At 38.4% G+C, this 115,343-nt stretch carries 107 protein-coding genes, 1 tRNA gene and 3 pseudogenes (1 of these 111 running past the window's edge); 79 read left to right on the top strand and 32 right to left on the bottom strand.

The window, feature by feature from the left end; translation table 11 throughout:
- From T432_RS0103355 to T432_RS0103295, 13 genes are all read left to right on the top strand, one after another.
- Window positions 1-259, top strand: the 3' end of a protein-coding gene (locus T432_RS0103355) for a fumarate hydratase (RefSeq protein WP_028884177.1). 1,259 nt of this gene lie to the left of the window's left edge; 259 of the gene's 1,518 nt are visible here — the last part of the coding sequence; the start codon falls outside the window, past its left edge; it ends in the stop codon at window positions 257-259.
- Between the two features lie 127 nt (window positions 260-386).
- Window positions 387-1,985 (top strand): ABC transporter substrate-binding protein, encoded by a 1,599-nt coding sequence (locus T432_RS0103350; protein WP_028884176.1) that lies wholly within the window; start codon window positions 387-389, stop codon window positions 1,983-1,985.
- Window positions 1,986-2,008: 23 nt separating this feature from the next.
- A complete protein-coding gene (locus tag T432_RS0103345; RefSeq protein WP_028884175.1) occupies window positions 2,009-3,613 on the top strand; it encodes an ABC transporter substrate-binding protein in 1,605 nt (534 codons plus the stop codon).
- Between the two features lie 131 nt (window positions 3,614-3,744).
- Window positions 3,745-4,770, top strand: a complete 1,026-nt coding sequence (locus T432_RS0103340; RefSeq protein ID WP_028884174.1) for an ABC transporter permease subunit — start codon at window positions 3,745-3,747, stop codon at window positions 4,768-4,770.
- Window positions 4,771-4,781: 11 nt separating this feature from the next.
- Complete coding sequence (locus tag T432_RS0103335) at window positions 4,782-5,735, top strand: ABC transporter permease subunit (protein ID WP_014111078.1); 954 nt, start codon at window positions 4,782-4,784, stop codon at window positions 5,733-5,735.
- Between the two features lie 14 nt (window positions 5,736-5,749).
- Window positions 5,750-6,817 (top strand): ABC transporter ATP-binding protein, encoded by a 1,068-nt coding sequence (locus T432_RS0103330; RefSeq protein WP_014111079.1) that lies wholly within the window; start codon window positions 5,750-5,752, stop codon window positions 6,815-6,817.
- Window positions 6,807-7,802: a peptide ABC transporter ATP-binding protein gene (locus T432_RS0103325; protein ID WP_028884172.1), complete on the top strand. Its 996-nt coding sequence runs from the start codon at window positions 6,807-6,809 to the stop codon at window positions 7,800-7,802. The genes T432_RS0103330 and T432_RS0103325 overlap by 11 nt, the downstream gene beginning before the upstream one ends.
- Before the next feature lie 11 nt (window positions 7,803-7,813).
- Window positions 7,814-8,791: an NAD(P)H-quinone oxidoreductase gene (locus T432_RS0103320; protein ID WP_028884171.1), complete on the top strand. Its 978-nt coding sequence runs from the start codon at window positions 7,814-7,816 to the stop codon at window positions 8,789-8,791.
- A complete protein-coding gene (locus tag T432_RS0103315; protein ID WP_028884170.1) occupies window positions 8,791-9,303 on the top strand; it encodes a GNAT family N-acetyltransferase in 513 nt (170 codons plus the stop codon). Before T432_RS0103320 ends, T432_RS0103315 begins: the two co-directional genes overlap by 1 nt.
- 72 nt (window positions 9,304-9,375) lie before the next feature.
- Entirely contained in the window at window positions 9,376-10,170 is a 795-nt protein-coding gene (tpiA, locus tag T432_RS0103310) for a triose-phosphate isomerase (RefSeq protein ID WP_028884169.1), read from the top strand.
- Window positions 10,171-10,182: 12 nt separating this feature from the next.
- Entirely contained in the window at window positions 10,183-10,836 is a 654-nt protein-coding gene (secG, locus tag T432_RS08760; RefSeq protein WP_028884168.1) for a preprotein translocase subunit SecG, read from the top strand.
- A gap of 6 nt (window positions 10,837-10,842) precedes the next feature.
- A tRNA-Leu gene (locus T432_RS0103300) sits at window positions 10,843-10,925 on the top strand.
- Window positions 10,926-11,519: 594 nt separating this feature from the next.
- A complete protein-coding gene (locus T432_RS0103295; RefSeq protein ID WP_028884167.1) occupies window positions 11,520-12,116 on the top strand; it encodes a tyrosine-type recombinase/integrase in 597 nt (198 codons plus the stop codon).
- Between the two features lie 145 nt (window positions 12,117-12,261).
- Here the strand turns inward: T432_RS0103295 and T432_RS0103290 are convergent, their stop codons facing one another.
- The 7 genes from T432_RS0103290 to T432_RS0103255 all read right to left on the bottom strand — a co-directional run bounded on the left by T432_RS0103290 (window position 12,262) and on the right by T432_RS0103255 (window position 14,654).
- Window positions 12,262-12,582 (bottom strand): hypothetical protein, encoded by a 321-nt coding sequence (locus T432_RS0103290; RefSeq protein ID WP_028884166.1) that lies wholly within the window; start codon window positions 12,580-12,582, stop codon window positions 12,262-12,264.
- Between the two features lie 42 nt (window positions 12,583-12,624).
- Window positions 12,625-12,804 (bottom strand): hypothetical protein, encoded by a 180-nt coding sequence (locus T432_RS0103285; protein ID WP_028884165.1) that lies wholly within the window; start codon window positions 12,802-12,804, stop codon window positions 12,625-12,627.
- A gap of 9 nt (window positions 12,805-12,813) precedes the next feature.
- Window positions 12,814-12,966: a hypothetical protein gene (locus T432_RS08475; protein ID WP_156026331.1), complete on the bottom strand. Its 153-nt coding sequence runs from the start codon at window positions 12,964-12,966 to the stop codon at window positions 12,814-12,816.
- Window positions 12,967-13,262: 296 nt separating this feature from the next.
- Window positions 13,263-13,601 carry a plasmid mobilization protein gene (locus T432_RS07905; protein ID WP_044971086.1) on the bottom strand — a complete coding sequence of 113 codons (339 nt, stop codon included), beginning with the start codon at window positions 13,599-13,601 and terminating at the stop codon, window positions 13,263-13,265.
- 1 nt (window position 13,602) lies between these two features.
- A complete protein-coding gene (locus T432_RS0103265) occupies window positions 13,603-13,803 on the bottom strand; it encodes a hypothetical protein (RefSeq protein WP_028884164.1) in 201 nt (66 codons plus the stop codon).
- A gap of 50 nt (window positions 13,804-13,853) precedes the next feature.
- Window positions 13,854-14,246: a hypothetical protein gene (locus T432_RS0103260; protein ID WP_028884163.1), complete on the bottom strand. Its 393-nt coding sequence runs from the start codon at window positions 14,244-14,246 to the stop codon at window positions 13,854-13,856.
- 36 nt (window positions 14,247-14,282) lie between these two features.
- On the bottom strand, window positions 14,283-14,654 hold the full coding sequence (locus tag T432_RS0103255; protein ID WP_028884162.1) for a hypothetical protein: 372 nt from the start codon (window positions 14,652-14,654) through the stop codon (window positions 14,283-14,285).
- Between the two features lie 142 nt (window positions 14,655-14,796).
- Here T432_RS0103255 and T432_RS08470 point away from each other — a divergent pair, with 142 nt between their 5' ends.
- The 6 genes and pseudogenes from T432_RS08470 to T432_RS0103230 all read left to right on the top strand — a co-directional run bounded on the left by T432_RS08470 (window position 14,797) and on the right by T432_RS0103230 (window position 18,214).
- A complete protein-coding gene (locus T432_RS08470; RefSeq protein WP_156026329.1) occupies window positions 14,797-14,946 on the top strand; it encodes a hypothetical protein in 150 nt (49 codons plus the stop codon).
- 59 nt (window positions 14,947-15,005) lie between these two features.
- Window positions 15,006-15,692, top strand: a complete 687-nt coding sequence (locus T432_RS0103245) for an LPD3 domain-containing protein (protein WP_028884161.1) — start codon at window positions 15,006-15,008, stop codon at window positions 15,690-15,692.
- A gap of 105 nt (window positions 15,693-15,797) precedes the next feature.
- Entirely contained in the window at window positions 15,798-17,069 is a 1,272-nt protein-coding gene (locus T432_RS08655) for a hypothetical protein (RefSeq protein ID WP_028884160.1), read from the top strand.
- Between the two features lie 15 nt (window positions 17,070-17,084).
- A pseudogene (locus T432_RS08785) lies at window positions 17,085-17,348 on the top strand (LPD3 domain-containing protein); the annotation flags it as partial.
- 57 nt (window positions 17,349-17,405) lie between these two features.
- On the top strand, window positions 17,406-17,897 hold the full coding sequence (locus tag T432_RS0103235; RefSeq protein ID WP_028884159.1) for a hypothetical protein: 492 nt from the start codon (window positions 17,406-17,408) through the stop codon (window positions 17,895-17,897).
- 26 nt (window positions 17,898-17,923) lie between these two features.
- Window positions 17,924-18,214 carry a hypothetical protein gene (locus T432_RS0103230; RefSeq protein ID WP_028884158.1) on the top strand — a complete coding sequence of 97 codons (291 nt, stop codon included), beginning with the start codon at window positions 17,924-17,926 and terminating at the stop codon, window positions 18,212-18,214.
- 347 nt (window positions 18,215-18,561) lie between these two features.
- Here the strand turns inward: T432_RS0103230 and T432_RS0103225 are convergent, their stop codons facing one another.
- Entirely contained in the window at window positions 18,562-19,029 is a 468-nt protein-coding gene (locus T432_RS0103225; RefSeq protein ID WP_044971085.1) for a DoxX family protein, read from the bottom strand.
- 224 nt (window positions 19,030-19,253) lie between these two features.
- Here T432_RS0103225 and azu point away from each other — a divergent pair, with 224 nt between their 5' ends.
- The 17 genes and pseudogenes from azu (at window position 19,254) to T432_RS0103140 (ending at window position 36,923) form a co-directional block, all read left to right on the top strand.
- A complete protein-coding gene (gene azu / locus T432_RS0103220) occupies window positions 19,254-19,706 on the top strand; it encodes an azurin (RefSeq protein WP_028884156.1) in 453 nt (150 codons plus the stop codon).
- Window positions 19,707-20,097: 391 nt separating this feature from the next.
- Window positions 20,098-21,261, top strand: coding sequence for a porin (locus T432_RS0103215; protein ID WP_028884155.1), 1,164 nt, complete (start codon window positions 20,098-20,100; stop codon window positions 21,259-21,261).
- A gap of 139 nt (window positions 21,262-21,400) precedes the next feature.
- Window positions 21,401-21,757 carry an NADH-quinone oxidoreductase subunit A gene (locus T432_RS0103210; protein WP_014111153.1) on the top strand — a complete coding sequence of 119 codons (357 nt, stop codon included), beginning with the start codon at window positions 21,401-21,403 and terminating at the stop codon, window positions 21,755-21,757.
- A gap of 14 nt (window positions 21,758-21,771) precedes the next feature.
- A complete protein-coding gene (locus T432_RS0103205; RefSeq protein ID WP_014111154.1) occupies window positions 21,772-22,251 on the top strand; it encodes a NuoB/complex I 20 kDa subunit family protein in 480 nt (159 codons plus the stop codon).
- Window positions 22,252-22,260: 9 nt separating this feature from the next.
- The gene (locus T432_RS0103200; RefSeq protein WP_028884154.1) at window positions 22,261-22,875 is read left to right on the top strand and encodes an NADH-quinone oxidoreductase subunit C; all 615 of its coding nucleotides are present in this window, start codon (window positions 22,261-22,263) and stop codon (window positions 22,873-22,875) included.
- Entirely contained in the window at window positions 22,868-24,124 is a 1,257-nt protein-coding gene (locus T432_RS0103195) for an NADH-quinone oxidoreductase subunit D (protein ID WP_014111156.1), read from the top strand. The genes T432_RS0103200 and T432_RS0103195 overlap by 8 nt, the downstream gene beginning before the upstream one ends.
- Window positions 24,125-24,155: 31 nt before the next feature.
- Window positions 24,156-24,641 (top strand): annotated as a pseudogene (gene nuoE, locus T432_RS0103190) (NADH-quinone oxidoreductase subunit NuoE); the annotation flags it as partial.
- Window positions 24,642-24,796: 155 nt separating this feature from the next.
- On the top strand, window positions 24,797-26,155 hold the full coding sequence (nuoF, locus tag T432_RS0103185; protein WP_028884153.1) for an NADH-quinone oxidoreductase subunit NuoF: 1,359 nt from the start codon (window positions 24,797-24,799) through the stop codon (window positions 26,153-26,155).
- A gap of 14 nt (window positions 26,156-26,169) precedes the next feature.
- Window positions 26,170-28,563, top strand: coding sequence for an NADH-quinone oxidoreductase subunit NuoG (nuoG, locus tag T432_RS0103180; protein WP_028884152.1), 2,394 nt, complete (start codon window positions 26,170-26,172; stop codon window positions 28,561-28,563).
- Window positions 28,563-29,657 carry an NADH-quinone oxidoreductase subunit NuoH gene (gene nuoH, locus T432_RS0103175; protein WP_028884151.1) on the top strand — a complete coding sequence of 365 codons (1,095 nt, stop codon included), beginning with the start codon at window positions 28,563-28,565 and terminating at the stop codon, window positions 29,655-29,657. Before nuoG ends, nuoH begins: the two co-directional genes overlap by 1 nt.
- 8 nt (window positions 29,658-29,665) lie before the next feature.
- Window positions 29,666-30,151, top strand: coding sequence for an NADH-quinone oxidoreductase subunit NuoI (gene nuoI / locus T432_RS0103170; RefSeq protein ID WP_014111161.1), 486 nt, complete (start codon window positions 29,666-29,668; stop codon window positions 30,149-30,151).
- Window positions 30,152-30,162: 11 nt separating this feature from the next.
- Window positions 30,163-31,047, top strand: a complete 885-nt coding sequence (locus tag T432_RS0103165) for an NADH-quinone oxidoreductase subunit J (RefSeq protein ID WP_028884150.1) — start codon at window positions 30,163-30,165, stop codon at window positions 31,045-31,047.
- On the top strand, window positions 31,047-31,370 hold the full coding sequence (nuoK, locus tag T432_RS0103160; protein ID WP_015551441.1) for an NADH-quinone oxidoreductase subunit NuoK: 324 nt from the start codon (window positions 31,047-31,049) through the stop codon (window positions 31,368-31,370). The genes T432_RS0103165 and nuoK overlap by 1 nt, the downstream gene beginning before the upstream one ends.
- A 4-nt stretch (window positions 31,371-31,374) precedes the next feature.
- Window positions 31,375-33,414 carry an NADH-quinone oxidoreductase subunit L gene (gene nuoL, locus T432_RS0103155; RefSeq protein ID WP_044971084.1) on the top strand — a complete coding sequence of 680 codons (2,040 nt, stop codon included), beginning with the start codon at window positions 31,375-31,377 and terminating at the stop codon, window positions 33,412-33,414.
- 9 nt (window positions 33,415-33,423) lie between these two features.
- Window positions 33,424-34,905, top strand: coding sequence for an NADH-quinone oxidoreductase subunit M (locus T432_RS0103150; RefSeq protein ID WP_028884148.1), 1,482 nt, complete (start codon window positions 33,424-33,426; stop codon window positions 34,903-34,905).
- An 11-nt stretch (window positions 34,906-34,916) separates the two neighbouring features.
- Window positions 34,917-36,401 (top strand): NADH-quinone oxidoreductase subunit NuoN, encoded by a 1,485-nt coding sequence (gene nuoN / locus T432_RS0103145; RefSeq protein WP_028884147.1) that lies wholly within the window; start codon window positions 34,917-34,919, stop codon window positions 36,399-36,401.
- 3 nt (window positions 36,402-36,404) lie between these two features.
- Window positions 36,405-36,923: a DUF2818 family protein gene (locus T432_RS0103140; protein ID WP_028884146.1), complete on the top strand. Its 519-nt coding sequence runs from the start codon at window positions 36,405-36,407 to the stop codon at window positions 36,921-36,923.
- Between the two features lie 17 nt (window positions 36,924-36,940).
- On the opposite strand, the gene serB is transcribed toward T432_RS0103140, so the two are convergent.
- The gene (gene serB / locus T432_RS0103135) at window positions 36,941-37,705 is read right to left on the bottom strand and encodes a phosphoserine phosphatase SerB (protein ID WP_028884145.1); all 765 of its coding nucleotides are present in this window, start codon (window positions 37,703-37,705) and stop codon (window positions 36,941-36,943) included.
- Window positions 37,702-41,178, bottom strand: coding sequence for a transcription-repair coupling factor (gene mfd / locus T432_RS0103130; RefSeq protein ID WP_028884144.1), 3,477 nt, complete (start codon window positions 41,176-41,178; stop codon window positions 37,702-37,704). Before mfd ends, serB begins: the two co-directional genes overlap by 4 nt.
- Window positions 41,179-41,255: 77 nt before the next feature.
- Between mfd and ispD the strand changes: the two genes are divergently transcribed.
- Window positions 41,256-41,969: a 2-C-methyl-D-erythritol 4-phosphate cytidylyltransferase gene (ispD, locus tag T432_RS0103125; RefSeq protein WP_028884143.1), complete on the top strand. Its 714-nt coding sequence runs from the start codon at window positions 41,256-41,258 to the stop codon at window positions 41,967-41,969.
- Window positions 41,966-42,451 carry a 2-C-methyl-D-erythritol 2,4-cyclodiphosphate synthase gene (ispF, locus tag T432_RS0103120; RefSeq protein WP_028884142.1) on the top strand — a complete coding sequence of 162 codons (486 nt, stop codon included), beginning with the start codon at window positions 41,966-41,968 and terminating at the stop codon, window positions 42,449-42,451. The genes ispD and ispF overlap by 4 nt, the downstream gene beginning before the upstream one ends.
- A 5-nt stretch (window positions 42,452-42,456) precedes the next feature.
- Here ispF and T432_RS0103115 read toward each other — a convergent pair whose 3' ends face one another.
- The 4 genes from T432_RS0103115 to ompR all read right to left on the bottom strand — a co-directional run bounded on the left by T432_RS0103115 (window position 42,457) and on the right by ompR (window position 45,822).
- Entirely contained in the window at window positions 42,457-42,972 is a 516-nt protein-coding gene (locus T432_RS0103115; RefSeq protein ID WP_028884141.1) for a carboxymuconolactone decarboxylase family protein, read from the bottom strand.
- A 54-nt stretch (window positions 42,973-43,026) separates the two neighbouring features.
- Complete coding sequence (locus T432_RS0103110) at window positions 43,027-43,578, bottom strand: peroxiredoxin (RefSeq protein ID WP_014111175.1); 552 nt, start codon at window positions 43,576-43,578, stop codon at window positions 43,027-43,029.
- Window positions 43,579-43,681: 103 nt separating this feature from the next.
- Entirely contained in the window at window positions 43,682-45,079 is a 1,398-nt protein-coding gene (locus tag T432_RS0103105; RefSeq protein ID WP_028884140.1) for an ATP-binding protein, read from the bottom strand.
- Entirely contained in the window at window positions 45,079-45,822 is a 744-nt protein-coding gene (gene ompR / locus T432_RS0103100; RefSeq protein ID WP_015551449.1) for an osmolarity response regulator transcription factor OmpR, read from the bottom strand. The genes T432_RS0103105 and ompR overlap by 1 nt, the downstream gene beginning before the upstream one ends.
- 68 nt (window positions 45,823-45,890) lie before the next feature.
- On the opposite strand from ompR, the gene tsaB reads away from it, so the two are divergent.
- Complete coding sequence (tsaB, locus tag T432_RS0103095) at window positions 45,891-47,276, top strand: tRNA (adenosine(37)-N6)-threonylcarbamoyltransferase complex dimerization subunit type 1 TsaB (RefSeq protein WP_028884139.1); 1,386 nt, start codon at window positions 45,891-45,893, stop codon at window positions 47,274-47,276.
- Window positions 47,260-48,075: a uracil-DNA glycosylase family protein gene (locus T432_RS0103090; RefSeq protein ID WP_028884138.1), complete on the top strand. Its 816-nt coding sequence runs from the start codon at window positions 47,260-47,262 to the stop codon at window positions 48,073-48,075. Before tsaB ends, T432_RS0103090 begins: the two co-directional genes overlap by 17 nt.
- Before the next feature lie 7 nt (window positions 48,076-48,082).
- Here the strand turns inward: T432_RS0103090 and lplT are convergent, their stop codons facing one another.
- Entirely contained in the window at window positions 48,083-49,399 is a 1,317-nt protein-coding gene (lplT, locus tag T432_RS0103085) for a lysophospholipid transporter LplT (RefSeq protein ID WP_028884137.1), read from the bottom strand.
- 101 nt (window positions 49,400-49,500) lie between these two features.
- Between lplT and smc the strand changes: the two genes are divergently transcribed.
- Genes smc through ligA form a run of 3 tightly spaced genes read left to right on the top strand, consistent with a single transcriptional unit; the run spans window position 49,501 to window position 56,147 of the window.
- Window positions 49,501-53,022 (top strand): chromosome segregation protein SMC, encoded by a 3,522-nt coding sequence (smc, locus tag T432_RS0103080; protein ID WP_028884136.1) that lies wholly within the window; start codon window positions 49,501-49,503, stop codon window positions 53,020-53,022.
- 25 nt (window positions 53,023-53,047) lie between these two features.
- Window positions 53,048-54,097, top strand: coding sequence for a cell division protein ZipA C-terminal FtsZ-binding domain-containing protein (locus T432_RS0103075; RefSeq protein WP_028884135.1), 1,050 nt, complete (start codon window positions 53,048-53,050; stop codon window positions 54,095-54,097).
- 1 nt (window position 54,098) lies between these two features.
- Complete coding sequence (ligA, locus tag T432_RS0103070; protein ID WP_028884134.1) at window positions 54,099-56,147, top strand: NAD-dependent DNA ligase LigA; 2,049 nt, start codon at window positions 54,099-54,101, stop codon at window positions 56,145-56,147.
- A gap of 39 nt (window positions 56,148-56,186) precedes the next feature.
- On the opposite strand, the gene T432_RS0103065 is transcribed toward ligA, so the two are convergent.
- The 3 genes from T432_RS0103065 to T432_RS0103055 are packed head-to-tail and all read right to left on the bottom strand — an operon-like array spanning window position 56,187 to window position 57,812.
- Window positions 56,187-56,963: a peptidylprolyl isomerase gene (locus T432_RS0103065; RefSeq protein WP_028884133.1), complete on the bottom strand. Its 777-nt coding sequence runs from the start codon at window positions 56,961-56,963 to the stop codon at window positions 56,187-56,189.
- A 23-nt stretch (window positions 56,964-56,986) separates the two neighbouring features.
- Window positions 56,987-57,259, bottom strand: a complete 273-nt coding sequence (locus tag T432_RS0103060; RefSeq protein WP_014111185.1) for a BolA family protein — start codon at window positions 57,257-57,259, stop codon at window positions 56,987-56,989.
- Window positions 57,243-57,812, bottom strand: coding sequence for a septation protein A (locus tag T432_RS0103055; protein WP_028884132.1), 570 nt, complete (start codon window positions 57,810-57,812; stop codon window positions 57,243-57,245). The genes T432_RS0103060 and T432_RS0103055 overlap by 17 nt, the downstream gene beginning before the upstream one ends.
- Window positions 57,813-57,939: 127 nt before the next feature.
- On the opposite strand from T432_RS0103055, the gene T432_RS0103050 reads away from it, so the two are divergent.
- The 7 genes from T432_RS0103050 (at window position 57,940) to T432_RS07900 (ending at window position 65,455) form a co-directional block, all read left to right on the top strand.
- Entirely contained in the window at window positions 57,940-59,112 is a 1,173-nt protein-coding gene (locus T432_RS0103050) for an ABC transporter substrate-binding protein (protein WP_044971080.1), read from the top strand.
- 12 nt (window positions 59,113-59,124) lie between these two features.
- Window positions 59,125-60,291, top strand: a complete 1,167-nt coding sequence (locus tag T432_RS0103045; protein WP_028884130.1) for an ABC transporter substrate-binding protein — start codon at window positions 59,125-59,127, stop codon at window positions 60,289-60,291.
- A 60-nt stretch (window positions 60,292-60,351) separates the two neighbouring features.
- Window positions 60,352-61,479 (top strand): ABC transporter substrate-binding protein, encoded by a 1,128-nt coding sequence (locus T432_RS0103040; RefSeq protein WP_439645512.1) that lies wholly within the window; start codon window positions 60,352-60,354, stop codon window positions 61,477-61,479.
- A gap of 75 nt (window positions 61,480-61,554) precedes the next feature.
- The gene (locus tag T432_RS0103035) at window positions 61,555-62,595 is read left to right on the top strand and encodes a branched-chain amino acid ABC transporter permease (protein ID WP_028884128.1); all 1,041 of its coding nucleotides are present in this window, start codon (window positions 61,555-61,557) and stop codon (window positions 62,593-62,595) included.
- Complete coding sequence (locus tag T432_RS0103030; RefSeq protein ID WP_028884127.1) at window positions 62,595-64,388, top strand: branched-chain amino acid ABC transporter ATP-binding protein/permease; 1,794 nt, start codon at window positions 62,595-62,597, stop codon at window positions 64,386-64,388. The genes T432_RS0103035 and T432_RS0103030 overlap by 1 nt, the downstream gene beginning before the upstream one ends.
- Window positions 64,381-65,121 carry an ABC transporter ATP-binding protein gene (locus T432_RS0103025; RefSeq protein WP_028884126.1) on the top strand — a complete coding sequence of 247 codons (741 nt, stop codon included), beginning with the start codon at window positions 64,381-64,383 and terminating at the stop codon, window positions 65,119-65,121. The genes T432_RS0103030 and T432_RS0103025 overlap by 8 nt, the downstream gene beginning before the upstream one ends.
- A gap of 97 nt (window positions 65,122-65,218) precedes the next feature.
- Complete coding sequence (locus T432_RS07900) at window positions 65,219-65,455, top strand: hypothetical protein (RefSeq protein ID WP_044971078.1); 237 nt, start codon at window positions 65,219-65,221, stop codon at window positions 65,453-65,455.
- A 20-nt stretch (window positions 65,456-65,475) separates the two neighbouring features.
- Here the strand turns inward: T432_RS07900 and nth are convergent, their stop codons facing one another.
- The 4 genes from nth to fdxA are packed head-to-tail and all read right to left on the bottom strand — an operon-like array spanning window position 65,476 to window position 67,867.
- Window positions 65,476-66,123, bottom strand: coding sequence for an endonuclease III (nth, locus tag T432_RS0103015; protein WP_028884125.1), 648 nt, complete (start codon window positions 66,121-66,123; stop codon window positions 65,476-65,478).
- Window positions 66,120-66,731 (bottom strand): RnfABCDGE type electron transport complex subunit B, encoded by a 612-nt coding sequence (locus tag T432_RS0103010; RefSeq protein ID WP_028884124.1) that lies wholly within the window; start codon window positions 66,729-66,731, stop codon window positions 66,120-66,122. The genes nth and T432_RS0103010 overlap by 4 nt, the downstream gene beginning before the upstream one ends.
- 6 nt (window positions 66,732-66,737) lie before the next feature.
- Window positions 66,738-67,532, bottom strand: a complete 795-nt coding sequence (locus T432_RS0103005) for a ferredoxin--NADP reductase (protein ID WP_028884123.1) — start codon at window positions 67,530-67,532, stop codon at window positions 66,738-66,740.
- A gap of 8 nt (window positions 67,533-67,540) precedes the next feature.
- The gene (gene fdxA, locus T432_RS0103000; RefSeq protein WP_014111197.1) at window positions 67,541-67,867 is read right to left on the bottom strand and encodes a ferredoxin FdxA; all 327 of its coding nucleotides are present in this window, start codon (window positions 67,865-67,867) and stop codon (window positions 67,541-67,543) included.
- A 135-nt stretch (window positions 67,868-68,002) separates the two neighbouring features.
- On the opposite strand from fdxA, the gene pncB reads away from it, so the two are divergent.
- From pncB to accD, 3 genes are read left to right on the top strand one after another with little or no spacing between them, the layout of a single operon-like run.
- Window positions 68,003-69,247 carry a nicotinate phosphoribosyltransferase gene (gene pncB / locus T432_RS0102995; protein ID WP_028884122.1) on the top strand — a complete coding sequence of 415 codons (1,245 nt, stop codon included), beginning with the start codon at window positions 68,003-68,005 and terminating at the stop codon, window positions 69,245-69,247.
- Window positions 69,248-69,253: 6 nt separating this feature from the next.
- Window positions 69,254-71,539, top strand: a complete 2,286-nt coding sequence (locus T432_RS0102990) for a RelA/SpoT family protein (RefSeq protein ID WP_028884121.1) — start codon at window positions 69,254-69,256, stop codon at window positions 71,537-71,539.
- 43 nt (window positions 71,540-71,582) lie between these two features.
- On the top strand, window positions 71,583-72,458 hold the full coding sequence (gene accD / locus T432_RS0102985) for an acetyl-CoA carboxylase, carboxyltransferase subunit beta (protein WP_028884120.1): 876 nt from the start codon (window positions 71,583-71,585) through the stop codon (window positions 72,456-72,458).
- Window positions 72,459-72,573: 115 nt separating this feature from the next.
- Here accD and T432_RS0102980 read toward each other — a convergent pair whose 3' ends face one another.
- The gene (locus T432_RS0102980; protein WP_028884119.1) at window positions 72,574-75,375 is read right to left on the bottom strand and encodes an Rne/Rng family ribonuclease; all 2,802 of its coding nucleotides are present in this window, start codon (window positions 75,373-75,375) and stop codon (window positions 72,574-72,576) included.
- Between the two features lie 442 nt (window positions 75,376-75,817).
- Here T432_RS0102980 and T432_RS0102975 point away from each other — a divergent pair, with 442 nt between their 5' ends.
- Window positions 75,818-76,750, top strand: a complete 933-nt coding sequence (locus T432_RS0102975) for an RluA family pseudouridine synthase (protein ID WP_028884118.1) — start codon at window positions 75,818-75,820, stop codon at window positions 76,748-76,750.
- The gene (locus T432_RS0102970; protein ID WP_028884117.1) at window positions 76,747-77,412 is read left to right on the top strand and encodes an HAD-IA family hydrolase; all 666 of its coding nucleotides are present in this window, start codon (window positions 76,747-76,749) and stop codon (window positions 77,410-77,412) included. Before T432_RS0102975 ends, T432_RS0102970 begins: the two co-directional genes overlap by 4 nt.
- Here the strand turns inward: T432_RS0102970 and T432_RS0102965 are convergent.
- Together T432_RS0102965 and T432_RS0102960 are read right to left on the bottom strand one after the other, a co-directional pair.
- On the bottom strand, window positions 77,409-78,119 hold the full coding sequence (locus tag T432_RS0102965; RefSeq protein WP_028884116.1) for an SAM-dependent methyltransferase: 711 nt from the start codon (window positions 78,117-78,119) through the stop codon (window positions 77,409-77,411). The two genes, T432_RS0102970 and T432_RS0102965, sit on opposite strands and share 4 nt — an antisense overlap.
- Complete coding sequence (locus T432_RS0102960; RefSeq protein ID WP_028884115.1) at window positions 78,116-78,703, bottom strand: Maf family nucleotide pyrophosphatase; 588 nt, start codon at window positions 78,701-78,703, stop codon at window positions 78,116-78,118. The genes T432_RS0102965 and T432_RS0102960 overlap by 4 nt, the downstream gene beginning before the upstream one ends.
- Before the next feature lie 159 nt (window positions 78,704-78,862).
- Here T432_RS0102960 and T432_RS0102955 point away from each other — a divergent pair, with 159 nt between their 5' ends.
- From T432_RS0102955 to recO, 14 genes are all read left to right on the top strand, one after another.
- The gene (locus tag T432_RS0102955) at window positions 78,863-79,387 is read left to right on the top strand and encodes a YceD family protein (protein WP_028884114.1); all 525 of its coding nucleotides are present in this window, start codon (window positions 78,863-78,865) and stop codon (window positions 79,385-79,387) included.
- 15 nt (window positions 79,388-79,402) lie between these two features.
- On the top strand, window positions 79,403-79,585 hold the full coding sequence (gene rpmF / locus T432_RS0102950) for a 50S ribosomal protein L32 (protein WP_013522254.1): 183 nt from the start codon (window positions 79,403-79,405) through the stop codon (window positions 79,583-79,585).
- A 26-nt stretch (window positions 79,586-79,611) separates the two neighbouring features.
- Window positions 79,612-80,661, top strand: a complete 1,050-nt coding sequence (plsX, locus tag T432_RS0102945) for a phosphate acyltransferase PlsX (protein ID WP_028884113.1) — start codon at window positions 79,612-79,614, stop codon at window positions 80,659-80,661.
- 29 nt (window positions 80,662-80,690) lie between these two features.
- On the top strand, window positions 80,691-81,665 hold the full coding sequence (locus T432_RS0102940) for a beta-ketoacyl-ACP synthase III (RefSeq protein WP_028884112.1): 975 nt from the start codon (window positions 80,691-80,693) through the stop codon (window positions 81,663-81,665).
- A 9-nt stretch (window positions 81,666-81,674) separates the two neighbouring features.
- The gene (fabD, locus tag T432_RS0102935) at window positions 81,675-82,610 is read left to right on the top strand and encodes an ACP S-malonyltransferase (protein ID WP_028884111.1); all 936 of its coding nucleotides are present in this window, start codon (window positions 81,675-81,677) and stop codon (window positions 82,608-82,610) included.
- A 9-nt stretch (window positions 82,611-82,619) separates the two neighbouring features.
- Window positions 82,620-83,360 carry a 3-oxoacyl-ACP reductase FabG gene (gene fabG / locus T432_RS0102930; RefSeq protein ID WP_028884110.1) on the top strand — a complete coding sequence of 247 codons (741 nt, stop codon included), beginning with the start codon at window positions 82,620-82,622 and terminating at the stop codon, window positions 83,358-83,360.
- Between the two features lie 95 nt (window positions 83,361-83,455).
- Window positions 83,456-83,692 (top strand): acyl carrier protein, encoded by a 237-nt coding sequence (gene acpP, locus T432_RS0102925; protein WP_014111211.1) that lies wholly within the window; start codon window positions 83,456-83,458, stop codon window positions 83,690-83,692.
- 121 nt (window positions 83,693-83,813) lie between these two features.
- Window positions 83,814-85,043 carry a beta-ketoacyl-ACP synthase II gene (gene fabF / locus T432_RS0102920; RefSeq protein WP_028884109.1) on the top strand — a complete coding sequence of 410 codons (1,230 nt, stop codon included), beginning with the start codon at window positions 83,814-83,816 and terminating at the stop codon, window positions 85,041-85,043.
- A gap of 491 nt (window positions 85,044-85,534) precedes the next feature.
- Complete coding sequence (locus T432_RS0102910; RefSeq protein ID WP_028884107.1) at window positions 85,535-87,091, top strand: Do family serine endopeptidase; 1,557 nt, start codon at window positions 85,535-85,537, stop codon at window positions 87,089-87,091.
- 82 nt (window positions 87,092-87,173) lie between these two features.
- Complete coding sequence (gene lepA / locus T432_RS0102905) at window positions 87,174-88,967, top strand: translation elongation factor 4 (protein WP_028884106.1); 1,794 nt, start codon at window positions 87,174-87,176, stop codon at window positions 88,965-88,967.
- Entirely contained in the window at window positions 88,967-89,770 is an 804-nt protein-coding gene (lepB, locus tag T432_RS0102900) for a signal peptidase I (RefSeq protein ID WP_028884105.1), read from the top strand. The genes lepA and lepB overlap by 1 nt, the downstream gene beginning before the upstream one ends.
- Before the next feature lies 1 nt (window position 89,771).
- Window positions 89,772-90,527 (top strand): ribonuclease III, encoded by a 756-nt coding sequence (rnc, locus tag T432_RS0102895; protein ID WP_014111216.1) that lies wholly within the window; start codon window positions 89,772-89,774, stop codon window positions 90,525-90,527.
- Complete coding sequence (gene era, locus T432_RS0102890) at window positions 90,517-91,407, top strand: GTPase Era (RefSeq protein WP_028884104.1); 891 nt, start codon at window positions 90,517-90,519, stop codon at window positions 91,405-91,407. Before rnc ends, era begins: the two co-directional genes overlap by 11 nt.
- The gene (gene recO, locus T432_RS07895; RefSeq protein ID WP_028884103.1) at window positions 91,407-92,168 is read left to right on the top strand and encodes a DNA repair protein RecO; all 762 of its coding nucleotides are present in this window, start codon (window positions 91,407-91,409) and stop codon (window positions 92,166-92,168) included. Before era ends, recO begins: the two co-directional genes overlap by 1 nt.
- Here recO and T432_RS0102880 read toward each other — a convergent pair.
- The 3 genes from T432_RS0102880 to T432_RS0102870 form a co-directional block, all read right to left on the bottom strand.
- A complete protein-coding gene (locus T432_RS0102880; protein ID WP_028884102.1) occupies window positions 92,130-92,858 on the bottom strand; it encodes a Bax inhibitor-1 family protein in 729 nt (242 codons plus the stop codon). The genes recO and T432_RS0102880 overlap by 39 nt on opposite strands.
- Window positions 92,859-92,930: 72 nt before the next feature.
- Window positions 92,931-93,386, bottom strand: coding sequence for a DNA polymerase III subunit chi (locus T432_RS0102875; RefSeq protein WP_028884101.1), 456 nt, complete (start codon window positions 93,384-93,386; stop codon window positions 92,931-92,933).
- Entirely contained in the window at window positions 93,386-94,879 is a 1,494-nt protein-coding gene (locus T432_RS0102870; protein WP_014111221.1) for a leucyl aminopeptidase, read from the bottom strand. Before T432_RS0102870 ends, T432_RS0102875 begins: the two co-directional genes overlap by 1 nt.
- A gap of 50 nt (window positions 94,880-94,929) precedes the next feature.
- Here T432_RS0102870 and lptF point away from each other — a divergent pair, with 50 nt between their 5' ends.
- Together lptF and T432_RS0102860 are read left to right on the top strand one after the other, a co-directional pair.
- On the top strand, window positions 94,930-96,048 hold the full coding sequence (gene lptF, locus T432_RS0102865) for an LPS export ABC transporter permease LptF (RefSeq protein WP_028884100.1): 1,119 nt from the start codon (window positions 94,930-94,932) through the stop codon (window positions 96,046-96,048).
- Entirely contained in the window at window positions 96,029-96,973 is a 945-nt protein-coding gene (locus T432_RS0102860; protein WP_028884099.1) for a CysB family HTH-type transcriptional regulator, read from the top strand. Before lptF ends, T432_RS0102860 begins: the two co-directional genes overlap by 20 nt.
- On the opposite strand, the gene T432_RS0102855 is transcribed toward T432_RS0102860, so the two are convergent.
- A complete protein-coding gene (locus T432_RS0102855; protein WP_014111225.1) occupies window positions 96,970-97,656 on the bottom strand; it encodes a TetR/AcrR family transcriptional regulator in 687 nt (228 codons plus the stop codon). The two genes, T432_RS0102860 and T432_RS0102855, sit on opposite strands and share 4 nt — an antisense overlap.
- A gap of 148 nt (window positions 97,657-97,804) precedes the next feature.
- Between T432_RS0102855 and T432_RS0102850 the strand changes: the two genes are divergently transcribed.
- Window positions 97,805-98,140 (top strand): DUF2325 domain-containing protein, encoded by a 336-nt coding sequence (locus T432_RS0102850; RefSeq protein WP_028884098.1) that lies wholly within the window; start codon window positions 97,805-97,807, stop codon window positions 98,138-98,140.
- Complete coding sequence (locus T432_RS08550) at window positions 98,137-98,283, top strand: hypothetical protein (protein ID WP_044971073.1); 147 nt, start codon at window positions 98,137-98,139, stop codon at window positions 98,281-98,283. The genes T432_RS0102850 and T432_RS08550 overlap by 4 nt, the downstream gene beginning before the upstream one ends.
- A gap of 69 nt (window positions 98,284-98,352) precedes the next feature.
- Here T432_RS08550 and T432_RS0102840 read toward each other — a convergent pair whose 3' ends face one another.
- Window positions 98,353-99,048: a C40 family peptidase gene (locus T432_RS0102840; RefSeq protein ID WP_439645508.1), complete on the bottom strand. Its 696-nt coding sequence runs from the start codon at window positions 99,046-99,048 to the stop codon at window positions 98,353-98,355.
- Between the two features lie 193 nt (window positions 99,049-99,241).
- On the bottom strand, window positions 99,242-100,873 hold the full coding sequence (locus T432_RS0102835) for an electron transfer flavoprotein-ubiquinone oxidoreductase (RefSeq protein ID WP_028884096.1): 1,632 nt from the start codon (window positions 100,871-100,873) through the stop codon (window positions 99,242-99,244).
- Window positions 100,874-100,972: 99 nt separating this feature from the next.
- Here T432_RS0102835 and T432_RS0102830 point away from each other — a divergent pair, with 99 nt between their 5' ends.
- Genes T432_RS0102830 through T432_RS0102820 form a run of 3 tightly spaced genes read left to right on the top strand, consistent with a single transcriptional unit; the run spans window position 100,973 to window position 104,598 of the window.
- Window positions 100,973-102,757, top strand: coding sequence for an aminopeptidase P family protein (locus T432_RS0102830; protein ID WP_028884095.1), 1,785 nt, complete (start codon window positions 100,973-100,975; stop codon window positions 102,755-102,757).
- 3 nt (window positions 102,758-102,760) lie between these two features.
- Window positions 102,761-103,756, top strand: a complete 996-nt coding sequence (locus tag T432_RS0102825) for a hypothetical protein (RefSeq protein WP_028884094.1) — start codon at window positions 102,761-102,763, stop codon at window positions 103,754-103,756.
- Between the two features lie 5 nt (window positions 103,757-103,761).
- A complete protein-coding gene (locus T432_RS0102820; RefSeq protein ID WP_028884093.1) occupies window positions 103,762-104,598 on the top strand; it encodes an RNase A-like domain-containing protein in 837 nt (278 codons plus the stop codon).
- 166 nt (window positions 104,599-104,764) lie between these two features.
- Here the strand turns inward: T432_RS0102820 and T432_RS08650 are convergent, their stop codons facing one another.
- A complete protein-coding gene (locus T432_RS08650; RefSeq protein ID WP_248646262.1) occupies window positions 104,765-105,034 on the bottom strand; it encodes a hypothetical protein in 270 nt (89 codons plus the stop codon).
- Between the two features lie 40 nt (window positions 105,035-105,074).
- Between T432_RS08650 and T432_RS08265 the strand changes: the two genes are divergently transcribed.
- From T432_RS08265 to T432_RS0102805, 3 genes and pseudogenes are all read left to right on the top strand, one after another.
- The gene (locus tag T432_RS08265) at window positions 105,075-105,368 is read left to right on the top strand and encodes a putative sulfate exporter family transporter (RefSeq protein WP_081799293.1); all 294 of its coding nucleotides are present in this window, start codon (window positions 105,075-105,077) and stop codon (window positions 105,366-105,368) included.
- Window positions 105,340-105,621: pseudogene (locus T432_RS0102810) on the top strand (DnaJ C-terminal domain-containing protein); the annotation flags it as partial. The gene T432_RS08265 and the pseudogene T432_RS0102810, both read left to right, overlap by 29 nt.
- 170 nt (window positions 105,622-105,791) lie before the next feature.
- Window positions 105,792-115,343 (top strand): ESPR-type extended signal peptide-containing protein (locus tag T432_RS0102805; RefSeq protein WP_028884091.1); only part of this gene is annotated, 9,552 nt, incomplete at its 3' end.

Genomic DNA, 115,343 nt, shown 5'->3' with positions numbered 1-115,343 from the left:
AGGCCCTGTTGCAATAGAGAGTATTAAAAATCATAAATCTGCGTACTTAATTGCTGTGGGTGGAGCTGCGTATTTAGTATCCAAAGCTATTCGTAAAGCTAAGGTTGTGGGTTTTGAAGATTTCGGTATGGAAGCTATATATGAGTTTGAGGTCAAAGATATGCCTGTAACTGTAGCAGTGGATTCAAACGGTGAGTCTGTCCATACAACTGGTCCGAAAATGTGGTCTTTAAAGATAGAGGATCTTAAGAAATCATGAAGCTTTATAAACCTCTTAAGGGTTTTTCATAGTTGCACCACACCTCTCTTTCTATAAAATTAAATCACTAAGTTTATTAAATTTAGTGATTTTTTTTGTTTAACTTTCTTAAAGAGAGGATTATTAATTGTATAAATTAAGTCAATTGTTTGTTTCGACTGTTATTGCATTGTGCAGTATTTATGCTCATGCAGCAGGAAAAACTTTGATTTATTGTTCCGAGGGTAGTCCTGCTGGTTTTGATGGGGCTCAGTACACAGCTGGTACTGATTTTGATGCATCTTCGCATAGTGTGATGAATGGCTTACTTATGTTTCCTCGCGGTGAAACAAAGGCTGTTCCTGCATTAGCTGAAAGTTATGAAGTATCTGAAGATGGTCTAGTTATTACTTTTAAATTACGCAAAGGCGTTAAGTGGCACACAAATAATTATTTCAAACCTACACGTGAGTTTAATGCAGATGATGTTGTATTCACTTTTGAGAGATTAAGCAATAAAAACCATCCATTTAATAAAGCTTATCCAGTAGACTTCCCCTACTACACGGATATGGCCTTAGATAAGATTATTAAATCGGTAGAAAAAGTAGACGACTATACCGTAAATCTTACCGTTAATAAACCTGATGCTACACTGATACAAACTCTTGCGATGCCTATTGCAAGTATTTACTCAAAAGAGTATGCAGATAAATTGTTAGCTGACGGTAAGGCTGAGATGATTAATCAAGCTCCAATTGGGACTGGTCCATTTATCTTCCAAAGATACGAAAAAGATTCTCAAATTCGTTATAAAGCTAATAAAGAATATTGGAATAAGGATGATATGCCTTTAGTGGATAATTTGATTTTCTCCATTACCAAGGATCCATCTGTACGTGCACAGAAGTTGTTTGCAGGAGAGTGTCATATTATGGCACAACCATTGCCAGCTGATGTAAGCAAAATGAAGTCAAACGCCAATATAACCGTTTTATCACAACCTGGTTTTAATGTTGGATACCTCGCTTACAACGCAGAGAAAAAGCCGCTTAATGATGTTCGTGTTCGTAAAGCCCTTGATATGGCTATTAATAAAGAAGAAATTCTTAAATCTGTATTCCAAGGACAAGGTGAGCTAGTTGCTAACTTGATGCCTGTTTCTCAGTGGAGCTATAACGATAAGATAAAAAATCGTCCATATGATGTGGAAGGAGCTAAAAAACTTCTAGCGGAAGCTGGATATCCTAATGGATTTGATATTGAACTTTGGACATTGCCAGTATCAAGACCTTATAACCCTAATGGACGTCTTATGGGCGAACTCATACAAGCAGATTGGTCTAAAATTGGCGTTAAAGTATCACTTAAAACTTACGAATGGGGCGAATACTTAAAACGAGCTCAAAAGGGTGATCACCAAATCGTGATGTCTGGATGGACAGGGGATAACGGTGACCCTGATAACTGGTTGGGCAATCTTTCTTCATGCTCTGCTATTGGTGGTAGTAATTATTCTCGACTTTGCGTCAAAGAATATCAAGACCTACTAGATCAAGCTCGTTCGGAAATCGATGTAGCTAAACGCACGGAGCTATATCAAAAAGCTCAGGAAATTTTCTTCGAAAATGTGATTACCACAAACATTGCCACCTCAATTATTAACGCACCTATGCGTAAAAATGTTGAGGGATTTAAAATAAGTCCATTTGGAGCTACTCAATTCACTGGCGTAAGCCTTAAATAATTTTTTCTTAACGGAGGATACATATGAAAAAAATATCTCAAAAAGCCCTTTTAACTTCTATTCTTATGGGATTTACGGGCATTGCCAGTGCAGCTGGTGGTACTTTAGTTTACTGTTCTGAGGGTAGCCCAGCTGGCTTTGATACACCTCAATACACTGCTGGTACAGATAACGATGCGAGTGGCCGTAACGTATTCGATAACCTTCTTTCTTTCCCACGTGGAGAATCTAAATCAGGTCCTGGTTTGGCTGAAAGCTATGAAGTTTCTGAAGATGGTCTTGTTTACACATTCAAACTACGTAAAGGTGTGAAGTGGCATTCAAACAATTTCTTTAAACCAACTCGTGAATTTAACGCAGATGACGTAGTATTCACTTTTGATCGTCTAGCTAATAAAGACAATTTCTTTAATAAAGCATATCCAGCTAATTTCCCATACTACACAGATATGTCTTTAGACAAAATCATCAAAACTGTGGAAAAAGTTGATGACTACACAGTTAAGATGACCCTAAATAAACCTGATGCAACTCTTACTCAAACATTAGCCATGGCTTTTGCTGTAATCAATTCAAAAGAGTATGCAGAGCAATTAGTTAAACAAGGTAAACCTGAACTAATTAACCAAAACCCTATCGGTACTGGTCCGTTTGTTTTTGTTCGCTATCAAAAAGATGCACAAATTCGCTACAAAGCAAATAAAGACTATTGGGACAAAAATGATATGCCTCAAGTGGATAATCTTATCTTCGCTATCACAAAAGACCCATCAGTTCGCGCTCAAAAACTAAAAGCTGGTGAATGTCATATTATGTCTCAACCTCTACCAACAGATGTGGTTGAGTTTCAAAAGAATGATAAGCTTAAAGTTATGCAAAGCCCTGGATTTAACGTAGGTTATATTGCATACAACACTGAGAAAAAACCATTCACAGATCCAAAAGTTCGTATCGCATTGGATATGGCTTTAAACAAAAAATCTATCCTCGATGCAGTATATGCAGATCAAGGTCAGCCAGTTCCTAACCTTATGCCAGAGACTCAATGGTCATTTAATAAAGATGTTAAGGTTCGTGACTACGATGTAGAAGGGGCTAAAAAACTATTGGCAGAAGCTGGTTATCCTGATGGATTTGAAGTAGAACTTTGGACATTGCCAGTATCACGTCCTTATAACCCAAATGGTCGCTTAATGGGTGAATTAGTTCAATCTGACTGGGCTAAGATTGGCGTTAAAGTTAAACTTAAAACATATGAATGGGGTGAGTATCTTAAACGAGCTAAAAACGGTGAACACCAAATCGTGATGGCTGGTTGGACAGGGGATAATGGTGACCCTGATAACTGGTTGGGTAACTTAGCATCATGCGATTCAGTAGGCGGCTCTAACTATGCACGTTTCTGCTTTGCTGATTTTGATAAGTTAATCACAGAAGCTCGTTCTATTACAGATACAGCTAAACGTACTGAGTTGTACGAAAAAGCTCAAGTGATTTTCCATGAACAAACACCAAGCTCAACAATTGCAACTTCAATCGTAAGTGTGCCTATGAGCAAAAATGTTGAAGGCTTTAAAATCAGCCCATTTGGTGCATTTGAGTTTAACGGTGTAAGTATTAAGAAATAAGAAATTCTAGATTCTTTACTTATTTTTACACTTTTTTTATATAGGTAATTACACCTAATACGCCTCAAGGTAGTCTATATTTCTACTTTGAGGCGGTATACTTATCGGCGTTAGTTTTTTGGATTTACCTGATGTTTGCATTTCTAATCAGGAGGATTATTCTACTAATCCCCACATTTTTTGCTATTACACTTCTCACTTTTTTACTAATTCACGCAATTCCTGGAGACCCAGTACAAATCGCCTTAGGTGAACGTTCTGCGGATCCCGAAGTCTATCAAAGTATGATAGAGCGCCTAGGATTAGACAAACCCCTTTATGTTCAATATTTCAATTATCTAGGTGACTTATTTACAGGAAATTTCGGTAAGTCCTTTGTGACTAGTACTAGTGTATGGCAGGAATTTACTGCATTATTTCCAGCCACATTAGAACTTGGTTTAATGGCTCTTCTTTTTGGAACTTTTTTCGGTATTCTTTTAGGGGTGTTGGCTGCAGTAAAACGTGGATCAATCTTTGACCACGGTGTTATGGGATTATCTCTTACTGGTTATTCAATGCCTATTTTCTGGTGGGGCCTAATGCTTATTATGTTCTTCTCAAGTTATTTGGGATGGACACCAGTTTCTGGACGTATAGATTTGATATATGATGTGCCACCAGTGACTGGATTTATGTTAATCGACGCATTCTTGGCTGAGAGAACAGATGAATTTAATGATGGTGCTTTTTGGGATGCCGTGCATCATTTAATTCTTCCTACAATTGTTTTAGGAACAATACCTCTTGCCGTAATTTCTCGTATGACACGATCATCTATGTTAGAAGTGATGGGCGAGGATTATGTACGCACAGCTAGAGCAAAAGGACTTTCACCACGTCGAGTAATTTTTGTTCATACGCTTAGAAATGCCCTAATTGCTGTGGTTACAGTTATTGGTCTTCAAATTGGTACCCTACTTGGTGGAGCTGTTCTAACAGAAACAATTTTCTCATGGCCAGGTATAGGTAAATGGCTTGTAGACTCAATATTCCGGAGGGACTATCCAGTAGTCCAAAATGGATTATTGATTGTAGCCATATTAATTATTATCGTAAATTTATTGATCGATGTGGTTTATAGAATAGTGAACCCACGCATGAGACACGCGAAGTAGGAGTTATAAGAATGTCAAATAATACTACGAGTGCAGAAGTAGCTGATATTAGAGCTGCAGTACAGGCGGATATCGATGAGAATCGTTCAAAGTTTGATTACCCTTCGCCATTGAAAGATTTTTTGCATCACTTTTTTAAAAATAAGGGTGCTGTTATTGGTCTTATATTTTTGTTACTTATGATTTTGTTGGCTATATTTGCTCCTTACGTAGCTCCCTATAGCCCAGTTGAACAATTTAGAGACCATATGCTTCAACCACCATTCTTCCAAGAAGGTGGATCTATGAAATTTATTCTTGGTACCGATGAAGCAGGTAGAGATATTCTCTCAAGAATTATTCATGGTGGGCGACTTTCATTATTTATTGGTATCAGTGCGGTAATCCTTACATTGATACCAGGTGTAATTTTAGGACTTCTTGCGGGCTTTTATCCTAAATATCTCGGCAAACTAATTATGCGTTTTGCTGATATTATGATGGCTCTACCATCTGTCCTTCTTGCAATTGCAATTATGGCCATAATGGGACCTGGTATCGTTAATGCCATGATAGCAATCGCTGTGGTGGGTCTGCCTGGATATATCAGACTTGTGAGAGGCTCAGTGATTAGTGAATTAAATAAAGACTACGTAACTGCAGCTAAACTTTCAGGTGCAAGCATCTTTAGATTAATGTTTGTAGCTGTCTTTCCAAACTGTATGGCACCAATTATTGTCCAAGCAACTCTAGGATTTTCCTCTGCGATACTTGATGTTGCGGCTCTTGGATTCTTAGGATTAGGTGTTCAACCACCGTCTCCAGAATGGGGGACTATGTTGGCTACAGCACGAGATTATATTTCTCGAGCTTGGTGGGTAGTCACATTTCCAGGTTTAACAATTTTATTAACTGTAATTGCCATAAATCTTATGGGTGATGGTTTGCGTGATGCACTTGATCCTAAATTAAAAGAAGCAGCATAAATTAGGAATTAGAGATGTCAGAAGAAAATTCAGTTTCAGACTTATCATCAGAATTATTGTTAGATATAGAAAATCTTTCTGTTCGCTTTGGTACCGAACAAAAGCCTTTTTTTGCTGTTGACGGACTAAGCATAAATATGAATCGGGGTGAGATTCTTGGGATTGTAGGTGAATCAGGTTCAGGTAAATCTGTCACTATGATGGCATTTATGGGTTTGCTTGGAAATCAGGGTCATATTACGGCAGATCGAATTAGGTTTGACGGTCACGATATGTTAAATATCAGTAATAAGGATCGCAGAAAAATTATCGGTAAAGATGTTGCCATGATTTTCCAAGATCCAATGACGGCCCTTAATCCATCATATACAGTAGGTTTTCAAATTAAAGAAGTACTCAAGCTGCATATGGGTCTCAAAGGCAAAGCTCTACATAATCGTGCGGTCGAACTTATGAAGATTGTAGAAATTCCAGAGCCTGAATCTCGTCTTGAAGCATATCCACATCAGCTCTCAGGTGGGATGTCTCAACGCGTTGCTATTGCCATGGCCATTGCTTGCGAACCTAAATTGCTTATTGCCGATGAGCCGACCACTGCCTTAGATGTAACGATTCAAGCTCAGATTATGGAGTTGCTCATTAATCTTCAAAAGAAAAATCATATGGGCCTAATTCTAATTACTCACGACCTTGCCGTAATCACTGAAATTGCTCATAGAGTCTGTGTTATGTATGCAGGGCAAGAGGTGGAATTAGGAGACGTTCCTGAGACCTTTTATCATCCAGCTCATCCTTACACGGAGGCACTTCTAGCTTCTATCCCAGAGGCGAGTCAAGGTGCTGCAAGGCTTAAAACATTGCCAGGTATTGTGCCTGGTCAATATGACCGCCCTAAGGGCTGCTTGCTCTCGCCGCGATGTCCGTATGTGGAAGAAAATTGCCTCCACCATAAAGTGCCGCTGACATACGGTGTTAATCGCGTTGTGCGATGTATAAAGCCTCTCATAGATGTGAGGAAAAATGAGTCAAGCGATACGCATTCAATTGATGCTATTTATAATGGGGTGAATCATGCAAAATAATAATACACAAGATACTCAAACCCCAGTTGTCCTTAAGGTTGAAAACCTAGCTAAATTTTATGAAGTTGGGCTTGGTCTTTTCCGTGGCAATGCTACCGTGAAAGCTCTAAATGGTGTTAGCTTCGAACTTAGAGCAGGAAAAACTCTTGCTGTAGTGGGTGAGTCAGGTTCGGGTAAATCGACTCTTGCACGTCAATTGACTATGATTGAACATCCTACAACTGGTGAGATGTGGGTAGATAATGAAAAAATAGATTTTCAGAATGCATCCCAAATTAAGCGTATGCGTAAGAAAGTTCAAATGGTTTTTCAGAATCCATACGGTTCGTTAAATCCACGTCGCAAGATTGGAGAACAGCTTACTGAGCCGTTACTTATCAATACTGACATGAATTCAAAAGAAAGACGCGAGCGTGTAAATGAAATCATGAAGGTCGTAGGTCTTAGACCTGAGCACTACTATCGTTATCCTCATATGTTCTCAGGTGGACAGAGACAGCGCATTGCCATCGCTAGAGCAATGATATTGAATCCGAAAATTGTAATCGCAGATGAACCTACTTCAGCTTTAGACGTATCGATTCAAGCTCAAGTTTTGAATCTATTTATGGATCTTCAGGAGCAATTGCATACAGCCTATATTTTTATTTCCCATAATCTTTCTGTTGTAGAACATATGGCTGATGATGTTCTTGTTATGTATTTGGGTAAGGCAGTAGAGATAGCTCCGAAAGAGAAAATTTACTCAGTTCCAAAACATCCATACACTAAGGCACTACTTTCTGCAACGCCTTCGGTGAATCCTGAAAAAAGATATGAGCAGATTAAGATTGTTGGTGAGCTTCCAAGCCCGATAAATCCACCTTCTGGCTGCTCGTTTCATAAGCGTTGTCCGCATGCACAGCCGATTTGCTCAAAAGAGGAGCCACAGTTGCGTGATGTAGAAGGTAGTATGGTTGCCTGTCACTTTGCTGGAGAAGTTTGATGAAAAAAGAGATGAGGGTTGTTGAAATAACTGAGCCTGGTGGTTCAGATGTACTAAGGATAGGGGCGAGAGCATTGCCAACCTTGGATACGGGCGAGGTCCTCATCGAAGTGAAGGCAGCTGGCGTAAATAGGCCCGATATATTTCAAAGAAAAGGTATTTATCCACCTCCTGAGGGTGCATCAGATTTGCTTGGCCTTGAGGTCGCAGGAGTTATTGTAGATGGAGATGTGTCAGGTACCGATTTTAAGATTGGCGACCATGTGTGTGCATTAACTCCAGGCGGTGGGTATGCGGAATATTGCAAGGTTGCTGCTTCGAATTGCTTGCCGCTTCCTGATGGTCTTGATTTTGTGCAGGCGGCTAGTTTGCCAGAAACTTATTTTACTGTGTGGTCCAATGTTTTTGATATCGGTAGGCTTAAAGAATCTGAGTGTTTATTAGTGCATGGTGGTGCGTCTGGTATTGGAACTTCAGCTATCCAAATAGCGACTGCCTTAGGACATGATGTTTATGCCACCGTTGGCTCAGATGATAGAGTTAAAGCCGTTGAGGATATGGGTGCTGCGAAAGGGATCAACTATAAATGCGAAGATTTCGTCGAAGAAATTATGCAATTAACTGATGGCCGTGGTGTTGACGTAATTCTAGATATGGTTAGCGGCGAATATATTAATCGCGATATCAAATGTGCTGCTATGGATGGGCGAATAGTAATAATCGCGCAGCTTGGCGGAAGTAGGGCGGAAATTAGCAGCGGCTCACTAATGCGCAAGCGCATCACTCTTACGGGCTCAACACTAAGGCCTCGAACCATAGAATATAAGGCGAAAATTGCTTCTGAGCTTCGGGAGCGTGTGTGGCCTTTGTTTGCGGACGGTAGCGTAAAACCTGTAGTGGATAAGGTTTTCCCCTTTGAAGAGGCTGCACAAGCTCATGCCTATATGGAATCAGGGGCACATATCGGTAAAATCGTTTTATTCTTCTGATGCTGCTTCGTAATGCTTCACTAAAAGATATCGACGATATACTGGCTCTACAGCATATCGCTTATCCTGATTATTTGCACGAGAGTGCAGCGACTTTCGCATCCCGCATTGAGCATAGCCCAGATCATTGTTGGGTTATAGAGGATGATGCTTGCATAGTCGCTTACTTACTGGCGATTGTAGACTCAATTCCTAATCTTCCTAGTTTGGGAGAGCTTGTTTCAAAGCCTCAGTCTTCAAATGGCCCAATGGTCTTGTTTTTGCATGATATGGTTGTGTCGCCTGATTACCGTGGTCGCGGAATTTCAACGCAACTATTGGATAATGAGGTAAGCATTGCCACCCAAATGGGGATACTTGATGCTTATCTTGTGGCTGTGCATGGAGCTGACAAACTGTGGGATCGCTATGGCTTCCGCCCTCTAGTTGGCAATGCCCCCGCTTTCAATCTCTCTTCCTACGGTCCAACAGCTGTTCTTATGCATATGCAATTTACCCCACAAATTTTATAAGTAATAAGGGCAAAATCTAGCTTTTTTTATACAAAGCTTTTAAAATAATAGATTAATTTTAAAAAACTTATTATGGAATCGGGTACTAAACTTACAATACCTCTTATAGTAGGAAACTGGAAGATGAATGGTAGCATTCAAGCTAACCATTCTCTTATGCTTTCTATTTTAGATGGGATATCATTGTGGTCTTTACCTATAAAACAAGAGGTCGTAGTTTGCCCGCCGTTTCCATATCTTCAGCAAATTCGCGATATTTTAGCTTTAGAAGCGGAAGAGGCTTTTGATCCGATTTCTCTTGGTGCACAGGATTTAAGTGTTTACGAAAACGGTGCTCATACAGGTGATGTCTCAGCTCAGATGCTTACAGATTTAGGATGTAAGTGGGTAATAGTTGGTCATTCCGAGCGAAAAGCAACGCATTTCGAAACTGCTGCTTCAGTAGCCGATAAAGCCCGTATAGCTGTTGCTGCGGGACTAACTCCTATAGTTTGTTTAGGTGAAAGTAAGGAAATGCGTGAAGCTGGTCAAGCATTACATAATATTGACATTCAGCTTCAGCCGATTCTTGAAGTAGGGCCTGATTTGATTAGGTCATGCGTTTTTGCTTATGAACCTATTTGGGCGATTGGATCGGGAAGCATTGCCACAAGTGAGCAGATTTTTGAGATGCACTCGCACATTAGACGTCAGATTCAATCTGTGACTGGGCAAGAGGGTTCACCCGTTCGCATTATTTATGGCGGTAGTGTAAAGGCGGATCAGGCTCGAGAGCTATTTAGTCTTGATTGTGTAGACGGAGCTTTAGTTGGTGGTGCTTCACTAGATGCTGAAGAATTTTTGAGCATAATAGATGCCGCATCTTAAAAGAGATTGTATATGTCAGATTATTTGTTTCCTATTCTAGTTGTTATTCAGGTCATAAGCTCAATTGCAATTATCGGATTAGTGCTTTTACAACAAGGTAAAGGTGCTGATATGGGTTCTTCTTTTGGTGGTGGCTCAGCTGGCAGTTTGTTTGGGGCAGCTGGATCTGCTAATTTCTTTTCTCGTATGACAAAATGGGCAGCTATTGTTTTCTTCACTACAACTTTAGGTTTGGCTTGGGTTAGCTCAGGTGGTGGTGTCAGAGCACCAAAACCAACTGATAGCGGTAGTTTAATGGAAGGGTATTCAGCTACTCCTGTAATTCCTGGAGCTGCTACTGTGCCAGGTGATGGATCAGCCACTCCTAATGTTCCTACTGTTCCGCAGGTTAAAACTGAGGATAGTGTGAAATCTAATGAAGATTCAAATTCTTCAAAAGATTCTAAGCCTGTTAGTGAATCTAAACCTGTTGAGGAAAATAAACCAACTCCTGCTCCAGCTGTCGAGAAACCAGTTATTGAAATTTCACCATCGGTTGAGCCTAAACCAGAACCTGCTTCTAAGCCTGAAGTAGCACCTCAACCACAAAATGGATCTCTAGAGAGTCCATCTTCAAATACCAAACAAGAATCAAACTCGGAAAATCCCCCAGCTTCTGTACAATAGTTTTATGCACCCGTGGTGGAATTGGTAGACACGCTATCTTGAGGGGGTAGTGACCACAGGTCGTGCGAGTTCAAGTCTCGCCGGGTGCATTCCCAAACTTTCTAAATTTTTCAATATAATCAAAAATTCTTAAAATTCAAGGCGTTATCTATTAGTCGCTTTATGAATTTTTGTATATAAGCAAAAATATTTAAAACAAATTGCACACAAATCGCACACAAAACTGCACCAAAACAGCACCAAAACAGCACCAAAACAGCACCAAAAACTGCACCAAAAAATATAATTTTTTTTTTGAGAGGTCAGAAAAGCACATGGCGACAATAATAAAAAGGGGAGATAAGTACAGGATACAAGCCTTTATAGATGTGAAGCGGGTTTCTAAAACATTTCCTAATAAAAAAGAATGTAACGAGTGGTATATGCAAACCACATTAAATCCTTAAAGAACTAAAAAGGTAACACTTAAAGAGGCTCTTGAGAGATATAAAAAGAGTATAGAAAATCTTAAAGCCTATAAGTCTAATAGCCTTAGAATAAATAGATTTATAAATCGTTTCCCTAATCTATCTAATAAGTATCTCTATGAGTTAACCGCAGAGGATTTTGCTAACTGGAGAGATATAAGATTATCTGAGGTTAAACCTGCATCTGTAAGGAGAGAGTGGGCAATATTATCGGGCATGTTTAAATTGGCTATAAATGAGTGGTTATTGATTTCTGATAATCCTATGTCCACAGTCAAACGTCCCCCTGAGACACCGCCAAGGGAGAGGATAGTTACTCAAAAAGAAATAGAGGCTATAAAATACGCCCTTAACCAAGACAAGGATACCGATACAGTAAGTAATCGAATATCTTATATGGTGGATTTTGCTGTTGAAACTGGTATGCGTTGCGGCGAGATGTGCAATCTTTTATGGACCGATATTAAGTATCCCACACTATCGATAAGAGAGGCTAAGACACGCTCAGGAGTAAGAAAAGTCCCCCTATCTAAAAAGGCTATAGATATATTAGATAGACTAAGGGAGCTACATAATTCAGATAAGGTTTTTGATGTTGCTCCTAATACAGTAGGGACGTTATTTAGGAGAGCTAGAATTGAGGCAAGATTAAGTGGATTTACCTTTCACGATTTACGTGCTACTGCATGTACAAGACTAGCTAAGAAAGTAAACGTTACGGATTTAGCTAGAATACTAGGGCATTCTGATTTATCTAAACTTATGATTTATTATAGAGAGAGTGCAGAGGATATAGCTAAGAAATTAGATTAAATTTACGTGTAGGTTATGAGTAAATTTTGCAGTAAGTATTTGAATTTTATTGATAAATTATGTGCTTAAAGGAAAACCCGCACTATTTCTAGCACGGGTTTAAGGAACAAAACTGATAGAACATATCAGACACCTATATTATATATTAATCTTTAGATAAATCAAAATCTTTTATCTTTTTACGAATGTCAAAGTAGTAATTTCCTATTATTGATTCAAATTCCCACTGATAATATTCAGGCACTAAACCTTTTCTAAATAGATTATCTTTAAGGTCGTTATGTTTTTTGAGATTATCAATTAACTCATTGCCATCGCTGTCATATATATCAATTAGGTTATTATAAAATTCTCTTAGAGTACTACAGAGCTCCCTTCCACGATACGATGCCTTGTAGATATCTCTTATTGCAATACATTTGTCCTCGTTATCTTTTAGAAATTCTCTTAATGTTGGATTAGTCATTTTTAATACCTATCACGGTTTTACCTGTTCTATATTTTATATTCACTTTATGCCTTTTCTTAGTTCTATTGACAGTTTAAAATTTTTAGAAACTAAAGCTGTTAATTTTCTTTTTACCTCTATCATTGTTTCCTCATTGAGATTCTCACCCAGTATTCCTAATAGAGAGTCATATAAATTAATAGTCTCTTTATCTATTGCGTTAATCTCCTCTATAGTCATAGACGCTCCTTAGTAATTAGTGATAATTAATTCCCTGCTTTTCTTGTGATCAGGTATAAGCGGCAGGATATTATTTGCTAATTTAGTCTTACCGCCTGGGTATGGAAAAATAGGCTTTGATTTAAAGTCCTCACCCTGTTGTATAAGCTCAATCTGTGACATTATTTCCCTCTATATATTTAAGTAATTCCGCACCTAAGATGTAGCCATCCACAGTTTTAACCTTTCCCGCTTTTATACGTTTCATTAGAGTAGGTGTGCTGATATTTAATAACTCACTTCCTTGCGCTTTAGTAAATAGCTTTAAATTCTCAACAGCTTTTTAACCACTCTCAAGTGCTGCCTCCCTAAAGAGGAACCGCTATCTCATCCGCAATTCGCAAAGCAGCAGTTATATGGTATGTTCACAAAGGGTAGAGATAGCTTACGTTCTAAGTTAGAGATGAGGGGATTGTTGTCTACTCTAGATTAAGTTTTGAAAGTATATAAGCGCTTACCGATTTCTTGGCTTCTTTTGCTTGTGCTTGAATAGATTCTTTTTCATTTTTAGTAACTTTTACGTGTATATGTTCGGTTTTTTTAACCTCTTTGTATCCGTACTTATTCCCAAGCATATCTAGTCTAGGATTTGCTTTTTTGAATGCTTTCTCGGCGGACTCTTGCTGCTTATAGATTTCTTTTTGTGAAACAGGTGGATGAGTAATCACGCTTGATTTATATCCGCCTCTTTCTTTTTTAAAGAACACAAGCCATCCTTTTTTACTGGCTGTTCGATTTTGATTATCAATTTCCCACATATTAATTCCTAGTTTGATTTTTAATCTCACTCATATATGCATCACCTGCGGATTTAACAATCTGTAGAACATTGTCAATATCCGCATCATCAGGTATGACCGTAGAGTTACAGTCAATAGAGCCGTCATCAAGATGGGTAACTTCAAACTCCCAGCCATTTCCTTTGACTGTGTTATTTAACAAGTCCACTTCCCACTTCATTTTTTCTCCTTTAATCCGTCGGATTCATCTTTGAATGTATATCGATTCCCTTAGATTTTATCTGAATTCATCTCTTCCCATTCGTCATCGGTAACTTCAAAGACTCCAACAGGGAAATCCCATTTATTGTAGTAGTCGGCGATTTGTTCGCCTGTATTAAAATCTTTGATGGGCAAAGATTTTCTTACCGCCTCTCTTAGAATAAACTTATGTATTTCTGACTTATAGCATACGAATTCTGCATTATCGTAATACACATAGTTCATATCAACGCGCTCACCGTTGCGAATACGCTCGAACCTCGGGGGTGTAAATGGGTCCCAGACTAATTTTACAAGCCATATCTCGCCAGTCATAGCTTCTATTAATCTGTATTTATCGTTGGTGCAGTCGTTTGTTACTTCTGCAAGAGTTTTAAAACTTCTGATGTTACTAATTCTCATTTTGTTCTCCAAGGCGGGGTGGACCCGCCGTTAAAATCAAAGTACTTCTTTCGCAATTATTTTAGAGATTTTAAAATATATTCCTTTTAAGGTTTTCTCGATTTCGTGGCTTATTTCAATCTCTATATCAGCATCTATTTTTGCAAGGTCCCAAGGTGGGATAGTGCTATCGAACCCCTCGACCCAAGAGAACTCGTCATTAAATTTTCTGAAGTTTTTAAAGGCTTCTAAATCGATTCTTTTTGAGCCTTGTGGGTGTCTAGCTTCCCAAGTTTTGCGGTGCACCCATTCGATTATTTGCTGAATATCTAATTCGGCTTTTTCTATAGCCCAGTATTCATTAATGTTCAAGTTAAGGTTATCGTTGATAATTTTCTCTAATTTTTTGTGTTCTGATTTGTAGTTCATTTATGTCTCCAGTAGGTAGGGCGTTTCCGCCCTAATTAATTATAAAAATTCTAATTTTTTGTTAATGTTGTGCTCTTGATTTAGCACTTGTTATTTAAGTCCATTTAAGAAGTCACATTCGAATTCTAGCTGGAATTCGTCCGTGTATTCAGTCCTTGTGCCTCTTTATGGCGATCCTGCAGAGGAGGCGATATTTAATGTAAGGGATTTAGAGGGTTCTGAAAAGGTTAAGCTAAGAGATATTACCGATTTTAATGCTAAGGGCAGGAGTGGCACGATGACTTTGATTTAGAAAACGAGACTATAGTAATAATAAATGATGAGAAAATCTTTGTATCAGCACCTATAGATGTGGATAGTGATTTTGCTCAAGGGATATTATTTAGTAAGTCTAGAGATAATGCTAAGAAAACGTTTAATCAAAGAAAAGATAATATTTCTACTCAAGAAAAAGCTAGGATATTACAAGGTGAGCCAGTTATTGAAATAAATGGTGATGAAAGATTTAGAGATAAAGAGTATACAAAAAATTATGTATTAAATCTTTTTAAACAATGGGGAAATAAAGCAACTAATCCTGAGGCTGGTGTTATAGAATTTGATAAACGCTCATACAAAGATTCTGTATCACACAATAATCACTATACAAAAGCACTAGCATTTCAATCAGTAAAATCTGTAATTGAAAAAGGTGCAGTAGTAGCTCAGGTTAAGGAAAAATTAAAACATAATATCCATATTAGTGCACCAGTAATGATAGACGGTGAGAAAACCATAGTAACTGTATTAGCACACAAAGATATAAATAAGAACAAAATGTATGTACATAGTGTACATTCAGAAAAACACCTCTTGAGGCATGCTACAGTTGCTCCGGATTTCACGGTAGGCGAGACTGACAATAACTCCACAAGAGGTGCGGTCATAGAACAGAAAATATCCAACTATAACTTGAAAAGTATACTTAAGACATACTTAACAGTCAAGCTAGATGAAACAATTAAGTATTCAAAAGGTGAAGTAAGGGAAAGACCTTAGGCTGAATATAAACCTAATCTAATTCTAAGAGCTAAAGAGATTGTATATAAAACTGCTAAGGATACTATTAAATATGTATTTTCAGGAGGGGATACTGTACAGCCTATGTTATCCAACCATAAAAAACACAATATATATTCAATTGTATTTGATAAATCTGTAGATGATGGCTCTGCTTATCTAGTAGAAGAAGTAAGGACTGGTAAAAAACATCTAGCTTTAACAACTATGTACAAAAGAAAGCGTACGAGTACTGCCACTAAAACTAAAAGTTATAGCCTTGACTCCTACGTGCTAAACGATACGCTTTCTAATCAAAGTGTAATAGATAATCCTAAACCACGCAATAGTTTATATACGGTTGAAGCAGTGGATACTAATGAAAAGTCCTCTGCGGTATCTTGGGTAACGACAGAGATTGAAAAAGAATTTCAAGGTCTGGAGCGCCCACCCCACACAGAGGACGTAAATATATTAGCAAAAATTGTAGATGATTTCAATAGCGATAAAGAAAAATACAACACTCAATATAAACTTATAAGAGACGCAGTAGATAGAGCAACAGGAAAACATAAAGATAAGGTTAACTTAATTAGTAGAGCGGATTTTGCTAGAGTCTTGGCTAATCGTGGTAAGTCTGCAGATTATATAGAGACTAACTATGATACTGTAAACGCTTATTTTGATACAGCCTCTAAAGAGATTAATGTAGTTTATAACAAATCAAATATGACCCCTGAGCTTGCTGCATTTGCTGCATGGCACGAGTTAGGACATTATGGATTTAGATTACCACGCTCTCAAGAGTATAAGGTAGTACTAGATACAGCCAGTAAGCATCCTCTAATTAAAGAGCTATCTAAAAAGATGAGGGATAATTACGCAATTGATAACGTAATACTTAGCGATGAAAAGGCTATAGAGGAGGCAATAGTAGAGATTTTTGCTGCCTCTCAAACAGGGGATTTTGACCACTTAGCTAACCAATGGAACTTAAATATAAGCCCTGAGTTAAGAGGAAATAAAGATACTACATTTAATAGAATAATCAATAAGATTAAAGAAATATTAAATGCAGTACTTGGTACGAAGTTAACTGACAAAGGGTTATTAGAAATTCTATCTAGCTTAAGACAAGACCTTGATAGCATAGATGTTAACAATTCAGATAGTGCAGATGAAATCAACAATGAGGATATTGGATATAGCTTAGATAGTGGCAAAATTAGTATAAGAGAGATAGAGGAGAAATCTAACTCTAAGGGTAAAGCAACAAAAGCACAAATAAGGGAAAGGTTTGAGAAGTTTGCAGATGCTAAACCTTTACGTCTAACTGGCAATGAAATTCCATATCATGGTAATAAAGAAAAATTTTAGAGAAATGCTTTAGAGTATGGGAAGTCTTTACGTGGGAAATATGAAAATAAGGATACAGGAAAAGAGGTTGAATTAGTTTATAGAGGTATACAAGAAGTTTTACAACACGACTTAGATAATGTAGACCATATAGAAAGTGTTTCTGGAGTACCGTACTTTATAAAAAATGGTATTTACTTAGATACCTTTGTAAATGAAAACTTAGATAAGAAACACATCATAGATTTTGATTATTACTTATCTAGCAAAGAATTAGGAGATAAAGAATATATTGTTTAGTCAGTAGTTGCAAATGTTAAAGGTGGTAATAACTATTATGACCATAAACTAACTGAAATGGAAAAAGGTGAGTTCCTATCGTCCGCTCACCAGATAACACATCGGGCACATGGATATGAAAACTCACCTTTATTCGATATAGATGATAAACGATTATTGCAGATTTTGCAAGTGCCTAATTTTGAGGGCTTCCATTACTCTAAGAGTAAGAAAAAAGTAAGCACAGACTCTAGCAACGACGCCAATGACGACCTTTTTGATTATGGTTTTCAAGATTCAAGAAAGGTTTTAGACTTTAAAAAACTAAAGATAAACCTAAGTAAGGAATCTATAGATCAGTTAGATAAGATAGATAAATTAAGGAATGACGACCAATATGAAATAAGCGGTAATGAAGAATTCTTGGATTATATAACGCAAACAGATTTGACTAAAGAGATAATTGATATCCTTGTGAAATTTGGGTATAAAGATGTTAGGCGTAAGATGGTTAATCAAAAAAATATATCAGATAAGTCTTTGGAAAACATAAAGATAAGGTTAACTTAATTAATAGGGAGGATTTTGATAGAGTCTTGGCTAATCGTGGTAAGTCTGCAGATTATATAAAGACTAATAACGATACTGTAAACGCTTATTTTGATACAGCCTCTAAAGAGATAAATGTAGTTTATAACAAATCAAATATGACCCCTGATCTTACTGCATTTGCTGCATGGCACGAGTTAGGACGTTATGGATTTAGATTACCACGCTCTCAAGAGTATAAGGTAGTACTATATACAGCCAGTAAGCATCCTCTGATTAAAGATTTATTCAATAAGCATTGGGAAAAATATGAAATTAGGGTTGGAAGCAAAACATAATAATATGCAAATTATTACCCCAGATGTAAAGTTGTAAATCTCAAGTGGAATAACAATACGCAGACTATATTTAATTCTAATTTTACTTAGAATTCACTAGTTATTCCTACAGAATTGAAAGAAATATACTCTAAATTGGGTAAAGTAAATAAATTTACAGTTGGATTGCAAGCTAAAAAAATTTGAGAAATCTCTAGAATTGAAAGAGATAAGGACCTAAATCAACCTAATTATGAAAAAGTTGCAAATAAGTAAGGCCCCTTTGGAGCCTCGCACCCCTTGGGGGCCTACCACCTATGGAGTGAGGGAATATTCAAATCCCCAAACCCCATCATTATGAAATCAAATTATATAAAATCGCGTTTATCCAACTCTACACGATTCACGCGGTCCGCGCGACCTCTAATCTGAAATTCATGCACAGCAATCATAAGCATAGTTATTGACCAAAATACAAGATACTCAACACCACCGCCGTTCCATGACCATCCCCAGCCCTTAACTGTGATCAATGCCCATGTAGCCACACCTAAAATCGCAGCTCCCGCAATGCAAGCATATCTTGTGGCAATGCCCAACACCAACATCACCCCCACCAATAACTCCGACACCATGGCAATAGTCACAAAAATAGCTGCTGGATCAAATCCCGCTTTTTCGAAAAATCCTATAGTCCCTGGATTCAACCCACCGTCAACCCATTTACTTAAAGCATGCGGTAAAAAGCTAAGTCCCGACCAAATACGCAAAATATTCCACGGATTACATAATTTAAAAGATTCACCGCGAATTGAAAAATCACCTTTATAAAACATATATCCTCCTAAATTTGACAATATAAGCTTAATCCTATGTAGTCACTTAAGAAACAATCGTTACTAAGTGTTTATCCTAGAGAAGGAAACTTCATGCAACATTTATCACCTACAATTTTTGTTGGTTTTTTTAAAGCACCCCCATATATGTGGTAATATCATTTCATCAAGCCACGTGGCTTTTCCGATTGGGTTTCGGCCCGTTTACTCAGAGGAGTTATATTATGTCTTTAAAAAAATTCGCTCTAGTTGCTGCATTATCTGCTTTTGCTGCTCCTGCTTTCGCAGCTGAGTGCTCTACAGTTCTTGAAGCAAACGATGCAATGCAATACAACAAAAAAGTTATCGAAATCAGCAAATCATGCAAAGATTTTACTGTTGAACTTAAGCACGTAGGTAAAATGCCTAAAGCGGCTATGGGTCATAACTTCGTTCTAGTTAAAAAAGCCGATGCTAAAGGTGTTGCACTTGACGGCGGTAAAGCAGGTCCAGCTAAAGATTACATCCCAGAAGGTGATGCACGTGTTATTGCTCACACTAAAATGATTGGTGGTGGTGAATCAGACAAAGTTACATTTGATGTTTCAAAATTAGATCCAGCAACAGCTTATCAATACTTCTGCACATTCCCTGGACACCAAGCTATCATGATTGGTGATATCAAATTAGTAGACTAATTTTAAGTCTCAAATTTAAAAGCCCGCCTCGTGCGGGTTTTTTTGTTTTTTTACAACACAATTCTCTGTGGCAATAATCCCGCATCCCATCAATCATTTAACTCACAAAAGTTAATGTATTTTCTTAAGTTTTTATAATTTAAGTTGACAGCTTTGATCATATTTTGCAATTTACAAAGGTTGTATAAAACACACATATTTATGCTGCTCAGCCCCCAACTTTGCATTAAAACCACATTTTTTTACGATTTTTTGTATTAATACTAGCAAGAAGTCTTAAAATTTGTTTGAATATCATTAACTTCCCGAAAGGGGATAATTTTAGGGTTGTAGATATTTAAGTAATTAGATGTTTGCGGCTCGGTTTTTCAAATCTTACGGAGATTTATAAATGAAAAAGACATTATTAGTTGCTGCTCTACTTGCTGGCTTCGCTGGTGCTGTTGAAGCTAAAACTTCTGTAACTCTATATGGCCGTATCGATGCTGGTATCGGTTATTCTCAAGAAACAATTCGTTCAACTTCAGCTCAAGGTTCTAACACTAACACATCTATAGGTGCAATTGTTAATGGACAATCTAGTTCACGTTGGGGTTTAAAAGGTTCTGAAGACTTAGGAAACGGTCTTTCAGCTATCTTCCAAATTGAATCTGGTTTTGATTCTGTATTAGGTACTAACAAATCTGGTCAATTATTTAATCGTAAAGCTATCTTAGGTCTTAAAGGTGGTTTTGGTACTCTTACTGTTGGACTTCAAAATAATATTGCTGACGACCTAATTTCTCAAGGAATGGACTGGGGTAATGCAGATGCTGGTGAAGCACACGGAGCTCTATCATATCGCCTAAAAGATCTACCTACTGTTAAATTTCTTTCTAACGATAATAACGGTCTAGTTTTCGGAATTCAAGGTGGTTATAGTCGTACTGGAAAAAAAGTAGATTCTGGATCTTCTAATGGGGTAAATACGAACACTTACGATAGCTCATCATATATGGGTATAGGTATTGGTTATAAGAAAAACAAATTGTCATTCGGTATTACTTTCGATTCATTGCAAACTCGCGATAAGGAAGCTGTAGGTACTGACGCTAATGGTAATGTTAAATATGAAGTTGCAAAAACTAATGCTAAAGCATTAACAGTCGGCGGTGGTTATGACTTTGGTGCAGTTGAATTATTCTTAGGCTATGGACGTCAATGGGATGGCTTCTTCGGTGGAAAAGCTTTAGGAGTTACTCATGCTGTTCAGCAACCTGGTGGTAAAGAAGTTGAACCTATTTCAAATATGTGGTTTGCTGGCATTTCTGCACCAGTGGGTGATGCTTCAAAAGTTCACGTTAAATACTGGGGCGGTAATGCTACTCCTGACGACAATGCTCAGAACAACTATACAATCATGGGTCATGGATTTGCTTTAGGCTTCGAGCATAAACTTTCTAAACGTACTAACGTATATGTTCAAGGCACATACATGTACACTAGATCTGATGTAGAAGGTGCTCGATCTGACTCAGCTTCAGAATTCAAAGTTGGTCTACGTCACCGCTTCTAATCTAAATTATATCTAGTTAATTTAGTTCTACTACCCCCGATTATTCGGGGGTATTTTTATAAAAAAATTGATATATTTCCTTTCATATATACCTTCTAAAGTGGTAAAATCAAGCAGCTTAAAAAATATATAATCTAATATGACTGCAGAATATTTTCCCATTTTCCTCTTTATTCTCATAGCTACTGTTTTTGGAGCTTTTCTAGTTTTTACTGGAGCTATGCTAGGCCCACATAAACCAGACTCCGAAAAAAATTCTCCTTACGAATGTGGTTTCCAAGCGTTTGAAGATGCACGTATGAGATTTGATGTCAGATATTATCTCGTTGCCATCCTATTTATTCTTTTCGATTTAGAATTAGCGTTTCTTTTTCCATGGGCTATAGCAAATGATTATATCGGTCTTGTGGGATTCGGTACAGCCATGCTATTCCTTTTTATTCTTACTGTAGGTTTTATCTACGAGTGGAAAAAAGGTGCTTTGGATTGGGATTAATTCAAGGTTAATTTATGTCAGATTATTCAAATAACAAAGGTTTTTTAGTAACCTCAACAGATGCGGTTTTACATTGGTTGCGTACAGGCTCTATGTGGCCTGTTACATTCGGATTAGCCTGTTGTGCCGTCGAGATGATGCATGCAGGTGCTGCTAGATATGATCTCGACCAATTCGGCATTATTTTCCGACCTAGCCCTCGACAATCCGATATTATGATTGTTGCTGGCACACTCACTAATAAAATGGCACCAGCTTTACGCAAAGTTTATGACCAGATGGCAGAACCTAGATGGGTTGTATCTATGGGGTCTTGTGCAAATGGTGGGGGATATTATCACTATTCATACGCTGTTGTAAGGGGCTGTGATCGAATAGTACCAGTGGATATTTATGTGCCTGGTTGCCCACCTACAGCGGAAGCTTTAATATATGGCATGCTTCAGCTTCAAAATAAAATGCGTCGCACTTTAACGATAGCAAGAGAGAAGTAGGAGCATAGCATGAGATCAATTGATAACCTCAAATCCAGTATTACTCAACATTTAGGGGATAAATTTCCTATAATTGATTGTGTTGGCGAACTTACAATTGAAGTCCCTGCTTCCGATTGGGTTGATACATGTCGCACCCTACGTGATCATAAAGACTTGCGTTTTGATATTGCGGTTGATTTATGTGGTGTGGATTATTCAAAATACGGTCAACCAAGTTCAATTTCAAAAAAATCATACTCTAATCGATTTGCTGTTGTTTTGCATCTTTTGAGCACAGTACATAATTCTCGCCTAAGAGTGCGTACATTTGCTGAGGATGATGAGCTTCCTATGGTTGATTCATTAACTGATATATGGGCAAACATTGGATGGTTTGAACGCGAAGCATTTGATATGTATGGAATTGTTTTCGAGGGACATCCAGATCTTCGTAGAATTCTTACAGATTACGGGTTTATAGGACATCCATTAAGAAAAGATTTCCCTGTATCTGGTTATGTTGAAATGATTTTTGATGAAGAACAAAATCGTGTCGTTTACCAACCAGTTACTATTGAACCTCGTGAAATTACGCCTCGCATTATTCGCGAAGAAGGGTATGGAGGTTTAAAAAATGTCTGAATTACAAAACTACACACTTAATTTTGGACCTCAACACCCTGCGGCTCATGGAGTGTTACGTCTAATCCTCGAATTAAACGGAGAAGTAATCCAAAGAGCTGATCCGCATATTGGCTTGCTTCATCGTGGTACTGAAAAATTAGCAGAATCTAAGACATTCTTACAAGCATTGCCATATATGGATCGTTTAGATTATGTATCCATGATGTGTAATGAGCATGCGTATGTGATGGGTATTGAACGACTACTTGGAATTGAAGTGCCTATTCGAGCTCAGTATATCCGTGTGATGTTCGATGAAATTACTCGTATTTTAAATCACCTTATGAGCTTAGGGTCTCACGCATTGGACGTAGGTGCTATGGCTGGCATGCTTTATATGTTCCGTGAGCGTGAAGATTTAATGGACTGTTATGAAGCTGTTTCTGGTGCTCGTATGCATGCGGCTTATTACAGGGTGGGTGGTGTGTATCGTGACCTTCCAGACACTATGCCTAAGCATGAGATTGATTCAAAATATCGTAATGTTCGTGAGATGAAGCGACTTAATCAAGCTCGTGAAGGATCCTTACTAGATTTTATTGAAGACTTTACTCAAAGATTCCCTAAATGCGTAGATGAATATGAAACCTTGCTTACAGATAATCGTATTTGGAAGCAGCGCCTAGTAAACATTGGTATTGTTGAACCTGAAAGAGCTAAAGCTTTGGGATTTTCTGGAGTTATGCTCCGTGGATGTGGAATAGAGTGGGATTTGCGTCGTAAACAACCATATGAAGTTTACGATAAACTTGAGTTTATGACACCTGTTGGCGTAAATGGTGATTGCTACGATAGATATTTATGTAGAATTGCAGAATTGCGCGAAAGTAATAAGATTATTGCTCAGTGCGTTAAGTGGCTTAAAGAAAACCCAGGTCCTGTTATAGTAGACAATCATAAAATTGCACCTCCTAAACGAGAACTCATTAAATCGGGTATGGAGGATTTAATTCACCACTTTAAGTTCTTCACAGAAGGGTTTCCTGTTCCTGAGGGTGAAGTCTACTCATGCGTTGAACATCCTAAGGGCGAATTTGGAGTTTATATAATTTCTGATGGGGCTAATAAACCTTATCGCTTAAAAATCAGAGCCCCTGGATTTGTGCATTTGCAATCATTCGATGAAATGACACGAGGTCATATGATTGCGGATGCTGTTACCGTAATTGGTACGCAAGATATTGTATTTGGTGAAATTGATCGCTAGTATGTGCTAGCAAATTATTTGGTAGAACTGTATGTTGCTTTCAGAAAAAGCTTATGAATTAATTGACGCGGAACTCAAGAAATATCCTGAGGACCAGCGACAGTCAGCAGTTATGTCCGCTTTGCGTATAGCCCAAACTGAGTTGAATTGGGTATCACCTGAAGTAGTGGAGGACATTGCCACCTATTTGGGTATGCCTGTAATGGCAGTTCAGGAAGTTGCTACTTTCTATAATATGTATGAACTTCAGCCAGTTGGAAAATATAAAATTACGGTCTGTACAAATTTGCCCTGTGCTCTAAGAGAGGGTGTTCAAACGATTAATTATTTACAAGAAAAACTTGGAATTGGTATCGACGAAACATCACAAGATGGCTTAATTACTATTAAGGCGGGTGAATGTATGGGTGCGTGCGGGGACTCTCCAGTGCTGCTTATAAATAATCATCATATGTGTGTACGTATGGATAAAGCTCGTATAGATGAGCTTTTAGAAGATATTTATAAAGAAGAAGGTGTTGAGCCTAAATTTAAAAATGCTACTGTATCCGATGAAGAGCATGTGGATCCAAGTTCTATTGAGGCACCAAGTGGTTCTCCAAATATAGCAAAGGTAAATCCTTCTGAAACTATGACCTCTGGACTTAGACCTACTGATTCAGGAGAGTCTGCATGAATTTCTTAGAAAAATACTCTCAAGGTTTAGAACCAAATCCATCAGGGAATCATGAAGACAGCATGATTTTCCATGGGCGACATATCAAGCCTCAGATTTTGGCGGATTTAGATGGTTCAAACTGGCATCTTGAAGATTATGTAAAACGTGGTGGTTATGAAGCCGTAAAAAAAATCTTAACAGATGGCATGAAACCTGAGGATATTATTGCTGAGCTCAAAGTTTCTGGTTTGCGTGGTCGTGGTGGGGCAGGTTTCCCAACAGGCCTTAAATGGAGTTTTATGCCTAGGGCATTTCCAGGGCAAAAGTATGTGGTTTGTAACTCTGATGAGGGTGAGCCTGGTACCTTCAAAGACCGCGATATATTGCGATTTAATCCACATTGTGTCATTGAAGGGATGATCATAGGTGGTTTTGCTATGGGGGTTACCCGTGGCTATAACTATATACACGGTGAGATTTTCGAGATTTACGAAAGGTTTCAAGAAGCGATTCATGAAGCAAGAGCTGCGGGATATTTAGGTAATAATATTTTGGGCACTGACTTTAGTTTTGATCTTGAGGCTCATCATGGATACGGTGCTTATATCTGCGGAGAAGAGACTGCTTTGCTTGAATCCTTAGAGGGTAAAAAAGGGCAACCGCGATTTAAGCCTCCATTTCCAGCTAGTTTTGGTTTGTACGGAAAACCTACGACTATTAATAATGCAGAGACATTTGCAGCAGTTCCATGGATTATAAGAAATGGTGGTCCTGCATATCTTGAAGTTGGCCTTCCAAATAATGGAGGAACTAAATTATTTTCAATTTCAGGAGATGTAGAAAGACCAGGTACTTATGAAATTCCTCTAGGTACATCTTTTGCTACATTATTAGAATTAGCTGGAGGTATGAGAGAGGGAAGACCGCTTAAAGCCGTGATACCAGGAGGATCGAGTTCTCCTGTACTTCCTGCAGAAATCATGATGCAAACTAATATGGATTACGACTCTATTTCTAAAGCGGGTTCTATGCTTGGATCTGGGGCAGTTATCGTTATGAATGATACTCGTTGTATGGTTAAATCCCTACTTCGACTTTCACATTTTTATCAAGATGAGAGTTGCGGACAGTGTACACCGTGTCGCGAAGGTACAGGATGGCTTTACAGATTAGTTCATCGTATCGAACATGGTCATGGGCGTATTGAAGATCTAGATCAATTAGATCGTGTAGCCGGAAACATTATGGGTCGCACAATTTGTGCTTTAGGTGATGCTGCAGCGATGCCAGTACGTGCATTCTTAAAACATTATCGCGATGAATTCATCTACCATATAGAAAATAAAAAGTGCCTTGTAGCACCTTATAACTAGGACATTCATTAATTATGATTGAACTTACAATTGATGGCAGACCAGTACAAGTAGAAGACGGCAGTATGATTATCCAAGCCGCTAATAAGCTTGGAATCTATATACCTCACTTTTGCTATCACAAAAAATTATCGATCGCTGCAAGCTGTCGCATGTGTTTAGTAGAGGTAGAAAAAGTACCAAAAGCATTGCCAGCCTGTGCTACTCCTGTTACTAATGGCATGGTGGTTTATACGAAATCACCAAAAGCAAAAGCAGGGCAAGAAGCCGTTATGGAATTCTTGCTTATTAACCATCCACTTGATTGCCCTGTGTGTGACCAAGGTGGGGAATGTCAGTTACAAGACTTGGCTGTTGGCTATGGATATTCCACCTCTCGTTATGATGAAGAGAAACGAGTTATATTCCATAAAAACCTTGGGCCCTTGGTTTCAGCTGAGGAGATGTCTCGTTGCATTCACTGTACTCGTTGCGTACGTTTTGGTCAGGAAATTGCTGGACAGATGGAATTGGGCATGGTTTACAGAAATGAACGTTCTGAAATCACCAACTTCCTCGGAAAAGCGATTGAGTCAGAATTATCAGGAAATATGATTGATGTATGTCCTGTTGGAGCACTTACATCTAAACCATTTAGATTCGAAGCACGTACATGGGAGCTAGCAAGACGTGAAACTATTAGTCCACATGACAGTGTTGGTTCGAATGTGATTGCTCAAATTAAGAACAATGAAGTTTTACGCGTATTGCCAAAAGAAAACGAAGCCGTAAATGAATGCTGGATTTCAGATAAGGACAGATGGTCATACGAGGGACTTGTTACTGAAGACCGATTGACTACCCCAATGATTAAAACTACTAATAATGTTTGGAAGGAAGTAGACTGGTCAGAGGCTTTAAATTTCGTTGCGGATAATATCAGAGAAATTGTATCTAAAGAATCAAACTCATTAGGTGTTCTGGCTTCAGAGAGTAGTACTCTTGAAGAACTTTATCTTCTTAAGAAAATCACTAAACATTTGGGCTCTCAAAATATTGATACAAATCTGCGCTCTAACGATTCATTGCTTGCAAAATCAATCGAAGGTGTTCCTACGCTTGGGGTGTCTATAGCCGATTTAAGCACTGTTGATTCAGCGGTTGTTATTGGTTCGAATTTACGCAAGGACCATCCACTTTTTGCTCAGAGATTAAGACAGGCGGCGAAAAGAGGCGCAAGCATTGCCATCATAGATAGCTTTGCAGAAGACCCTAAAATTGAACTAGCGGCACGTGTTCATGTAAAACCATCTGAATTAGCTGCGAAAATTAATGAAATTTCAGATGTACTCGTTAATCATAAGGAAGATGAAGATTACGATACGAGCGATGCAAATCAACTATTTGCATCACGCATAAGTGGCTTTGAAAATTCTGTTGTTCTTGTAGGAAATGCTGTAACTAATGCTCCAAATGCATCTGAGCTTTTATTGGCTGCACAAAAATTAGCTAAATCTATGGGAGCTAAGTTAGGATTTTTAACTTCAGGCGCAAACACTGTTGGATCATATACATTAGGCACTGTTGCACGAGACGGATTAAGTGCAAAAGAGATGATTCAAGAAAAATTGAGTGCCTTTATTGTTCATAATGTAGAGCCTAAATTTGATATGGAAAATGGACTGCAAGCTCAAAAAGTGCTTGCGGATTCATTTGCAGTGGCTTTGACTCCTTATGTCTCTGCGGCTGTGGATTGGGCTAAAGTGATGCTGCCTATCGGTCCGTTTGCTGAAACTTCTGGCACATATATAAATGCAGAAGGTAGGCGTCAATCTTTTAAAGGCGTGGTTTCAGGATTAGGAGAATCTCGTCCTGCTTGGAAGGTTCTGCGAGTGCTATGTAATTTGCTTGGTGTGCCTGATTCGAATTTTAATGATTCGGATGAAATCGCAAACATTGCCATCTCTGAATCAAGACAAAATCAAACCTCAAACAATATTCTTGAAGTGGGCGGTTTGAAATCGGCTGAGGGTACATCGGCTGCCGCTAGTTCTTCAGATGATGGTAGTGCGGAAGATGCTTCTGGAGATGCTGCGAAGGGTGCCACAAAAGAAGAAGCTCCAATTATGTTTGAAAGAATTTCCGAGGTCCCTATTTACAAAACTGATGCTATCGTAAGAAGAGCTCATTCATTACAACAAACTGAAATTAGCTTATCCCCTTGCGTTCAATTAAGTAAAATCGATTTAGAGAAGCTTGAGGTTTCATGCGGTGATAGCGTTAAGTTAACGAGCGATTCTGGATCTGGTGAATTTACTGTTAGGTGCAATGAGATATTGCCTGAAGGGGTGATTCGTATTTCGCAAGGATTTGAGGAGACCATTAAGTTGGGTAATTCATACTCTATGATTAAAGTGGAGCGTGTGTGATGAATATATGGTCATGGTTTACAGACGGAATCGCACAACTTCATCTATGGGGAGCTGACTTCTTTGGTCCTACTCTATGGATGATAATTTGGTATGTATTGATGATTCTAGTAATCATCTTTCCAATTGTTATATTGGTTGCATTTTTAACATTGTGGGAGCGCAGACTCATTGCCTACATGCATGTGCGTCGAGGACCTAACCGAGTTGGGCCTGCAGGTTTGCTTCAACCGTTTGCGGACGTTCTGAAATTATTAACTAAGGAAGTCATTATCCCTGCTAAAGCAAATAAAGTTTTATATTTGCTTGCAACTTTAATTACTTTAGTTCCTGCACTTGTGACATGGGCTGTAGTTCCTTTTGGCCCTGAAGCTATATTGGCTGATATTAATGCTGGTTTGCTCTTTGTTATGGCTGTTACATCAATCGGTGTATATGGTGTTATTTTAGGGGGTTGGGCCTCTAACTCTAAATATCCTTTAATCGCGGCTATGCGTGCATCTGCTCAGATGATTTCTTATGAATTAGCTATGGGTTTTGTTCTATTAACTGTGCTCTTAGTGTCAGGCACTTTGAATATGAACGGAGTTGTACTTCAACAAACAGAAGGATGGTTTGCTGAGCATGGTATTACATTTATGTCTTGGAATTGGCTACCACTATTGCCACTATTTGTGATCTATGTAATTTCATCAGTTGCTGAAACTAATCGTCATCCATTTGATGTTGTTGAGGGTGAGTCAGAGATTGTTGCGGGTCATATGGTCGAATACTCAGGTATGGGCTTTGCGATGTTCTTCTTAGCTGAATACGCAAATATGATTTTGCTTTCTTCTATGGCGTCTATCTTTTTCTTAGGCGGTTGGACAAGCCCACTTGATTTTGCACCGTTCACTTATATTCCAGGTTGGATATGGCTTGGTATAAAAGCATTTGTTATCGTTTCATTCTTTATCTGGTTTAGGGCGACATTTCCAAGATATCGTTACGACCAGATTATGCGTTTAGGTTGGAAAATTTTCATACCATTGACAGGTATATGGTTCTTAGTTATTGCCGTATGGAAAAATTCTCCACTTAGTATTTGGAATTAGGAGTAGTTGTGAGTTTTGCTAAATCATTTGCCGGACTTTTTCTAACTGAACTCTTAAAAGGGATGGCGGTTACAGGAAAGTACTTTTTTAAACCGAAATTTACTCTTCGATATCCTTACGAGAAAACTCCAATGTCTCCTCGTTTTCGCGGTCTACATGCACAAAGACGTTACGAAAATGGGGAGGAGAGATGTATTGCTTGTAAATTGTGCGAGGCAGTCTGTCCTGCCATGGCCATAACTATTGAATCGCACGAGCGCGAAGATGGTGCACGTAAAACTACACGATACGATATAGATTTAACTAAGTGTATATTCTGTGGATTTTGTGAAGAAAGCTGTCCTGTGGAGGCTATTGTTGAAACTCATATTCACGAGTATCACGGCGAAAAAGCAAGTGACTTGTATTTTACTAAAGACATGTTGCTTGCAATCGGTGACAAATATGAACCTGAGATTGCTGCTAGACGTGCAATTGACGGTAAATACCGATAGGTGTTTAAGATATGACTTTTACTGATATTTTATTTTACTTATTAGCAATCATATTGCTTTACGCAAGTGTGCGTGTGGTTCTTGCAAGACATCCTGTAGTAGGAGTTTTGCATTTGATACTTGCATTTTTTACCGCTTCAATGCTGTGGATTCTAATAGGTGCTGAATTTTTAGGGTTGCTCCTCATCATAATTTATGTCGGGGCAGTCATGGTCTTATTCTTGTTTGTGGTTATGATGGTTGATGTTTTGCCAGAGACATTAAGAAAAGACTTTCGTACCTATCTTCCAATTGGTTTAGTTGTAGGTGGCATCATGGTTGCTGAGATTGGGTTTATTCTTGGATCAGCATATTTTGATACTTCATCACCTATGACTTGGCCTGAAACCTACAACAATGCTCTTGCACTAGGTATTGAGATGTACAGTAAATATTCCTATCCAATTCAAGTAGGTGCTCTAATCCTTTTAGTTGGAATGATTGCAGCTATCGCACTTACTTTGCGTGAGAGAAAAAATCGTAAATATGTATTGGTTAGTGATCAGCTCAAAGTACAAGCCAAGGATCGCGTACGTCTAGTTAGCTTAAAATCTGAGCCTCGTGTTGAGTCCTTAGCGGATAATGTCAGTGATATACCTGCTGATGTTACTATTACTGGAGCTAAGCATACTTCAGCCGCAGAGAGGGACGCAAAAGAAGTTAAAAATGATAGAGATCTTAAAAATATCAAACCAGCAGCTGGCCAGCCCTCACCTGTGAAGCCAGGAGAACCTGCAAAAGCACAACTAGCACAAAATGATAATACTGCACCTGTGGAGTCCACCAAGGAAGCTAAGTCTGATGCTACTAAATCCGAAGCAAAATCAGCACCGAATAATGAGGAGGTAAAAAAATAATGACACTTTCACTTGCTCATTACCTCATTCTTGCGGCCATACTTTTTGCTCTAGGAGTATTTGGTATATTCTTTAATCGCAGAAATCTTATTGCACTGCTTATGTCGTTGGAGCTCATTCTTCTTGCAGTTAATATTAACTTTGTAGCATTTTCATTTTGGAATCCAGTTGATGGTTTGCCTGACCCATCTGGTCAAATCTTCGTTTTCTTTATATTGACTGTAGCGGCTGCAGAGGCAGCAATCGGCCTAGCGATTTTGGTATTATTGTTCCGCAAACTTAACTCGATTAACGTCGATGACGTATCGCAATTGAAGGGCTAAGGTTATGAATATGTCTACACTTTCACCAACTTTACTCATAGCAATTGCACTAGCTCCTCTACTAGGTGCGATACTTGCTGGTCTTTGTGGTACTAATTTTCTTTCTAATTTCGTTACTCGTAAAGGTGCACACCTAATCACTATTGCACTAGTAGCATTTTCTGCAATTGCTTCAGGCTTTGTGCTTTATGAAGTAATCGTTAATGATGCCTATTTCAATGAGATGTTTTACACTTGGTCTGAAATTGGTTCTTCAACTGATGAATCTCACTTTGCAATTGAATTAGGTTTTCTGATTGACCCTTTAAGTGCCATGATGATGGTTGTGGTTACTTCAGTTTCTTTGATGGTTCATATTTATACCATCGGATACATGGCTGATGATCCTGGCTATCAAAGATTCTTTGCATATATTTCTCTGTTTACCTTCTCTATGCTTATTCTAGTCATGGGTAATAATATGTTATTACTCTTCTTTGGCTGGGAGGCTGTTGGCTTAGTTTCGTATTTGTTGATTGGTTTTTGGTATACAAAAGAGACTGCGATTTTCGCAAATATGAAAGCTTTCCTAGTTAATAGGGTGGGTGACTTCGGATTCTTGCTTGGAATAGGTCTATTGTTTGCATATTCGGGCTCACTTAATTATGCAGATGTATTTGCTCAGGCTGATAGACTTGATCAAATCACTGTTATGGGAGATTGGCATCTTCTTACTCTAGCATGTATCTGTCTTTTTGTTGGGGCAATGGGTAAGTCTGCTCAAGTTCCACTGCATGCTTGGCTACCTGATTCAATGGAAGGCCCTACACCGATTTCTGCATTGATTCACGCAGCTACCATGGTGACAGCAGGTATATTTATGGTGGCACGTTTTTCTCCATTGTATGAGCTTGCACCGAGTGCATTATCCTTGATTATTATTGTTGGTGCGATAGGGGCATTATTCCTTGGCTTACTAGGTCTTATACAAAACGATATTAAACGTGTAGTGGCTTATTCTACTTTATCGCAATTAGGATATATGACTGTTGCACTTGGTGCTTCCGCATATTCTGTTGCAGTCTTCCATTTAATGACACACGCATTCTTTAAAGCACTACTTTTCTTAGGTGCGGGTTCAGTCATAATTGGTATGCATCACAATCAAGATATCCGTTATATGGGTAATGTTCGCAAATATATGCCTATAACATGGATTACTTTCTTAATAGGCACACTATCCTTAGTTGGAACACCATTTTTCTCAGGTTTTTACTCCAAAGAGCATGTTATAGAAGCAGCTAAATATGCGGATGTGTGGGGTGCAGGATTTGCTTATTGGGCTACTTTAATTGGAGTCTTTGTCACATCACTTTATTCATTTAGACTCTACTTTATTGTGTTCCATGGAGAAGAGAGGTATCACTTGGCACCTGTGGATGATCATCATAATGATGGACATGTAGAACATGACCACGGTCATTCTAAACCACATGAATCGCCGTGGGTGGTTACATTGCCACTAATATTATTGGCTATTCCTTCTATATTTGTAGGTGCATGGGCAATCGATTATATGCTGTTTGGCGGCTTCTTTAAGGAAGCAATATTTGTAGATACCTCTGTACATAAAGCGATTACCGAATTAGAGCATCATTTCCACGGATGGGTTGAATATGGCTTGCATGCCTTTACAACTGTACCATTCTGGCTTATGGTTGCAGGCTTTGTTGTTGCATTGTATTGTTACGTGATTGACAAGACATTGCCAACGAAAATCGCAAAATCGCTCTCAGGCCCTATACGCATCTTGGAGAACAAATATTATGTGGACTGGGTCTACGAAAACGTATTCGCTGCTGGAGCTAGATATATTGGTCGATTCCTTTGGAATGCAGGGGATAAAGGTATCATCGAGGGAGTGTTCATCGGTGGTGCTACTAGAATCGTAAACTTGCTTGCAGCAACAGGACGATTCTTCCAATCTGGATACATTTACCATTACGCATTTGTGATGATAGTTGGTCTCATGGTCTTAATAACATTATTTTTATTTATGAAATAAGGTAGGCATATGACTTCTTCAATTCCTTGGCTAACCTTATCGATATTTGTTCCTGTAATAGCAGGCTTGTTTGTGCTTTTCTTCGGAGGCGATGATAGAGCTGAGTACACTCGTCGCATGGCTCTTATCGGGGCTATCGTAAGCTTCGTAGTAACTATCCCTTTGATTGCTGGATTCGATGCAAGCACAGCTGAGTTCCAATTTGTAGAGCATGTTGAGTGGATCTCTGCTTTTAATGCCTCTTATCACTTAGGTGTGGACGGTATCAGTGTCTGGTTTGTACTCCTTACTGCTGTTACTACTATTTTGGTTATTGTTGCTGGCTGGGAGGTTTTTAAATCTCGCATCTCACAATATATGGCTGCATTTTTAATTCTATCGGGATTGATGATAGGCGTATTCGTTGCACTTGACGGCTTATTATTTTATGTATTCTTCGAAGCGACTTTGATTCCGATGTATATCATTATCGGTGTGTGGGGTGGTCCAAATCGAGTGTATGCAGCATTTAAATTTTTCTTATATACGCTTTTAGGTTCATTGCTTACTCTTATTGCGTTTATATATTTATATAGCCAATCTGGGACATTTGAAATTTCTCAATGGCATAATCTGCAACTTGATATAACACCGCAGTTGTTTATATTCTTCGCCTTATTTGCGGCATTTGCAGTTAAAGTTCCGATGTGGCCCGTCCATACATGGTTGCCTGATGCCCACGTCGAAGCACCTACAGGTGGTTCAATGGTTCTAGCAGCCATTATGTTGAAACTTGGGGCCTATGGATTTTTAAGGTTTTCATTGCCAATTACACCAGACGCATCTCACGATATGGCTTGGCTTATGATAACTCTTTCTCTTGCTGCGATTATCTACATTAGCTTAGTTGCAATAGTTCAAGAGGATATGAAAAAACTTATTGCCTACTCTTCCGTTGCTCACATGGGTTTTGTAACTTTAGGTACATTCTTGTTTACTGCTATAGGTCTTGAGGGGGCCATCATTCAGATGATTTCTCATGGCTTTGTATCTGCTGCTATGTTCATGTGTATCGGTGTTATGTATGATCGTCTGCACACCCGTCAGATTAAGGACTATGGAGGCGTAATTAATGTGATGCCTAAGTTTGTGACTTTCTTCGTATTGTTCTCCATGGCTAATAGTGGCCTTCCTGGCACAAGTGGTTTCATCGGAGAATTTTATGTAATTCTTGCTGCGGTTCAACATAATTTCTGGATTGGTTTGTTAGCGGCTACTTCACTAATTCTTGGAGCAGCATATTCTTTGTGGATGGTTAAGCGAGTAGCTTACGGCCCAATCCGCAATTCACAAGTTCGTGAGATGTTCGATATCGATAGTCGTGAGTTTGCAATTCTTGCGATACTTGCGGTGTTTACTATATTTATGGGTGTTTACCCACAAGCATTTACTGATGTGATGCATGTTTCAGTACAAAATTTACTTGAGCATGTATCTCATTCGAAACTATAGAGGCTAAGAGAATGGAAAATCAATTTAACTATATTCTTGCGCTTCCTGAGATCATTCTATGCATATTTGCAATTCTGATTCTCTTAGGTGATGCCTTTTTACGTTCAGTTGATAGTGTGACTAGTTATTTTCTATCATTGGGTACATTGGCTATAACTCTAATCATTACGCTTGTTCAGTGGACTCAAGGGGTTGTAGGGCATACCTTTTACGACACCTTTATCGTGGATTCATTCGCACATTTTCTTAAAGTATGCTCGATCATCGCTGTAGCCGTTACTTTGGTATACGGCCGTAGATATCTGGTAGAGCGTCATATGGTCAAAGGTGGTGAGTTCTATTCTCTTGCCTTATTTGCACTTCTTGGTCAATTTGTAATGATTTCAGCTTCAAGCATGCTTACGATTTACCTAGGGCTTGAGCTTATGTCTTTATCTCTATATGCCTTGGTTGCCGTACGTCGTGATAGCTTATCGAGCATTGAATCTGCTATGAAATATTACGTGCTCGGTTCCCTTGCATCAGGTTTCATGCTTTATGGTATTTCGCTTATATATGGTGCTGTTCATGGTTTAGGCCTATCACAAATTGCATCCGTGCTTGCTAGTGGAGAATACCACCCGATGGCTTTTTATCTAGGACTAGTGTTCGTGGTTGCTGGTATTGCATTTAAACTTGGTGCAGTACCGTTCCATATGTGGTTACCTGATGTGTATAGCGGGGCTCCTACCATTGTGACATTGACTATAGCATCTGCTCCTAAATTAGCTGCTTTCGCTATGGCAATGCGCCTGCTCATAGAGGGTATGCATTCTCTTCAGGAAGTATGGCAGCCTATGTTAGTTATTATGGCTGTTCTTTCACTGGTTGTCGGAAATCTCACGGCAATTATGCAGACTAACTTTAAGCGCATGCTTGCTTATTCAACTATTTCACATATTGGTTTTGTGTTGCTTGGCTTACTTTCAGGTGTTGCAGACGAACAATTAAATTCTGGTGCATATGGTTCTGCTTTGTTTTATATCGTTATATATGTATTAACGACTTTAGCTACTTTCGGTGCTATTTTATTTATGAGCAATCGTGGATTTGAAGCAGATGAAATTAGCGATTTAGCTGGCTTGAATAAGCGTTGTCCTTTACTTGCTTTTGCAATTTTGCTTATGATGTTCTCGCTAGCTGGTATACCACCGTTGGTAGGATTTTATTCTAAATTAGTTGTACTACAAGCAGCTCTATCAGCTGGATATGTGACCTTAACAATAATTGCCGTTATATTCTCTTTAATAGGAGCATTCTATTATTTACGAGTTGTTAAGACTATGTATTTTGATGAGCCTCCAGCAGCAGCCGTTCCTCTAGCTCCTGTGAGTACTGCAGGATATGGAATATTTGCAGTTAATTCCACACTAATTGTGTTGCTTGGAATAATGCCTGGCTGGCTTGTTAGTTTATGCGTTCAAGTTATAGATCAATCCCTAAAGTTCGCTAATTAATAGATGTACCCTAGTTATACAATTTGGCTAATATTGGCCATAGCTCTAGTATGTGCAAATATGCCATTCTTTACAGAAAGGATGTTTATATTTTTGCCTATGAGGCTCTCTAATGAGCCTACATCAAAATCTTCAGTATTTTATTTCTTAAGATTTGTATTGTGGTTGCTTGCGTTTGGGGCAGGGGCTTATATGGCCTCAAACGTTCTTCTAGATAAGCCTTATAAATTAGCAGGTATTGCGATTATGGTTGCGTGCTTTGTAATACCAGGCATTGCCACAAGAAAACATATTCAATTTAAAAATATATTTTTAAATTTTTTCGAAATTATCTTTCTTATGCTTTTCGTGGGAGCAATTGGCTTTTTTATTGAGGGCTATTTTTCAAATCAAGTTAGTCAAAACTGGCAGTTTTACGCTGTAGGAGCTTGCATCTTTTTTGTTATGGCTTTTCCTGGATTTGTATGGCGTCATCTAATGAATCACCCACATCTACCTAAACATAAGTTGTACGAAGTGTAGGACATATTTGTCCACCCCTATCTTTCAACCCAATCCAACACAGCATCTAATCCGCCGAAATTTATGCAGCAATTCACATCATCTGAGTGTTGCACCGCAGGTTTCGCATGAAATGCTACGGCATAGTAAGCTTCTCTCATCATAAGTAGATCATTTGACCCATCACCCATCGCAATGCATTGATTGCGAGAAGCTCCCAATTTTTCGCGTGCCTCAATAAAGTATCGAGCTTTAGCGGCTCCATCAACAATATCACACAGAACCTCACCCGTCATATAACCCTCTGAATCGAACTCCAATTCATTGGAATGAACCTCTGACAACCCTAACCGCTCCTGTAGGGCAGAAGTAAAAAAAGTAAACCCACCTGAGACCAATAAAGTATGTACACCCGCGTCCTGAGCAGTTTTCAAGAGTTCCAATGCACCCACATTAAGCCTAAGCCGTTTATCAAGCACCTCATAAAGCACATCACGATGCACCCCTTTGAGCATACCTACACGTCTACGTAAACTCTCCTTAAAATCACGAATCTCGCCTCGCATGGTTGCCTCAGTTATTTGAGCAATCGCATCCCCACGTCCAGCTACAGAGGCAATCTCATCGATACATTCAATATTAATAAGAGTGGAATCCATATCCATGGCTAATAATTTAATATCCGTCCATGACTGCTTTCCCTGGGGTAAATACGCAAAGTTCATAGACTCAGCCGCAGCCGCAGCCTTCGCCTCAGACAGAGACCCATATCCTTGCAAATCCCTCAAAATAAAGCTCTTCACGTAATCTCCTTCGGCGTTAAATATAAAATCAGCTCTCGCACCATTTGAATTCGTTTCTCGATTTCAAGCTCGCTCTCAAATTCGATGCGAAGCTTAGTCGGCCCTTGCAGCCTGATATTTCGATTTTTCTGAATCAGCTCGATAATCAGTGCTGGATCAATAATGTCCTGACTCACATCAAAGTGCAGGGTGGCAATGCCCTCGCCCACATCCACTTTCTTTATTGCAAGTCTCTCGGCCAAGATCCTCAATCTATGCGAATGTATAAGCAGTTTCGCTGGCAATGGTATCGGCCCAAATCTATCTACCAACTCCGCCTGCATATCGATAATATCGCCCTCGGTTTTCTGCAATGCAAGCCGTTTATAAATCTGTAGGCGCATATGCACATCGGGACAATAGTCTTCAGGCAACCGAGCCGAAGCATGCAAATTAATTTCAGTACCTAAATCAAACGGTGACTCAAGATCAGGTTCACGCCCATTTTTCAAAGCATCCATCGTCTTATTCAACATATCCGCATAAAGCGTAAATCCCACTTCATGAATATTTCCAGATTGTTGTTCGCCCAAAACTTCACCCGTTCCACGTATCTCCAAATCGTGCATAGCCAAGAAAAATCCAGAGCCAAGATCTTCCATCGCCTGTATCGCTTCAAGTCGCATTCTTGCTTGCCGCGTAATAGCCTCATCTCCAGGAGTAAGCATATATGCGTAGGCTTGATGATGCGAACGCCCCACGCGTCCACGCAGCTGATGCAGTTGAGCAAGCCCCAGTTTATCGGCTCGGTTGATAATGATCGTATTCGCCGTAGGCACATCGATACCCGTTTCTATAATCGTGGTGCATAGCAAAAGATTAATGCGCTGATGATAAAAATCCTTCATCACCGCCTCAAGTTCTCGCTCACTCATTTGCCCGTGAGCCACACCAATCCTAGCTTCTGGCAATAATTCCTCAAGCATCGCTTTTCGATTTGCAATCGTATCTACCTCATTGTGTAGAAAATAAAGTTGCCCGCCACGCTTTAATTCACGCAGCACTGCCTCGCGTATCGTGCCCTTATCTTCCCGTCGCACGAACGTTTTTATGGCCAAGCGTTTTTGCGGTGCGGTGGCAATGATAGATAAATCGCGTATCCCCTCAAGCGACATACTTAATGTTCGCGGAATAGGGGTAGCGGTTAGTGTCAATATATCAACTTCAGCCCTCAGAGCCTTGAGAGCCTCTTTTTGCCTGACTCCAAAGCGATGCTCTTCATCAATAATAATTAAACCGAGGCTTTTGAATTTAACCTTATTAGATAGTACTTTATGCGTTCCAATAACGATATCAACCGTACCATCTGCACAGCCTGCGATCGTTTGCGACAATTCCTTACCCGTCCTAAATCGTGACAATAACGCCACTTTCACTGGCCAATCCGCAAATCTATCGATAAACGTTTGTGCATGCTGTTCTGCAAGCAATGTTGTGGGGCATAACAAAACGACTTGCTTTGAATTAGCGACCGCAACAAATGCTGCACGCAATGCAACTTCCGTCTTACCGAATCCTACATCACCGCAAACAAGCCTATCCATAGGCTTATCACTAGCCATATCCTCAAGCACTGCCTCAATTGCTAGCTTTTGATCAGGCGTTTCTTCAAACCCAAAGCCATCTGCAAATTGTTGATATTCTTCCATCGGAATCTTAAATTTATAACCCTCGCGCATTGCACGCAAAGCATATAAATTTAATAACTCAGCTGCCGTATCGCGAACCTGCTTCGCAGCTTTTTTGCATGCTTTCTCCCATTGACCCGAACCAAGACGATGTAGTGGTGCGGATTCTGGATCGCTACCAGAATATCTTGATATCACATGCAGATGCGATACAGGCACATATAATTTCGTGTCGCCCTCATAATTAATCTGCAGCATCTCGACCGTTTCATTATTTACCTCAAGATGCACAAGCCCCTGATAACGCCCTATACCGTGCTGAGCGTGCACAATCGGATCACCCACCTGAATTTCAGATAGATCGCGCACCATCGCATCCACATCAGTATGCTTTTCACGTTTTCTCTTACTTCGTGGCAATGCCGCCGTATCTGGAAACAGGTCATTTTCCGTCAGTACATGTACACCTAACGACTGCAGTGTAAATCCACTATTTAAAGGAGCAACCACAATCGCAAACTTCGCTTCACCCGAAGCGAACGCAGTCAGATTAATCTCTTCAAATACTACGTCAACGGAAAGCCCAGACTCATACATTCGTTGCGTTAAAATTTCACGTCGTCCTGCCGAATCAACACATAAAAGAACCTTGGCCCCATCAGCGTTTAATAAAGACGAGAGTTGAGCAAATGGCTCCGCACTTCTTTTACGTACCGATATCTTTGGAGGCTCACTTATGGGCACATGTGGAGATTCAATCTCAGATAGATGAAGTCGTGGAAATTTGTTTAAAGCTTTAAAAAATGCCTCGCTCGATAAAAACAAATCTTGCGGTGGCAATACAGGTCTCTCTCGATCCGACCAAATAAATTTATATCGTTTCTGCGTATCTGCATGAAACTCTTCTATTTGCTTATTGATATCGCCTTTAGTTATCGTAATCGTACCCTCAGGCAAATAATCAAATATTGTCGCAGTGGTATCAAAAAACAAAGGCAAATAATACTCGATGCCCGAGAAATTAATGCCATTGCCCACATCGCGGTATGGTATAGCTTTTGTAGGATCGCCCTCAAATTTTTCCCTAAATTTTGTGCGAAAATTATTGCGTGCTTGCTCATCGAATGGATATTCCCGACCAGGTAATAGCTCAATTGAAGTTACTGGTACTGTACTTCTTTGAGTATCCACATCAAAAATGCGTATGGCTTCAATTTCATCATCAAATAAATCAAGCCTATAGGGAAATTGCGAGCCCATCGGAAAGATATCAATAATCCCGCCTCGTACCGAATATTCACCTGAAGCCGTAACCTGCGTTACGTGCTGGTAGTTAGCGTCAGCAAGTTGCGAAGTTAAAGCCTGCTCATTAACCTTATCCCCGCATTTAAATAAAAAAGAATGTGCACCTAAAAAACTTGCAGGTGCCAGCTTGTAAATGGCTGTAGTAGCCGGTATCAAAAGAACATCTACTTTCTTGTGATATAGCAAATTTAAAGTTTTAAGCCTCTCAGAAATCAAATCATGATGGGGCGAAAACGTATCATATGGCAATGTCTCCCAGTCCGGAAACTGCTGTACATTTAACTTTGGGTCAAATAATTTAATTTCATATCTAAGCCTATTTGCTTCAAGAGGATCTGCACAAAAGATGGCAATGCACACGCCTCTATCCCTCGCATACTCACTCACCCACAATGCATCACTAGATCCATAAAAGTGAGGTATGTCGAATCGAGTCCCGATTTTTAATTTTTCTGGAACTTTTATATTGCTTAATACAAGGGGATTTGAAAGGGCTGACACTGATGAATTAAACTCTTAGAAAGCTTACTATTATAGCTTAGTATAATTATGGATTATTTATAACTACACATAGAATTATGGCTGTTTTTGCTATTATTCCTGCTGGTGGTGTTGGTCTTAGAGCCATTAAAAATCCTACTTCTACCACCATTGGAGAAAACATCCCAAAGCAATATCAGATGCTTGCTAGTTTACCCATGATAATGCATTCTATAGCCACATTACATGCAAATCGATTAATCAAAAGTATTCATATAGGTGTAGCAGAGAGTGATGAATGGGCAGAAGAATTAGAGTTACCTGAGCATTGCCACCTATATAGAACGGGTGGGCCCAACAGGGCTGATACTGTCTTAAATACACTTGAGGCTATAGATTTTAATGATAGTGACTGGGTTTTAGTTCATGATGCCGCTAGGCCTGGATTGCAAGATGAGGATTTGCAGAGGCTTATAGATACTTGTCTTGATACAGGAATTGGTGGGATTTTGGCTTATCCAGTAGGCGATACGATAAAGTTATCGCAAGAGGATGTGTCCCTTGTAGCCTCAACTGTAGATCGGGAAAATTTATGGCAAGCTCAGACTCCACAGATGTTTAAGGCTAAGGAACTGAGAGATGCATTGCACACGCATTCTTCACTTGTGACGGATGAGGCATCGGCCATTGAGGCTTCAGGTGGTGCTGTGCAGTTGGTGAAAGGCAGTAGACTTAATTTTAAAGTGACATGGCCGGAAGATTTTGAGATGATGGAACACTTAATCATTGCCAAAGGGAAGGGGATGAGATGATAAATTCAATACGAATTGGGCAAGGTTTTGATGTGCATGCATTAGTTGAGGGTCGTCCATTAATCATTGGGGGTGTGACTATTCCTCATACGCATGGTCTTTTGGGTCATTCTGATGCGGATGTCCTGCTACATGCATTGACTGATGCACTGCTTGGGGCAGCTGCATTAGGTGACATTGGAACTTTGTTTCCTGACACTGACCCACAATTTAAGGATGCGAACAGTCGTAAGCTTTTAAAAGAGGCCTACTCGAGAGTCGTTTCTGCTGGTTGGAGGGTTATTAATATCGACTCAACGATTCATGCTCAAACTCCAAAAATGCGTCCTTATATCGCAGCTATGGCCGAAAATATTGCCGAAGACCTGAAGATAGAGATATCTCAGATTAATGTGAAAGCGAAGACAAATGAGGGCTTGGGATATTTAGGACGGAAAGAGGGCATAGCAGCAAACGTATGCGTGCTACTAGCCCACTTGTAGGGTAATTAGTTTGCTTGTGTTATAGCAAGTACTCCAGCAATAGCATTTACCACTGCTGTTATGCGGCCGATATCCTGAATTTGTTCAGTAGTGTATCCTGCTTCTTTAGCTCCATTAATATGAGCTTTAATGCAGTGGTCGCATTTACCGATTATCGAAGCAGCCAAACCATAAATTTCGAAGTGGCCTTTTTCGATGCCACCGCTATTTGCGTAAGCGTTCATGCGTAATTTAGCTGGTAAATTTGCAAGCTCGTCATTTAGATGAGCAAATGGATAATATGTGTTGTTCATACCCATTAAGGATGCAGAGGTAAGTACACCATTAAGTTCACTTTCCTCTAAACCTTCTTTGAATGTCTCAACCAAATATCTATTTTTCAAAGCATATGCAGCTGAAACAGCAACACCTTGAACCTCTACTGGTGATAGGCTTGAACGAGCCATTGTTCCATCGATATTTAAGCGAACATCTTTTGCCCAATCTGGGATTTTGTCCTTTAAAGTAGTTAAAAATTCCATACTGACTTCCTTTAAAAAAGCCCGACTTTTGGGTCGGGCTCTTAGTTTCTTAAATTAAGATAATGTTGCACCGCCTGCTGCACGGTTACATCCGCAGAGTTCTTCAGTTTGAAGAGCATCGAGAATACGTAGTGTTTCTTCTGGGCTACGACCAACATTTAAGTTGTTAACTGTAACGTGTTGAATAACGTTATCTGGGTCAACAATAAAAGTTGCACGAAGAGCAACACCAGCATTTTTCTCGCGGACGCCAAGCTGATCAAGTAAAGAGCCTGTTGTGTCAGAAAATGAATAGTGACCTAGTTTGCTTAAGTCGCTGTGGTCACGACGCCAAGCAAGCTTAACGAATTCATTATCCACAGAACCGCCCATTAGAACAGCATCGCGATCTTCAAAATCTTTAGCTAAGTTGTTATAGCCAACAATCTCTGTAGGGCAAACGAATGTGAAATCCTTTGGATAAAAATAGATTACTTTCCATTTGCCTGGAAATGAACTTTCTGTGATTTCTTCGAAAGCAGAAACGCCGTCTTCATCTGGATTATTAAAACCAGGTTTTACACCCATTACTTTGAAAGGGTCTAATTTATCACCAACTGTCTTCATAAAATCTCCTTTAATAAAAATGGATTGGTATGGTCAATAAAATATTAGCATATTTATCATTATATAAAAATTTTATTAAAAATACAAAATCAATATAAAAAATTTATTTAATGTTTTTTCCATCATACCTCTTCAAGATAACTCTACAAAGTATGCCATTAGGATAATTTTTAAGAATTTTGAATTTACCGTCTATAGATTTCGTTAATTTATCAACTATAGGCAAACCTAGTCCTGAACCCTCAACTCCAGTACGTGCTGGCTCGCCACGTACAAATGGTTTCATAAGTCGTGGGAGTTCTTCGAGATCAAAGCCGGGCCCATTATCTTTAATATCAATAAAAATATCATGGACCCTTCCGTAACACTTGAGATTAATTTCGAGGGTTCTATCATTGGATTTGCCGTATTTAAGAGCATTGCCAACTAAATTACTTAAGATACGATTTAAATCAAGAAGCGATATTCGGGCATATAGATTAGGTTCGACATCATATATAAACTTCGCTCCAAATGTGTTTATACGCACTTCCTCAGCCTGACAATACATCTTCACAGCATCAGTTACATTCAATGGAGAAATCTGATCAGCAGGTGCAGTTTGCGAAAACTCATGGATCTGATGCATGATATGATCGATTTGCTTTAAGTCCGTATCAATATTGTTTTTCGTAGCGTCGTCAATATTAGCCATCTCTACTTCCAAGCGAATTCTTGAAAGAGGGGTGCGAATGTCATGTGAGAGCCCCTTTAACATAATTTCTCTATCTTTATTTATGTTATTTAAGTGATCAAGTGTCTCATTAATTGTTCGATAAACATCTATCACTTCAGGCGATCCATGACTTGTATCAAGCTTAGGAGGGGTTTTATTTTTCTTAAGAATTTTGAAAATATTTAAAATTTCTTTTAGTGGTTTAAGAAAAATTTTTGTATGTAAATACGCCCCTATAGCCGAAATTAGTAGGGCTGTGACAAACCACAGAAACCAGTTAGAAAGAAAATCATTTGAGAACACAAGCGTTTCTACAAATATCCAATAGTGGTGCATCTGACCTTTTATCGGAATACTCATACTTACCCATAGCCCCTTTTCTCCATTAACTGCGGAGGCAATGGTTATGTTTTCTTCTTCAATGATTTCTTCCAAATTCTCTTCTATAAGTCTCCACATTCTAGTCCTATAGGCAGGAGTCACTTTATCGTTAGGGAATCGTTCGTGAATTTCTGTGTCACCTAATCTATTAAATCTATCTATAAACTCACTTTGTAACTCTGGACTTATGTACTTAAGTGCTTTAGCCGATAGGTTGTAGGTGCTTATTATTCGATTACTTACGATTAGTGCTTTATGATTTTGCTGCCCATATAAAACAGCAAGAAGCCATATAATGAGCGAAATTAGAGCTGATAGGAAGAGAAATAGGAAGGCTCTTGTTGAAAACCCAAAAGAAAATCTAAATCCACTTTTGTGAGAGCCTTGTTCTATTTCATGAGGCATTATTTGAAACCATTTTCTGGATCAGGAACGAATACATACCCGAGACCCCAAACTGTTTGAATGTACTGAGGGTACGAAGGGTTAACTTCGATTAATTTACGAACACGAGAAATTTGAACATCAAGACTTCTGTCAAAATTCTCATATTCTTTTCCTCTAGCTAACTCCATTAATTTATAACGTGAAAGTGGTTCGCGAGGATGACGTGCAAATACTTTTAAAATAGCAAATTCACCTGTAGTCATCGGGACGTTCTCGTCATTTTTTGTAAGAGTTCTTGTAGAGAGATTTAGCTTAAATGGACCGAAGGTCACTACTAAATCGTCTGTTGAAGGAGCTCCTGGATGTTCATGTTCTACAACATTCCTCCTTAAAACCGCATTAATACGAGCTAATAGTTCTCTCGGATTAAACGGTTTAACAATATAATCATCTGCTCCCATCTCAAGACCAATAATTCTATCTATGTCTTCAGATTTCGCAGTGAGCATTATGATTGGAGTTATATCGTTTGTTGCTCTAAGACGTCTACAAATTGATAGTCCGTCTTCTCCAGGAAGCATAATATCTAAAACAATGAGGTTAAAATTTTCCCTTTGACAAGCTTTAGACATTTCTTTTCCATCTTCCACAGTAGTTACAGTGTAACCTTGCTCGGATAGATATTTTTTTAATAGTTCTCTAAGTCTTGGATCATCATCGACCACAAGAATTTTTTTTGATGATGGGACATTTGCCTGCATGCAATTACCCTTTGTAGAATAGATGAAGGATATAAATAATTTACTAAAAAAAGTTTGACTATTTTAATATGATTTTGTTAGCAATTGAAAATTCAGCCCCTCTTGCATCTATATGTTTGTATAAAGATACGTTTTTGACTCATTCTGTTACTTTAAATCGTAATGTAAATATAGCGGAAGCTTTAATACCTACATTAGAAGCCCTCTTAGAAGAGGCTAAGATAGAAAAATCCCAGATTGAGGGGGTAGTTTTTTCTCAAGGTCCTGGTTCATTTACTGGATGCCGTGTAAGTGCTGGAATCGCTCAAGGAATCGCACAAGGTCTTAATATTCCGATATACGGTGTAAATATTTTTGAGTCCACTGTATCTCACATACGGGATGTAGAAGATAAATTGGTATTCCTTGCTTTTGATGCTCGCATGGACGAAGTTTATCTTGGAGGATTCTATTACAGTAAAAATAGAGTTTTACACGAAGTAATTGATCCTTTACTCGTGCACAAAGACGATGTTATTCCATACTTGGAAGCAATCTATGATGGACTTTATCTTAAATATGGGCATACAGTAAAGTCATTTAATGAAAAGCAATCAATTAATAAAAAGATTGAAAAGACTGATAAACAATCCAATCTTGATATTAAAAATTGCTATCAAGAACAACCATTTATTTTTGCGGGTAATGTAAAAAAGTTTTTCCCCCATCACAAATATTTATCCTATAGACCAAGAGCTTTTTTTATTGCACATTTTGTAGACGAAATGTATAACTCAGTGGGTAGATATTTTCCTAGAAATAAAATGGGGATTGATAGGGCAGATGGAGAGTCGGCATCGGTACCACTACCGCTTTATTTGAGAAAAAAGGTAGCATTTACTAGTTTAGAGAGAAAGAGTGGATTTGGGGGTAATCCTAAAAGTTCTCCACCAGAAATTCCTGAAGAACTAATTGACTATATAGATTTAGCAAAAAAATTTAGAAATGAAGGGCTGAATGTTGAACTTATGGACTTAGAAGATGTTGATAGAGTCTATCAATTTGATAGGAAAGTTCATGCTACACCTTGGAGTCGTGACTCATTTTCTTATGCATATTATGATAATAACTATATAAATTTAATGTTACTTAAAAACGGTGAATTAATAGGTACAGCTGTTCAACTTTTATATGAGACTGAATCTCATCTTATGACTATAGGAATACTCGAAGAGTATAGAAATAAGGGATATGCGAAACTTCTTATTGAATTGATGCATTTATTAGCAAGAGATAAAAAAATTCAGAATAATTTGGATGATTATCAACAAATATTAGAGGTCCGTGTTTCAAATCATTCTGCAGTAAATTTATATGAAAAATTTGGATATGAAAAAATTGGTGTCAGAAAGGGATATTACGATATGCCTTCAGGCAAAAAAGAAGATGGTTTAGTTTATGCAAAGAAAATTTAGCCATAATCAAATTCAATGGCTTAAACAGCTAGGAGTAGAGGGGTTGTGGGGAGAAAAATTTAAATCCTCATTAATTAGCGACTCTAAGAAATTTGAAGAAAGTAAAGTTAGGCCTAGTGATTTAGTCAAAACTGAAGATTCATCATTAAGCAAAAAAGTTTTTGCTGCTAAGGATATTCCCTCAATCGATGATATTTCCATATCTACTGAACCATCAGTTATTGATACAAACATTTTGAAAATTAAAGGCTTTACCGATTTAAAGACTTGGTATTTAGATACGTATCGTAAATGGAATGTTCCTATTGATACAGATACATTAGTGATGAGGGAGTGGAATGGTTCTGAGGAGTTTCGTTTAATGATTTTTGAAGAAAGTCCTAATTTAGAAGATGTAATAGTTAGTACTCAATTTAACGGTGAACCTGGAGAGCTATTAGATAATATGATTGCTCAACTAGGTATTAAAAAGGAGCAAATTTACATATCATCATTCTATAAAACAGATAATCCAAATTTCCTATCAAAAGATCAGAATAATCTGCTTGTTGAAGTCTTTAAAAGAGAGATAGAGTTAATAAACCCTAAGGTTTTATGGTGCTTTGATACATCACTTCTTGCAATTCTCACAGGAGCTCAAAAGGTTACACATAATCAGGTAACTTTTGAACTCACCATAAATAATAAATCTATACCGCTTATCTGCAGTTTCAATCCTAGAGTTGTGATTGAGAATTCAAATCTAAAAGCAAATGTTTGGAGAGATTTGAATAAGATTGAAAAATTACTGCACTCTTAGATTCGAATTAGTGTCCTTTGTGGGCTAGCTTACCGTGGCTTCTAGAGCCAATTTCAGCAAATGCTTCGGGATATTTGTTTTTATTACTTTTATATAAAAGAATAAGTAGATACATTAACGCTGACACAGTCAAGCCAAAGATAACTATGATCTTATTGATATGTAATCCAGAATGTACTAACCATCCATATAATGCTACAAAGAGCAAAATATTTAATTGCTCATTAAAATTTTGAACTGCAATTGAATGTCCAGCAGAGAGTAATACATGACCTCTATGTTGCAATATAGCATTCATTGGTACAACAAAAAATCCTGATAAACCGCCAATAAAAATTAGAACTATATATACCGCCCACATTTGTTTAACAAAGATTAGTAATATAGTTATTAATCCCATCAATACACCGACAGGAAGGACATTAAAAGCTTTTTTAAGAGGTACTCGTCCAGCTATAACTGCACCAACCACGGTTCCTATAGCGGCTATACCCATAAGGAAAGCAGATTCCGATACATCAAACCCTAGATGATCCTGCCCCCACTTCAAAACGACAAGCTGAACTACGGCACCTGCACCCCAAAATAAAGTTGTAACTGCCATGGAAACTTGACCAACTTTATCCTTCCATAATATAGCCACATAATTAGAAAATACTTTGATTAATGTGATTGGATTTTTAGGCTGTTTCGGATAAATATATTTTGTGCGAGGAATAAATAGATTACATATAGAAGCAGATATATAAATTAGCCCTATGAAAAGAATGGCTATCATAGCTGGATAATCTTTAAAGGATTCAAAAATTCCAAAACTAAGTACCCAGTTCACAAATTTATGATTGATTAAAAAGCCACCAAGCATAAATCCTAAAATAATTGAAATAACTGTTAAACCTTCCATCCAGCTATTTCCGCGAACTAAAAATTTTGGATGTAGTAATTCAGTTACCAGACCGTATTTAGCAGGAGAATATGCAGCGGCACCTACACCGACTAGGCCATAAGCTAAAGTGATCATAATAGGCTGTAGAAGCTCTGAGTCTGAGTTCAAGAATCCAACAGCAAACATCATGATACATCCTATAATTTTTATACCATTAGTGACAAACATTACTCGACCCTTTGGGAACGTATCAGCAATGGCACCTATATGAGCAGCCAAAACAACGTAGGCGGCAGCAAAAAACCATTTAAGAGCTGAGTCTAGCCACTGAGGACCTGAAATTTGGTGTAATAATTCAATAGCAGCGATAAACAGAGCATTATCTGCTAGAGATGATAATGCTTGAGCTATTAAAAGGGTGTAAAAGCCTTTTCTCACAAAAATATACCTACGGGATTCGAATGCAAATTATTATAGAAGTTTTAATTGCCTTTTTTTAAGTAAAATTCCATTAATAACAATTAGAAATCATTTGACACGTGAGATTAACACATATAAAACTTTCAGGATTTAAGTCATTTGTAGAAACCATAGACATTGCCATCCCTAGTAATTTGGTAGGTATAGTTGGTCCAAATGGATGTGGTAAATCCAATATTATCGATGCAGTAAGATGGGTCCTTGGGGAAAGTAAAGCCTCTGAATTGCGTGGTGAATCCATGCAAGACGTTATTTTTAATGGGTCTACGAACCGTAAGCCAGCTGGTAGATGTTCTGTAGAGTTAGTGTTTGATAATTCAGAGGGTCGTCTACAGGGCCAGTGGAGTTCGTATACTGAAATCTCTATTAAGCGCATATTAACTAGAGAAGGTAGCAGTAGCTACTACATAAATAACCAAAGTGTTAGGCGTAAAGACGTTTATGACGTATTTCTAGGGACAGGTCTTGGTTCACGAGGGTATGCAATTATTGGTCAGGGCATGATTAATCGCATAATCGAAGCTAAACCTGAGGAGATGCGAGTTTATTTGGAGGAAGTTGCAGGAGTTTCCCGTTATAAAGAGCGTAGAAGAGAGACGGAAAATCGCCTATCTGATACCCAAGAAAATCTGCAAAGGGTAAATGATATTGAATCGGAACTCGATAAGCAGATTGAAAAACTTAATGTTCAGTCTGAAGAGGCCTCTAAATATAACGCCTTAGTTTCAGAAGCTCAGAAAATGGAGCACGTATTCTGGTATTTAAAAGAAGCTTCTGCACAAAAGGATCAAATATCAATAAAAGAAAAACTATCCTCTAATACAACCGAATTAGAAAAGCTTATGGCTGAGTTAAAAACTGCTGAGCTTGAAGTAGAAAATAAAAGACAGGCCTATCAATCAGTTAGTGACAGTCTGAGGGAGGCTCAAGCAGGATTCTTTGAGACAAATAATTCAGTTACTAAATTAGAGTCTGAAAGCAAGCATTTATCTGATGCAAAAACAAGACTTAATGAGCAGAATAAGCAACTGTCGGAAAAACTGCTTCAATGGAAGGACCAGATAAAATTTTTGGATGAAGAATTATCTAAAAATGATGAAGATATAGCATCAAAGAAAAATTCACTTGATGATTTGAAAACTCAAGAAATTGAATTATCAAAAGGGTTGCCTGAACTCGAGAGCATTGCCCACCAATCATCAAGACAAAAAGATGAAAGAAGGTCTGAAATAGGTAAATTAGAACAGGCCATCGCACTACTGAGACAGAAAGTTCAGGATTACGAAAGAAATAAATCTAGACTTTCATCCAAAATGGAGTCACTTAACAAGGAAAAGAGCTCGATTGATATCCCCAAGACTGATGGTGCTGAGATGCTTGTTAAACAAATGACATCATTGACAGATAAACAAGCGGTTCTTGAAGAAGAATTCTTTAAATTAGAAGAATCCTTGGGTGTAACTTCTAAGGCTTTAAATAAAGCTAGAGAAATTGCGGATGAGGATTTAAAAAATTATTCTCAAAGCAATGCAAAACTTACAGCTCTTCAGAATTTACAAAATGAAATTCAATCTAAAGGTGCTTTAGAAGCTTGGCTTAAAAAACATGATTTATCAAGTTCAAAGCGTTTATGGCAGCAAGTACATATTGAACCTGGGTGGGAGGTAGCCCTTGAATCTGTACTAAGAGAGAGATTGATGGGTGTTGAAATACAAAATGTATTAGATATCAAAGAATTTCTATCTTCTAAGCCGCCTGCTCGATTCAGTTTTTTTAAGAAAATAACTCAGTTTATAGAGCCACAAAGTTCAGACTTTAATTCTCTATTCTCAAAGCTTAAGGTTCATGATCAAGACTTAAAAAATTCTTTGCATAAGTGGCTTGGCGGAATTTTTGTATTAGAGAATCTTGAAGGGTTGGATGCGAAAATTCAGACATTAAAAGCTGGTGAATGTTTTGTAAGCAAAGAAGGCCATATTATCGATGAGACGGGAGTTTTATTATATGCACCCGAGAATGAACAGGCTGGAATTCTTGCTAGACAGCAGGAGATAGAAAATCTCGAAAAATTAACTAAGGCTCAGAAACTTCAATCTAATGAATCAAATGAAAAATTAAATAATTTAATAAGTGAATCTAATCGTTTACAACAACAGCTAGAAACTTCACGAGTTAATTTATCAAACATTACTAAACAAATTCATAATTTAGAAATTGAGCAGAACCGTCAGAAAAGTAAACTCGAGCAAGCATTAGTTTTAAGCGAAAGACTAGATAAAGACCTTGCTGAGACAAAAACTCAATTAAATGAAGTAGAAAAAGCAATTGTAGGCTTTGAAGAAGAGTTGCATACAGAAGAAGCAAATCTTAAGGTTTATAAAGATAAGTTTAGAGAACTTCAAAATGAGAGTGCTCAAAAATACGATAATTACAATGCATTACTCAATAAAGTGCAGTCCATAAGGGCTGATATTCGAGAGGCTAAACTTTTATTTGAATCGCTCGGTTCAAGAAAAAGTGAGCTGGAGAGAAACAAGGTCATTGCCACCAAGCAAATTGAAACTTTAACTCTTGAACAAGAGAGATTAAATAATGATTTGTTAGGTTTTGATGAAGCGGCATGTAATACTGCATTGCAAGAGGCTTTAAATTTAAGAGAAGCTAAATCACAGGCATTAAACGATATAAAAATTTCTCTAGATAATGTTGCATTTGAACTTAAGAAAATTGACGAGAATCGTCTCACAATTTCGCATAATATTGATCCATTGAGGGATGCAATTACTAAGCTTCAACTCGATGAGCAGGCGGCACGCATTCTAGCAGAACAATATTCTGAAAAATTAGATGAGGCTCAAATCTCTAGAGCTCACATAAAAGACGAGTTAGTTGAGCTACCTTCAGAGTGGTCAAAAGTCACGTGGTTACAGTCTCAAATTACCAATAGGCACAGACAAGTTGAAGCTATGGGTGCCGTCAATTTAGCGGCTCTTGAGGAATTAGAACAAGCCAATGAGAGAAAGCTGTTTCTTGTAAAACAAATAGATGACTTAGAGGAGGCCATTGCCACATTAGAAGATGCAATATATAAAATCGATAAAGAGACTAGCGAGCTTTTATCGAACACTTTTAACGAAGCGAACAAGCATTTTGCAGATATGTTCCCGAAACTATTTGGTGGCGGTGAGGCAAAACTTCGATTGATAGGGGATGAGATTTTAAGCTCTGGAGTCGAGGTCATGGCTCACCCTCCTGGAAAAAGAAATACTTCAATTCATTTACTTTCTGGGGGCGAGAAAGCATTGACAGCAATAGCTTTGGTATTTGCTTTATTTAAATTGAACCCTGCGCCATTTTGTTTGCTCGATGAAGTTGATGCACCTTTAGATGATGCGAATACTGAACGGTACGCCAAGCTTGTATCTGAAATGAGTAAAGATATTCAATTTATATTTATTTCTCACAATAAAATTGCTATGCAAATGGCTCATCAGTTAATTGGTGTAACACAGCAAGAACAAGGCGTATCAAGAATTGTGGCTGTAGATATTGAATCTGCTGTAAAATTGGTTGATAGTTAATTTCAAAAACCAAGGCTTACATTTTATGTCTAATATGCAAATTGGTATTCTATTGCTCGGAGCCTTTGCGGTTCTAATAGTTTTAGTCTATAACTGGTGGCAGGAAAAAAAGATAGAAAAACGCATCGGCGAGCAGTTTCCACATACCGATCAGGATCCCTTACTAGGTCCAGATCATAATCTCGGCTTGCATAATTCCATTAATCCAGTAGTTGATGAATCCTCGGTCTCATCCAAATCTATTTTGGCTTCTCGTCAAGAGCATGATGCAGAATCTATAGACCATATAAGTGAAGCGGTATTTGATATAAATTTTCCTGAAGCTATAAACGGAAATAAGCTTTTGCATCATATTCGTGATATGAAACTCGTTTTTAGTAAGCCTATTCGTTTTTTTGCTCAGACGCACGATAACTATCATAGAGCTTCTATAAAATCTGATGAATCTTATAGCTCATTGCAACTTGCTGTTGTATTAGCTAATCGTAGTGGTCCACTTTCTTCAGAAGAATGGGATGCAGCCTATTCATATGCGGATAACGTGGCGAATGCGTTTGACGGAAGTGTTGAATATAAACCTAAAGAACAAGTTTTAAAACAAGCTCAAGAATTTGATCTCTTATGCATGGAACTAGATGCAAGAGTTGGCGTTAAGCTTATATTAAATGGTCCGCAACCCGTTAAGGCTGTTATAGAAATTGCTGAAAGACTTGGTTATAGCGAATATGGTCTTGGGCATGTCATGCTTGACGAAAATAATAATGTGCTTTTTCATCTTTTGCTCGATGGTGAATATAGCACTCAGATTAGATCCGCTGGAGTTGAGTTTGTAGAACTAATTATTGATGTTCCAAATAGTAAGCCAATTGAAAATCCTTTTTCAAATTTATGCGATCATGCTTTCAAACTAGCTTCTGCACTCGATGCAAGTGTAGTAGACGATAACGATAAACCGCTAACTTCTACCGATCCTGTGATTCCAGAAATTGATTCGCAGCTACTGCAGGTTTATCAGGAATTAGCTCAAAATGGCTTCCCAGCTGGTTCTGAGCGTGCTAGAAGGGTATATCACTAATATGTCTGAAGAGGACTTTTCAGATTACGAAACCCTTAAAACCCAAATTGCTGAACACGATAGGGCTTACTATATCGAAGACAATCCTAAGATTTCTGATGCCGAGTATGACGGTCTGATGAGAAGATTGCTCGAATATGAATCATTACATCCAGAATGGGTTACTCCTGATTCTCCATCACAAAGAGTAGGCGGTGAAGCACTAAAAATATTTAACTCAGTGCGTCACACTGTTCCTATGCTTTCTTTGGGGAATGTATTTAACACTGAAGAACTGACTGCTTTTTATAATCGCATGGTTGAGGCCTGCGGCACTAGAGACATTGAATTTAATTGCGAACCGAAATTTGATGGTCTAGCCATTACTTTGCGATACGAACAAGGTTTGCTTAACTATGCGGCTACAAGGGGCGATGGGCAAACTGGAGAGGATGTAACGGCTCAAGTAAAAACTATCCGTACAGTGCCTATAAAATTAAATAGACCAAATGAGGGAACATTGCCAGAGGTCATTGAGGTTAGGGGCGAGGCCTTAATGTTCAAACGCGATTTTGAGAAATTAGTTAAATTTCAAAAAGAGCAGGGCGTGCAAACCTTTGCGAACCCTAGAAATGCCGCCGCAGGAAGTCTTCGACAACTTGACCCTAAGGTTACCTCAAAAAGAAATCTACGTTTTTATGCTTATGGCTTAGGAGAGTTTAAATCCTCTAATTCTAAGGGCATTTTTAAGAATCAGAGTGAACTTTTGGATTATTTTTCGTCTCTTGGTTTTAATGTTACAGAGCATAGAGAAGTGGTCTATGGAATGGAAGGGCTACTTGGATTTTTTGAAACTATGAAGGAGAAAAGGGAAGCATTGCCATTTGATATCGATGGAGTGGTCTATAAGGTGAACGACTTCTCACTTCAAGAAAAAATTGGCTATATCTCAAAGGCTCCTCGATTTGCCATTGCTCATAAATTCGCAGCCGAACAAATGCAAACAAAACTTCTCGATATAGAAGTTCAAGTTGGCAGAACTGGGGCTCTCACACCAGTAGCAAAATTAGAGCCCGTATTTGTGGGTGGGGTAACGGTACAAAAAGCTACCCTTCATAATGAGGATGAAATTGCTCGCAAAAACCTAATGATAGGTGATACAGTTATTGTGCGAAGGGCAGGAGATGTAATCCCAGAGGTAATGGAGTCATTGCCAGAATTGCGGCCTGCAGATGCACGCAAATTTATAATGCCTACGAGCTGCCCAGTATGCGGATCTGCTGTAGAAAAGCCTGAAGGTGAAGCAGTTGCACGTTGCACGGGCGGGCTATTTTGTGCGGCACAAGTTACACAAAGCATAATTCATGCGGTATCTAGAAAAGCCCTAAATATCGATGGTTTAGGCGATAAGCATATTCAAAAATTAGTCAGCAGTGGAAAGATTAATCATTTAGATGATTTATATCGTTTAAGCGTCTCAGATTTAAATGTTTTAGGCCGTAATGCTGAAGAATCAAAATTAGAAGTCTTAGCTCCAACTCTGCACGCACGCATTCAATCTAGTAAATCAACTACTCTAAGCCGTTTTCTTTTTGCTTTAGGAATTCGTCATGTTGGAGAAACTACAGCTAGGGATCTAGCTAAGCATTTTGGAGATCTGCAATCTATCATGACAGCTGATACTTCAAAATTAAGTCAGGTCCCAAATGTTGGAGAAGTTATGGCAGATTCTATTCATAACTTCTTTAAAGAGCCACACAATAGAGAAGTTATAGAGAATTTATTGACTCTTGGGTTTGAACTAAAAGCTGAAGAGGAGAATATCTCTATAAATCCTGCAATTGCTGGACATAGCTTTGTAGTTACAGGCACACTTGAGAGTTGGAAAAGAGATGAAATTTCTCAAGTAATAATATCCGCAGGGGGACGCATAAGTTCTTCTGTTTCAAAGAAAACTGATTATTTATTAATTGGTTCGGAGCCTGGAGACAGTAAACTTAAAAAGGCTCAGGAGCTAGGTACTGAAATTCTTACAGAGAGCGAATTTAAGGCTTTACTTCAAAAAAAATAATGGCCCAACTTGTGGGCCACAAAATTAAATCAAAGCATATTACTTAAGATTAGTTTTGATTTTTGCTTTCTTTTTAAGCTCTTCAGTGTATTTGTTCACTTTCTCTAAAGATAATGCACTAACAATTTCACGTTTAGACGCTTCATAAGATGGCAATGGAGTTGGACGCACATCATCCACCATAATTAAGTGATAGCCAAAATCTGATTTAACAGGTTGAGTTAGAACGCCGATTTTCGCCTCTTCTACAGCTTTACCGAATTGAGGTACGAAATTACTAGCAGGATGCCATCCTAATACACCGCCACCACTAGCTGTACCGTGGTCAATAGATTCTTTTTTAGCTGTTTCAGCAAAATCGATTTTCTTTTGGTTTAATTGTTCGTAAATTTCTTTAGCGCGAGCTTCATCTTTAACTAGGATATGGCGAACGTTGTACTGTTTAATATTTCCTAGAGCTTTAACTTGAGAATCGTAAAGTTTCTTGATATCTTCTTCTTTAACTGGATTTTTTTCAATATATTTTGAAAGCAAAGCAGTAGTTAGAATTTGATCGCGACTAAATTCGATTTGTTTAGCTACAGCTGGATCTTGATCAATCTTTTGTTTTTTAGCTTCTTGAATTAAAACTTCTCTAGTCACCAAATCTTCAAGAATGCCTTTTTTCTGCTCTTCAGTAAGTTTATTACCTTTAGCGATAACATTTGTAATTTCTTCAAACTCTTTGTTTGTAATGTTCACTCCATTAACGGTAGCTACATTTTGTGCGTAAACTGGTAGAGCTAATAAAGATGCGACCAGTAAAATTTTTTTCATTTAATAGTTCCTTTATTCAAATGTTAGATGGAAACTTCAGTCTTTATAGCTAAAGCGTGAATAGGATTTGGAATTATATCCTTAACTGCGTCTAAAACTACCCTTTGTTGTTCGACGCGACTTAATCCAGCAAATACTGGACTTGCTATAAAAACCCTAAAATGGCTTAATCCATTATTATAAGCGTTATGCCCTTTATGTAGATGAGATTCATTAAAAATTTTTAATTCTGTAGGCTTCAGCTTTGAAAGCCTCTCTCTAAGCAGTTCTTCGTGTTGTTTAAAATTTGGGCTCATCCGATTTTTTCTCATTTTGAATAACTGTCATATATTTTCCAAGCCATAAACTTTGTGAAATTGCGAATAAAAATGTAAGAATTGTGATTCCAAAGACCTTAAAGCTGGCCCACTGATCAGTCGTAAATCCCCCCCAAAAAGCCACATATAAGTTGGCAACGCCCACGATCACAAAAAATGATATCCATGCAACAGCCATCTTATTCCATGCATGTTCGGGCATAGAAATTTGCTTTCCCATTAATGACCTTATAAAGTTTTTCTTAAATAACAAACCAATTAACAATATGCCAGCAAAACACCATGTCAAAACCGTTGGTTTCCACTTAATAAATGTTTCATCATGAAGTAGAATTGTAGCCCCACCAAATACGACAATTATTGAGAGATTTATCCAATGGATTGCTTCGATAGGTTTTTTAGAAATGTAAAGATAGAGAATAAGTGCGATTGATGTAGCTATTGCTACCGCAGTAGCTACGTAAATGTCATAAATTTTTAATGTGATGAAAAATAAAAGTAGTGGAAGAAAGTCAGAAAGTATTTTTTTCATAAATAGGTAATATCCCTAATGACTAATAGTGGTTTATAAATATACTAAATAAAGAGTATAGATTAAATCTAGTACTCTTTATTTTTATAACCATCTTTTTTTCTCATTTTATTTTCGGAGATTAATTATGAAAAGATTTGCATTATTTGCATTAAACGCAGTTCCTATGATGGCCTTAGTTAGCGCAGTTTGGGCTCAGCAGCAGATTCGCATCGGTGTTTCCGTATCTGCCACAGGTCCTGCAGCTTCGTTGGGGATACCGGAGAAAAACACCGTCGAAGTACTGGATAAAAATTTTAACGGTATTCCAGTCGAGTATTTTGTGTACGATGACACTGGGGATACTGCAACTGCAGTGCGCAATATGCGTAAGTTAATCTCCGAAAACAAAATAGACGCAATGATAGGAAGTTCAATTACAGCCCCAACATTAGCTATGATTGACGTTGCTGCGGAAACTAAGACTCCCTTAGTGAGTATGGTAGGGAATAATGTTGTAGTTGTTCCTGTAGAAGGTCCAAAAAAGTGGTCTTTTAAAACATCTCCAAATGATGCCTCTATGGCTACTGCTTTGCTTTCAGCTATGAAAAAGCAAGGAGTCAAAACTTTAGGCGTAATTGGATTCGCTGATGCTTACGGGCAAGGATGGCTAGAACAAATTAAGATTGTTCTTAAGGACTCTGAAATAAAAATCGTTGCTGAAGAAAGTTATGCCAGAAATGACACCAGTGTAACTGGACAAGTTCTCAAAATAGTGGGTAAGAAACCTGATGCGGTTTTAGTTGCAACGGCTGGAACGCCAGGAGCATTGCCAACAAGAGAATTAAAAAGCCGTGGTTTTAAGGGACAGATTTACCATACTCATGGTTCTGCTAATATCGATTTTCTTCGCGTATGCGGAAAAGCTTGCGATGGCGTGATATTGCCAGCAGGTCCTGTTTTAGTGGGTGATCAGTTAGAAGACTCTCATCCATCTAAAAAAATTAGCCAAGAGTACAAAACCTTATACGAAAACAAATTCGGACAAGGGTCTATGAGTACTTTTGGTGCACATATGTTTGATGCCGATTTAGTCATCAAAACTTCAATGAAAAAAGTTCTCGATTCTGGATTAAAACCTGGAACCGAGGAATTTAGAGTAGCACTGCGAGATGCGATGGAAACTTCGAAAGAGGTGATTGGTACTCAAGGTGTGTACAACATGACAAAAGACGACCACACAGGTCTTGATGAAAGATCTCGTGTGTTAGTAGAAATAGAAAATAATAATTGGGTATACAAGCCCGAACTACTTAAATAATTGGGGAATTTAATGAACTTAAAAAATTCAATTTCTGCCATTGCTTTGATGGCAGCTTCTGCGTCATTATTAGCACAAGAAGTAATTAATATTGGTGTAACTGTTCCAGCTACTGGTCCAGCTGCATCTTTAGGCATACCACAAAAGAATACTCTTGAAGTGTTATATAAAGAGATAGAAGGTGTGCCTGTGAAGTTTACGTTTTTGGATGACGGCGGTGAGACTGCGGCCGCAGTGAAAAATATGAGAAAACTAATCTCCGAAAACAAAATCGATATTATGCTTGGTAGTTTAGTTACTGCACCTACACTTGCTATGTCTGAAGTTGCTCACGAAACTAAAACTCCATTGATTGGATTTACAGGAAATAAAAACACTGTAGTACCTATGGATGAAGACAAAAAATGGGTTTTTGAAGCAGCTCAAACCGATGAAATTATGGCTAAAGCTATTTATGATGCGATTAAAAAACAAAACGTAAAAAAATTAGCCATCATTGGATTTAACGATGCATATGGTCAATTATGGGCTCGTGAAATGCAAGGTGTTCTAAAAGATAGTGACGTAGAAATAGTCGCAAACGAGAGCTTCGCACGTAAAGACACTAGTGTTTCTGGTCAAGTATTAAAGATTCTATCTAAAAAACCAGATGCAGTTTTAGTAGCAACTTCTGGAACTCCAGGAGCATTGCCAACTAGAGAGCTAAGGACTCGCGGCTTCAAGGGCATAATCTACCACACTCATGGATCGGCAAATGGAGATTTCTTAAGAGTTTGTTCTACATCATGTGAAGGTGTGATTCTTCCAATTGGTCCAGTTGTAATTGCAGATCAAATTGAAGATTCAAATCCAACAAAAGCAGTTGCATTATCTTATATTGAGCCATATGAGCAAAAATTCGGTAAAGGTTCGGCAAATGCTTTCGGGGCATATATCTATGATGCAGCTATTCTAGCTAAGGCTGGTATTAGCGAAGTGTTGAAAATAGGCATTAAACCTAGCAGCGAGGAATTCAGAGTCGCATTAAGAGATGCATTAGAGAACGTTACAGAAGTCGTTACGACTCAAAGTGTGTTCAATATGACTCCTGAAAATCACTCAGGCATTGATGATAGATCTAGAGTACTTGTTGAAATTAAAGACAACAAGTGGGTTTATAGACCCGACCTACTAAAGTAAGGAATCTTGATGATATTAAAAAAAGTCATTCTAAATAACTTGCTAGCTTCCTCTGCTCTTATGTTATCAACATCTTTGATGGCCCAAAATGCCATTAATATTGGGGTAACAGTATCTGCGACTGGACCAGCTGCATCTCTTGGTATTCCACAAAAAAATACTGTGGAAATTTTGAATAAAGAGATTAATGGAATACCTGTGAACTATATTGTTTACGATGATGCGGGTGATACGGCTACTGCAGTGAAAAATATGCGTAAGCTTATCTCTGAAAATCATATCGACGCTATCATTGGTAGCTCGGTTACTGCAGCATCATTGGCTATGGTTGAGGTAGCAGCAGAGACTAAAACCCCTATGGTTAGCATGAACGGTAATATCATAGTTGTAACTCCGCAAGAGGGTGCAAAAAAATGGGCTTTTAAAACAGCTCAAAATGATGCACTAATGGCTCAAGCTCTTAAAACAGCTATGCAAAAACTTAAAGTAAAAAATCTTGCAATTATCGGATTTGCAGATGCTTATGGTGAAAGCTGGGCTAAGGAAATTAAAGCCGCACTTGAAGGAACTGATATTAATGTCGTGGCTAATGAGAGTTTTGCTCGCAAGGATACAAGTGTCACTGGGCAGGTACTTAAAATTCTAGGAAAGAAACCTGATGCGGTTTTAGTAGCTACATCGGGGACACCTGGGGCATTGCCAAATAGAGAACTTCGATCTAGGGGCTTTAAGGGACTTATATTCCACACTCATGGATCTGGAAATGGAGATTTTCTAAGAGTTTGCTCTTCTGCATGTGAAGATGTAATCTTACCTATTGGTCCAGTGGTCGTTGCTGAACAACTTAACGATGATCACCCTTCCAAAAAAATAGGATTAGAATATAGAAAGCTCTATGATGCGAAGTTTGGAGAAGGTTCTACTAATGCTTTTGGGGCTTTTTTATTTGATGCTGCAACTTTGGTTGAATCAGCTTCTAAAAAAGTGCTCGAATCAGGTGTAAAACCTGGCAGTGAAGAGTTTAGAGTGGCTTTGCGTGATGCAATCGAACAATCTAAAAATGTTGTAGCTTCTCAAGGAGTATTTGATATGTCTCCAGAGGATCACACAGGCTTAGATGAGAGATCTTGCGTTATCGTTAAAGTTAAAGATGGGAAGTGGGTTTTACAACCTGAACTTCTCGAATAAATTGATATGTAAGAGTAATTAAAATAGGCCTGACTTGTTAAAATAAAAAGTTATACAAAAAATTGAGAGATATCCATGGATTGGATGATAGCCAAAGTACTACTCCAAGATGGTCTTGTTACGGGTGTGATATATGCATTGATGGCTGTGTCATTGGTGCTTGTATTTGCAGTAACCAGAGTCATTTTAATTTGTCAGGGTGAGTTTGTTTCCTACGGTGCACTGAGTTTTGCACTCATGGCACATGGACATACCCCTGGCACCATCTATCTATTGCCAGTTTTAGGCACCATCATATTTATCAAAGAATTAATCAATCGTTTTCGGGGACGGCATGGAATGTCGTTACTTTGGGCCTTTATATACTTTATTTTGCTACCTTTTGCAGTCATGTTTGGAGTGCCTCTTGTCCTTGAAACGCAACCAAATTTATGGGTAAAAGCTTTACTAGCACTAATTATTGTTGTGCCTTTAGGCCCTATGATTTATAGATTAGTTTTCGAACCTGTAGCTTCTTATAGCGTTTTGAATTTGTTGATCATTTCAATTGCTCTTCATTTTGCTATGGTTGGCACTGGCTTAATCGTGTTTGGAGCTGAAGGGTGGTTGGTTCAAGAACCTTTCTTTGATGGCGAAATTGAATTATTCGGTCTTCCTTGGTCATACCAAAAATTATTTGTAATAGGTTTGACATTCCTTACGATATTAGGATTATGGCTGCTCTTTGGATATACGCTTATCGGTAAGGCTCTAAGAGCAACAGCTGTAAATAGAAGAGGTGCTCAATTAGTTGGGATAAGTACTTCTATTTCAGGTCACTTAACATTCTTGCTAACCGCATTTGTCGGTGCGTTGGCAGGAATTATGCTTGTGTCATTTATTCAAATTACTTATGAGACAGGATTTATCATTGGTCTGAAAGGGTTTGTGGGTGCCATTATTGGAGGACTTGTTAGCTATCCAATAGCCGCATTTAGTGCAATTGGTGTTGCGATAATCGAGTCATTTACAACATTTTGGGCTTCCGATTACAAAGAAGTGATAGTGTTTACGTTAATATTGCCAGTTTTACTGATTCGCTCTTTAACGACTACACATCATGAGGAGGACGAATAATGTATAAGATATTCGTCGCTATATTTGGAGCTATCCTTATATCGCTTCCACTTATACCAGCAACTCCTGAATTCTGGATTAATCAGCTAAATACAATTGGTATTGCATCTCTAGTGGCTTTGGGCCTTATTATTCTCACGGGCATAGGGGGCATGACCTCATTTGGTCAGGCTGCATTTGTAGGAATTGGTGCTTATACGTCTGCTTATTTAAGTACAGCTTTGGGGTTTTCACCTTGGGTAGGCTTAGTTTGTGGGCTTCTGCTTTCTTGCGTAATTGCTTTTATTTTAGGGCAACTTACTTTAAGGCTCTCAGGTCACTTTTTAGGATTAAGTACGATTGCTTTAAGCTTGGTTTTCTTCTACCTCTTTGGCAATATGGAGTTTCTAGGCCGTCATGATGGTATACCAGGCATACAGCCTATATCATTGTTTGGTTTTAGTTTCCTCAAAGCAAGAGATATGTTTTATCTAATATGGTTTTGCGTATTTGCAGGAATTTTACTGAGCATTAATTTACTTAATTCTAGAAACGGTAGGGCTATATGTTCGCTTAAGCATGGTGCATCCATGGCTGAGTCATTTGGTATTAACACTCAGTCATATCGCATGGTTGCTTTTGTGTATGCGGCATTCTTTGCAGCACTTGCAGGTTGGTTATATGCACATGAACAGAGGGCAATAAGTCCGAGTGCATTTAGCTTAAATTATGGTATCGAATATTTATTTATGGCTGTTATAGGTGGCTCAGTAAGTATTTGGGGTGCTGTAGTCGGTGCGGCTTTAGTTATTATCTTACGCGATCAAATACAGGCTTATGCACCTTTATTTGTGGATGAGCGAGTAAATGTTGAGATTATTGTATTTGGCATAATGATGATTTTGATTTTGCATTATGCACGTGGTGGATTGTGGCCAATCATGCTTGAGAAATTTTATCGTTTACTTGGGCAAAAAACTGTACCATCACATGAATTAGAAATTAAGGATGGTACTGAAGATTTATCGAAAAGACCTAAACCACCTGTTGGTGAAGTAATTTTAGAAGCTCAAAATCTTCGTAAAACTTTCGGTGGCCTAGTTGCTGTAAATGATGTTAGTTTTAAGGTTCGTTCTGGTGAAATTATTGGTTTGATAGGACCAAATGGAGCGGGGAAAAGTACGACATTTAATTTGATTACGGGAGTATTGCCACTTACATCAGGAAAAGTGATTTTCCGCGGTAAGGATATAACAGGAGCTTCGGCACGCAAAATTGCAACTCTTGGAATTGGACGTACTTTCCAACATGTGCAGCTTTTGCCTGGTATGTCGGTGCTAGAAAACGTAGCTCTGGGAGCCCATCTGCGAGCACCTTCCTCAATTGTTAGCAGTATTTTCCATTTAGAACGCGGTAAGGAATCTCAGCTTCTCAAAGAGGCTAAATACCAATGCGAACGCGTTGGTTTAGGCGATTACTTACACGAGCAAGCAGGCAGTCTTCCATTGGGTAAGCAGCGCATTGTGGAAATTGCACGTGCTCTTGCCTTAGATCCTTCTTTGTTGCTTTTAGATGAAGTAGCGGCTGGTTTGCGTTATATGGAAAAACAGCAGCTCTCTAAAGTACTGTCAGATTTGCGAGATGAAGGCGTGAGTATTCTTCTCGTTGAACACGATATGGATTTTGTGATGAATTTAACTACGAATTTGGTTGTTATGGATTTTGGCACGAAAATTGCTGAAGGTACACCAGAGGAAATTCAATCTAACCCAGCCGTGATTCAAGCTTATCTTGGGGTGTCAGACGATGAATAATTTATTAGAAATAAAAAATCTCTCTACATCCTACGGTAAAGTTAGTGCTCTTAATAATATCGATTTAAGTCTCGATAAAGGGCAGGTCGTTTCAGTGATTGGGGCAAATGGTGCGGGTAAGTCTACATTGCTAAATTCGATTATGGGCTTATTGCCTAATAATGGAAAAAGTGAGGGACAGATTTTTTATAAAGGTGAGGATATATCTCATGATAAAACCGAGCACCGCATGCTTGCTGGTATCAGTTTGGTTCCTGAAAAGCGTGAGCTTTTTGCAAGCATGGAAGTAGAAGATAATCTTTTGCTTGGTGGATTTAGAAGGTTTTTAAATAGAGATCCTGAATTTAGAAAATCGCTTGAGAGAGTGTATGAACTTTTTCCTCGCCTAAAAGAGAGACGTAAACAATTTGCTGGAACATTGTCAGGTGGAGAGCGTCAAATGCTCGCCGTGGGACGTGCCCTCATGTCGAATCCTACTTTGCTTATGTTGGATGAACCATCTTTGGGCCTCGCACCTTTAGTGGTTCGTGAGGTTTTTGAAATCGTTAAGCGATTAAAAGCGATGGGAGTTTCTATTTTGTTGGTTGAACAAAATGCACGATCTGCTTTGAAGGTTTCCGATTATGCTTATGTTTTGGAGATGGGTGAGGTAAGTCATCATGGACCAAGCAGTGAGCTATTAAATGATCCTAAGGTAATTGAAAGCTATCTTGGATTTGGAAAAAAATCTTAAAAAAGAGTCACCCGTTGGGGTGGCTTTTTTTATCCTCGTATTCACTACTTAAACTTTATGAATTATCATTAATTTGATTTTAAATAGAGGACCAAAAATGACCAAAACGCCAAAAAGTTATCTTACGGAAGAAGAAAGGCAAAACTACTTGAAACAGGATCCTAGGGGTAAAATTTTAAATTTATCTGAATCCTTTGAAGCTTGCATGGCGGGGGATATTGATTCTGCATGGTTGTGGTTAGCCAGAGTTGATTTGTGTGAGAATACAAAAAGGAATTTGAGAAATTCTATGCCCAAAGAATTAATTGATGAATATGGTTTGAAAGTCGATTAAACCTTAAATTTATATGGGACTTATTTTCTAGTTGTTGCGGAAATTTTATCCTCGTATTCACATAAATCCGCTATCAAACACTCCTCACACCTAGGTCTACGGGCCTGACACACATATCTCCCATGCAGGATTAGCCAATGATGCGAGTCTCGCGCAAATCTTCGCGGCACATGTCGCATTAAAGCCTTCTCCACCTCCAACACATTTTTCCCTTTGGCAATGCCCGTGCGATTCGCCACTCTAAATATATGCGTATCTACCGCCATCGTACTCTGTCCGAATCCCACATTCAGCACAACATTCGCTGTTTTGCGACCAACACCGGCTAATGATTCAAGAGCATCTCGAGACGAGGGAACATTGCCACCGAACTTAAGGACTAAATCCTCGCATGTACGAAATACATTTTTCGCCTTAGTCTTATAAAGCCCTATGCTTTTAATCTTCTGCTCAAACTGCTCATAGCCTAGGTCAAGCAGCTGTTGTGGTGTGAAAATATGATTCCAAAGATCGGCCGTCGCATAGTTCACAGAGCGGTCCGTGGCTTGTGCTGACAATATCACAGATATCAAGAGCTGAAAATTGTTCGTGTAGTGAAGTTCGGTTTGCGGATAGGGATTCGCTTCATAAAAGCGCTCGAAAATTTGCTCACGTTTATGTTTATTCATTTTCTTGCCCGACGCTCCCGAGCTTTATTCAAAGCATCCATAATAGATGCTTTGCTATCTGAAGAATGGCTCTCTGACAAAGCCTCAAGCCGCATTTGTTCTAAAATTTTATCGTCTTCGAGTCTTGCGTTTCGTGCATGAAATCTCTCTCTGGCAATGCTCGCGTCGCTCTCACTCCATGGCTCTGGACTCAATTTCATCTCGATGCAATCTACGGGACAAGCCAAAACGCACAACTCGCATCCTGTGCAAAAATCGCTAATGACGGTATGCATCCATTTATTTGCACCAAGAATCGCATCCACAGGGCACACTTGAATGCATTTTGTGCAACCAATGCAATGCTCTTCGATAATATATGCTTTGTGCAGAGGCTTAGTTTCACCACACTCTGGGTCCACTGGTTTGACGACGCTACCTGCCACAAATTTCGCAAGCTTCGCTACTACAGCATCTCCCCCAGGCGGACAACGATTAATATCCGCACCTTCGTAAACAATAGCTTTTGAGTATGCAAGACAGCCCGCATAGCCGCATTGCGTGCATTGTGTTTGTGGCAATGCCCCGTCAATCGCCTCCACAAGCCTTTCTTCAGAAAGTGTGTTCATCCACTTCTACCAATATTTTTCAACCGCAAGATTACCGATTGCACCTCTGCGTCCCGTAGCAAATCCTCGCTCTTTAAGCAACGCACGGGCCTCGCTTAGCATTTCAGGATTTCCGCAAAGCATAATGCAAGAGTCTTCCGAATTCATATCCAATCCTGAAAGTCGCACCAAATCACCGTCTTCGATTAATTTAGTAATTCTCGATGAAGGCATCACAGCCCCTGACCATGGATGTACAAACTCAGATTCACGCGTAGGAAGTGGCAAATATGTAAAGCGATGCAAAAATTTTTGCGATAATCCAAGCAATAAGTCCTTATAGCTTAGTTCCGCAGCAGTCCGCACTCCATGGCACAGAACAACATTTGAAAATAAATCCCACGTTTTTTGAGTTTGCAATATAGACAAAAATGCGGATAAACCCGTGCCTGTAGCAAAAAGCCATAAGGTTTTACCGCCATTTGGAAAATTATCTAAAGTCAAAAATCCAAAAGGAACTTTGTGTATGGCAATGCTCTCGCCTTCATCCAGTGCAAATAATTTCGGACTAAATTCTCCTGTAGGAACTAATGTTGCGTAGAACTCTAAATAATCGGCTTCCTCTGGGTTAACCATTGAAAAGCCTCTCCAGATAGTGGGCTCTACTCCATGTCCAACTGGTAAACCTAATCGAGCAAATTGTCCTGCTTTAAATTCAAATTTACTAGGTCTATTTGTGATGAATGAATGCAGCTTTCCATCCACCCATTTAGTAACTTTGTTAATTTTTACTTTATGGTAATTGCTTTCTGAGGAGCTCATATTAAAGACTAAGGCTTAATAAGGTACTCAAGCTTATTAGGTTTGCCATTCCACTCCTCAGCATCAGGAAGAGGGTCAACAGATCTGCTGATTGGCTCAAAAAGAGGTGTCAATTCAGCATTAATTTTTATAAAGTGCTGCTGATCACTAGGCAAGTCTTCCTCAGCAAAAATAGCATCAGCCGGACATTCTGGTACACAGACAGCACAGTCGATACATTCATCAGGGTCAATTACTAAGAAATTAGGACCTGCTTTAAAACAGTCTACAGGGCATACGTCAACGCAATCGGTATATTTGCAACGGATGCAGTTGTCGCTAACTACGTGAGTCATGGTTAATCCAAATAAAAATTCTAATTATTTTGATGTAATATATAAATTTACATATGATTTTAACCCATTTAAATCAAAGCCCTAGAAAGGCAATTGGATTGATAGGGTTTATAAAAGATTAATAGAAGAGCAATCATGATTATTAAATCACTTCTTGATACAGACCTATATAAATTTAGTATGATGCAAGCCGTTTTGCACCAATTTCCTAGTGCTCAAGCGGAGTATCACTTTAAGTGCAGAACTGAAGGAGTAGATTTAAAGCCCCTGATTCCAAAAATTCAAGAAGAGGTTGATTATCTTTGCTCTCTACAATTTACTGAAGAGGAACTTCAGTATATGGGAAGTTTTAGGTTTATAAAACCAGACTTTATCGAATTTCTTGGTCTTTTCCATATGCCTAGAAATCGAATACATATTCAGGCTAGCGATGACGATAACGGAGGAATACAAATCATTGCCAAAGGGTCGTGGTTGCATACTATTTTATTTGAGGTGCCTGTCCTATCTATAGTTAATGAGCTATATTTCAGCCATAACTATCCAGATTTAGATAAAACTGAAGGTAGAAAACGTCTTCACGCAAAAATTAATCAAGTGAAGACTGCTACAGAATTGCCAGATTTTGTATTTGCTGACTATGGCAGCAGACGCAGATTTTCAGCTGAATGGCATGATGAGGTCGTTAAAACTTTGGTTGAACAGCTTCCAAAACAATTTGTTGGTACTAGTAATGTTTTATTGGCTAAAAAACATAAAACTAAACCTTTGGGTACGATGGCTCATGAATTCTTGCAAGCATGTCAGGCTTTAGGACCACGCCTTAGAGACTCACAGGTATATGCTCTTGAGACATGGGCTAAAGAGTACCGGGGAGACTTAGGTATTGCATTGTCTGACGTATATGGGTTAAATGCATTTTTGCGTGACTTTGATATGTATTTCTGCAAGCTATTTGATGGAGCTCGTCATGATTCTGGAGATCCTTATGAATGGGGCGAAAGAATGATTGAGCACTATAAGAAAAATCGTGTTGACCCTAGGACTAAAACTCTTGTGTTTTCAGATAGTCTTACATTTGATTTAGCCTTAAACATTGCCAGAAGGTTTGTAGGACGCGTTAAAACATCATTTGGTATTGGTACAAATTTAACAAATGATATGGGAGTTAAACCTCTTCAAATTGTTATGAAGATGGTCAGATGTAATGGTCAGCCCGTAGTTAAAGTTAGTGATGAACCGAATAAAACTATGAGTGTGGATCCAGAGTATTTAAATTATTTAAGATATGTTTTCGATTTACCTAGAAATCAAGAACTAGAGGCAGGAGATCATCTTCTTAAAAGCAAGGCTCCTACTCAATTTGAAATTAAGGATTAACGATTAATGAAACATCCCATAATTGGTGGTGATGATTTATTTAATGAAGCATGGCAGAAAACTGTATTTGAGGATTTCACAAACAATGAGTGTGATTTTCTAAATGAGGTTTTTAATTTCGCATTACCTTATTTACAAGATAGAAAATTAAGAAGTCAGGAAGGTAGTTTGCATCATGCAAAGGGGATGATTGATATTCTATCTCTCCTTCAGCTAGACGTACACACATTAGCTTCCAGTGTTTTAGTTGTTGCAGCTCCCGACTCAGACCATATTTCTGAACAAGCCAAATTTAAAACCAAAATAATGGATAAATTTGGTGAGGAAATTTTTGATCTTGTTGAGGGTGCTCAAACTCTTAAACGCATCGGAATCGTCGCTCATCAAGCGAGCTTGCCTACTGCTCAACAAGAGTTATATCAGCAGGAATTGCTTCGCAAGATGCTTTTAGCGATGGCTACTGATTTGCGTATTGTTTTGATTCGATTAGCTTCACGATTACAGACATTGCGTTGGTTTGTTGATTCTAAGTTAGTATGTCCACCAGAGTTTTTGCAGCAAAATCGTACTCTTTATGCACCATTAGCTAATCGTCTAGGTATATGGCAGATTAAGTGGGAACTAGAAGATCTTTCATTTAGATTTGAAAACCCTGAAACCTATAGAGAAATTGCAAATAGACTTGAGGCTACTAGGGCTGAAAGAGAGCAGCTTATTAGAGACTTTATCTCAAAGATTAAAAATTCCTTAGATGCTCAAGGCATTCAATCTGATGTTTCGGGTAGGGCAAAACATATTTTTAGCATCTATAACAAGATGAAAAATAAGTCTCTTAAATTTGAAGACTTATATGACTTGCTTGCTATTAGAGTTATTGTTCAAAATGAACGAGATTGCTATACCACTTTGTCATATGTACATTCGAACTATCATCCAGTAATGGAGCAATTTGACGACTACATTGCCAGACCAAAACCTAACGGATATAGGTCCTTGCATACTGTTGTGCGCGACGATAATGGAGCTGTATTTGAAGTACAAATTCGCACTCAAAAAATGCATGAATTTGCAGAATATGGGATGGCAGCACATTGGCGTTATAAGGAGGCGGGTGCGAAAGGCGGTACTGTTAGTGCTTCGAGTTTGTATGATCGTCAGATATCTTGGATGCGTCAACTTCTTGCATGGCGTAAAGAAGTAGGGATTGAGGAGGCCTCAGCTACGGCTTCTGCAGCTTCTTCTGTACCTACTGCACCAAATAAAGAAGATAAGGCCGATGGCATAGATCAAAAACGCATCTATGTTATGACACCTCAATCAAAATTGCTTGAATTGCCAGAGGGAAGCACTCCAGTTGATTTTGCATATTTACTTCACACTGATTTAGGTCACAGATGTAGGGGTGCACGTGTTGATGGGCAGCTTGTATCTCTGAACACACCTCTTCAAACTGGACAAACAGTTGAAATCATTACGGCTAAGTCTGGAGGGCCTTCTCGAGACTGGTTAAATCCTGAGCTAGGGTATTTAAAAAGTCCTCGTGCAAGAGCAAAAGTTCGTTTATGGTTTAATGCGATTGCATTGCAAGAGAAAATCAATAACGGTCAGGCTTTAGTAGAAAAAGAGCTTCAAAGATTAGGTAAGACAGCGGTTAATTTAGAAACGCTCGCTCAAAGCCTCGGATTCTCACGTCCAGATGATTTATTTTTAGCAATAGGCAAGGATGAATTTAGTGTAAAAGCATTGGCTAATGCATTTCAGGAAAACGTTGAAACTAAGGACTCTGTAGAGGATGAGGTAGAATCAGTCACTAAAAGATCACGCAGTAATAGTACTACGGTTACTGGAAAGAGTGGTGTATTAGTTGTGGGTGTGGATTCACTTATGACTCAGCTTGCAAGATGTTGTCATCCTGCACCACCTGATGATATAGGGGGCTATGTAACTCGAGGCAGAGGGGTAACCATTCATAGATTATCGTGTTCGGCTTTTGATGAACTTCGTGCAAAACACCCAGAGCGAGTGATTGACGTTAGTTGGGGTGATACTCAAAATTCTGTTTATCCTGTGGATATTCAGGTGCATGCAATGGACCGCACGGGACTTATTCGCGATATTTCTGATGTATTAGCTAAACAAAAGGTTAATGTTATTGCTGTAAATTCTAGAAATAGAGAATCGTATGCATATATCACATTGACTCTTGAAATTATGACGGGCGATCAATTGAATAAAGCACTCGCAAATTTAACAAACAATGTACCAGGTGTTCTGTCTGCTAAGAGAATCTAAAATAAGTTAAAATTTGAGATTACCTATTAATTAGGACTTAAATATGAGTTGGATTGACAAAATATTGCCACCAAGAATTAATTCCTCTGAAGCCTCTGCAAAGCGTGTACCTGAGGGGGTATGGGTAAAGTGCCCAGCATGTAACACAACACTCTACAGGGATGATTTAGTTCGTAATCTTAATGTATGCCCTAGTTGTGACCACCACTTAAGATTAACAGCTCAAGAGAGGATTGACTCATTACTAGATACAGAAAATAGGGTGCTTATCGGTGATGCTGTACGTTCAACTGACCCACTTAAGTTTAAGGACACAAAAAAATACACAGATCGCTTGACCGATGCTCTAAAAAAATCAGACGCAACTGATGCAATTGTTATCGTAAAAGGTACATTATCATCTGTACCTGTAGTTGTTGCCGCTTTCGATTTTGGCTTTATGGGTGGATCTATGGGCTCTGCGGTAGGTGAACGATTTGTTAGAGGAGTGAATGCTGCTATAGAGGATAAAATTCCTTTTATTTGCGTATCTGCATCCGGTGGTGCTCGTATGCAAGAGAGCTTATTCTCTTTATTTCAGATGACTAAAACTACGGCCGCATTAACCTTATTATCTAAAGAGAAATTGCCTTTTATTAGCGTTTTGACTGACCCAACTATGGGTGGTGTTTCTGCGAGCTTTGCGTTTATGGGCGATATTGTTATTGCCGAGCCAAACGCTTTGATTGGTTTTGCTGGTCCACGTGTGATTGAACAAACTGTGAGAGAGCAACTTCCAGAAGGTTTTCAAAGGGCTGAGTTCTTGCAGGATAAGGGTGCAGTGGATATGGTTGTGAATCGCAAAGATCTTAAACACGAGATTGCTTATTTACTGGCTCTTTTGACTAACCAATCTTACGAAGTAGTCGAAAGGTTGTAGAAGTTTCTATAAAGCGTAATTAAGTTTCCATGCGGGGGCGAAGAAGAATAAGGCTCCATGCGGGGGCGTAGACGAATAAGGTCAGCTAAAATTTCTCTTAGCTGACCGTTTTATTTTAAAGATTTAGGCGAGTCTCTACTTGCTCTAGTGGCTCGGTTGGTAGTGGTTCTAAAGGCTTGCGTTCGCGACCTAATTTGATTTCTACGAAAGGAATTTCGACGACTTTCTCTGGGTCTGTTTCGATCCAAATCATGCCAATTTTTTCGCATGTAGCAATCAATGTTTCTTTATCGAAAACAAAGGTCTGTTCAGCTACAGCCGCCTGAACCGCCGCACCTGTTGCTGCATCCGAAGATCCACCAACGCCCGAATCCGAAGCCGCCCCAACGCCCGCATCCGTATCATTGCTAGACTCAGCTGGTCTACGCCCCTGACTTCGTGGCAATGGCTTAGGAGCCACCTCCAGCCCAAGCGATTGCGGATCCAATTGAGCTATAGTCTCACTTAAAGACGGAGCTTCCACGTTTTGCTTTAAATCCTTGTCTTGAGGCACATCTTCTCTAGCCACTGACGAAGGTTTTGATCTTTCATTCAATGGCTCAGCTATAGCATTTGGAGTCGCTTGAGAAAGCTCAATCGATTTCGAACCTTCATTTATTGATTCGCTTGAAAGAATATCTTGTTGCTCAAGAATAACCTCATTTGGTACAAACGCTTGATTGTTGCTGTTGCGATTTCTGCCGCGACCACGTCTGCTTCTATGATGTTTGTTTGAAGGCTTAGTCTCTTGATTAGCTTGAGTCGCTTGAATACTGTCAGTCGCTTCAGTTGCATTAGAGATTAGCTCGACTTCTTCTTTTAAAGTTTCATTAGCCTCTTGAATTTCAAGTTTGTTTTGTGCATAGCGATCGCCTCTGGATTTTCCTTTGCGACGTTTGTTTTTAGATTTTTTCTCTTGGATATCATTAGTATCTCTAGCTACTTCAGTAAAGCCCATTATTTGTTGAGTTTCACTTTTTTGCTCCGCTTTAGATTTGCGATTTTTATTTTTATTTGATTCAGAGCTTGCTTTGGTTTTGGTGGCAATGTCCTCCGCACCTTCTCCATCGCTTGGTTTTCTTGCATCAAATTGCTTTTGACCCTTACGCACCTGTTGTTTTCTCTGAGTTGCTTTTGGAGCACGCCCTTTAGCTTTTGGTCGAGCTGATTTTTCAGTAGTAGGTGCCTCTTTTATAAACCCAAAGAATGATAAAATTCTCTGCCAGAAAGTCATCTCTGACTTAGCTTTTGAAGCCGCTTTTGGCGATGGAGTAGGGGCTGGAGTTGTTCTACGAATGCCCTTAACCACAGCTTCTGGAGTCTTAGGTCTGTCCTTTTTCTCCTGCCATATAGGAGTGGTCTCCTCTGGCTCATCAACCAAATCATAACTTACTGGCTGCTCATCCATACGCGAGTCATCATGCTTGATGCGCTCAATATTATGGTGAGGCGTTTCTAGATTTTTGTTTGGAATTAGATAGATGCGTATCTGGTTTTTCGCTTCCATCTTAACGATATCTTGACGTTTCTCGTTAAGTAAATAGGTGGCAACGTCCACAGGAACCTGTGCATTCAGTACTGCAGTATTCTCCTTAAGAGCTTCCTCTTGCAATAAACGAAGCACATTTAGTGCACTTGATTCAATATCTCGAATAACTCCTGTACCATTACATCGCGGACAAATAATATGCGACCCTTCATTCAATGATGGACGTAGCCTTTGACGAGATAATTCCATAAGTCCAAATTTTGAGATTTTTCCCATTTGAACTCGGGCTCTATCAAATTGAAGAGATTCACGCAATTTCGCTTCGACAGCTTTTTGGTTTTTGCTATCTTCCATATCAATAAAGTCGATAACAATAAGCCCGCCTAAATCTCGCAACCTTAGTTGACGAGCTACTTCCTCAGCAGCTTCAATATTAGTGCGCATTGCAGTTTCTTCAATATCACCGCCTCTAGTCGATTTAGCTGAGTTAACGTCTACTGCAACCAGTGCTTCTGTATGGTCAATGACTACAGAGCCACCAGATGGTAGTTGAACATGCCTCGAATATGCAGTTTCAATTTGGTGTTCAACCTGGAATCTTGAAAATAGTGGAACTGCGTGGCGATAACGTTTAACTTTTGCGACATTATCTGGCATAACGTCATGCATAAAAGCATGGACTTGATCATAGATTTCATCTGTATCAATTAAAATTTCAGAAATGTCATGAGAAAAATAATCTCTTAGAGCCCTAATAACTAATGATGATTCTTGATATATAAGAATAGGGGCACTGTAGTGGTTTGCAGCATCTTCAATAGCTTTCCAAAGCTGCATAAGATAGGTAAGGTCCCAGTTTAGCTCTTCAGTTGTGCGTCCAATACCTGCAGTTCTGGCAATAAGACTCATACCTTCAGGCAAGTCTAAATGAGACATAGCCTCTCGCAACTCCTGCCTGTCCTCCCATTCAATACGACGAGAAATCCCACCGCCTTTAGGGTTATTAGGCATAAGCACTAAATAACGACCAGCTAATGATACATATGTAGTAAGAGCAGCCCCTTTATTTCCTCGCTCCTCTTTTTCGACTTGAATTATTAATTCCTGTCCAACCTCTAATGCCTCAGAGATACGACTAAAGTCCGCACCCTTTTTAAAATAATTTTTAGATACCTCTTTAAAAGGGAGAAAACCATGCCTCTCTTGACCATAATCTACAAAGCATGCTTCGAGAGAGGGTTCAATGCGGGTTATAACGCCTTTATAAATATTTCCTTTTCGCTGTTCGCGTCCCGCAGTTTCAATATCGATGTCCAATAACTTTTGACCATCAACGATTGCAACACGTAATTCTTCTTGGTGTGTTGCATTAAATAACATTCGTTTCATATAAATACTCAGAAAAAAACTAATACTTCGGATTAAGCATTAACCTAGTTCGAGAGGATGATTGAATGAGTATAGGGTGGCAATATAGAAGCGTCCTGCTCCTATATAAATGACTTATAAATTATGATGATTAACGTAAAAATTCATCAATTCAGCAATTTACAATACTATCTGCAGAACTCATATCTGCAAACAAAAAATTCTATACAAATTCTAATCGCAGTCTGTGGGTAGGGATATCAAACTACCGCATAAAAACAGAAAGCTTATACAACACAATCGAAATAGACCTGCTAAAGTTCAAACAATATGTGCAATTTTTTATTATTATTTTACAAATTTAAATACGTTGTAACTTAAGCCGTCATTAGGCGTTGTGATTGTAGCATTATTACAATGTTTTAGCTACAATTAACTTCCTTTTCTACATATTCTTTTTATTATGAACTCCCCTAAACCATCAGTTAGATATATCCAAGTGGATGATTCTTCAGATGGTCAACGCATAGATAATTTTATGTTGAAATACTGCAAGGGAGTCCCAAAAAGCCATATATACAAAGCTATTCGATCTGGTCAGGTGCGAGTTAATAAGGGGCGGGTTAGTAGCGAATCTCGAGTTAAGGAGGGCGATGAAGTTCGTATTCCTCCATTTAGAGTCCCAGAAGAAACTCCTAAGAACTTTATACCAAGTCGAGAATTTGAAGTAGTATTTGAAGATTCTTATTTTTTGATTATTAATAAACCTGCTGGACTTGCAGTTCATGGAGGAAGTGGAGTATCTTTCGGGGTTATTGAACAAATCAGATTTAGTCGACCTGAGCACACCTATTTTGAATTAGTTCATAGACTCGATAAAGAAACCTCGGGTTTACTAATCATAGCCAAAAAAAGAATTGGACTTGTAAAGCTTCAAGAAATGATGCGGCAGAAGCATTTCCACAAGGCCTATTATGCTTTAGTTAAAGGTACTTGGCCAGCCAATTTAAAAGACATAAAGCTACCTTTATATAAATATTTCACTCCTCAGGGAGAGAGAAGGGTAAGGGTGGACATGGAAAATGGAAAATACGCTCATTCAATTGTAAAAAAAGTAAAAAAATACAACGATTTTGAACTTTTAAGTGTTCAGATTTTAACTGGACGCACTCATCAGATCCGCGTTCATTTACGTGCATCTGGATTTGGTATTGTGGGTGATGAAAAATATGGAGATGATACTCTCACAAAATATGTAAGTAGCTTGGGATTTAATAGAATGTTCCTACATGCTTATAAATTGTCGTTTGTTCACCCTATCACCGATGAAAGACTTAATTTTGAAATAGATTTGCCCGATGATTGCAAAACATTACAAAAAAAACTTGGACCATGAAATATTCCTTAGTTATTTTTGATTGGGACGGGACATTGATGGACTCGACACATAATATTGTGGTTGCCATTCAAAAAACATGTGCCGACCTTTATTTACCTATTCCCTCAGCTCAACAAGCAAGTTGGGTTATAGGATTATCTATATACGAAGCGGCTCAAAAAATAGTCCCAGAAATTACTCCCGAACAAATCTCTGAATTTGCTGAGCGTTATAAATTTCACTACTTTAGTATTGGGCCTGATATTAAATTATTTACTGGTATACCCGAGCTTTTAGAGTCTCTTAAAAATAGAGGGGTATTGACGGCGGTAGCTACGGGAAAAAGTCGTTACGGATTAGATATCGCATTAAAACAATTCGGTTTAGAGTCTAATTTCGATACCACTAGAACTGTCGATCAAACAGCTGGAAAGCCCGATCCTCTTATGTTGTATGAAATTATGGAAGAGCTTCTCGTTAAACCAGAGCAAGCTATCATGATTGGTGATACATCTCATGACTTACTAATGGCCCGAAATGCTGGGATTCATGCTATTGGCGTATCCTATGGAGCTCATAACCGCCGTGAATTAGATGAGTTGCAACCTAATCATGTTGCCGAGTCCGTATCTGAACTCTCTCGTCTATTATCTATATATACGCAAAAACACGTTTATTAAGCTAAGAATAGGAATATCGTAGGCACTTTATGAAAATCAGGAGTCTTCGATTTTTTCCATTCAGCGATTGTTTTTGTTGAAATTATCTGTTTTCTAGTATGAATCCCTATGCCCACACAAAGTTTAGTCTGTGGGTTTAATGTTTCAAGAAGGCTGGCAAATACGGACTCATTTCTGTAGGGCGTTTCAATAAAAATTTGCGTTTGAGAAAATTTTTTAGAATTCGCCTCCCAAGTTTTAAATGATTGTTTTTTGGTGGCAATGTCCAAGGGAGCGTATCCATGAAAAGTAAAACGTTGACCATCTAAGCCACTCCCCATTAACCCAAGCAAAATTGAGGAAGGTCCAGTCCAAGGCACAATTTCAATTCCATTTTTGTGTGCGTATTGGACAACCTTAGCCCCAGGGTCTGCAACAGCAGGACAACCAGCTTCTGACACTAGTCCTATCATTCCTTCGTTTGATTCTTCTGAAAACCAGGAATCGTAATCTTTATTTGAATCCTTATCGCTTAATGTGAATATTTTTATTTCTTGTATAGGCTTATTTGGACCAATTAACTTTAAAAATGCTCTCGCAGTTTTAGCATTTTCTGCTATGAATACATCAATTTTCTTAGTAATTTCAATCGCTTCCTTAGGAAGCCAGTATTCAATTTCTAAATCACCTAAACCTACAGGAATCAAATGCAGTTTTTTGTTACTCATTTTGTAGGGAAAAAACCAAGTTTTCTTAAAAATTCTGAAGTTCTTATTAAAGGAAGGCCAATTATAGCTGTGGGGTCATCACTAGTAATAGATTCCATAAGCGTTATGCCAAGTGACTCAGCTTTTGCACTACCAGCTGTATCTATAGCAGGTTCAATTGAGAGGTAATTTGAGATTTCTTGCTCAGTTAAATTTCTAAATACGCATTTAGTCAATACGGTATCTCTCATGATGCCACCTGCATGCATCACGCATATAGATGTATTGAAATCAACTGTTTTTCCGCTTAATTCATTAAGCTGTAATTTCGCCTTTTCTAAGCTGCCAGCTTTTCCAACCGTTTTCCCATCAAATGTAGCAACCTGATCAGATCCAATAACAACTGAATTGGGATATTGGTCAAAGACAGCCTGTGCTTTTTCTTTGGCTAGTCTAATTGACAATGCCACAGGAGTCTCAGAAGGGTGTTGTGTTTCATCAATATTTGGTGAAATGCATTCAAATGGTATATGCAAACGTTCTAACAATTCTTTTCGGTATTTTGATGATGACGCTAATATAAGTTTTGGGTCAGAATTTGGCATGAATTATTGACTTAAAGTATTAAGAAATATAAAATAATCGATTACTTTAAAATAGTTTAAGATTTAGCTTTTTAGAGATTATTTTACTATATGAGCTTATTTAATAGGTGCTTAGCTTAGTAACTTAAAATATGGCTTATGTGTTTTAAGGGACAAGTTATGGATTTTTATGAATTGATTAGAAACCAAAAAACTGTCCGAGACATTTTTCCTATTACTAATCTAAACCGTCTATTAGAAGATTATCCAGATCAGCATACGAATTCTTTTGTTGATTGGTCAGTGACTGGCATTCCTGATAGGGTGGGTATATCTGAGGCACATAAGTTAATTAACCTTTCAATTAAAGTTACTCCTAGACTTATTTGTCAGCGTTGTAATAAATATTTTGATTTCCCTTTAGAAATTGAATCTACCCTTGAAGTTGTCTCAAGTCTTTCAGATTTAGAGGCTGATGTAGATACATCTGGAGAAATATCCGATTACGAGCATGATAAAATACTGGCCTCTCAAGCTCAAGATATGGTTTCATTTATAGAAGACGAAATCCTTCTTAATATTCCGTATATTCCTAAGCACGAGACATGTCCTGATGGGATGGGTGTATTATCTAATTTAACTGAAAGTAATCTTTCTTCTAAAGAATCACCCTTTGCTATTTTAAAGAAGCTTAAAAAAAATTAACTACTGGAGTCATAAATGGCTGTTCAACAAAATAAGAAAACACCTTCAAAAAGAGGGATGCACCGTTCACACGATTATTTAACTAATCCTCCAACAGCGGTTGATCCAACTTCAGGTGAAGTTCATTTGCGCCATCATATCAGCCCTAATGGCATGTATCGTGGCCGTAAAGTATTAAAAACTAAAAACGACGAGTAATTTATTCCGCTCATTGTAGGTTTGCAGTGATTAGGATCGCTATTGACTGTATGGGCGGGGATAATGGTATCTCCGTTACAGTTCCAGCAGCAGTGAGGTTTGCACATCGCATAGCTGATGTGCACTTTTTGCTAGTGGGCGATGAAACAAAAATAAAAAAATCCTTGAATCACAGTAAACCTCGTGACCCAAATCAATTTGAGATTATCCCCTGTAATGAAGTAATTACAGGAGAAGATGCTGTCGAATCAGCCCTTAGACATAAGAAGGGCTCGACTATGCATGTGGCTATAAATTTGGTTAGTGAACAAAAAGCCGATGCTTGTATTTCTGCCGGAAATACTGGAGCACTTATGGCTATATCTCGTTTGATATTAAAAACATTAGATGGTATAAAAAGACCAGCCATTGCCTCAGCAATTCCTAATATTTCTGGGGGTGGCACATATGTGCTTGATCTTGGGGCAAATGTGGATTGTACCCCTCAGCATCTGCAGCAATTTGCAATTATGGGCACCGCACTTGTTCAAGCTATTGAAGAAATAGATAATCCTACACTAGGTCTTTTAAATATAGGTCACGAAACACATAAAGGAAACGATGTGGTTCGAAAAACTTATTCTCTATTGCAAGAGTCTGGGCTTAACTTTATCGGGAACGTTGAGGGCGATGACATTTTCAAAAGTAAATGTAATGTTGTTGTTTGTGATGGATTTGTGGGTAATGTTATGCTTAAGACATCTGAAGGTTTGGCTAAGATGATTAGCCAAAAATTAAAAAAACGTTTCCTCCATTCCTTTTTCACTAAATTAATCGCATTTATAGCTAAACCTGTTTTATCTAAGTTTAAAGAAGAAGTAGATAATCGCAGATATAACGGGGCAGTTTTCTTAGGACTAAAAGGTGTTGTAGTCAAAAGCCATGGCTCAGCTGATTCTTTAGCTTTTAAACATGCGATATATAAAGCATATTCAGCCATAAAATTCGATATCCTTAATAAAATTAGCGTTAAGGTTGGCGAGTTGCAGTCCACAGAAGTTAGTGAACAAATTTCAAATAATACTGAACACGCTTAATTGGTATCAGGTTTTGGAGATATAAACTTATGGTTTATTCAAAAATTCTTGGTTCTGGAAGTGCATTGCCAGAACTAATAGTGTCCAATGATGACTTAGCTGAAAGATTAGCTAAAGATGGCATTGAAACATCTGACGAGTGGATAAATTCACGAACTGGTATTTCTCAACGATATATTGCATCAGAGTCTGAAACTACCTCAAGCTTGGCTACTAAAGCTGCTAAATTAGCTCTTGAGGATTCGAACATAAATCCAGAAGAAATCGATCTTATAGTTTTAGGAACCTCGACCCCAGATTTTATTTTCCCAAGTACAGCATGTCTTATTCAAGCGAATTTAGGTATTGAACACGGAGCTGCTTTTGATGTTCAAGCGGTTTGTAGCGGCTTTTTATATGCCCTTACAGTCGCAGATAATTTTATAAAAGCTGGTTCCTCTAAAACGGCCCTTGTTATTGGGGCAGACACATTAACAAAAATTCTTGATTGGAAGGACCGCAGGACTTGTGTCTTATTTGGTGATGGGGCAGGTGCTGTAGTTTTAAAAGCTTCGGATGAACCAGGGATCATTGCCACCCAATTAAATGCTATGGGCTCACTTAATAATATTTTAAATACTCCAGGAAATATTCGGCATGGAGAGATAGTAGGTGATCCGTTTTTAAGAATGGATGGACAGGCTGTATTTAAACAAGCGGTTACAAAATTAGAAAAGTCTGCTTTAGAAATCTGCGAGAAGGCTGGTGTAAAACCTAGTGAAATCGATTGGTTTATACCTCATCAGGCAAATGCTCGAATTATTTCTAGTTTAGCCCGTAAGTTAGAATTGCCTGAAGAGAGAGTTGTTATGACTGTTTCGGAGCATGCAAATACATCTGCAGCTAGTGTGCCATTAGCATTAGATTATGCGAGAAAGCAAGGTCTAATAAAACCTGGACATCTTGCAATGCTTCAAGGTGTAGGTGGTGGGTTCACATGGGGCTCTGCCCTAGTTAAGTTTTAAAGGATTATTATGAAAATTGCGATTGTATTCCCAGGGCAGGGTTCTCAAGCTATAGGTATGTTGGATTCATGGTCAGATAATGGTGTCGTTCAAGAAGTTCTTAAAACCGCTAGTGAGGCCCTAGGACAGGACATTGCCACCCTAATACATGAAGGTCCTGAACACGATTTGAATTTAACAACAAATACTCAACCAGTTATGCTTGCTTCATCATATGCTTTATATAAGGCATATGTGGAGGCGGGATTGCCATTGCCAGAAGTTATGGCAGGGCATAGTTTAGGCGAGTATACGGCATTGGCAGCGGCGGATGTTTTTAAATTAGAAGATGCTCTAAAAATTGTTAGAGTTAGGGCGGATTCTATGCAAGCTGTTGTACCTGTAGGTGCTGGGGGTATGGCTGCGATAATTGGACTATCAGACGAAAAAGTTGTTGATATTTGTAGGCGTGTGTCAGAGCAATCAGGAGAGATTGTTGAGGCCGTAAATTTTAATGCTCCATCGCAAGTAGTGATTGCTGGACATAAAGTAGCTGTTGTGACTGCATGCGAAATTTGCAAACAAGAAGGGGCAAAAAGGGCCGTGGTATTGCCAGTGTCTGCACCATTTCATTCATCTTTGCTAGAACCTGCAGCCATGAAACTTTCAGAGGAATTAAGTAAGTTCAAATTAAATGTACCGAAGATACCAGTTATTAATAATGTGGACGTATCTATTAAAGAATCTGAAAAAGACTTAGTTGATGCCCTTGTCAGACAAGCATGGCATCCTGTGCGTTGGGTTGAAACTATGCAAAAAATGTCTGATTTGGGGGTCACTCATGTTATAGAATGTGGTCCTGGAAAAGTATTAACTAATCTGGCTAAACGTATATTGCCAGAGGTTGAGGTATTCACATTGAATACACCAAGTGATTTAGAAAATTTGAAAAATGTTTTATCTTAAGGTGCTTAAATGAATAATGAATTAAAAGACAAAATTGCACTTGTAACTGGAGCTAGTCGCGGAATTGGTGAAGCTATCGCATTGGAATTAGCTAGTAGAGGAGCTAGAGTTATTGGAACAGCTACAAGTGAATCAGGTGCTAAGCAAATTACTGAAAAACTCTCAGAATTCGGCGGTGAAGGAAAGGTATTAAATGTAACCGATGCGGCTGCTAGTGAAGAATTAGTAAAAGAAATCGTCGAAATGGGTGGTCCACATATTCTTGTTAATAATGCTGGTATCACTCGAGATAATCTTATTATGCGTATGAAAGATGAGGAGTGGGACGATATTATTCAGACCAATTTGACTGCAGTTTTTAGATTATCTCGTGCTGTTGTCAGACCTATGATGAAAGCTAGAGATGGCAGAATTATTAATATCACTTCAGTTGTTGGTATGACAGGAAATATTGGTCAGGCAAATTATGCTGCAGCTAAAGCTGGAGTGGCTGGTATGACTAGATCTTTAGCTCGAGAATTAGGTAGTAGAAATATAACAGTTAATTGTGTAGCTCCAGGGTTTATCGACACAGCTATGACTAGAGCTTTGGGTGATGAAGCGGCTCAAAAATTAATCAGTCAGATTCCTCTTGGTCGTCTTGGGTCAGTTAAGGATATAGCTTATGCTGTTGCCTTCTTAGCTAGTCCTTATGCAGGATATATTACGGGTGAAACAATTAACGTTAATGGCGGTATGTTTATAGGGTAGTTTTATTTTTAAATTAAACCTTTTTTTCATATAATACACTTTAATTTTGTAAAATTAGTTATTTTTATTTGGGACTTCCCACTTTGGAGATTTAAATGAGCATTGAACAACGTGTTAAAAAAATCGTTGCGAAACAACTAGGTTTAAACGAAGATGAAATCAAAAACGAGTCTTCTTTTTTGGATGATCTAGGAGCTGACTCACTTGATATGGTTGAATTGGTTATGGCTTTCGAAGACGAATTCGAAAACACAATTACTGATGAGCAAGCTGAAACTATTACTACAGTTCAGAACGCTATCGACTTTATCGAGAATAACTCTAAACAGTAATTACTGTTGGGTGGAATAGTTCTGACAAATTGAGAAATTCTTAGAAAATTTCTTAAAGCGTTTTTGTAAAGTAGCTTTTCATGTTGCTTTACAAGACGCTTTTTTTATATAAGGAGCATATGTGAAAAAACGCGTAGTAATAACAGGTCTCGGTTTAGTAACTCCTGTGGGAAATGATGTTAAGTCCTCATGGGAAAATATTGTTGCAGGTAAATCTGGCGTAACAAAAATTACTCGTTTTGATGCAATTGCATTCAGCTCTCAAATTGCAGCTGAAGTAAAAGATTTTGATCCATCTCTATATATTCCAGCTAAGGAAATAAAGCAGATGGATACATTTATTCATTATGGTCTTGCAGCTTCTTTTGAAGCATGGAAAGATTCAGGGCTAGAAGTTACAGAGCAAAACGCTCATCGCATTGGTGCAATCGTGAGTTCTGGTATTGGAGGTCTTCAAAGAATTGAGGCTACTCAAACAGAATATCTTGAAAAAGGTCCACGAAGAATTTCACCATTTTTCGTTCCTGCTTCTTTGATTAATTTGGTTTCTGGGCATTTAACTATAAAACTTGGAATAACTGGCCCTAGCTATGCAATTGTCTCTGCATGTGCGACAGGTGTTCATTCAATCGGTGACGCAGCAAGATTGATTGAATACGGTGATGCGGACGTTATGATTGCTGGTGGTGCAGAATCTACTGTTTCCCCATTAGGTATTGGTGGGTTTGCGGCTATGAGGGCATTGTCAACAAGAAATGATGACCCTGCTACAGCTTCTCGTCCGTGGGATGTGGATCGAGATGGTTTTGTGTTAGGCGAAGGGGCTGGTGTCGTTGTTCTTGAAGAATACGAACATGCGGTTGCACGCGGTGCAAAAATATATGCGGAATTTGCTGGATATGGCATGAGTTCTGATGCTCATCATATAACTGCTCCAAGTATGGAAGGTCCTGCACTTGGGGTTAGAAATGCATTGAAGAATGCTCATATCAATCCTGAACAAATTAACTACGTTAATGCTCATGGAACTTCAACTCCTCTTGGAGATAAAAATGAAACTGAAGCACTTAAACTTGCTTTAGGTGATCATGCATATAAAACAGTAGTTAATTCAACTAAGTCTATGACTGGTCATTTGCTAGGTGCTGCAGGTGGTATTGAGACAGTATTTGCTACTCTTGCTGTAAAAAATCAAGTTTCACCACCAACTATAAATATATTCAATCAAGACCCTGCATGTGATCTTGATTACTGTCCAAATGAAGCACGTGATCTTAGTATTAATTATGCATTATCAAATTCGTTTGGTTTTGGTGGTACTAATTGTTCTGTTGTTATTAAAAAATTCTAATGAATGGGGAAGCTATAAATTACGGTGTTTTGCAAGATAACTGGGAAGTTAATTGCTCAGTCGGATTAAAGCCAATTCACCATTATTTTTTAGCCTCTCTAATTTTTCTTACTCTATTAGGATTTGTGGGGTTAGTCTACTCACTATGTATAGCACTGCTTTATGTAAAAAGTATCCATAATTCATTCAGACTAAGACCACTAAAATTTCAAATTCGTCCCTCTCATATTTCTCAAATTTGCCCACCTAATGGTGTGGTAGATATTGCAAAAGTGGATTTTTATCAAATATGCTTTCATATCCAATATAAGTTTAGAAATAGGATGCAAAGTTTTTATCTATTTCATTGGGATATTGATAGGAATTCATGGAGAAGGCTTAGAGTACTTTTAATAAATAAAAATAATTACCTTTGATTTCAAATTAAAAATTTTTTAACTTTCCAACATTAGACTATTAGCAACAGACAATTTTTAAAAACAAGGATAATTATGAAATTCCAAAAATTACCAATATATGCATTATTACTTGGTGCTTTGGTTTCAGCACCTGCTATTTCACAGAATTCTTCATCCTCTACTAGTTCATGGGGTACACCTGCACAAACTGAAACAGATGCTCTTACGAAATTCCCTGCACAATCAACTAATTTAGGACTTCCCGACTTTACTAAAGTTGTAGAAAAAACCGAAAATAGTGTAGTTAACATACGTACCATGGAAACTATTAGCTCACGAGGTAGAGGCCGTTCGGGTCCAGGTTGGTCTTTCCAAGGTGATCCAGACGCAGAAGAGTTTTTCGAATTTTTCTTTGGGCCTGATTTCTTTCCTGAACCATTTTCAAAACGATTTGGTCCAGGACCAAATGACAGAGATTCTGATAAATCAAGACCTAAAAAAGGTGATCGTCAGGTTCCGAGCGGAGTAGGTTCTGGATTTATTATTTCTAAAGACGGCTATATCATTACAAATGACCATGTAGTTGATAGAGCAGATAAAGTTATAGTTACATTAAATAACGGTAAAGAATACGATGCAGAAGTAGTTGGTACTGATAAACGTACTGACCTTGCTCTTATTAAAATTGACGCAAAAGATCTAGAGCCTATTGAGATAGGTAATTCAGATGCACTCAAAAAAGGTCAATGGGTTTTGGCTATTGGATCTCCATATGATTTGGAGTCCACTGTTACTTCAGGCATAGTTAGTGCCATAAATCGTGATACGGGCGATTACCTACCATTTATCCAAACTGACGTTGCGATTAACCCAGGTAATTCAGGCGGCCCTTTAATTGATTTAGAAGGAAAAGTTGTAGGGGTCAATAGTCAAATCTACACCAGAAGTGGTGGTTCAATGGGTATTTCGTTTTCTATACCTATTAATGAAGCTATTAATGTAATCAACCAATTGAAGGATACAGGTACTGTTGAAAGAAGCCGAATTGGTGTTGCAATAGGACCTCTTCAAGAAGATGTTTATAAAGCTTTAGGTCTACCTAATGATAAAGGTGCATTAGTAAGTAGTGTTGAGCGTGATGGTCCAGCGGATAAAGCTGGTATTCGTGCGGGTGATGTTATTTTAAAATTTGATGGTAAAACTATAAATAAATGGACTGATTTGCCTCGTATGGTTGGACAAACTAAACCAGGAAAAAAAACAGACATTGAAATTTTCCGTCGAGGTAAATATGAGACCTTGTCTGTGACCGTAGAAGCCATTGAATCTAAAGGCATCAAATCTAAAAAAACAAAAAAACCTGAAGTTAAACAAGAAAATAAACTGGGGTTATCAGTTGAAGCTTTAGATAAAAAACAACGTGAAAATTTAAATATTAATGGTGGTGTCTTAGTTTATGACCTTACAGATGAAGCTAAAGAAGCCGGCTTTATGAAAAACGATATTATTTTGACAGTTAATAATGTTGATATTTCTACTGTAGAAGGTTTTAACGAAGTAGCTAAAGACCTACCTAAAGATAAAGTTGTTGCTGTATTGGTGCTTCGTGATAAAATGACACAGTGGATAACTACTAAACCAAACAAGTAGTCTTTCCCTAACTTAAACTGTTTGACCTCGATTAAGTTCACTTAGTCGAGGTTTTAAATTTTTATTTATCCGCACAAATTGCATGCAAAATATACGAAACTTCTCAATTATTGCCCATATTGACCACGGAAAATCAACACTTGCAGATAGGCTTATTCAAAAAACTGGGGGCCTTGCTGATCGTGAAATGTCTGCTCAAGTTCTAGATTCTATGGATATCGAGAGGGAGAGAGGTATTACTATTAAAGCTCAAACGGCCACATTAAACTATAAGGCCAAAGACGGCAAAGACTATATCCTAAATATTATTGATACTCCTGGTCACGTGGATTTCTCTTATGAAGTAAGTCGTTCATTATCAGCCTGTGAAGGGGCTTTGCTAGTTGTTGATGCTACCCAAGGTGTTGAGGCTCAAACGGTTGCTAATTGTTATACGGCTATTGATTTAGGTGTTGAAGTTATACCAGTCTTAAATAAAATGGACCTTCCTTCAGCTCAACCCGAAGAAGCTAGAGCTGAAATCGAAGATGTTATTGGTATAGATGCTTCTGACGCAGTGTTAGCTAGTGCTAAAACAGGACAGGGTATAGATGAAATACTTGAAGTTATCGTAAATAAAGTACCACCCCCGAAAGGCAATACAGGAGCACCTCTTCAAGCATTAATAATAGACTCATGGTTTGATAACTATGTGGGAGTAGTTATGCTTATACGCATAGTTAATGGCACTATCAAACCAAAAGATAAGATTACTTTTATGGCTACACAAGCCAATCATCTAGTAGAGCAATTAGGCGTTTTTACACCTAAATCACAACCAAGAAATTCTCTTTCTGCTGGTGAGGTTGGATTCTTAATTACGGGAATTAAGGATTTAGCTCACGCAAAAGTGGGTGATACTATCACTCATACACAAAATCCAGCAGCGGAATCATTGCCAGGGTTTAAAGAAGTTAAGCCACAGGTTTTTGCAGGTCTTTACCCTGTAGAGAGTAGTGAATATGATCAGCTTAGAGACTCTTTAGAGAAATTAAAACTTAACGATGCATCTCTACAATTTGAACCAGAGGTCTCACAAGCTCTAGGTTTTGGTTTTAGATGCGGCTTTCTTGGGCTTTTGCATATGGAAATTGTCCAAGAGAGGCTTGAGCGTGAATTTGATATGGATCTTATTACTACAGCACCGTCTGTAGTTTATGAGGTCGTTAAAAATAACGGTGAAGTTCTCTATATTGATAGCCCTTCTCGTATGCCCGATCAGGGGACTATACAGGAGATTCGCGAACCTATAGTTAATGTAACTTTGTTTATGCCACAAGACTATGTTGGTCCAGTTATGACTCTTTGCAATAATAAACGCGGTATTCAAAGAGATATGAATTATCACGGACGACAAGTGCATTTGCATTATGAAATTCCATTAGCAGAGATTGTGTTAGATTTCTTCGATAAATTAAAATCCATCTCTAGAGGCTATGCTTCTATGGATTATGAATTTTTAGAGTATCGCTCAGCAGATGTGGTTCGTGTGGATTTGCTTATAAATGGCGATAAAGTTGATGCACTATCTATGATTGTTCATAGAGCTTCAGCTCGTTTTAAAGGGCGTGAAGTGGTCTCTAAAATGCGAGGATTGATTCCCCGTCAGATGTATGATGTAGCAGTACAAGCGGCGATTGGGGCGGAGATCATTGCCAGAGAAAATGTAAAAGCATTAAGAAAAAATGTGCTTGCTAAATGTTATGGCGGGGACATAACAAGGAAGAAAAAGTTACTTGAGAAACAAAAGGCAGGAAAAAAACGCATGAAACAAGTGGGCAGTGTTGAGATTCCTCAGGAGGCGTTTTTGGCCATTCTTCAAGTTGAGGATAAATAATGGATTTGATTTTTTTAATTTTAGTTATTGTAACTTTTACTGCTAGGGCATTAGAAAAATATGTTTTAAGGCCTAGACGTGTGAAATTGTATGGAGCCGAAGCAGATAAATATTCAAATGGGTTGCTCAACTATGTGGGTAGTTTATTTGGATTGGTATTTTTCATATTTATATTGCGGGCATTTGTAGTTGAACCGTTTAGAATTCCTTCGGGGTCTATGCTTCCAACTTTACAAAGTGGAGATTTTATTCTCGTTAATAAATTTAAGTATGGCTTGAGACTGCCTATAATTCACCAAAAAATTATTCCTATAGGTAGTCCAGAAAGAGGGGATATTGTAGTTTTTAGATATCCATTAAATACAAAACAAGACTATATCAAAAGAATTATAGGCTTGCCTGGGGATACAGTTAGATACGAAAACAAGCAACTTTATGTTAACGGAGAGGCTATTGCCACAGAAGCAATTGGTCCTTATATAAATCCTGAGCAGCAATCTGGAAATCCTGAGAGACATAAGGAGAAGCTATTTGGTGTAGAACATGATATTTTGCAGATGCCTGGTTTATATTCGATACAGCCTATAGAGCAATTCGAAAATTTTAGTTCCTGCAAATATTTTGGACAAGCAGCTGTAGAATGTGAGGTACCAAAAGGTTACTATTATGTTATGGGCGATAATCGCGATAATAGCTTAGATAGTAGATTCTGGGGGTTTGTTCCTGATAAATATCTTGCTGGTGAAGCATTTTATATTTGGTTGAATTTAGGGGATTTTGACCGCATTGGCTCAATAAAATAGCATGAAATTAACTAAACTTCAGAAAAAGTTAAATTACTCATTTAAGGATGTGCAACTTCTAAATAGAGCTTTGACTCATAGAAGCTACAGTTCTACTCATAATGAGCGACTGGAATTTTTGGGAGACTCAATTCTTAACTTTTCTGTAGCTTCTATATTATTTAAAAAACTCAAGGATCAGGCTGAGGGTGATCTCACACGTATTAGAGCAAGTTACGTTAATCAAGATACTTTAGCTAAAATCGCTCAAAACTTGGAATTACCAGACCTAATTCATCTAGGAGAGGGTGAGCTAAAAAGTGGTGGTTTTAGAAGGCCATCTATTCTTGCTGATGCAGTTGAGGCTATATTTGGAGCTATTTATATAGACAGCGGAATACTTGAGGCTCAAAAGGTGGTAGAGAGTATTTATGAGCCACTTATGAAGGATGTTGATTTTTCAACTTTAGGTAGAGATTCTAAGACACTTTTGCAAGAGTTTGTGCAGGCGAAAAAGGTACCATTGCCAACATATAAAGTTTTGAACATTTCTGGTGCTGCACATGATCAAGAATTTGAAGTTGAGTGTTCGGTTGAACTTTACGATATTTCTGCTCAAGCTGTTGGATCAAGCAGAAGGTCAGCCGAGCAAGCGGCTGCGACTATTGTTTTAGAGAAACTAAAAAAAATAAAATCATTTTCAAAAAAATCCTCCAGTAAACTTAGAAAAGTCACTCAACTTACATTGCCAGTGGCAGTTGAACAAGATGCAAAATAGCAGCAAAAAAACGGGATTTATTGCAGTTGTTGGTCGTCCAAATGTAGGTAAATCTACATTAATGAATGCACTGATCGACAGTAAAATTTCTATTGTTTCAAGAAAAGCTCAAACCACTAGACATCGTATTCATGGGGTTCTTACAAAGGATGAGATTCAATATATTTTTGTTGATACACCTGGTTTTCAGACCCGTCATGGCGGAACTATGAACAATATGATGAATCGTGTGGTTACGACTACTCTTAATGATGTGGATGTAGTATTGCATGTGGTTGAGGCGGGTAAATGGAATGATGGAGATGCACAAATATTGCCACTGTTACCTAAGGGTAAACCTACGATTCTAGTTCTAAGCAAAGTGGATTTAGTAAAGGATAAAAATTCGCTTTTTACCTTCACCTCAGATATTTTAAAAAATCACGCTTATGATGCGGTGGTACCTGTGAGCTCAGAAAAAGGTATTCAGCTTGATGCTTTGCTTGATGAGATAAAAGAGCGACTTCCTCATGGAGAACATCTTTTTGATGAAGAGGCGATAACCGATAGAAGCATAAAATTTATAGCTTCTGAAATCATACGAGAGAAAATTTTTCGACTTGTAGGGGATGAGCTGCCGTACGAGTGTACAGTGGTTATAGAAAAATGGGATGAGAGCCCAAGTGGTGTAACGATAAACGCTTGTATACTTGTTGAGCGAGAAAATCACAAGCCTATCTTATTAGGGTCTAAAGGGATGCATATGAAACGCATTGCCACAGAATCTAGGCAGGATATTTCAAAGCTTATTGAAAAGCCCGTATTTCTTGAAATTTTTATTAAGGTGCGAAAAGGTTGGTCTAATAAAGAGGCTCAACTTCGGAACCTTGGGTATGAGTAATGTTTATGCCTGAGGAAATCGCCAAACCCGAGGCTGACGGTAAGCCTGAGGAAATCGCCAAACCCGAGGCTTATGCTTCGTCCTTCGCATCACACACGCCCCTCACGCCTTCCTCATCTCTTGCATCCACCGCTCCCCACACACATGCTCATAAAAAACGCGTTTCCGATGCGCAGGCCTTTTCACTCCAATGCATTTCATGGAGCGAGCATTCTCTTATCGTAACCTTGTTTTCGCGAGAATATGGACTTATCGCAGGCGTTGCCAAAAGTGCTAAGCGCCCTTATTCTGTGCTTAGGCCCATAAGTGCTCATTTTCAGCCTCTCCGCGTTTCATGGAGTGGAACGGGTGAAATTAAAACTATTACTCGCGTTGAGACAGACGGTTTTATTAATTTGTCATCTGAGAATTTGATGTCGGCTTGGTATTTGAATGAGCTGATATTAAGGGGCATTGCCAAAGAGGATCCGCATGAGAGGCTTTATGATTATTATGTGCATGCTCTTAATGATTTAGCGGCACATGTAGATGCACGTACTGTTTTAAGGCGTTTTGAGTGGCAATGGCTATGCGAAACAGGTTACGGCTTTGATACGCCTGAACCAGATTTTTCTGACTTAGAAAAAGAGCCTGAATTGCGTAAACAACTCAGGCTCAAAATTGCTAATGTTTTGAATCGAACCTCACTAAATGTGCGAGAGAATCATAACCATCTATCCCGATTAATCACTACTAGAAGTAAAACCGAAGATACTCAATAAGTTTGCGAAGATATTATATAGGCTAATAAATATACTTAGAGTAGCCATAATATAGTTAGTCTCTCCGCCGTTAATTATTCTTTGAACATCAATTAGTAGATATAAAGAACAAATCACAACTACTAATGTAGATAAAGCCAAAGCCAAAGCTGGAATCATAAAGAAAATGTTTGCGATAGCTGCGATAATACATGCAATCAATCCTATAAACAAAAACTTAGCCATAAAGGTCAAGTCTTTTTTAATCACTGATGCAAGAGCTGCCATAACAAAGAATATGCCTGCAGTGGAAGCAAATGCATATAGCATAAGTGTAGGGCCATTAGATAGTTGCAATATGCTGCTTACTAGATTGCTTAAAGTCAATCCCATAAAGAATGTGAAACCCAATAAGAAAGCTACACCTACAGCGGAATTACGGTTTTTAACGACCAAAAACATAAGACCATATGCACCAATCATAAAGATGGCAAATTGCATAAAGGCACCCATTCCTTGGAATAGGTTAAGTTGCATCCCTAAAAGTGTACCAAGAGCAGCAACACCAATAGAAATTGCAAGCAAAACATAAGTTTGGCTTAGAACTTTGTTCTTAACCGAAGCAGAAACAGTACCACCATTTCCGCGGAAGGTATCCTGAGAAAGTGTATCAGAAGGCCTTTCAAAAGAAGGTCTACCAAAATTTTTCATGTGATCTCCAAATTATTGATTTGATTAAGTTTACTATAAAATTTTGATAATTTTTATTATGGTAATCGAACGTTAATTTTTCTTATATTTGAACTCGTGAAATTTAATTTCATGGCCCGCAGATTTATATTTTTGTAAACGTGCTCTACCCATTTCCTTAGATTTGGAGTCATTTAGAACAAATTCAAGAACCATGGGAAATAGAGATATATCCTCAATAAAATCCTCGCTTAGATTTATGAGCAAGTTTGGCTTCGGATTAAGCTTAGAGGCCCATTTAGCGATATCCTCGTCGCATATTATGATGCGTGCGGGGATAATCATCTCATCCCCTGCGAAATAGTGGGGGATAAATGAGGTCTTATCAATACCCCACAATCCCTCACTAAATTTTGTGGCAATATTTACGTCTCTGCAAAATACCAATATGCTTTGACCCTTTTGGTGTTGTTTACTCACGGAGTTTACAGACATAATAAGAGTGTCTTCTATGCTCCTTGCCCCGTGAGCAACAAAAATTTCAGCCACTAGTTTTGGCCTAATAAATATGCCATCAAAAGAGAAACTGGACGTCCAGTGGCACCTTTGTTTTTGCCGCGATTCCATGCAACTCCAGCAATATCAATATGTGCCCATTTATAATCGCCGATAAATTTCTCTAAAAATGCTGCAGCCACAGCAGATCCAGCAGTGCCATCTCCGATATTTGCACAATCAGCAAAATTGCTTTTTAAATTTTCTGCAAATTGACAATCCAAAGGCATTTTCCATGCACTATCGTTTGCGATATCACCCGCATCAATCAACGCATCTGCAAGATCTTCATCATTTGAGAACACGCCTGCATGAACATGACCTAAAGCTTGAATGATTGCACTTGTTAGGGTGGCAATGTCTATGACTACTTCAGGTTTAAATTTATCTGCATATGTCAATGCATCTGCTAACAATAAACGTCCCTCAGCATCGGTATTCAGAATTTCAATAGTTTTTCCAGACATGCTAGTTACTACATCGCCTGGTTTTGTAGCATAACTACTAGGCATATTTTCAGTAGCTGCAATCACGCCTACAATTTCTCGGTCAAATCCGATTTCGGATACAGCCTTCATAACACCTAATACTGAAGCGGCACCGCACATATCGAACTTCATCTCGTCCATATTTGCTTTATTTTTTAGAGAAATACCACCAGTGTCAAATGTCACACCTTTACCTACAAAGACGATAGGTTTTTTATTTGATTTTTTAGTAGGCGAATATTTGAGAACAATAAGGGCAGGCTCCTCACTAGCACCAGCAGCTACTGATAGGAAAGCACCCATTTTAAGAGTTTCAATTTGTTTGCGTCCCAAAACTTCAACTTTAAGCTCTTTATATTCTTTAGCTAAATCTTTAGCACAATTTCCTAAATAAGTAGGTGTGCAGATATTGCTAGGCAAATCACCTAATTGCATAGTAAGGTGCATCCCATCAGCAATTGCTTTTCCTGTGGCAATGGCCTCCCTTACATCTTTTGTATATTTTTTAGAAATCGTAAATCCGAATTTTTTAAGGACATTATGGTCTGGTGTCTCTTCAAATGTAGTTGTATATTTGTAATTTGAATAATGAACTTTACGTGCAGCTAATATGGTTGCATCTTTAAGAGTAACTTCTTCGTGGTTTTTAAATAAAGCCTCTTCTTCAAGTAAAGTACTAACTCCTTCTTTAATGCTGTACTCTTCCATAAAGCAAGTTACAGCACAGTGTGCATCCTCTAGTGCTTTTATATCGAATTTGTCTTCTTCGCCCATACCTATAAGCACTAGCTTCTCAGCGGCAAACCCTGGTACATCACGCATCATATACGCATCGCCGATTCCGCAACGAAACTCTTTTCTAATTATGTTTTTAATTTCGGCATTATTAGGAAGATCCTTAGAAATAACACCATGTTTTCCATCTTTAAAAACACCAACAAACAATGCTGGTGTTTTGATTTTTAAAATATCTGCTGTATCATGAACGGTGAATTGCATTTCACTCCCCTTTAAAAAAACATATCCTCTATTATTACTCAATTCGTTTCATGTTTCTATTTAAACGTTCAGTTGTATCCGAAATATTAAGTAATGCCGGGGTGGTATTTTCAACTCTTCTTATTGTTTGGCTTAGCGTTCTTTTAGCTAGACTTCTGGCACAAGCGGCCTCAGGTGCGATTGGGGCTGATTTGGTTTTGGGGATATCAGCTTTTTCAAGCATCACGGCTCTACCGATAATTCTTATTGTGTCACTATTTATTTCTGTTATTACAACGGTGTCTCGAAATTATCGTGAACAGGAGATGTTCGTATGGTTTACTTCAGGAGTTTCGTTGGTAGATTGGATTAAACCAGTGTTACGGATTGCGGTGCCAGTAAGCGTGCTCATTGCCATCTTAACTGTTGTTACCTCACCATGGGCTTATTTGCAAATAGAAGAATACAAACAGCGATATGCTCAAAGGTCGGATTTTTCCAAGGTGGTCGAGGGACAATTTTTAGAAACAGATGGGGGAAATCGTGTGTTTTTTATTGAGCCCTCCACTAATAATAAACATCAATTTGGAAGGATATTTGCTAGAGAAGTAAAAGAGGAATGGATTGGCATTTTAAATGCAGACTATGGGAATTTTGTCACGAATTATGAAACAGGTGAACGATTTATAGAGTTTGGGCCTGGAACTAGATATGATATTAGAATTGGAACGCCTGAATTTAGGGCTTCTAAGTTTAATTCTGTAACTATGAATATAAATAGAAAGAGTGCTTATACTGATGAACAAATAAGAAATCAAGCACTCGATAAGATTAAGGCTAGACCATTTACTAAGCTTATCGAGGATAATAATTCTAGAAGCGATTCGCAAATTTTATGGAGACTATCACTTCCAATAGCGGCACTAAATCTTGCTTTGCTTGCTATTCCATTAGGTTCAGTAAATCCTCGCATGGGAAAATCTGCAGATGTTTTTATGGCTGCTCTTGTGGGCATGCTTTATATGAATTTGCTTAACGTTATGCGCGGTTGGGTCGCATCTGAGCAGATTAATTTATGGCTTGGTATTATTTCAGTAAATGGTTTGTTCACAGCATTAGCTGTTTTCCTTTTTTGGTATAAAGTTAGAATAAGAAAACCTAAAAAATCACATGAACATTCAACAGTTTAAATATATTCTTGAGACGGTTAGTAATAACTTTAATCTTTCTGATGCAGCAAAGAAGTTGCACACATCGCAACCTGGTATCTCCAAAGCAATAATCGAATTTGAGGAGGAACTGGGATTTCAAATTTTTGAGAGAAACGGCAAACGACTCAGGGGTCTTACCAAACCAGGAAAAGCTGTTGTTGCGGTTATTAGAAGATTGCTCTTAGAGGTTGAAAATTTAAAAAGAATAAGTGATGAGTATCTCAATCACGATGAGGGAGTTTTAGTCATTGGATGCACTCATACACAAGCTAGATATTTTTTGCCACAGATAATTTTGGATTTTAAGCAAAGATATCCTGGTGTACAGGTATCTTTAATTGAGAGTAGTCCTCCTCAACTAGCTAATATGTTATTAAATGATGAGTTGGATGTTGCGTTTGCAACTGAGACACTTGCTCAAGTTCCTGGGGTGGTTATTTTTCCTTGCTATGATTGGGAGCATTATTTGGTTATGAGGGAGGATGATGAACTCTCTAATATAACCTCAACACAAGCTAAGAATTTATCTCTACAAGATATTGCCCGCTATCCATTAATCACATATTCAAGACAGTTCACAGGAAGACCAGCTATTGATGCTTCTTTTGAAGCGGCGGACGTTAAGCATAATATAGTTCTTGAAGCTATTGATGCGGATGTAATAAAGACTTATGTGGATGTTGGTCTTGGATTAGGAATAATTGCAAGTATGGCTTATGATCCACGTCGTGATAGGGGGCTTATAGGTTTACCTGTGGGTCATTTATTCGGGTATCACACTTCAAAAATTGGTCTTAGAAAAGGTGTTTTTGCAAGAGACTATGTATTTGAATTTATTCAGATGTGTGCACCAGGCGAAAATAAGAAATCAATTCTAGAAAAATTGCACGAGAATTTATTTTAGTCTTGATTAGTTTCTCTAAATTTCGGTAAAGGTGCATAGAGACCGCCAAGCAAAAAACTTAAAAGGCGCTTTCTAAGACGTTTGTCGCTAAGATTAATTTTAGACGTATCTATATTTTCCGTATGTTCAAGAAGTGCTTGGATACCTGAAATTGCATAAGATGTAGCACCTAACATAAATTGAAAGCGCCATAGAATTTCCTCCTCGGGCACATCAGGCATAGCTTTAAAAAAAGCTTTTCTGTATCTCTCAAAAACCAATGCGTTTTCCTGAGCAACAACGGATGTAACAAAGTCACTTGGGCTAAGCATGGTTTGTTCTAGTATCTTCAAATATATATTTCCGTCGTGGTCATCTTCTCCAGCATGTGCCACCAGACTTCCAAAAAAGGCGTATATCAGTTGAGAAGGGCGCACAGGCTTACCAGCAGCTCTAGCTTCTAGGGCATCTAATTTTTCAAGACGCTCTTTATTAATTGCTCCAAGTCTTCTTTTTAAAACTGCAGCAATAAGGGCATCTTTGCTACCAAAATGATAGTTAACCGCAGCTAAATTGACTCCGGCTAATTGCGTAATATCACGCATAGAAGCACTCTCGTAGCCTTTCTCTACAATAAGTTTTTCTGCAGCATTAAGAATTTGCCTTCTAGTTATAACGGCTTTAGAGAGTTTATCTTCGCTCATTAAAATACTTGTATAAAACAAACGATTGTTTAAAAAATAAATTATACAAAAAATACAAATAACTTCAAATATAAAAAAATGTTGAAATGAGAATCATTCTAATTTAGAATCAAGGTTAATGAGAATCATTATCAATTAAAGAGCTTATATGGAATTAACTCAAATGAATGCTGTGATAGTCGGAGCGGACAAATTAGGCAAGCTTCCCGATATCCTCAAAGCACATAATATAAAAATTAATAAACACATAACTGGTCGAGATCCAGCACATCAGAAGAAAGTTCTGTCATTGCCATCAGGAACGGATATTGTGGTTTTATTAACAGATTTTTTAGGACACAATGTCATGAAATCTTTTAGAAGCGTTGCAGAAAAACAAAATATACCAATTGTTGCATGTAAGAGATCGGTTTGTAGTTTACAGACGGCTCTTGAGCAATGTCCACATTTATGTGAGCGCTGTCCAAATAGGAGAAAGATATGAAAGCACTAAATAATTTTCTTATGCTTCTTGTGGTACTAGTAGTTTTTTGCTCCTTATTTGGAATAAAAATAGGGGAGCAGGGACATAGTCTAAGCGTTTTTATTAAAGAAGAGCCCACCCTAAAAATGCTCTACTTCAAATAATAAGGGAGGTTCAGTACCTCCCCTTAATTTATTTGCTTTATGGACAAAGCATCCTAAAGAAAATTTAAATTAATTTATTCTTCTAGCACCGTTGAATCTTTTTGACCAGTAAGTAGAAATATTTTCGATTCTAACCTTAGCCCCTGTTCTTGGTGCGTGTAAAAATTTATTATCCCCCACGTAGATGCCCACATGAGAGTTTCTGCGTCCACGCGTATTAAAGAATACTAAATCGCCTGGTCTCATATTATCGCGTGAAACTTCCGTGCCTACCTTAGCCATATTAGATGCGACACGTGGAAGCTTAATGCCCATGTATTTATCTGCTGTGTAGTAAATTAGTCCAGAGCAATCGAATCCACTAGGAGTAGTGCCGCCATAGCGATATTTAACTCCGATATAGTTTAAAGCTCCCTGTACTAGCTTGCTAGGTTGCTCTTTTGATTCAGATGGCAATGCTTCCGATTCCAAATCTACGTGTATATCCGACAAATTTTCGTGTTCTATCAAGCTTTGAATAGGGTCAGGGTTTAAAGCATCCACTATTTCTTTAGTCTCAGTTAATTCTTCTTCAGTTGACGAAGTTTGACCAGGAACAGAAGAGAGACTACTAGGAGTCGAATCCGAAAGTGGCAATGATACGTTTGAAATTATGTTTGAAATTTGATCTTCTGATTGAGGTGTCGTTAAGCCTATAGATTGGTCAAGTTGGCCAATAGTTTGTGCTTGAACAGATAGAGGAATAAGACCAAAAGAAGATGCCATCCCTAAAATACAACAAATATTTTTAAGTTGAAATTTAGGCTTAGCATCTTTTAAATTTAAAAAAACAAAAGATTTCAAAGACTTAGGCGGATTCATAAATTTAAATTATAGCTAGCAGAAATACACGTACATGTTGTAGGATTTTATGAAAATTTCATTAAGTTTACAAGCACTTTACATGAAATTTAAAAAATTACATCCCGTTATATACTGGGCCCTCGCCGCCTTGTGGGGCAGTCCACACGATATTCTGTTTAGGATCCTTGATATCACAGGTTTTACAGTGAATACAATTCTGAGAATTTATCCTTAATTTTTGTTCTCCACCCACATCTAAAAATTCATAAACAGCCGCAGGACAATACCTTTGTTCTGGTCCCGCATACTTATTTAAATTAACTGAAACAGGAATTTCCTCGTTTTTAAGTTTAAGGTGACAAGGTTGGTTTTCCTCATGATTTGTATTTGTGAGAAATACTGAGCTAAGTCTATCAAAGCTTAAGACACCGTCAGGCTTAGGGTAGTCGATTTTTTTACATTCCCTTGCTGGCTTAAGCGACTCATGATCCGTTTTTTTATTATGTATAGTCCAAGGAATCGCATTCTGCAAAAATTTTTGCTCTAAGCCTGTCATTAATGTACCAACAAACAAGCCTTTCTTAAACCACTGCTTAAAGTTACGTGATTGCTTAAGTTCCTTATAAAGCCACGAATCTTTAAACTTTACTTCATAATCCGTAAGAACATTCGATTCCGATCCAGAACTTAAGTTTGTGGCAATGGCCTCCGCCGCCATCATCCCAGTCTTTATCGCCGCATGGCTACCTTTTATCCGTGAAGCGTTTAAGAAGCCAGCTTCACAACCTACCAATGCACCGCCTGGGAATACAAATTTAGGCAAGCTTAATAATCCACCTGCAGTAATAGCCCGAGCCCCATAAGATAATCGTTTTCCGCCCTCAAACGTTTTTCTAATTACAGGATGTGTTTTAAATCTCTGAAATTCCTCGAATGGTGACATATATGGATTTGAATAATTAAGTCCAATCGCATAACCAACAGCAACCAAATTTTTATCTAAATGATATATAAAAGAGCCACCGTATGTGTCAGTAGGCATAGGCCAACCACCAGTGTGTACAACAAGTCCTGGCCTAAAGTTCTCGGGCTTAACTTCCCATAATTCCTTAAAGCCAATGTTGTAAGTTTGTGGGTCAGAATTCGCATCCAACGCAAATTTGCCGATAAGCTCGCGTCCTAGCTGCCCTCGCGAACCTTCAGCAAATATAGTGAATTTCGCATGTAGTTCCATGCCTTGTTGATAGTTAGCTGACGGAGTGCCATCCTCGTTAAGGCCCATATCACCTGTAGCCACACCCTTAACCGAACCATCTTCATGATATAAAACTTCAGCAGCGGCGAATCCAGGAAATATCTCTACTCCTAAAGACTCTGCTTGTTGGCCAAGCCATTTAACTACATCTCCTAATCGAACAATATAGTTACCCTCGTTTTTAAAACAGGGCGGAAGCAAAAATGCAGGAACTTTATAAGACTTAGTCTCTGTTAAAAAAAAGAATTCATCTTCTTTAACTTCAACCTTTAGAGGAGCAGATAATTCCTTCCAATTTGGAAATAATTCATTGATGGCAATGGGATCCATTATCGCTCCAGACATGATATGAGCCCCAACCTCACTTCCTTTCTCTAAAACGCAAACAGAAATATCTGGGTTTATTTGTTTTAATCGAATAGCAGTAGCTAAACCTGCAGGCCCAGCACCAACAACGACCACATCATATTCCATAGACTCGCGTGAAGACATCTATTACCTCTTGTAATTTGTGTAAATTATTAAACTTTTGATTTTACAAAAATTACTTCTAACTATAATAGTAGATTACCCTAAATAACGGAAATATCCATGAATTTACCTACAGATCGCATTAAAGCATTACGCAATTCTATGAAAGCTAAAGGTATAGATGCTTGGATTGTGCACTCTGCAGATCCTCATCTATCCGAATATCTACCTGCTTACTGGCAGCAAAGAGTATGGTTAAGTGGTTTTACGGGCTCGGTAGGCACAGTTCTAGTAACAGATGATTTTGCAGGCTTGTGGGTGGATAGTCGCTACTGGGAGCAAGCATCTAAACAATTGAACGGCTCAGGCATTGAATTGATGAGAGCTGGTGAGGCTGGTGTTCCTACTTTGACTGAATATCTTTCTTTATCCCTTAAACCATCTGCTGTTTTAGGATTTAATCCCGATATGGTTTCCCTCAAAACAGCCAATATATACCGTGATGAATTGGAGAGTAAGGGCATTAATATAAATACTGAAGAGGACCTATTACAGCCTCTATGGACAGATCGATCTAAATTGCCGTCTCAAAAAATATTTAAGCACGATAAAAATTATTATGACCTCGATGCTTCACAAAAAATTAAATTTGTTCGAGATGAACTAAAACTTGATGATGGTGGTTGGCATTTAGTTTCGTCCTTGGATGATATTGCTTGGATTCTTAATTTACGTGGCAATGATGTCGCATACAATCCAGTGTTTCTTGCTCATCTAGCTATATTCAAAGATAAGGTGGTGTTATTTATAGATTTGGAGAAAGTGGACGAGAACATTGCCACCTATTTGGAAGGGCATGGAGTTCAAACTGCTAATTATGATGATCTTAAGGAATTTATAAGCTCTATGGATATCTCTAAGCTTATGGTGGATCCTGATCGTGTTGCTCTTGGTTCTGTTAGTGCTTATAAAGGTGGGATAGTTGAGATAATTAATCCATCGCAGCTATTAAAATCACGCAAAACAGACCATGAATTAAGCCATGTTCGATTGGCCATGGAAGAGGATGGAGCTGCATTGTGTGAATTTTTTGCATGGTTTGAAGCGGCCTTCAGCAAAGGTGAAGAAATTTCAGAACTTACAATTAACGAAAAACTTTTAGAGTATCGTTCAAAACGCAAAGGATATGTAAGTCCTAGCTTTGCGACAATTGCGGGATTTAATGCAAATGGTGCGATGCCACACTATAGGGCTACAGAAGAATCATTCTCACTTATTAATGGCGATGGCTTTTTGCTTATTGATTCTGGGGCTCAGTATCTTGGCGGTACTACGGATATCACTCGTGTAGTACCTGTGGGTGTTGTCTCTGAAGAGCAGGTTAAAGACTATACTTACGTTCTTAAGGCACATATTCAATTAGCGATGGCCGAATTTCCAGTAGGATATCCATCGCCGCTACTCGATAGCATTGCCAGATTGCCACTATGGAAAGCTGGGCTTGAATACGGGCACGGCACTGGTCATGGTGTTGGATATTTTTTAAATGTGCATGAGGGGCCGCAGGTCATTGCCTACAAGGCATACAAAATGAACCATACGGAAATGTACGGTGGCATGATTACATCAAATGAGCCAGGTGTATATAGGCCAGGAAAATGGGGGGTGCGCATAGAAAATTTAGTTGCAAACGTTCCTGCACAAAAGACTGAATTTGTTGAGACTTTAAAATTTGAGACGCTAACATTGTGTCCGATAGAGACTTCATGCGTTGATATTGGTCTTCTTGATTGTGCTGAAAGAGAGTGGCTTAATAAATATCATGAGCAAGTTCGAGAACGACTCTCTAGGCATCTTTCGGGGCAGGCACTAGATTGGCTCAAAAGAAAAACTAAAGCTATATAGTTTATGCTTAAATTTTTTAATCTTTTCATTTTTTTCGGTACGGCTGTGGGTGGGGTTTATGCTCAGCCCATGGTGTCAGGTAATTTAAATACTATTGAAGCACAAAACGCAGCACAGGTGCATGTAGGCCCAGGACACAATCATCTAAAGCAGCTTATAAATAGCTTTGGAGAGGTGACTCCAGTTAAAGTGCTCACCAATTATGCGAACACGGCTTTTAGATATTATGAAAATAGTTTAAATGCTCTAAATGATCTTGAGTATGCCATAACCAGTGCTCAAATCAATGATATCGAGGCAGTTAGATCGTCTTTTGATACTGCTTTTGATGCTTTTGGACTGACGGCTATATTTGAAAACATGGGTGGTCCGATAGATGCATCTTCGGGTTGGGTTTATGAGAAGTATGGTAATCCAAAGAAGCGGATTTATGAGGATTTCGAAAAGTTGGAAGACGTTATTAAGTCTGATGACTTTTTTGAAAAGCGGGATAGGGCCTTAAGCATTGCCACCGAGCTAAAGGGGAAGCTTACTTTAATCTCAGATGCATGGAGCGCAAGTATTATTGGAGATAAGGGGCTCTACAGAGCGGCTTTTTTGGGAAAACTACATAACGATGCAAGAAATTTAAATACGAAAAATAATTTATTGGCTATACGTAACGGCCTTGCAAACTATATCAATAAAAATATAGTAAAGATTGATGATATGGATCGCTCTGCATACAACAGTTTTTTAGATATATTGTTTGGACAAAGATTTGGCCGCAAAACGGGGCACGGCATATATGATTTGCTTTCTAAATCTGAGAGACGGAAAATATCTAAGGCTCTTTCGGCCATAAACTCTCGCTTTCGTAGGATGGACCTTCTTACCTCGAAAGTTGGAGAGGAAGGTGGGGGTATGAGCACATCGGAGCAGAAGCGTTTTCATAAAAACAATCAGTATTTAATTTCGCAAGCTAAGAAAATCGCAGGTATTTTGAGCAAAGGAAACTGACAGCAATGAAAACTTATTCACTTTATGAATCTTCATTCAATAGTTACGATGAACAGGAAAAATTACAAATAGCAGCATTGGCAGCTAACGATGAAAAAATTCAGAAGTGGTTAAAGCTCAATGAAAATCAGTTGTTATATATAGAGTATAGGGATTTCAAAAATGTTGGAACTGTTCAAAGGAAACCTGAGAATCAAAGTCTTCTCACAAATTTAGCATGTTTTATATTGAAGAAGGATTCAAATGAGTCCAAGGGATATAGGGTTATAAATTCTTATCCTATTATGGGTAATGAGTTTGAACTTTTTTCTTCTGGGTCATTCTTTAAAAAGTCTTTAAATGAACAAGTGGATGGATTAGAGGATATTTATAGTCAAGATTTTCCATATCTATATAATTTGCTTAAAAGCTATTTAAATAAAAACTACAAACAACTTACTAATTCGGATGAATTAGAGGATTTAGTAGGGAAGTATATAGATAATTTTTCCGAAAGTGAAAAACAAAAGCTTGATCACGAAATTGAAGAATTCCAGAAAAAATATAATGGTATTGAAGATGCTAAATTTTTGGAATTATTTAATCCAGAAATCTACATAGAAAGTCCCAAGGATTTTCTAGAGATGTTACATAGAACAATAAATAACTTGGGGTCTAAAGTTGATGGAATTGTGAATACTATCTCTAATAGGCTCAAAGATATGGATATCGCTTTAAGCTCTGATGGTATATCAATAGGTAAAACTAGGGAGATATCTAAGAGTAAATCTATGGGTTTTTCGAAGACATTTACTCTAACTGATATTATTAATTTTTTTAGAGGTAAAAATAAAAAAGATTAATTTTTTATGTTTTTTGAAAATGATGAACCCACCGTCTCAGGTGGGCTTAATCATATGCAAAAAAATTATTTGCAGTTCTTGCTTACGCTTTTATTCACAGAGTCACCATCTAAATACACATCGTTAATTTCGCAAGCTCCAGAACTTAAGCAATTCACATCCCAGATCACAACCTCAGACTCTCCGAATTTAGCGAGCAAAATATTTTTGTGATTTCACTAAATGTGATGGATTGATTGAAATCGGGCTTATCCGCATTCCACATAATATTTTCTTTTACACCGCAAGAATTACCGTTGCGTGTTGATTTCTGAATTTTGAACAAAGAATCTTTTAATCGACTTGAGGCCGCTCCATAAACAACATCCGTAGATTTAGCTTTGCCGTCGCTTTCAAGAACAGCGACATACAATTTTGCAAGAAAATCGGACTGCAAATTTGTGGTGTTTTCTTGAGCTGTAACTGACGAGACACTTTTGCTTGGAGCCTTAGTCGGTAATATTGTTCCCCGCATTCTCAAGCTTGTAGTTTTAAGCGGCGTTTACGCAAAGTGTACTAGAGAGGCTCTTCGTCTAGGAATCATATTGTATGGTTTTAGGATAACGCTTGATCAAATTATGCTTGTGGGATACGAGGGCATTGCCTACGCATTTATTATAGTATTAAATACTTTTTTTGTTGGCTTCTTCGCTTCGCGAGCTATGGGTCTGGATAGGCAATCTGCTTCGCTCATAAGTTCAGGAAGTGCCTACTCTTCAGGGGAAAGCTAATATCACTGTTGCTGAAGGTACGCAATCAGGTAAGGTATTCCGCTTAAAAGGTAAGGGTATTCAGGGTGTACGCTCTTCTGTGCCTGGTGATCTTTACTGTCATGTTCATATCGAAACGCCTGTTAATTTAAGCGATGAGCAGAAAGATTTGCTACGTCAGTTTGATGCAACTATTGAGAAGGATTTGGGAAAAAATTCACCTCAAAATAAGCATTGGACGGACAAAGTAAAAGATTTTTTTAGTAATTTATAAATTTAAGTTTTATATCAAAACCCACCGAAACGGTGGGTTTTTTTGTTCCATATAGATAAGTTCTATATACAACTCATTAAAAAATCTTACAATGTTTCAATATTTGTAATTTTGATTTCCTAAAATTACGGGGTTTGATTTTTTAATAATAATTTCTAATTGAGGGTTTTATGAACAAAATTTTCAAGGTTGTATATAACAAAACACTTGGTTCATGGGTTGCTGTAAATGAATTTGCCCGAGGTTACTGTAAGAATGTAAGCACTAAAAAATTAATCGCTTCTTTAGCCCTCAGTGGGATGGCAATGGGTGTGCTTGCACAGACAACTACTGTGGATTTGACAACTTTGAGATTCGACCCTACTGCTGACGGAGTACCTACAGATTCTAATGGACCTTGGGGTGATAATGCGGGCGAAGGACCGATTGTTGCGGGGGCAGGGGAAACAATTAATGTAACTGGGTCTCTTGAAAATGCTGTTGATAATTATAAAAACAAATACGCCATAATAACTTACTATCCCCATGCACGGACAGATGATTTTAAAAATGCAGTATTACCTCAGGATTGGGAAAATATTAAAGATTATGTGTGGAATCCGGATTTAAATGATTTCGGTCCTAAAGCAGATAATTATGTTTTTAATCCAAAAAAATCAGTTGTATATGAAGATAGTGTGACTAAAAGTAAAACCACAATTCAAGTATACGATTCTAGTTTTTTCAAAGTTAGAAAAGCTCACGGTTATGTTTGGTCCATGGGATCCAACGTCCCTGGAGGTCAAGTGAATTTTTATAACGATTTTAGAATTGTCACTGCAAAAGAGGGTGGACAGGTAAACTTCAATCCTACTAAAGGAAACTTTGATGGTACAGATGTAAGGGATAAGGGTCTTCTTATAGATTCTAACAATGTAATTAGACTATATGCCAAAAATTCACAATTAGTGGTAGCAGACGGTGAAGGTTCTAAAGTCACATGGGGTGAGAACGGATCTTCTCATTTTGTAATTTTAGGTGATGCTCATGGCAACGAAATTAAAAGTAGTAGCAGCTTATTATCGAGAAATCACACTCGTGTATTTTATAAACCTGGTGGAAGACAAACTACTAAAACTGGGGTAGAGTTCAATATCGTAGATTTAGATTCTTTTAAAGCTTATAACGATCAGCTTATTAATGAAGTAAAAAGTGGGGACATAAAATCCGAAGATGAGTACCTAGCTTATTTTAATAAGTCATATAAAACAGAAAAAATTAGATATTCATTAAAGGAAGAATTATTTCAGAACTTAGGAGAAACTAGTATTCCAATGGGTACTAGGTCTATCATTCAGGCCCAAAATGGTGGCACAGTTGAAATTGCAGAAGGTGCTCTGTTTGCAAGTAAGTCTTTATCTCCTTTGTCAGGTGTAACATCAGAAGCTGCTATTAGATCTCAGGGGATTGGTAGTAAGGCTATAAACAGAGGTACATTTGAATTTATGCGGGGTCAGGCTGATGCAATAGGTATGCAAGCTGACGAAGGTGGTCACATAATAAATGAAACTACTGGCCATATTATCAGTCCCAAATATTATAAAGATGAAAGATATGCGGCCTCGTTGGATAGAACCCGATTAATGCTTGCTAGAGGCGAAAATTCTTTAGCAATAAATAGAGGTAAATTATCCTTATTTGGTTCAGGATCGTTTGCTATGTGGGCATATAACGGTGGAAAAGTTATAAACGACTCTGCTGGAACTACACAAAATGGTGAAATTTTTATCTCCTATAGAGATTTTTTAAATGAGAGTCAAATATATAGTTCAGGTAATCCTTTTGAAGGAATTAGAGTTACAGGTGCTTCAATTGGCGAAAACAAAGGAAAAATTCATATTGGGCTGTCACCTGAAGGTGTAAAAGTACATAACAAACAGGGTATATTCCGAGGTGTTGTTCTAGGTGATAGCGGTGATGTCAACGGTGCAACATTCTCTAATTCTGGTGAAATAATAATTCATGAAAATATTGATGGTGCTACAGGTATTCATGTTAATGGATCTGCAATAAAAGTTAATAATTCAGGCTCAATTTCCCTAAATGGTTCGAAAGACAATGGTCGTAGTAATGTTGGTATTGATATTTCAAATGGAGGTTCAGGGGAAGGTGATGCAGAAACACTAGTAACTAACAGTGGTATAGTAAACGTTAACGGGTCAAATAATATTGGGGTAAAAATATCTGGAACCTCATCTGGTGGTAGATTGGTTAACACCGAGGATTCTATCATAAATGTCTCTGGTAGCTTATTGCCAGGGTTTAGAAACTACGGTGTATGGTCAGAAAAAAGCACAATTGAAGTTGATGGCACTGTCAATTTAGAGGGTAATAAAGGTATTGCCATTCACGCCAGAAATAAAGGTAAAGTAATCTTAGGAGCAAATTCTAAAATAGATATTAAATCAGGAAGAGAGCATATAGCTTACTTTATCCATGGTGCTGGCTCAGAGATTATTAATAATAGTACTAGTGAGCAAAATGTTCATTCTGAACAGTCACAACTTTTTAGAATTGCTGGTGGTGCTAGTTATGATGGAACATCTACTGATCCTAACAATAAAACCACTTTAATTGCTAGTGGAGTAGAATCAACTGCATTGTGGATTACAGATAAAAACACAACTGTTACAACTGGTGGCGCTTCTGTTACAGCATCTGGAGATAAATCCGTTGCATTGCGTGTTGTTGGTGGTGCAACTGGAACACTAAGTGAAGAGACTGAGCTTATTTTAAGTGGAAAGCTAGCTAAAGCTGCTATTGTAGATGGAAGAAGTATTTCCATTATTGGTGAAGATGAAGGAGTAAAACAAGGAACTAAACTTGATTCTTACTCTAACATTACTTCTGAAGCAACCGCCGAGGAATCACGTGCTTATGCGGTAACTAATGAAGGTGAATTAATTAACCATGGAGACGTTAATCTTCAAGGTAAGGATGAAATTGCTGTTGAATTAACAAAAGGCGGTAAATTAGTTAATCACGGAAATATAGTAGTCGCAGGTGCTCATAAAGATGGATCTACTCAAGCTGTTGCAGCCGTAGATGTTTCAGGTGCCTCTGACTCAGGCGTTCAATCAAAATTTGAACATAAAGCAGGAAATATTCAACTAACTAATGGTAAAGCCACTGATGCAGCTATTCGTTTAGGTGAAGGTGCATCACTTGATATGTCGGGTGAAGGTTCTACTGAGGCGACAATCAAAGCTGGTGGTGCTGCGAGTGTAGTTCTTGTAGATACTGGTGCAACAGGGCTTACTCTTGGAGCAAATACACTATCCTTATTAGCAGGTGGTACTGGTGCTATTGTAGAGAATAAGGCTGAAATAGAGGGCATTGCCACAAAAGAGACTACTTTTGAAGTGACAGATGGCATTGCGATTCGCTCTGGGACTGCATTAGCAAATGAATCTAGCGGTACTATTAATATTACTGGATCAGGTACGGGTATTGTTTTTGCGAACAGGAAAGCAGATGCAAGTCTAAGTGGCGATGACCGTTGGGCAGAAACAGATGAAAATCTAACTGTTGGCGGAATCGATATTAATGTTAAGGACGGAGCTACTGGTAGAGCACTGTATATCAATACTTCAGGTTCATTTAGCAGTGCAGCAAATATTAATCTTGAATCTACTGATGCTGGAGCTGCTTGGGATATTGATAATGCGGGACCAAGCCTTACCAATAGTGGAAATCTGACATCAAATTCCACTAACGCAATTATTGACTTAAAAGAGTGGGTTAAGAAACATCCGCAAGATAACGTATTCACAAACAATGGAAATATCACGTCTCCAGACGGTGGAATAGCTATCGACTACTCTGCAACAGCTGATTCCATTATTAGTTTTAAAAACCTTAAAGCTGATCCGTCTTCAACTGAAGCTGGACCAACAATTACTGGAGAAATTAAATTTGGTGATGCTCAAGTTAATCTTGAAAATAGCGGAGTATTAGAAAATAAGGTTGTTACTAAGGCTAAAGATGATGAATTCCATATTTTTGGAGCAAATGCTGATGTAAAAGGTGGTATTGATGCTGGAGAGGGAAATAATACAATTTTCATACAGTCTGATACTCCTAACAATAATTCATCAGCCAAACAAACTGGTCATATAACTGCAGGTGCAGGCGATGATACATTCAGTATGAGTAATGGCTCCAGTATGTCTGGAAATCTATCTCTAGGTGATGGAACAAATACAATCACAATAAAAGATGAAGATACCACATTTACAGGTGAAATTAATACTGGTTCGGGCATCGATACATTAAACATTCAGGGATCATCAAGTGTTGATTCATCACTTGTAAATTTACGTGATGGTGATAATGTTATAAAAGTTTTGAATTCTACAGCATCCATAGACAATCTTATAACTGGAGCTGGCGAGGATGAACTTTTAGTTGATGCTACAGGTAATTTAGAAGCCAATATCAACCTAGGAGAAGGAACTAATTCCATCACTAACGGTGGAACACTTAACTCAACTGTTTTATTAACTGGATCTGGCGAAGACTCTTTAATTAACTCAGGCACACTAAAAGGAGATGTTAATCTCGGTGAAGGAGAAAACTCTTACACAAATAGTGGAACCTCAACAGCCGCTATTAAATCTGGCTCTGGATCTGATACTTACGATTTGCAAGAAGGTAGCACCAATGACGGTAGTATCAAAACAGGTGAAGGTGCGGACACAGTTAATATAGATAATGTTAAATCAGCTAAGTCTATTGAAACTCAAGAGGGCGATGACACAGTAACAGTATCTAATCTTGAGGAGGCTAATAAAGCGGCTTTAGGCATTCTTGATGGTGGTGATGGTACGGATACATTATCATTCAATAGTTCTAAAGCTGTCTTCTCAACCGATGCACAAAAGATAAATAATTTTGAGAGCATTGTTTTAAATCAAAACTCTGATATAGAGATTAAAACATTAGGTGCTGGTGCATCAAATACCACACTTACTATAAATGACTCATCACGTTGGTATCATAATCAGTCAGATGCAAGCTCAGATGTTGCTCTAGCTTATAGTGTAAGTTCTGCTGCTACAGGTGTTCTTGAGGTAAATACAAATAATCAAAATCTTAACTTCACAGGTTCAGATTACACTCAACATTTAGGAACTACTAAGTTAACTAACGCTAAACTTGAACTTAATGAAGCAAATATTAAGGCTGTTAAAGCAGGTACGTTAGAACTCTCAACAGGGTCAGAAGCTTCTGTTGTCGTTCAAAAACCAGACGTAACTGAAGAAATCGGTAGCTTAAGTCTCACTGGTGGCTCTCTAATTATTGATAAACCAATATTAGCCCTTAAGCCAGGTTCTGAAACTGCTGCTCTTAAAGTAAAAGATTTAAATGCTGATAGCGGGACTGTAAAACTGACTTCAGGTGAATTCCTAAATGACTTTGACCAAAATGGGGTGCTATCTGATATATCTCAACTTGGACTTCTTGCTCAAGATGATGGTGAAATTATCGCCAATATCGTTAAGGCAACAGGAACAGTAACAGAAGGCAATTTAGAACTTACAATCGATAACCAAGCGGCGCAGCAAAGCGACAAAAGCATTGCCATCAAACAAGAGGGAGAAAAAGTTGCCGATGCTAAGTATGGAATCGCAGCTCAGGTAGAGGATAGCGGCGATAACAAGGGTATTAATGCCATTTATGCACTTAAAGAGCTAAATATTTTAGCGGGCAAGATGCTAGATCTTCGCAAAGCAGGCGAGGGTGATGCGGCAGTGCTTTCTGCAAAAGTGACAGGCGAAGGCGGTATCAAAGTTAATGCTCAGGATGAAATTTCGCTCAAAAACGAAGCAAATGCTTATAAAGGTGCAACGCATGTAGAGTCTGGCAAACTTACTCTCGCTTCAGATAATGCGACTGGTACTGCAGAATCGCACACAAGCAAAATCATTTTAGAGAATGGTACTGAAGTTGCGACCGATTCGAATAAGGTTGCTCACTCAGATGCACTTGATGCGAAGGATGGCTCTAAAGTTACGCTTAACGATGGCACTTTGAATCTACACCACTCGAATGCTTCTGAAGCCTCTAGTAGCATAGCAGGCGAAGGGGCTTTGAGCGGCTCTGCAAAATCGAAAATTGTTCTTAATACTGCAGAACACGCTTCTAGCCTAGTTATCAAGAAAGCAAATAGTGCATTCTCAGGCACTGTTGAAGCTCAAGATAACACATCGCTTGTACTTGAAAATCTTGATTCAATTGGCAATGGTAAAGTGACTGTTTCAGGCACAGGAAATGCGACGCTTAAAGCATTAAGCGGTGTATTTGATAATGTTGTAAGCGGAGATGGATCTCTTGTAGTAGATGGTGGAGATGTTGAATTAGCGGCTGATAATTCTGCTCTCACTGGCACTGTCGATATCAAAGATAATTCGATTGCAAAAGCTAAGAATCAAAATGCTCTTGGTACTGGAGTAGTAAATACAAACGACACTGGTAAGCTTGAACTAGGCACCATGACTGGTGAAGCTGGCAAGCTTAAGGTTGCTATTAAAGGCTCTGGTAGTGTGGAGACTTCAGAAGGTGCACAAGTTGAACTCACTAAAGATAGTACTGAGTTTGATGGAATTTGGAATGTGCTTGAGGGTACTAAATTAATTGCCACAAAACTATCTCAATTTGGTACAGGAGAGGCTGTAGCTGAAGGTACAGTTGAACTTAAAGGCATTAAGGGTGAATCAGGTAAACCTGAAATACTCTCTACACCTACAATCTCTGGAGCAGGTGAAGTTGCCTTAACAAATGCCTCTTACATCTCTTTAACTAAAGACTCTAAAGTAGATGAGTTTACAGGAAACTGGAATTTAGCTGAAGGTACTAAGCTTCTAAGAGATAACTCAGAAGCATCAGCTGAGGTCTCATTAACCGATAAGGTTAAAGGAGACGGTACATACGCAGTAGATGCAAACAATCAGTCAGTTGCATTTAACGGCAAGTATGATGAGTTTAATGGCTCTTATGAGATAAATAACGCGAAAGTTGAACTTAATCCTCAAAACGTTAAGGCTACTCACTCTGGAACTACTTTAGTTCTAAATAAAGGGGCGGTAGCAGATGTACCTAAATTCGGTAATCCAGCTGCACCTGTTGAGATTGGCTCATTAACGCTTAATGGTGGCGAAGTTAAATTAAATAACGCAATCATCGCATATAAAGAGAATGTTCCTGCTTCGCTTAAAGTTGAGAACTTAAATGTTCAAGCGGTTGTTGATCCAGTTCTTAGAGCTGCAGGTGATAAATCTAAGGTATCAGTAATCGCTGATGAGTTTGTATCTGATCCTCTAGCAGAAAATGAGAAAGCACTTCTTACTCAGGATGATGCAGAGAATAAAGTACTTCTAATCGAAGCAACAGGTAAAGTAGAAGGTGATGAGGGCAATGTAGAGGTTGTATTTACCGATAAAGATGGCAATAACATCTCTAATCCAGCTAATCTTGATATTGTTCAACACAATGAAGCTGTAGCTAAAGGTGAATACGACCTTGCATCGCATCTGCAAAAAGAGCAAGATGGTGAAACTAAGAAAGGTCTTTATGCTTCCTATATTCTTAAATCACTTGAACTTCTAAAAGATAAGCAACTCTCTTTGGTAGCAGACCCTGCAAATACAGCTGAAGGTGCAAATACACTTACAGCTAAGCTTACAGGAGAAGGCGGTTTAGATATCGGCACTGGCAATGATGACCCTAACACTCACAAAGTTGAAATAGCAAACTCTGCTAATGAGTTTACAGGCGATACTAATGTTTTAGGTGGCACACTTATCGCAGGCTCAGAAAATGCTCTAGGTTCTGCTGATAAACACACAGCTAATTTAAATGTTGATCCTAATGCAGTGTTTGAAATCAAAGAAGGATTAGATGCAACTAAACCAGTTCATATTGGGTGCTTAAACGCTCAGAAAGACTCTACTGTAGACCTTAAAACAGGCAAACTTGTGGTTCATGGTGATTGTGCAGATGGTCTAAGCAATGCCAAAGAAGGCACTCTTAAAGGGGCCGATGGTAGTGAACTTGAAGTCGTAGGCACGGAGGCTAAGAAATCTCATCTAAAATCTGAAGGTGCACAAGATGAATTAAATAGCAAAATCACTGTAAGTCAGCATGGCATCTATGAGATAGGTCATGAAGATGGAGCAGGCCATGGTCCAGTGGCAGTTGCTCAAAACGGTAATTTTGTAATCAATACAGACGGTAATATCGATAACGATCTTTCTGGAGATGGTTTGGTATTAGTTAAAGCCGATAAAACTGTAGAACTCACAGGCGATAACACTGGCCTAACAGCCGCTTCAGAGCTTGATATTGAAGATGGTGCAGACGTTACTGCTAAAGAGAAGAAAAACCTTGGTTCAACTACAGTTGATACCAATAACTCAGGTACTATCAATTTAACAGCCAATGGCACAATCGATGCAAAAGTTAAAGGTAATGGTACTCTTAATTTTGATGGTCGCTTAGAGTTAACACCAGAGACATTACCGAACTTTGGTGGAGATTTGGTTGGAGCCGATGGCAGTACGCTTATTGCAGGCTCAAATGACACACCTATTGACCTTAAGGTTAAGAAACTTGCGATAAGCACAGGTTCTACATTTGCGGGTGTCGGCTCTATAGCAGGTGATATCGAAAACAATGGCTCATTTATCGTAGGAGATGAAGACAAAGGACTTGCAGCTGATCAAGCACAAGGACCTGGCTCTAAATCTGATTATATTGTGGGAGGTAATTTCACTAATAAAGCAGATGGAACGATATTCCTTGGTGGTGAAAAAGACGATCTAGATAATGTAGGTTCAACTCTAAGAGTTGAAGGAGACTATGTTGGAGAAGAGGGCTCTAAGCTTAAAGTAAACACTATCTGGAATAATCCAAATGAATCGGTAACTGATGCTCTTCATGTTAAAGGTAAAGCCTCTGGTTCTACTAAAGTAGAAGTAGGTAATAACGGCGTAGTACGCGGTGATGTTATTCCTTATGAGGACGATAAATACTCTGAAGACGTAGTAACCGTAGACCAAGATCATGAGGGTAATGTGTTTACTGGTTCAGCAGAGACTGAGGGAGCAGAACAGATACAGCTTGTTAAAGTGGGTAATAACTATAAGTGGAAACTTAAAGGTACGTTCTCACAATCAGTTCCTGGATATTTGCAAGGGCCTACGATTAATTTGAGTACAGGGTTTGCAGACCTTGGGACCTTAAATGAGAGGATTGGAGCTCAGTCTCAATCTACAAATGCTGGTGGTAAGGTTTGGGGTCGAATCAGAGGCACAGATCTAGAATTAACAGGCTCTAAGCAGTTCTCCTCTAAGTCTACATCTACCTCATGGCAGTTTGGCTTTGACCTTGCGACTAAGTACAAGGGTCTAAATGCAAGAAGTGAGACTGGGGTGATGTTTGGCTACACAAACACAGATGTGGATACGTTTGATAAAGAGAGAAAAGTAAACGGCATAGTAGTGGATGATAAGTTAGCAGGTGGTATCACAACAGATGCCCTAAGCCTAGGAGTCTATCACACTAACTATAACCCTAATGGTTCGTACTTTGATTTAGTAGGACAAGTGAGTAAGCTTAAAAACAAATACAATGCACGCAATGGTATTAAGGTTGATCAAAGCGGCTGGAGTGCGTTGCTATCG

It is taken from the genome of Taylorella asinigenitalis ATCC 700933 (assembly GCF_000687755.1).
In the GTDB taxonomy this organism is placed as follows: domain Bacteria; phylum Pseudomonadota; class Gammaproteobacteria; order Burkholderiales; family Burkholderiaceae_B; genus Taylorella; species Taylorella asinigenitalis.
Note: the sequence above shows the minus strand (reverse complement) of the source record. Positions and strands in the feature narration are given on the sequence as shown.

What these genes read in the sequence shown, in the direction of transcription:
- T432_RS0103345 (WP_028884175.1), top strand. Translation starts at nt 2,009, where the DNA reads ATGAAAAAAATATCTCAAAAAGCCCTTTTAACTTCTATTCTTATGGGA.
- T432_RS0103340 (WP_028884174.1), top strand. Translation starts at nt 3,745, where the DNA reads ATGTTTGCATTTCTAATCAGGAGGATTATTCTACTAATCCCCACATTT.
- T432_RS0103335 (WP_014111078.1), top strand. Translation starts at nt 4,782, where the DNA reads ATGTCAAATAATACTACGAGTGCAGAAGTAGCTGATATTAGAGCTGCA.
- T432_RS0103330 (WP_014111079.1), top strand. Translation starts at nt 5,750, where the DNA reads ATGTCAGAAGAAAATTCAGTTTCAGACTTATCATCAGAATTATTGTTA.
- T432_RS0103325 (WP_028884172.1), top strand. Translation starts at nt 6,807, where the DNA reads ATGCAAAATAATAATACACAAGATACTCAAACCCCAGTTGTCCTTAAG.
- T432_RS0103320 (WP_028884171.1), top strand. Translation starts at nt 7,814, where the DNA reads ATGAGGGTTGTTGAAATAACTGAGCCTGGTGGTTCAGATGTACTAAGG.
- T432_RS0103315 (WP_028884170.1), top strand. Translation starts at nt 8,791, where the DNA reads ATGCTGCTTCGTAATGCTTCACTAAAAGATATCGACGATATACTGGCT.
- tpiA (WP_028884169.1), top strand. Translation starts at nt 9,376, where the DNA reads ATGGAATCGGGTACTAAACTTACAATACCTCTTATAGTAGGAAACTGG.
- secG (WP_028884168.1), top strand. Translation starts at nt 10,183, where the DNA reads ATGTCAGATTATTTGTTTCCTATTCTAGTTGTTATTCAGGTCATAAGC.
- T432_RS0103295 (WP_028884167.1), top strand. Translation starts at nt 11,520, where the DNA reads ATGTTTAAATTGGCTATAAATGAGTGGTTATTGATTTCTGATAATCCT.
- T432_RS0103290 (WP_028884166.1), bottom strand. Translation starts at nt 12,582, where the DNA reads ATGACTAATCCAACATTAAGAGAATTTCTAAAAGATAACGAGGACAAA.
- T432_RS0103285 (WP_028884165.1), bottom strand. Translation starts at nt 12,804, where the DNA reads ATGACTATAGAGGAGATTAACGCAATAGATAAAGAGACTATTAATTTA.
- T432_RS08475 (WP_156026331.1), bottom strand. Translation starts at nt 12,966, where the DNA reads ATGTCACAGATTGAGCTTATACAACAGGGTGAGGACTTTAAATCAAAG.
- T432_RS07905 (WP_044971086.1), bottom strand. Translation starts at nt 13,601, where the DNA reads ATGTGGGAAATTGATAATCAAAATCGAACAGCCAGTAAAAAAGGATGG.
- T432_RS0103265 (WP_028884164.1), bottom strand. Translation starts at nt 13,803, where the DNA reads ATGAAGTGGGAAGTGGACTTGTTAAATAACACAGTCAAAGGAAATGGC.
- T432_RS0103260 (WP_028884163.1), bottom strand. Translation starts at nt 14,246, where the DNA reads ATGAGAATTAGTAACATCAGAAGTTTTAAAACTCTTGCAGAAGTAACA.
- T432_RS0103255 (WP_028884162.1), bottom strand. Translation starts at nt 14,654, where the DNA reads ATGAACTACAAATCAGAACACAAAAAATTAGAGAAAATTATCAACGAT.
- T432_RS08655 (WP_028884160.1), top strand. Translation starts at nt 15,798, where the DNA reads ATGTTATCCAACCATAAAAAACACAATATATATTCAATTGTATTTGAT.
- T432_RS0103235 (WP_028884159.1), top strand. Translation starts at nt 17,406, where the DNA reads ATGGAAAAAGGTGAGTTCCTATCGTCCGCTCACCAGATAACACATCGG.
- T432_RS0103225 (WP_044971085.1), bottom strand. Translation starts at nt 19,029, where the DNA reads ATGTTTTATAAAGGTGATTTTTCAATTCGCGGTGAATCTTTTAAATTA.
- azu (WP_028884156.1), top strand. Translation starts at nt 19,254, where the DNA reads ATGTCTTTAAAAAAATTCGCTCTAGTTGCTGCATTATCTGCTTTTGCT.
- T432_RS0103215 (WP_028884155.1), top strand. Translation starts at nt 20,098, where the DNA reads ATGAAAAAGACATTATTAGTTGCTGCTCTACTTGCTGGCTTCGCTGGT.
- T432_RS0103210 (WP_014111153.1), top strand. Translation starts at nt 21,401, where the DNA reads ATGACTGCAGAATATTTTCCCATTTTCCTCTTTATTCTCATAGCTACT.
- T432_RS0103205 (WP_014111154.1), top strand. Translation starts at nt 21,772, where the DNA reads ATGTCAGATTATTCAAATAACAAAGGTTTTTTAGTAACCTCAACAGAT.
- T432_RS0103200 (WP_028884154.1), top strand. Translation starts at nt 22,261, where the DNA reads ATGAGATCAATTGATAACCTCAAATCCAGTATTACTCAACATTTAGGG.
- T432_RS0103195 (WP_014111156.1), top strand. Translation starts at nt 22,868, where the DNA reads ATGTCTGAATTACAAAACTACACACTTAATTTTGGACCTCAACACCCT.
- nuoF (WP_028884153.1), top strand. Translation starts at nt 24,797, where the DNA reads ATGAATTTCTTAGAAAAATACTCTCAAGGTTTAGAACCAAATCCATCA.
- nuoG (WP_028884152.1), top strand. Translation starts at nt 26,170, where the DNA reads ATGATTGAACTTACAATTGATGGCAGACCAGTACAAGTAGAAGACGGC.
- nuoH (WP_028884151.1), top strand. Translation starts at nt 28,563, where the DNA reads ATGAATATATGGTCATGGTTTACAGACGGAATCGCACAACTTCATCTA.
- T432_RS0103165 (WP_028884150.1), top strand. Translation starts at nt 30,163, where the DNA reads ATGACTTTTACTGATATTTTATTTTACTTATTAGCAATCATATTGCTT.
- nuoK (WP_015551441.1), top strand. Translation starts at nt 31,047, where the DNA reads ATGACACTTTCACTTGCTCATTACCTCATTCTTGCGGCCATACTTTTT.
- nuoL (WP_044971084.1), top strand. Translation starts at nt 31,375, where the DNA reads ATGAATATGTCTACACTTTCACCAACTTTACTCATAGCAATTGCACTA.
- T432_RS0103150 (WP_028884148.1), top strand. Translation starts at nt 33,424, where the DNA reads ATGACTTCTTCAATTCCTTGGCTAACCTTATCGATATTTGTTCCTGTA.
- nuoN (WP_028884147.1), top strand. Translation starts at nt 34,917, where the DNA reads ATGGAAAATCAATTTAACTATATTCTTGCGCTTCCTGAGATCATTCTA.
- T432_RS0103140 (WP_028884146.1), top strand. Translation starts at nt 36,405, where the DNA reads ATGTACCCTAGTTATACAATTTGGCTAATATTGGCCATAGCTCTAGTA.
- ispD (WP_028884143.1), top strand. Translation starts at nt 41,256, where the DNA reads ATGGCTGTTTTTGCTATTATTCCTGCTGGTGGTGTTGGTCTTAGAGCC.
- ispF (WP_028884142.1), top strand. Translation starts at nt 41,966, where the DNA reads ATGATAAATTCAATACGAATTGGGCAAGGTTTTGATGTGCATGCATTA.
- T432_RS0103115 (WP_028884141.1), bottom strand. Translation starts at nt 42,972, where the DNA reads ATGGAATTTTTAACTACTTTAAAGGACAAAATCCCAGATTGGGCAAAA.
- T432_RS0103110 (WP_014111175.1), bottom strand. Translation starts at nt 43,578, where the DNA reads ATGAAGACAGTTGGTGATAAATTAGACCCTTTCAAAGTAATGGGTGTA.
- T432_RS0103105 (WP_028884140.1), bottom strand. Translation starts at nt 45,079, where the DNA reads ATGCCTCATGAAATAGAACAAGGCTCTCACAAAAGTGGATTTAGATTT.
- ompR (WP_015551449.1), bottom strand. Translation starts at nt 45,822, where the DNA reads ATGCAGGCAAATGTCCCATCATCAAAAAAAATTCTTGTGGTCGATGAT.
- tsaB (WP_028884139.1), top strand. Translation starts at nt 45,891, where the DNA reads ATGATTTTGTTAGCAATTGAAAATTCAGCCCCTCTTGCATCTATATGT.
- T432_RS0103090 (WP_028884138.1), top strand. Translation starts at nt 47,260, where the DNA reads ATGCAAAGAAAATTTAGCCATAATCAAATTCAATGGCTTAAACAGCTA.
- T432_RS0103075 (WP_028884135.1), top strand. Translation starts at nt 53,048, where the DNA reads ATGTCTAATATGCAAATTGGTATTCTATTGCTCGGAGCCTTTGCGGTT.
- ligA (WP_028884134.1), top strand. Translation starts at nt 54,099, where the DNA reads ATGTCTGAAGAGGACTTTTCAGATTACGAAACCCTTAAAACCCAAATT.
- T432_RS0103065 (WP_028884133.1), bottom strand. Translation starts at nt 56,963, where the DNA reads ATGAAAAAAATTTTACTGGTCGCATCTTTATTAGCTCTACCAGTTTAC.
- T432_RS0103060 (WP_014111185.1), bottom strand. Translation starts at nt 57,259, where the DNA reads ATGAGCCCAAATTTTAAACAACACGAAGAACTGCTTAGAGAGAGGCTT.
- T432_RS0103055 (WP_028884132.1), bottom strand. Translation starts at nt 57,812, where the DNA reads ATGAAAAAAATACTTTCTGACTTTCTTCCACTACTTTTATTTTTCATC.
- T432_RS0103050 (WP_044971080.1), top strand. Translation starts at nt 57,940, where the DNA reads ATGAAAAGATTTGCATTATTTGCATTAAACGCAGTTCCTATGATGGCC.
- T432_RS0103045 (WP_028884130.1), top strand. Translation starts at nt 59,125, where the DNA reads ATGAACTTAAAAAATTCAATTTCTGCCATTGCTTTGATGGCAGCTTCT.
- T432_RS0103040 (WP_439645512.1), top strand. Translation starts at nt 60,352, where the DNA reads ATGTTATCAACATCTTTGATGGCCCAAAATGCCATTAATATTGGGGTA.
- T432_RS0103035 (WP_028884128.1), top strand. Translation starts at nt 61,555, where the DNA reads ATGGATTGGATGATAGCCAAAGTACTACTCCAAGATGGTCTTGTTACG.
- T432_RS0103030 (WP_028884127.1), top strand. Translation starts at nt 62,595, where the DNA reads ATGTATAAGATATTCGTCGCTATATTTGGAGCTATCCTTATATCGCTT.
- T432_RS0103025 (WP_028884126.1), top strand. Translation starts at nt 64,381, where the DNA reads ATGAATAATTTATTAGAAATAAAAAATCTCTCTACATCCTACGGTAAA.
- T432_RS07900 (WP_044971078.1), top strand. Translation starts at nt 65,219, where the DNA reads ATGACCAAAACGCCAAAAAGTTATCTTACGGAAGAAGAAAGGCAAAAC.
- nth (WP_028884125.1), bottom strand. Translation starts at nt 66,123, where the DNA reads ATGAATAAACATAAACGTGAGCAAATTTTCGAGCGCTTTTATGAAGCG.
- T432_RS0103010 (WP_028884124.1), bottom strand. Translation starts at nt 66,731, where the DNA reads ATGAACACACTTTCTGAAGAAAGGCTTGTGGAGGCGATTGACGGGGCA.
- T432_RS0103005 (WP_028884123.1), bottom strand. Translation starts at nt 67,532, where the DNA reads ATGAGCTCCTCAGAAAGCAATTACCATAAAGTAAAAATTAACAAAGTT.
- fdxA (WP_014111197.1), bottom strand. Translation starts at nt 67,867, where the DNA reads ATGACTCACGTAGTTAGCGACAACTGCATCCGTTGCAAATATACCGAT.
- pncB (WP_028884122.1), top strand. Translation starts at nt 68,003, where the DNA reads ATGATTATTAAATCACTTCTTGATACAGACCTATATAAATTTAGTATG.
- T432_RS0102990 (WP_028884121.1), top strand. Translation starts at nt 69,254, where the DNA reads ATGAAACATCCCATAATTGGTGGTGATGATTTATTTAATGAAGCATGG.
- accD (WP_028884120.1), top strand. Translation starts at nt 71,583, where the DNA reads ATGAGTTGGATTGACAAAATATTGCCACCAAGAATTAATTCCTCTGAA.
- T432_RS0102980 (WP_028884119.1), bottom strand. Translation starts at nt 75,375, where the DNA reads ATGAAACGAATGTTATTTAATGCAACACACCAAGAAGAATTACGTGTT.
- T432_RS0102975 (WP_028884118.1), top strand. Translation starts at nt 75,818, where the DNA reads ATGAACTCCCCTAAACCATCAGTTAGATATATCCAAGTGGATGATTCT.
- T432_RS0102970 (WP_028884117.1), top strand. Translation starts at nt 76,747, where the DNA reads ATGAAATATTCCTTAGTTATTTTTGATTGGGACGGGACATTGATGGAC.
- T432_RS0102965 (WP_028884116.1), bottom strand. Translation starts at nt 78,119, where the DNA reads ATGAGTAACAAAAAACTGCATTTGATTCCTGTAGGTTTAGGTGATTTA.
- T432_RS0102960 (WP_028884115.1), bottom strand. Translation starts at nt 78,703, where the DNA reads ATGCCAAATTCTGACCCAAAACTTATATTAGCGTCATCATCAAAATAC.
- T432_RS0102955 (WP_028884114.1), top strand. Translation starts at nt 78,863, where the DNA reads ATGGATTTTTATGAATTGATTAGAAACCAAAAAACTGTCCGAGACATT.
- rpmF (WP_013522254.1), top strand. Translation starts at nt 79,403, where the DNA reads ATGGCTGTTCAACAAAATAAGAAAACACCTTCAAAAAGAGGGATGCAC.
- T432_RS0102940 (WP_028884112.1), top strand. Translation starts at nt 80,691, where the DNA reads ATGGTTTATTCAAAAATTCTTGGTTCTGGAAGTGCATTGCCAGAACTA.
- fabD (WP_028884111.1), top strand. Translation starts at nt 81,675, where the DNA reads ATGAAAATTGCGATTGTATTCCCAGGGCAGGGTTCTCAAGCTATAGGT.
- fabG (WP_028884110.1), top strand. Translation starts at nt 82,620, where the DNA reads ATGAATAATGAATTAAAAGACAAAATTGCACTTGTAACTGGAGCTAGT.
- acpP (WP_014111211.1), top strand. Translation starts at nt 83,456, where the DNA reads ATGAGCATTGAACAACGTGTTAAAAAAATCGTTGCGAAACAACTAGGT.
- T432_RS0102910 (WP_028884107.1), top strand. Translation starts at nt 85,535, where the DNA reads ATGAAATTCCAAAAATTACCAATATATGCATTATTACTTGGTGCTTTG.
- lepA (WP_028884106.1), top strand. Translation starts at nt 87,174, where the DNA reads ATGCAAAATATACGAAACTTCTCAATTATTGCCCATATTGACCACGGA.
- lepB (WP_028884105.1), top strand. Translation starts at nt 88,967, where the DNA reads ATGGATTTGATTTTTTTAATTTTAGTTATTGTAACTTTTACTGCTAGG.
- rnc (WP_014111216.1), top strand. Translation starts at nt 89,772, where the DNA reads ATGAAATTAACTAAACTTCAGAAAAAGTTAAATTACTCATTTAAGGAT.
- era (WP_028884104.1), top strand. Translation starts at nt 90,517, where the DNA reads ATGCAAAATAGCAGCAAAAAAACGGGATTTATTGCAGTTGTTGGTCGT.
- recO (WP_028884103.1), top strand. Translation starts at nt 91,407, where the DNA reads ATGTTTATGCCTGAGGAAATCGCCAAACCCGAGGCTGACGGTAAGCCT.
- T432_RS0102880 (WP_028884102.1), bottom strand. Translation starts at nt 92,858, where the DNA reads ATGAAAAATTTTGGTAGACCTTCTTTTGAAAGGCCTTCTGATACACTT.
- T432_RS0102870 (WP_014111221.1), bottom strand. Translation starts at nt 94,879, where the DNA reads ATGCAATTCACCGTTCATGATACAGCAGATATTTTAAAAATCAAAACA.
- lptF (WP_028884100.1), top strand. Translation starts at nt 94,930, where the DNA reads ATGTTTCTATTTAAACGTTCAGTTGTATCCGAAATATTAAGTAATGCC.
- T432_RS0102860 (WP_028884099.1), top strand. Translation starts at nt 96,029, where the DNA reads ATGAACATTCAACAGTTTAAATATATTCTTGAGACGGTTAGTAATAAC.
- T432_RS0102855 (WP_014111225.1), bottom strand. Translation starts at nt 97,656, where the DNA reads ATGAGCGAAGATAAACTCTCTAAAGCCGTTATAACTAGAAGGCAAATT.
- T432_RS0102850 (WP_028884098.1), top strand. Translation starts at nt 97,805, where the DNA reads ATGGAATTAACTCAAATGAATGCTGTGATAGTCGGAGCGGACAAATTA.
- T432_RS08550 (WP_044971073.1), top strand. Translation starts at nt 98,137, where the DNA reads ATGAAAGCACTAAATAATTTTCTTATGCTTCTTGTGGTACTAGTAGTT.
- T432_RS0102840 (WP_439645508.1), bottom strand. Translation starts at nt 99,048, where the DNA reads ATGGCATCTTCTTTTGGTCTTATTCCTCTATCTGTTCAAGCACAAACT.
- T432_RS0102835 (WP_028884096.1), bottom strand. Translation starts at nt 100,873, where the DNA reads ATGTCTTCACGCGAGTCTATGGAATATGATGTGGTCGTTGTTGGTGCT.
- T432_RS0102830 (WP_028884095.1), top strand. Translation starts at nt 100,973, where the DNA reads ATGAATTTACCTACAGATCGCATTAAAGCATTACGCAATTCTATGAAA.
- T432_RS0102825 (WP_028884094.1), top strand. Translation starts at nt 102,761, where the DNA reads ATGCTTAAATTTTTTAATCTTTTCATTTTTTTCGGTACGGCTGTGGGT.
- T432_RS0102820 (WP_028884093.1), top strand. Translation starts at nt 103,762, where the DNA reads ATGAAAACTTATTCACTTTATGAATCTTCATTCAATAGTTACGATGAA.